Source organism: Zunongwangia profunda SM-A87, assembly GCF_000023465.1.
Lineage (GTDB): Bacteria > Bacteroidota > Bacteroidia > Flavobacteriales > Flavobacteriaceae > Zunongwangia > Zunongwangia profunda.
Genome location: NC_014041.1, coordinates 2,163,015 through 2,278,357 on the forward strand (window position 1 = coordinate 2,163,015; position 115,343 = coordinate 2,278,357).

Annotated in this window: 108 protein-coding genes, 1 pseudogene and 1 riboswitch (2 of these 110 cut by a window edge); of the genes and pseudogenes, 56 read left to right on the forward strand and 53 right to left on the reverse strand. The window is 35.5% G+C overall.

The window, feature by feature from the left end; genetic code table 11:
- The 3 genes from ZPR_RS09560 to ZPR_RS09570 all read left to right on the forward strand — a co-directional run.
- A protein-coding gene (locus ZPR_RS09560) for a PAS domain-containing sensor histidine kinase (RefSeq protein ID WP_041578819.1) crosses the window boundary here: on the forward strand, window positions 1–61 show its end. It extends 1,163 nt beyond the left edge of the window; 61 of the gene's 1,224 nt are visible here — the last part of the coding sequence; its start codon lies beyond the left edge, outside the window; it ends in the stop codon at window positions 59–61.
- Between the two features lie 134 nt (window positions 62–195).
- Entirely contained in the window at window positions 196–1,242 is a 1,047-nt protein-coding gene (locus ZPR_RS09565; protein WP_013071443.1) for a response regulator, read from the forward strand.
- A gap of 162 nt (window positions 1,243–1,404) precedes the next feature.
- Window positions 1,405–2,205, forward strand: a complete 801-nt coding sequence (locus tag ZPR_RS09570; RefSeq protein ID WP_013071444.1) for a universal stress protein — start codon at window positions 1,405–1,407, stop codon at window positions 2,203–2,205.
- Between the two features lie 125 nt (window positions 2,206–2,330).
- Here the strand turns inward: ZPR_RS09570 and ZPR_RS09575 are convergent, their stop codons facing one another.
- The 5 genes from ZPR_RS09575 to ZPR_RS22505 all read right to left on the reverse strand — a co-directional run bounded on the left by ZPR_RS09575 (window position 2,331) and on the right by ZPR_RS22505 (window position 7,845).
- Complete coding sequence (locus tag ZPR_RS09575) at window positions 2,331–4,145, reverse strand: mechanosensitive ion channel family protein (protein WP_013071445.1); 1,815 nt, start codon at window positions 4,143–4,145, stop codon at window positions 2,331–2,333.
- Between the two features lie 333 nt (window positions 4,146–4,478).
- The gene (locus ZPR_RS09580; protein ID WP_013071446.1) at window positions 4,479–5,516 is read right to left on the reverse strand and encodes an agmatine deiminase family protein; all 1,038 of its coding nucleotides are present in this window, start codon (window positions 5,514–5,516) and stop codon (window positions 4,479–4,481) included.
- A gap of 3 nt (window positions 5,517–5,519) precedes the next feature.
- On the reverse strand, window positions 5,520–6,407 hold the full coding sequence (locus ZPR_RS09585) for a carbon-nitrogen hydrolase (RefSeq protein ID WP_013071447.1): 888 nt from the start codon (window positions 6,405–6,407) through the stop codon (window positions 5,520–5,522).
- Between the two features lie 315 nt (window positions 6,408–6,722).
- Window positions 6,723–7,184: an FKBP-type peptidyl-prolyl cis-trans isomerase gene (locus ZPR_RS09590; protein ID WP_013071448.1), complete on the reverse strand. Its 462-nt coding sequence runs from the start codon at window positions 7,182–7,184 to the stop codon at window positions 6,723–6,725.
- 298 nt (window positions 7,185–7,482) lie between these two features.
- Window positions 7,483–7,845, reverse strand: coding sequence for a hypothetical protein (locus ZPR_RS22505; RefSeq protein WP_148211697.1), 363 nt, complete (start codon window positions 7,843–7,845; stop codon window positions 7,483–7,485).
- 125 nt (window positions 7,846–7,970) lie between these two features.
- On the opposite strand from ZPR_RS22505, the gene ZPR_RS09600 reads away from it, so the two are divergent.
- Both ZPR_RS09600 and ZPR_RS09605 read left to right on the forward strand, forming a co-directional pair.
- Entirely contained in the window at window positions 7,971–8,237 is a 267-nt protein-coding gene (locus tag ZPR_RS09600) for a hypothetical protein (RefSeq protein ID WP_013071450.1), read from the forward strand.
- On the forward strand, window positions 8,234–8,422 hold the full coding sequence (locus tag ZPR_RS09605; protein ID WP_013071451.1) for a hypothetical protein: 189 nt from the start codon (window positions 8,234–8,236) through the stop codon (window positions 8,420–8,422). The genes ZPR_RS09600 and ZPR_RS09605 overlap by 4 nt, the downstream gene beginning before the upstream one ends.
- Window positions 8,423–8,899: 477 nt before the next feature.
- Here the strand turns inward: ZPR_RS09605 and ZPR_RS09610 are convergent, their stop codons facing one another.
- Window positions 8,900–10,135 carry an RsmB/NOP family class I SAM-dependent RNA methyltransferase gene (locus ZPR_RS09610; protein WP_013071452.1) on the reverse strand — a complete coding sequence of 412 codons (1,236 nt, stop codon included), beginning with the start codon at window positions 10,133–10,135 and terminating at the stop codon, window positions 8,900–8,902.
- 82 nt (window positions 10,136–10,217) lie between these two features.
- Here ZPR_RS09610 and ZPR_RS09615 point away from each other — a divergent pair, with 82 nt between their 5' ends.
- On the forward strand, window positions 10,218–11,294 hold the full coding sequence (locus ZPR_RS09615) for a WD40/YVTN/BNR-like repeat-containing protein (RefSeq protein ID WP_041579922.1): 1,077 nt from the start codon (window positions 10,218–10,220) through the stop codon (window positions 11,292–11,294).
- Between the two features lie 146 nt (window positions 11,295–11,440).
- On the opposite strand, the gene ZPR_RS09620 is transcribed toward ZPR_RS09615, so the two are convergent.
- The 7 genes from ZPR_RS09620 to ZPR_RS09650 form a co-directional block, all read right to left on the reverse strand.
- On the reverse strand, window positions 11,441–11,893 hold the full coding sequence (locus ZPR_RS09620) for a hypothetical protein (RefSeq protein WP_013071454.1): 453 nt from the start codon (window positions 11,891–11,893) through the stop codon (window positions 11,441–11,443).
- A 5-nt stretch (window positions 11,894–11,898) separates the two neighbouring features.
- Window positions 11,899–12,429 carry a hypothetical protein gene (locus ZPR_RS09625; protein WP_013071455.1) on the reverse strand — a complete coding sequence of 177 codons (531 nt, stop codon included), beginning with the start codon at window positions 12,427–12,429 and terminating at the stop codon, window positions 11,899–11,901.
- A gap of 33 nt (window positions 12,430–12,462) precedes the next feature.
- Window positions 12,463–13,008, reverse strand: a complete 546-nt coding sequence (locus ZPR_RS09630) for an RNA polymerase sigma factor (protein WP_013071456.1) — start codon at window positions 13,006–13,008, stop codon at window positions 12,463–12,465.
- Window positions 13,009–13,407: 399 nt separating this feature from the next.
- Window positions 13,408–15,237: an ABC transporter ATP-binding protein gene (locus ZPR_RS09635; RefSeq protein ID WP_013071457.1), complete on the reverse strand. Its 1,830-nt coding sequence runs from the start codon at window positions 15,235–15,237 to the stop codon at window positions 13,408–13,410.
- Between the two features lie 15 nt (window positions 15,238–15,252).
- Complete coding sequence (locus ZPR_RS09640; RefSeq protein WP_013071458.1) at window positions 15,253–16,983, reverse strand: phospho-sugar mutase; 1,731 nt, start codon at window positions 16,981–16,983, stop codon at window positions 15,253–15,255.
- 67 nt (window positions 16,984–17,050) lie between these two features.
- Window positions 17,051–18,010, reverse strand: coding sequence for a glycosyltransferase family 2 protein (locus tag ZPR_RS09645; protein ID WP_013071459.1), 960 nt, complete (start codon window positions 18,008–18,010; stop codon window positions 17,051–17,053).
- 6 nt (window positions 18,011–18,016) lie between these two features.
- The gene (locus tag ZPR_RS09650) at window positions 18,017–18,556 is read right to left on the reverse strand and encodes a DUF4199 domain-containing protein (protein WP_013071460.1); all 540 of its coding nucleotides are present in this window, start codon (window positions 18,554–18,556) and stop codon (window positions 18,017–18,019) included.
- Window positions 18,557–18,704: 148 nt separating this feature from the next.
- Between ZPR_RS09650 and ZPR_RS09655 the strand changes: the two genes are divergently transcribed.
- Together ZPR_RS09655 and ZPR_RS09660 are read left to right on the forward strand one after the other, a co-directional pair.
- Window positions 18,705–18,962 carry a type B 50S ribosomal protein L31 gene (locus ZPR_RS09655; protein WP_013071461.1) on the forward strand — a complete coding sequence of 86 codons (258 nt, stop codon included), beginning with the start codon at window positions 18,705–18,707 and terminating at the stop codon, window positions 18,960–18,962.
- A 140-nt stretch (window positions 18,963–19,102) separates the two neighbouring features.
- Window positions 19,103–20,275, forward strand: coding sequence for a GlmU family protein (locus tag ZPR_RS09660; RefSeq protein ID WP_013071462.1), 1,173 nt, complete (start codon window positions 19,103–19,105; stop codon window positions 20,273–20,275).
- Between the two features lie 79 nt (window positions 20,276–20,354).
- Here ZPR_RS09660 and ZPR_RS09665 read toward each other — a convergent pair whose 3' ends face one another.
- From ZPR_RS09665 to ZPR_RS09675, 3 genes are all read right to left on the reverse strand, one after another.
- A complete protein-coding gene (locus tag ZPR_RS09665) occupies window positions 20,355–20,657 on the reverse strand; it encodes a hypothetical protein (protein ID WP_148211698.1) in 303 nt (100 codons plus the stop codon).
- 85 nt (window positions 20,658–20,742) lie between these two features.
- Entirely contained in the window at window positions 20,743–21,126 is a 384-nt protein-coding gene (locus tag ZPR_RS09670; protein WP_041578820.1) for a DUF3037 domain-containing protein, read from the reverse strand.
- On the reverse strand, window positions 21,104–21,901 hold the full coding sequence (locus ZPR_RS09675; RefSeq protein WP_041579924.1) for a HipA family kinase: 798 nt from the start codon (window positions 21,899–21,901) through the stop codon (window positions 21,104–21,106). The genes ZPR_RS09670 and ZPR_RS09675 overlap by 23 nt, the downstream gene beginning before the upstream one ends.
- A 316-nt stretch (window positions 21,902–22,217) precedes the next feature.
- On the opposite strand from ZPR_RS09675, the gene mtaB reads away from it, so the two are divergent.
- Window positions 22,218–23,555: a tRNA (N(6)-L-threonylcarbamoyladenosine(37)-C(2))-methylthiotransferase MtaB gene (gene mtaB, locus ZPR_RS09680; RefSeq protein ID WP_013071466.1), complete on the forward strand. Its 1,338-nt coding sequence runs from the start codon at window positions 22,218–22,220 to the stop codon at window positions 23,553–23,555.
- Here mtaB and ZPR_RS09685 read toward each other — a convergent pair.
- Together ZPR_RS09685 and ZPR_RS09690 are read right to left on the reverse strand one after the other, a co-directional pair.
- A complete protein-coding gene (locus ZPR_RS09685) occupies window positions 23,552–23,857 on the reverse strand; it encodes a hypothetical protein (RefSeq protein WP_013071467.1) in 306 nt (101 codons plus the stop codon). The two genes, mtaB and ZPR_RS09685, sit on opposite strands and share 4 nt — an antisense overlap.
- 59 nt (window positions 23,858–23,916) lie before the next feature.
- Window positions 23,917–24,633, reverse strand: a complete 717-nt coding sequence (locus ZPR_RS09690) for a pirin family protein (protein WP_013071468.1) — start codon at window positions 24,631–24,633, stop codon at window positions 23,917–23,919.
- 214 nt (window positions 24,634–24,847) lie between these two features.
- On the opposite strand from ZPR_RS09690, the gene ZPR_RS09695 reads away from it, so the two are divergent.
- Genes ZPR_RS09695 through ZPR_RS09705 form a run of 3 tightly spaced genes read left to right on the forward strand, consistent with a single transcriptional unit; the run spans window position 24,848 to window position 27,457 of the window.
- A complete protein-coding gene (locus ZPR_RS09695) occupies window positions 24,848–25,561 on the forward strand; it encodes an alpha/beta fold hydrolase (RefSeq protein WP_148211699.1) in 714 nt (237 codons plus the stop codon).
- A 1-nt stretch (window position 25,562) separates the two neighbouring features.
- Window positions 25,563–26,507 carry a lytic transglycosylase domain-containing protein gene (locus tag ZPR_RS09700; protein WP_013071470.1) on the forward strand — a complete coding sequence of 315 codons (945 nt, stop codon included), beginning with the start codon at window positions 25,563–25,565 and terminating at the stop codon, window positions 26,505–26,507.
- A gap of 26 nt (window positions 26,508–26,533) precedes the next feature.
- Window positions 26,534–27,457 carry a M28 family metallopeptidase gene (locus ZPR_RS09705; protein WP_013071471.1) on the forward strand — a complete coding sequence of 308 codons (924 nt, stop codon included), beginning with the start codon at window positions 26,534–26,536 and terminating at the stop codon, window positions 27,455–27,457.
- 70 nt (window positions 27,458–27,527) lie between these two features.
- On the opposite strand, the gene ZPR_RS09710 is transcribed toward ZPR_RS09705, so the two are convergent.
- Complete coding sequence (locus tag ZPR_RS09710; protein WP_013071472.1) at window positions 27,528–28,271, reverse strand: TlpA family protein disulfide reductase; 744 nt, start codon at window positions 28,269–28,271, stop codon at window positions 27,528–27,530.
- Between the two features lie 119 nt (window positions 28,272–28,390).
- Window positions 28,391–28,906: a hypothetical protein gene (locus tag ZPR_RS09715; RefSeq protein WP_013071473.1), complete on the reverse strand. Its 516-nt coding sequence runs from the start codon at window positions 28,904–28,906 to the stop codon at window positions 28,391–28,393.
- 153 nt (window positions 28,907–29,059) lie between these two features.
- On the opposite strand from ZPR_RS09715, the gene rpmH reads away from it, so the two are divergent.
- The 3 genes from rpmH to ZPR_RS09725 all read left to right on the forward strand — a co-directional run bounded on the left by rpmH (window position 29,060) and on the right by ZPR_RS09725 (window position 32,731).
- Complete coding sequence (gene rpmH, locus ZPR_RS22950; protein WP_013071475.1) at window positions 29,060–29,218, forward strand: 50S ribosomal protein L34; 159 nt, start codon at window positions 29,060–29,062, stop codon at window positions 29,216–29,218.
- A 103-nt stretch (window positions 29,219–29,321) separates the two neighbouring features.
- The gene (carB, locus tag ZPR_RS09720; protein ID WP_013071476.1) at window positions 29,322–32,174 is read left to right on the forward strand and encodes a carbamoyl-phosphate synthase large subunit; all 2,853 of its coding nucleotides are present in this window, start codon (window positions 29,322–29,324) and stop codon (window positions 32,172–32,174) included.
- A 152-nt stretch (window positions 32,175–32,326) separates the two neighbouring features.
- The gene (locus tag ZPR_RS09725) at window positions 32,327–32,731 is read left to right on the forward strand and encodes a DUF423 domain-containing protein (protein WP_013071477.1); all 405 of its coding nucleotides are present in this window, start codon (window positions 32,327–32,329) and stop codon (window positions 32,729–32,731) included.
- 10 nt (window positions 32,732–32,741) lie between these two features.
- On the opposite strand, the gene ZPR_RS09730 is transcribed toward ZPR_RS09725, so the two are convergent.
- The 9 genes from ZPR_RS09730 to ZPR_RS09770 form a co-directional block, all read right to left on the reverse strand.
- Window positions 32,742–33,200: a hypothetical protein gene (locus ZPR_RS09730; RefSeq protein WP_013071478.1), complete on the reverse strand. Its 459-nt coding sequence runs from the start codon at window positions 33,198–33,200 to the stop codon at window positions 32,742–32,744.
- Between the two features lie 181 nt (window positions 33,201–33,381).
- The gene (locus ZPR_RS09735; RefSeq protein ID WP_013071480.1) at window positions 33,382–34,344 is read right to left on the reverse strand and encodes a bile acid:sodium symporter family protein; all 963 of its coding nucleotides are present in this window, start codon (window positions 34,342–34,344) and stop codon (window positions 33,382–33,384) included.
- 2 nt (window positions 34,345–34,346) lie between these two features.
- Window positions 34,347–34,898, reverse strand: coding sequence for an acyl-CoA thioesterase (locus ZPR_RS09740; RefSeq protein WP_013071481.1), 552 nt, complete (start codon window positions 34,896–34,898; stop codon window positions 34,347–34,349).
- Window positions 34,895–35,263, reverse strand: coding sequence for a hypothetical protein (locus ZPR_RS09745; protein ID WP_013071482.1), 369 nt, complete (start codon window positions 35,261–35,263; stop codon window positions 34,895–34,897). Before ZPR_RS09745 ends, ZPR_RS09740 begins: the two co-directional genes overlap by 4 nt.
- A gap of 1 nt (window position 35,264) precedes the next feature.
- A complete protein-coding gene (locus ZPR_RS09750) occupies window positions 35,265–36,407 on the reverse strand; it encodes a serine hydrolase domain-containing protein (protein ID WP_041578822.1) in 1,143 nt (380 codons plus the stop codon).
- Window positions 36,404–37,804, reverse strand: coding sequence for a DNA recombination protein RmuC (gene rmuC / locus ZPR_RS09755; RefSeq protein ID WP_013071484.1), 1,401 nt, complete (start codon window positions 37,802–37,804; stop codon window positions 36,404–36,406). Before rmuC ends, ZPR_RS09750 begins: the two co-directional genes overlap by 4 nt.
- A 311-nt stretch (window positions 37,805–38,115) precedes the next feature.
- A complete protein-coding gene (locus ZPR_RS09760) occupies window positions 38,116–38,916 on the reverse strand; it encodes an ABC transporter ATP-binding protein (RefSeq protein ID WP_013071485.1) in 801 nt (266 codons plus the stop codon).
- Window positions 38,917–39,948: an iron ABC transporter permease gene (locus tag ZPR_RS09765; protein ID WP_041578823.1), complete on the reverse strand. Its 1,032-nt coding sequence runs from the start codon at window positions 39,946–39,948 to the stop codon at window positions 38,917–38,919.
- Complete coding sequence (locus ZPR_RS09770; RefSeq protein ID WP_013071487.1) at window positions 39,948–41,087, reverse strand: ABC transporter substrate-binding protein; 1,140 nt, start codon at window positions 41,085–41,087, stop codon at window positions 39,948–39,950. The genes ZPR_RS09765 and ZPR_RS09770 overlap by 1 nt, the downstream gene beginning before the upstream one ends.
- Before the next feature lie 69 nt (window positions 41,088–41,156).
- Window positions 41,157–41,414, forward strand: a riboswitch (cobalamin riboswitch).
- Between the two features lie 32 nt (window positions 41,415–41,446).
- Between ZPR_RS09770 and ZPR_RS09775 the strand changes: the two genes are divergently transcribed.
- From ZPR_RS09775 to ZPR_RS09785, 3 genes are read left to right on the forward strand one after another with little or no spacing between them, the layout of a single operon-like run.
- Entirely contained in the window at window positions 41,447–43,282 is a 1,836-nt protein-coding gene (locus ZPR_RS09775) for a TonB-dependent receptor plug domain-containing protein (RefSeq protein ID WP_013071488.1), read from the forward strand.
- A gap of 10 nt (window positions 43,283–43,292) precedes the next feature.
- The gene (locus ZPR_RS09780; protein ID WP_013071489.1) at window positions 43,293–44,972 is read left to right on the forward strand and encodes a BSAP5a family pore-forming toxin; all 1,680 of its coding nucleotides are present in this window, start codon (window positions 43,293–43,295) and stop codon (window positions 44,970–44,972) included.
- A gap of 23 nt (window positions 44,973–44,995) precedes the next feature.
- On the forward strand, window positions 44,996–46,081 hold the full coding sequence (locus ZPR_RS09785) for a YncE family protein (RefSeq protein ID WP_013071490.1): 1,086 nt from the start codon (window positions 44,996–44,998) through the stop codon (window positions 46,079–46,081).
- A 169-nt stretch (window positions 46,082–46,250) separates the two neighbouring features.
- Here ZPR_RS09785 and ZPR_RS09790 read toward each other — a convergent pair whose 3' ends face one another.
- Complete coding sequence (locus ZPR_RS09790; protein ID WP_187288272.1) at window positions 46,251–47,708, reverse strand: S41 family peptidase; 1,458 nt, start codon at window positions 47,706–47,708, stop codon at window positions 46,251–46,253.
- Window positions 47,709–47,850: 142 nt separating this feature from the next.
- On the opposite strand from ZPR_RS09790, the gene ZPR_RS09795 reads away from it, so the two are divergent.
- From ZPR_RS09795 to ZPR_RS09810, 4 genes are read left to right on the forward strand one after another with little or no spacing between them, the layout of a single operon-like run.
- Window positions 47,851–48,360: an RNA polymerase sigma factor gene (locus ZPR_RS09795; RefSeq protein WP_013071492.1), complete on the forward strand. Its 510-nt coding sequence runs from the start codon at window positions 47,851–47,853 to the stop codon at window positions 48,358–48,360.
- Window positions 48,347–48,808, forward strand: coding sequence for a hypothetical protein (locus tag ZPR_RS09800; protein ID WP_013071493.1), 462 nt, complete (start codon window positions 48,347–48,349; stop codon window positions 48,806–48,808). The genes ZPR_RS09795 and ZPR_RS09800 overlap by 14 nt, the downstream gene beginning before the upstream one ends.
- Window positions 48,809–48,815: 7 nt before the next feature.
- Window positions 48,816–49,346, forward strand: a complete 531-nt coding sequence (locus ZPR_RS09805) for a DUF4252 domain-containing protein (RefSeq protein WP_041578826.1) — start codon at window positions 48,816–48,818, stop codon at window positions 49,344–49,346.
- 5 nt (window positions 49,347–49,351) lie between these two features.
- The gene (locus ZPR_RS09810; protein ID WP_013071495.1) at window positions 49,352–49,978 is read left to right on the forward strand and encodes a DUF4252 domain-containing protein; all 627 of its coding nucleotides are present in this window, start codon (window positions 49,352–49,354) and stop codon (window positions 49,976–49,978) included.
- A 66-nt stretch (window positions 49,979–50,044) separates the two neighbouring features.
- Here the strand turns inward: ZPR_RS09810 and ZPR_RS22510 are convergent, their stop codons facing one another.
- The 6 genes and pseudogenes from ZPR_RS22510 to ZPR_RS09840 all read right to left on the reverse strand — a co-directional run bounded on the left by ZPR_RS22510 (window position 50,045) and on the right by ZPR_RS09840 (window position 57,822).
- A complete protein-coding gene (locus ZPR_RS22510) occupies window positions 50,045–50,689 on the reverse strand; it encodes a helix-turn-helix domain-containing protein (protein ID WP_013071496.1) in 645 nt (214 codons plus the stop codon).
- A 210-nt stretch (window positions 50,690–50,899) separates the two neighbouring features.
- Window positions 50,900–52,306, reverse strand: a complete 1,407-nt coding sequence (locus tag ZPR_RS09820) for an amidohydrolase family protein (RefSeq protein WP_013071497.1) — start codon at window positions 52,304–52,306, stop codon at window positions 50,900–50,902.
- 86 nt (window positions 52,307–52,392) lie between these two features.
- Window positions 52,393–52,977, reverse strand: a complete 585-nt coding sequence (locus tag ZPR_RS09825) for a GrpB family protein (protein WP_013071498.1) — start codon at window positions 52,975–52,977, stop codon at window positions 52,393–52,395.
- A gap of 3 nt (window positions 52,978–52,980) precedes the next feature.
- Window positions 52,981–53,598, reverse strand: a complete 618-nt coding sequence (locus ZPR_RS09830) for an RDD family protein (RefSeq protein ID WP_187288273.1) — start codon at window positions 53,596–53,598, stop codon at window positions 52,981–52,983.
- Window positions 53,599–53,971: 373 nt separating this feature from the next.
- On the reverse strand, window positions 53,972–55,843 hold the full coding sequence (locus ZPR_RS09835; RefSeq protein WP_013071500.1) for a DUF4139 domain-containing protein: 1,872 nt from the start codon (window positions 55,841–55,843) through the stop codon (window positions 53,972–53,974).
- Window positions 55,844–55,996: 153 nt separating this feature from the next.
- Window positions 55,997–57,822, reverse strand: a pseudogene (locus ZPR_RS09840) (Xaa-Pro dipeptidyl-peptidase).
- Between the two features lie 190 nt (window positions 57,823–58,012).
- Between ZPR_RS09840 and epsC the strand changes: the two are divergent.
- From epsC to ZPR_RS09855, 3 genes are all read left to right on the forward strand, one after another.
- Window positions 58,013–58,807 carry a serine O-acetyltransferase EpsC gene (epsC, locus tag ZPR_RS09845; RefSeq protein WP_013071503.1) on the forward strand — a complete coding sequence of 265 codons (795 nt, stop codon included), beginning with the start codon at window positions 58,013–58,015 and terminating at the stop codon, window positions 58,805–58,807.
- Window positions 58,800–59,687 (forward strand): cysteine synthase CysM, encoded by an 888-nt coding sequence (cysM, locus tag ZPR_RS09850; protein ID WP_013071504.1) that lies wholly within the window; start codon window positions 58,800–58,802, stop codon window positions 59,685–59,687. The genes epsC and cysM overlap by 8 nt, the downstream gene beginning before the upstream one ends.
- A 95-nt stretch (window positions 59,688–59,782) precedes the next feature.
- Window positions 59,783–61,297 carry a DEAD/DEAH box helicase gene (locus ZPR_RS09855; protein ID WP_013071505.1) on the forward strand — a complete coding sequence of 505 codons (1,515 nt, stop codon included), beginning with the start codon at window positions 59,783–59,785 and terminating at the stop codon, window positions 61,295–61,297.
- A gap of 80 nt (window positions 61,298–61,377) precedes the next feature.
- On the opposite strand, the gene ZPR_RS09860 is transcribed toward ZPR_RS09855, so the two are convergent.
- On the reverse strand, window positions 61,378–62,106 hold the full coding sequence (locus ZPR_RS09860) for a peptidase associated/transthyretin-like domain-containing protein (RefSeq protein ID WP_013071506.1): 729 nt from the start codon (window positions 62,104–62,106) through the stop codon (window positions 61,378–61,380).
- 276 nt (window positions 62,107–62,382) lie between these two features.
- Between ZPR_RS09860 and ZPR_RS09865 the strand changes: the two genes are divergently transcribed.
- Both ZPR_RS09865 and ZPR_RS09870 read left to right on the forward strand, forming a co-directional pair.
- Complete coding sequence (locus ZPR_RS09865) at window positions 62,383–62,760, forward strand: BlaI/MecI/CopY family transcriptional regulator (RefSeq protein WP_013071507.1); 378 nt, start codon at window positions 62,383–62,385, stop codon at window positions 62,758–62,760.
- On the forward strand, window positions 62,761–64,182 hold the full coding sequence (locus tag ZPR_RS09870) for an N-acetylmuramoyl-L-alanine amidase (RefSeq protein WP_041578827.1): 1,422 nt from the start codon (window positions 62,761–62,763) through the stop codon (window positions 64,180–64,182). It begins immediately after the preceding gene.
- A gap of 123 nt (window positions 64,183–64,305) precedes the next feature.
- On the opposite strand, the gene ZPR_RS09875 is transcribed toward ZPR_RS09870, so the two are convergent.
- Window positions 64,306–65,142, reverse strand: a complete 837-nt coding sequence (locus tag ZPR_RS09875; RefSeq protein ID WP_041579940.1) for an OmpA/MotB family protein — start codon at window positions 65,140–65,142, stop codon at window positions 64,306–64,308.
- A gap of 433 nt (window positions 65,143–65,575) precedes the next feature.
- Here ZPR_RS09875 and ZPR_RS09880 point away from each other — a divergent pair, with 433 nt between their 5' ends.
- Entirely contained in the window at window positions 65,576–70,588 is a 5,013-nt protein-coding gene (locus tag ZPR_RS09880) for a translocation/assembly module TamB domain-containing protein (RefSeq protein WP_013071510.1), read from the forward strand.
- The gene (tamL, locus tag ZPR_RS09885) at window positions 70,585–72,897 is read left to right on the forward strand and encodes a translocation and assembly module lipoprotein TamL (protein ID WP_013071511.1); all 2,313 of its coding nucleotides are present in this window, start codon (window positions 70,585–70,587) and stop codon (window positions 72,895–72,897) included. Before ZPR_RS09880 ends, tamL begins: the two co-directional genes overlap by 4 nt.
- A 6-nt stretch (window positions 72,898–72,903) precedes the next feature.
- Here the strand turns inward: tamL and upp are convergent, their stop codons facing one another.
- A complete protein-coding gene (upp, locus tag ZPR_RS09890) occupies window positions 72,904–73,563 on the reverse strand; it encodes a uracil phosphoribosyltransferase (RefSeq protein ID WP_013071512.1) in 660 nt (219 codons plus the stop codon).
- Window positions 73,564–73,745: 182 nt separating this feature from the next.
- Between upp and ZPR_RS09895 the strand changes: the two genes are divergently transcribed.
- The 3 genes from ZPR_RS09895 (at window position 73,746) to ZPR_RS09905 (ending at window position 77,285) form a co-directional block, all read left to right on the forward strand.
- The gene (locus ZPR_RS09895) at window positions 73,746–74,357 is read left to right on the forward strand and encodes a hypothetical protein (RefSeq protein ID WP_013071513.1); all 612 of its coding nucleotides are present in this window, start codon (window positions 73,746–73,748) and stop codon (window positions 74,355–74,357) included.
- Between the two features lie 924 nt (window positions 74,358–75,281).
- Window positions 75,282–76,811, forward strand: a complete 1,530-nt coding sequence (locus ZPR_RS09900) for an FMN-binding glutamate synthase family protein (RefSeq protein ID WP_013071514.1) — start codon at window positions 75,282–75,284, stop codon at window positions 76,809–76,811.
- Window positions 76,812–76,826: 15 nt separating this feature from the next.
- The gene (locus ZPR_RS09905) at window positions 76,827–77,285 is read left to right on the forward strand and encodes a universal stress protein (RefSeq protein ID WP_013071515.1); all 459 of its coding nucleotides are present in this window, start codon (window positions 76,827–76,829) and stop codon (window positions 77,283–77,285) included.
- Window positions 77,286–77,303: 18 nt separating this feature from the next.
- Here ZPR_RS09905 and ZPR_RS09910 read toward each other — a convergent pair whose 3' ends face one another.
- Window positions 77,304–77,765 (reverse strand): ferritin-like domain-containing protein, encoded by a 462-nt coding sequence (locus tag ZPR_RS09910; protein WP_013071516.1) that lies wholly within the window; start codon window positions 77,763–77,765, stop codon window positions 77,304–77,306.
- Between the two features lie 110 nt (window positions 77,766–77,875).
- Between ZPR_RS09910 and ZPR_RS09915 the strand changes: the two genes are divergently transcribed.
- Complete coding sequence (locus ZPR_RS09915; protein ID WP_013071517.1) at window positions 77,876–78,418, forward strand: DUF1697 domain-containing protein; 543 nt, start codon at window positions 77,876–77,878, stop codon at window positions 78,416–78,418.
- Here ZPR_RS09915 and ZPR_RS09920 read toward each other — a convergent pair.
- Together ZPR_RS09920 and ZPR_RS09925 are read right to left on the reverse strand one after the other, a co-directional pair.
- Window positions 78,413–79,009, reverse strand: coding sequence for a DUF6134 family protein (locus ZPR_RS09920; protein WP_013071518.1), 597 nt, complete (start codon window positions 79,007–79,009; stop codon window positions 78,413–78,415). The two genes, ZPR_RS09915 and ZPR_RS09920, sit on opposite strands and share 6 nt — an antisense overlap.
- Window positions 79,010–79,047: 38 nt before the next feature.
- Window positions 79,048–79,803: a helix-turn-helix domain-containing protein gene (locus ZPR_RS09925; protein ID WP_013071519.1), complete on the reverse strand. Its 756-nt coding sequence runs from the start codon at window positions 79,801–79,803 to the stop codon at window positions 79,048–79,050.
- 290 nt (window positions 79,804–80,093) lie between these two features.
- Here ZPR_RS09925 and ZPR_RS09930 point away from each other — a divergent pair, with 290 nt between their 5' ends.
- From ZPR_RS09930 to rfbD, 11 genes are all read left to right on the forward strand, one after another.
- Window positions 80,094–80,489, forward strand: a complete 396-nt coding sequence (locus ZPR_RS09930) for a YbjN domain-containing protein (protein ID WP_013071520.1) — start codon at window positions 80,094–80,096, stop codon at window positions 80,487–80,489.
- 11 nt (window positions 80,490–80,500) lie between these two features.
- Entirely contained in the window at window positions 80,501–81,214 is a 714-nt protein-coding gene (locus ZPR_RS09935; protein ID WP_013071521.1) for a PspA/IM30 family protein, read from the forward strand.
- 5 nt (window positions 81,215–81,219) lie between these two features.
- A complete protein-coding gene (locus ZPR_RS09940; RefSeq protein WP_041578828.1) occupies window positions 81,220–81,930 on the forward strand; it encodes a hypothetical protein in 711 nt (236 codons plus the stop codon).
- 16 nt (window positions 81,931–81,946) lie between these two features.
- A complete protein-coding gene (locus tag ZPR_RS09945) occupies window positions 81,947–84,025 on the forward strand; it encodes an SPFH domain-containing protein (RefSeq protein WP_013071523.1) in 2,079 nt (692 codons plus the stop codon).
- 153 nt (window positions 84,026–84,178) lie between these two features.
- Window positions 84,179–89,047, forward strand: a complete 4,869-nt coding sequence (locus ZPR_RS09950) for a DNA repair ATPase (RefSeq protein ID WP_041579943.1) — start codon at window positions 84,179–84,181, stop codon at window positions 89,045–89,047.
- 340 nt (window positions 89,048–89,387) lie between these two features.
- Entirely contained in the window at window positions 89,388–90,083 is a 696-nt protein-coding gene (locus ZPR_RS09955) for a hypothetical protein (protein ID WP_013071525.1), read from the forward strand.
- Entirely contained in the window at window positions 89,998–91,236 is a 1,239-nt protein-coding gene (locus ZPR_RS09960) for a hypothetical protein (RefSeq protein WP_083759757.1), read from the forward strand. Before ZPR_RS09955 ends, ZPR_RS09960 begins: the two co-directional genes overlap by 86 nt.
- Before the next feature lie 368 nt (window positions 91,237–91,604).
- The gene (gene rfbB, locus ZPR_RS09965) at window positions 91,605–92,630 is read left to right on the forward strand and encodes a dTDP-glucose 4,6-dehydratase (RefSeq protein WP_013071527.1); all 1,026 of its coding nucleotides are present in this window, start codon (window positions 91,605–91,607) and stop codon (window positions 92,628–92,630) included.
- Window positions 92,631–92,669: 39 nt separating this feature from the next.
- Window positions 92,670–93,527 carry a glucose-1-phosphate thymidylyltransferase RfbA gene (gene rfbA, locus ZPR_RS09970; protein WP_013071528.1) on the forward strand — a complete coding sequence of 286 codons (858 nt, stop codon included), beginning with the start codon at window positions 92,670–92,672 and terminating at the stop codon, window positions 93,525–93,527.
- Complete coding sequence (gene rfbC, locus ZPR_RS09975) at window positions 93,528–94,091, forward strand: dTDP-4-dehydrorhamnose 3,5-epimerase (RefSeq protein WP_013071529.1); 564 nt, start codon at window positions 93,528–93,530, stop codon at window positions 94,089–94,091.
- Between the two features lies 1 nt (window position 94,092).
- The gene (rfbD, locus tag ZPR_RS09980; protein ID WP_013071530.1) at window positions 94,093–94,950 is read left to right on the forward strand and encodes a dTDP-4-dehydrorhamnose reductase; all 858 of its coding nucleotides are present in this window, start codon (window positions 94,093–94,095) and stop codon (window positions 94,948–94,950) included.
- Window positions 94,951–95,014: 64 nt separating this feature from the next.
- Here rfbD and ZPR_RS09985 read toward each other — a convergent pair whose 3' ends face one another.
- From ZPR_RS09985 to ZPR_RS10000, 4 genes are all read right to left on the reverse strand, one after another.
- Window positions 95,015–95,743, reverse strand: a complete 729-nt coding sequence (locus ZPR_RS09985; protein ID WP_013071531.1) for a Bax inhibitor-1/YccA family protein — start codon at window positions 95,741–95,743, stop codon at window positions 95,015–95,017.
- A gap of 147 nt (window positions 95,744–95,890) precedes the next feature.
- Window positions 95,891–97,228, reverse strand: coding sequence for an adenylosuccinate lyase (purB, locus tag ZPR_RS09990; protein ID WP_013071532.1), 1,338 nt, complete (start codon window positions 97,226–97,228; stop codon window positions 95,891–95,893).
- Window positions 97,229–97,286: 58 nt separating this feature from the next.
- Window positions 97,287–97,820 (reverse strand): hypothetical protein, encoded by a 534-nt coding sequence (locus ZPR_RS22515; protein WP_148211702.1) that lies wholly within the window; start codon window positions 97,818–97,820, stop codon window positions 97,287–97,289.
- Complete coding sequence (locus tag ZPR_RS10000; protein ID WP_013071534.1) at window positions 97,817–98,506, reverse strand: SIR2 family NAD-dependent protein deacylase; 690 nt, start codon at window positions 98,504–98,506, stop codon at window positions 97,817–97,819. Before ZPR_RS10000 ends, ZPR_RS22515 begins: the two co-directional genes overlap by 4 nt.
- Before the next feature lie 200 nt (window positions 98,507–98,706).
- Between ZPR_RS10000 and ZPR_RS10005 the strand changes: the two genes are divergently transcribed.
- The gene (locus tag ZPR_RS10005) at window positions 98,707–99,360 is read left to right on the forward strand and encodes a TrmH family RNA methyltransferase (protein ID WP_013071536.1); all 654 of its coding nucleotides are present in this window, start codon (window positions 98,707–98,709) and stop codon (window positions 99,358–99,360) included.
- Window positions 99,361–99,392: 32 nt separating this feature from the next.
- Window positions 99,393–99,932: an SRPBCC family protein gene (locus ZPR_RS10010; RefSeq protein ID WP_013071537.1), complete on the forward strand. Its 540-nt coding sequence runs from the start codon at window positions 99,393–99,395 to the stop codon at window positions 99,930–99,932.
- On the opposite strand, the gene ZPR_RS10015 is transcribed toward ZPR_RS10010, so the two are convergent.
- The 4 genes from ZPR_RS10015 to rlmH form a co-directional block, all read right to left on the reverse strand.
- Window positions 99,929–100,693 carry a carboxypeptidase-like regulatory domain-containing protein gene (locus ZPR_RS10015; RefSeq protein ID WP_041578829.1) on the reverse strand — a complete coding sequence of 255 codons (765 nt, stop codon included), beginning with the start codon at window positions 100,691–100,693 and terminating at the stop codon, window positions 99,929–99,931. The genes ZPR_RS10010 and ZPR_RS10015 overlap by 4 nt on opposite strands.
- Before the next feature lie 65 nt (window positions 100,694–100,758).
- The gene (locus ZPR_RS10020) at window positions 100,759–102,555 is read right to left on the reverse strand and encodes a DEAD/DEAH box helicase (RefSeq protein WP_013071539.1); all 1,797 of its coding nucleotides are present in this window, start codon (window positions 102,553–102,555) and stop codon (window positions 100,759–100,761) included.
- A 72-nt stretch (window positions 102,556–102,627) separates the two neighbouring features.
- Window positions 102,628–103,200: a non-canonical purine NTP diphosphatase gene (locus ZPR_RS10025; protein ID WP_013071540.1), complete on the reverse strand. Its 573-nt coding sequence runs from the start codon at window positions 103,198–103,200 to the stop codon at window positions 102,628–102,630.
- A 5-nt stretch (window positions 103,201–103,205) separates the two neighbouring features.
- A complete protein-coding gene (gene rlmH / locus ZPR_RS10030) occupies window positions 103,206–103,679 on the reverse strand; it encodes a 23S rRNA (pseudouridine(1915)-N(3))-methyltransferase RlmH (protein ID WP_013071541.1) in 474 nt (157 codons plus the stop codon).
- A 51-nt stretch (window positions 103,680–103,730) separates the two neighbouring features.
- Between rlmH and nadC the strand changes: the two genes are divergently transcribed.
- The 5 genes from nadC to priA all read left to right on the forward strand — a co-directional run bounded on the left by nadC (window position 103,731) and on the right by priA (window position 109,166).
- A complete protein-coding gene (gene nadC, locus ZPR_RS10035) occupies window positions 103,731–104,588 on the forward strand; it encodes a carboxylating nicotinate-nucleotide diphosphorylase (protein ID WP_013071542.1) in 858 nt (285 codons plus the stop codon).
- 3 nt (window positions 104,589–104,591) lie between these two features.
- Window positions 104,592–105,524: a YihY/virulence factor BrkB family protein gene (locus tag ZPR_RS10040; protein ID WP_013071543.1), complete on the forward strand. Its 933-nt coding sequence runs from the start codon at window positions 104,592–104,594 to the stop codon at window positions 105,522–105,524.
- Window positions 105,525–105,552: 28 nt separating this feature from the next.
- Window positions 105,553–106,113 carry a chalcone isomerase family protein gene (locus ZPR_RS10045; protein ID WP_013071544.1) on the forward strand — a complete coding sequence of 187 codons (561 nt, stop codon included), beginning with the start codon at window positions 105,553–105,555 and terminating at the stop codon, window positions 106,111–106,113.
- 1 nt (window position 106,114) lies between these two features.
- Window positions 106,115–106,552 carry a DUF2147 domain-containing protein gene (locus ZPR_RS10050; RefSeq protein ID WP_013071545.1) on the forward strand — a complete coding sequence of 146 codons (438 nt, stop codon included), beginning with the start codon at window positions 106,115–106,117 and terminating at the stop codon, window positions 106,550–106,552.
- Window positions 106,553–106,712: 160 nt separating this feature from the next.
- Entirely contained in the window at window positions 106,713–109,166 is a 2,454-nt protein-coding gene (priA, locus tag ZPR_RS10055; RefSeq protein WP_013071546.1) for a replication restart helicase PriA, read from the forward strand.
- 98 nt (window positions 109,167–109,264) lie between these two features.
- Here priA and ZPR_RS10060 read toward each other — a convergent pair whose 3' ends face one another.
- A complete protein-coding gene (locus tag ZPR_RS10060) occupies window positions 109,265–109,945 on the reverse strand; it encodes a LytR/AlgR family response regulator transcription factor (RefSeq protein ID WP_394329738.1) in 681 nt (226 codons plus the stop codon).
- A 198-nt stretch (window positions 109,946–110,143) separates the two neighbouring features.
- Here ZPR_RS10060 and rpsF point away from each other — a divergent pair, with 198 nt between their 5' ends.
- From rpsF to ZPR_RS10080, 4 genes are all read left to right on the forward strand, one after another.
- Window positions 110,144–110,482, forward strand: a complete 339-nt coding sequence (gene rpsF / locus ZPR_RS10065; RefSeq protein WP_013071548.1) for a 30S ribosomal protein S6 — start codon at window positions 110,144–110,146, stop codon at window positions 110,480–110,482.
- A gap of 2 nt (window positions 110,483–110,484) precedes the next feature.
- Window positions 110,485–110,784, forward strand: a complete 300-nt coding sequence (gene rpsR / locus ZPR_RS10070) for a 30S ribosomal protein S18 (protein WP_013071549.1) — start codon at window positions 110,485–110,487, stop codon at window positions 110,782–110,784.
- A gap of 12 nt (window positions 110,785–110,796) precedes the next feature.
- Window positions 110,797–111,246 carry a 50S ribosomal protein L9 gene (gene rplI / locus ZPR_RS10075; RefSeq protein ID WP_013071550.1) on the forward strand — a complete coding sequence of 150 codons (450 nt, stop codon included), beginning with the start codon at window positions 110,797–110,799 and terminating at the stop codon, window positions 111,244–111,246.
- A gap of 70 nt (window positions 111,247–111,316) precedes the next feature.
- The gene (locus tag ZPR_RS10080; protein ID WP_013071551.1) at window positions 111,317–111,790 is read left to right on the forward strand and encodes a DUF6495 family protein; all 474 of its coding nucleotides are present in this window, start codon (window positions 111,317–111,319) and stop codon (window positions 111,788–111,790) included.
- Window positions 111,791–111,879: 89 nt separating this feature from the next.
- Here the strand turns inward: ZPR_RS10080 and ZPR_RS10085 are convergent, their stop codons facing one another.
- Complete coding sequence (locus ZPR_RS10085; protein WP_013071552.1) at window positions 111,880–113,121, reverse strand: ABC transporter permease; 1,242 nt, start codon at window positions 113,119–113,121, stop codon at window positions 111,880–111,882.
- A gap of 221 nt (window positions 113,122–113,342) precedes the next feature.
- Here ZPR_RS10085 and hisS point away from each other — a divergent pair, with 221 nt between their 5' ends.
- Window positions 113,343–114,713 carry a histidine--tRNA ligase gene (gene hisS / locus ZPR_RS10090; protein ID WP_013071553.1) on the forward strand — a complete coding sequence of 457 codons (1,371 nt, stop codon included), beginning with the start codon at window positions 113,343–113,345 and terminating at the stop codon, window positions 114,711–114,713.
- A 48-nt stretch (window positions 114,714–114,761) separates the two neighbouring features.
- Here the strand turns inward: hisS and ZPR_RS10095 are convergent, their stop codons facing one another.
- On the reverse strand, window positions 114,762–115,343 hold the 3' portion of the coding sequence (locus ZPR_RS10095) for an aldo/keto reductase (RefSeq protein WP_013071554.1). It continues 387 nt past the right edge of the window; the window shows 582 of its 969 coding nt (coding positions 388–969); the start codon falls outside the window, past its right edge; its stop codon occupies window positions 114,762–114,764.

The following is a 115,343-nucleotide window of genomic DNA, read 5'->3' on the forward strand; positions in this document are numbered from 1 at the left end:
TAGTTTTAAAAGTAAACAGCACCTGGGAAGTACCTTTCATATACAAATTCCAAAAAAGTAAACTACCTCAAAACAAGTCTATGAGGCATTTATTAGAAAATTATTTTTATTTTGAGGTCTCCCGATCCCGTTGGCTATTGTGATTGAACTTAAATATTGAATCTCGATTATCAAGAAAAATAAACCCCAAAAACTATGATACTTCTTATAGAAGATGATATGGTGTTACGTGAGAATACCGCTGAAATTTTAGAATTACAGGACTACGAAGTCATTACTGCACCAAACGGTAAAATAGGAATTGAAAAGGCCATAGAGCATATTCCTGATATTATTATTTGTGATATTATGATGCCAGAGGTAGATGGTTATGGTGTATTGCAAAGTTTATCCTCTAATACCAAAACGCATCATATTCCTTTTATATTTCTTTCCGCGAAAACAGAGCATAAGGAAATAAGAATGGGAATGAATATGGGAGCAGACGATTATCTTACCAAACCTTTTGATGAGAATGAACTGGTTGAGGTGATAGAAACCAGATTGAAAAAGGCCAATTTGGTATCTCAGGTTTTTGTTGCAGAGTCTTCTAAAAAAGATCCTGCCGAAGGCGATATTCGTAATTTAAACGAACTGAAGAATTTCTTTGATGATGAGGGGGAAGTTGAAGAATTCAAAGCAAAGGATAGCATTTTTGAAGTGGGAGACCATTCCAATTACGTTTATCTTATACTGGAAGGAACCATAAAAACTTTTCAGAGGGACGAAGAGGGAAAAGAGCTGGTTACAGGATTATATAAACCGGATGATTTTCTGGGCTTTACCTCTTTAGCCGAGAATTACCCGCACCAGGAATCGGCTGTAGCTGTAAAAGACACTAAGCTTGTAAAGATTTTAAAATATAAGCTAAAAGAGATTTTAGAGCAAAATCGCAATGTGTCTTTGGAGTTAATAAATATGCTTACCGATAACTTATCGGTAATAAAACAGCAATTACTGATTATGGCTTATAGTACGGTACGAAAAAAGACCGCACAAACGATTCTTCAGTTTGCTGAAATTTTAGGCAAGAAATCACAAGAAGATATAAGAATTACCAGATCAGATTTAGCCAGTGTTGCCGGGATCGCTATTGAGACTTTAATAAGAACACTTTCTGCTTTTAAAAAAGAAGGCTTAATCGAGATTGAAGGTAGGGTTATTAGGGTTTTAGACCTTCATAGGTTAGAATTAGTAGACTAAAAAAATCCCTTAAAATGACCAATTTGCACTTCTGATAAAGTTTTGGCTATATCACTAAAAAAAGAGGTTTAAGTTGTTAATTATTAAGGAGTTTCCATAAAACTGACGCTAGTCATATTTTTGCGGGTTAAACAATATTAACATTGCAAAAAAAATGGAGCGATGATTAATATTCTTTTACCAACAGATTTTTCAGAAAATTCCTGGAATGCAATGGTTTATGGCGTTAATTTTTTCAGTCAGAGTGAGGTTCATTTTCACGTTTCCCATATTTTAGATGAAACTGGAACAGATGTAGAATTTAATAATAAAAAGGCTTTAACTGAAGTTCAGGCCTTTTTAACCCGACTACGGAAAATAGCCCATCCTAAATTTCATAAATTTTCTTTTTCTATACAGCAAACCTCATTTATTTCGGGGATAAGAAAAATAATTGAAGACGGTAAAATTCATCTTGTCATTATGGGAACCCGTGGCGCTAATTTAAATCAGCAATCCCTGGTTGGAAAAAATAGTACAGCCGTAATTTCACGTATAAAATGCCCAATTTTAGTAGTTCCAGAAGAAGCTACTTATAAAAAACCTGAAAATATAGCTTTCCCCACCGATTTTTATGTTACCTATAAAACCAAAATTTTACGAGGCCTAAAGCTTATAAGCAATTGCCATCAGTCTAAACTTAAAGTACTTTACTATGCTAAGAAACCCGAAGCCCTTACAGATTCGCAAAAATCAAACAGAGATTTTTTAAAGGAACAATTGTCTGATATTCATCATGGCTTTTATTACAGTATTAATGATTCTCTAGAAGATGCCCTGCAGCTATTTATAAAAAGCAAGGAAGTACAGCTTATAATGATGATGGGAAAGAATCTTAATTTTTTTGATCAATTATTATTTTATCCTGTTTCTGAAGCCCCAAAGTATTTCAAGAAGATTCCGTTTTTTGTACTGCATGAATAAGTGTACTCGATGATCGATATTAAATGCTGTGTCTTTGTCCCGATAAGAGCTATCGGGATCACGATGTTAGATAGGGCGGTAGGGTCTTATCAATTTATACCGCAGTCTACATTTTCTTAAGATTTTTAATTATCGGAGGTATGTGAAGTCCCGGCAGGAGGATAAGTAAGACTATCTTTTAACTCTTCTATTTTTTCTGAAGTAAATTTAGGGATCTGTAAATCATTTTTGATTTTCCAGTCTTCTACGGTTTTCGCTGCTTCCTCTGATTTTTCTTTGGATAAACCTTTGTCCCTTGATAAGTATACCGTTTGAGACGGGAAAGCAAAACCAGAGCCACTGGTTTCCACAACATCCATCATTCTAAGAAGGATATCTTCCTGTACCTCCAGAAAATCATTGTATTCTGGCACCATAATAAATGCAAAGATTTCAATATTGATAGAATGCGCTGCTAAAGTGGTAAAACGTACTCTTGCAGGATCGGGATTTACTTTTGGATGCGCATAAAGTATCTTTCTAAGCTCTACCAGTAGATAGCGTATTTGATCTGGAGTAGTTTCGTATCTTAATTCAAAAACATGATAAAACCTAAAGCGGTCGCGATGCGCATAATTTTCTATTTCACTAGAAGAAAACTGTCCATTGGGAATGGTAACTATTGTTCGGTTTAACGTTCTAATTCGTGTAGATCGCATACCAATATTTTCTATGGTTCCTATAGTATTCCCAACTTTACAAAAATCGCCAACCCTTACCGGTTGATCTGCAATTACCGTTACACTACCTACAAAATTTTCAACTGTTTTTTGTGCTCCCAAAGCTAAAGCAATACCACCAATACCCAAAGCGGCAAGTCCAGTAGTCACATCTACGCCAACGGCATCTAAAATGGCAATGATACCAAAAACGACGATTGCAATTTTTGCAGCCCTATTTAAAAAGAGGATCACAGAAACACCAGATACATTTCCTCTTAGATTCATTTTCTTTTGGCTAAAATCAGTTAAAAACTGTGTGACCCGCCAAAGTATAAGTGAAAGGGCTATAATACTGCATATCACCGGTAACCAGCTAAATTTTTGCCGTACTACGATAGAGATGCCCAGTTGATTAGATGCATACACCAATAACCATACGGCTAAGAAAAGTTGTACCGGGAAAGCAATCGCTTTGAGGATATTAGAAACCGGTTCTTCATTTGCCGATTTCCAGAAGACCTTTATAATTTTATCGGTTATAAATACCACTGCCCATGCGATGAGATAGGATAAAATACCTATTAAGAGCATGGCAATCCAGTGGCCAATCACGGCACCTCCATAACTCCATCGCTTTAAGAAACTTGGTAATAAGGCTTCGATAGTACCCGAGGTATTGGTAGAACGTATGTCAATTTCCTGTAGAAGTTTAACGGTGTTTTTTGAAAATAACCAAATAGGAGCTCTTTCGTTTCCTTCAATCTTTTCTACAGTAAGATCCATTTCTTCTCCATTGATAGATAACATTCCTACGCGATCGATAGAAGGCGGTAAGCCATCATTAGCTTTTCCTGTGTTATCGCTGCTAATGGACGAATAAGGGTATAAATAGCCATTTTGATTAAGTAGACTTTCTAAAGTTTTAACGATCGCTATGTGATCCTCTGGATTTTCTACAGCTTCAAAATTTAAATAGGCTTCTGCTTTTTGGTAATTTTTATCGGCCACAGCATTAATAAAACCTGAGGCTGTACCACGTGGGGTTTGTCTTCCAAGAGGATCTTCAGACCAGGAAGAGGATTCAGGTTTACTCTCCTGTGCATTTAAGTGATAATAGTTACTCTTAATTAAAGTTACTGGCAAATTCAGACTTAAAAATAAAAAGATCCAAATCGTCAATGGACGTTTTAAAGTAGGACTAATCATAGCAATGTCATTGTGCTGGGCAAAGATAGCCATTAAGTAAAAAGGCAAAAACCAAAACTCCAGTAACAATTAGATTTAACAAAATTTAATCCCTAATAATAGGACTGCCGTGAAGCCGATTCAGATAGATTATGTGAAGCCACAAGCGCTTTAACTAATGCTATAAAAAGTCGATTTTCGTCAACCTGTTCTCATGACTATCGAAATAGATTGCGGTCCTTATATAGATTGGTTAATCAAAGTATAATGAGATTCTGAAACGAGTTAAGCATTACGCTTTTAAATACTTTTAGCAAGCAACTTGTATACGATAGTTTTTAAGAAGGTGATGGATAGTAATATCATTAAGAAGAATTGGTTAGCGTTTTAATAGATTTGCTGACTAAGGCAATGCAGGGTTCCAAACCCCCAAATAAGGTCTATAGCACTAATACCAATGATATCTCTTTTAGGAAAGCAGTCGGCTAAAATATTTAAAGCAATCCTGTCGTTAGGATCATTGAAAACAGGGACTAAAACAGCACCGTTAATAATTAAAAAGTTAGCATAACTGGCTGGCAAGCGTAAATCTTCAAACATCAGCTTTTGGGGCATAGGGAGTTCAACAATATTTGGAGACTTACCATTTTCCAGCGTCGCATTTTTTAATCGTTCCAGATTGTCTTTCAAAGCTTTATAATTCTTATCTTTCTTATTCGATTCTGTCACAGTGATAATGGTATCTGGATTTACAAATCGGCAAAGATCGTCAATATGCCCATGGGTATCGTCGCCTAAAATGCCGTTGCCAAGCCAAATAATATTAGACACTCCAAGATATTCCTGAAAGACGGCTTCATAATCTGTTTTAGTAAACCCGGGATTTCTTACCTGTACACTAGGATGAAGTAAACACTCTTCAGAAGTTAGGAGGGAACCTTTTCCATTAGAATCTATTGCACCGCCTTCTAAGATCACGGGCTTTCCTTTATAGGTAGCTACGGTTAAAGGAATACCTAATTTTTGCGAGATCATTCCTGGTATCGCTTTATCCAGATGATAGTTTTTATATTTTGCCCAGCCATTAAAATTAAAATTAATAGCTTCAGTTGTTTTATCAGCAGATTCAACAATTATTGGGCCTGAATCCCTCATCCAGCTTCGGTTGGTTTTCTGAATAATAAATTGAATATTTTCCAGCTGCACATGGGCTCTTTCCAGCCTATCCGATACCTTTTCTTTAAGCTTATTATTAGCAACCACAAGATAAACAGTCTCGTATTGCGCTACTTTTTTAATAAATTCTACAAATACCCATTGGATAGCATGATATTTTCCTGGCCAGTCATTGCCATTTTCAGGAAAACAAAGTAATATACCTTTTTGTTTTTCCCATTCGGCGGGAAATCTACGTGTAGCTTCCATAGGTTATTTATCGATAGCTCTTTTGGTGATATTGCCATAAAAGTCAATTCTTCTGTCTCGAAAAAATGGCCAGTTTTGTCTTACGTTTTCCTGATGATCCAAATCGACTTCTGCAATTAAAATTTCTTCTTTATCGTGAGAGGCTTGTGCCAGGATTTCCCCTTGTGGGCCAGCGATAAATGAAGCTCCCCAAAATTCAATACCATCAGTATTAGGGACATATTTTTCCAGACCAATCCGGTTCGCGGCGGCAACATAGGTGCCGTTAGCAACTGCATGGCCTTTCATTACATTCATCCAGGCTCCGTACTGATGATCGCCATATTTATTTTTTTCAGAAGGATGCCAGCCTATAGCTGTTGGATAGAAGAGAACTTCGGCGCCCTGTAAAGCGGTAAGTCGTGCAGCTTCGGGATACCATTGATCCCAGCAAATTAAGGTACCTATTTGCCCAACCTTTGTAGTTATTGTTTTAAAGCCCAAATCTCCCGGTGTGAAATAGAATTTTTCGTAAAAATGGGGATCATCGGGAATATGCATTTTCCTGTACAGTCCGGCTTCAGATCCATCATTATCAATTATATAGGCGCTGTTATGATAAATCCCGGCCATTCTTTTTTCAAAAAACGGGACGATAATAACCACCCCTAATTCTTTTGCTAAACTACTAAAAGCACTAAAGGAGGTGCTATAAAGTGGCTCGGCCAGCGCAAAATTATCTACATCTTCGCTTTGACAAAAATAGTGGCTGCTGTATAGTTCAGGTAAGCAAATAACCTGCGCCCCTTCTTTAGCAGCCTTTTTTACCCAATCTTTACATTTAGCAAGATTATTGGTCGCATTGTCGTTAAGGTTGAGTTGTATAACCGCGATATAATACGTTCTACTCATAGAAATTTAGTATGTGGGATAAATTAAATATTAGATTAAATTCACTATTCGTATTAAGGTAAAATTGATCTTCTTTTTAAACAATTGGAGTGCATCTAGAATTGTATTATGATGCTAAAACTTGCTTCTAAATATATAAAATAATGGTCTGGAAATAGCCTGCTAAATTATCAAAAAACAGCTATAGTTTTTATCAATATTCGCTTTGTAAAGAAATAAAGTAGATAATAGCTATAGCAGCATCAAAAAAGCCGAATCTAAAAAAGATTCGGCCTGAATACTATAGGATTTTTAATTTAATGGTTTAGACCGTAACTAATTGGCTACATCCAGCAGTTCGATATCAAAAATTAAAACCGATCCTCCGGGGATGCCGTTGTAATTGTAAGAACCATAGGCAAGATGAGAAGGAATAAACAGTTGGCCACTGCCCCCTTCTTTAAAATAAGGTATCCCTTCTGTCCATCCCGGGATGACTTGTTGTAAACCAAAGGTAGCGCCCGAAGCATTACTTCGATCAAAAACATTACCTTTTAAAAAATATCCTTTATAGGCTACGGTTACTCTACTTTTGGCTGTAGGCTGAGCGCCCGTACCTTCTTCCTCAATAATATAATATAAACCGGACTCCGATTTTTGTGCCTCTATATTATTGGCTTCTAAATAGTTTTGAATTTCCTGATCATTGATCTCCCGGTAATCTTTAATTTGTGGTTCATCGTCATTTCCGCAGGAAATTAAAAAAAGGCTTAATAGAACAAAATAAAAAGTTTTCATTTTAAATTATAAAATAGGTTAAGTACTACGAGTTAATAGATACGCACAAAAATGCTGATAAAATTCGATATTTAGAGATTAAATTTTTTAAAAAGAATTTGTTTTAGAACCTGTGAGGAAAATTGCGAAGTTTGCTAGAGACACGAGATGTATTTATGTTACCTATAATTAGAAAACTAATTTGTAACTAAATTAGTTTTCATAATTACGATATAAGCTTTTCTTTAGGTGGTTATTTTTTATCTATAACTTTTTAAGAGGAATGATTTAAGATATCCAGTTTAAAGTATTGCTTGTCCTACTTTTTTTTATCGTTGACCAGTTTTAGTATTTTTTCTTTGACCGTCTTTTTTTCCAGATATTCTAAGAGCAGGCTTTCAAAATAATCCTCCTCACCGTAATGTTTTTTAGGTTCTTGAGAAATGAATTGTTCATTACAATTTGCATCCCTTAACATTTCACCTTCTTCAAATATCAACCATTGCGGACTTAAATTTGTATAGGTACGTAGTATAGTCTCTAGAATATCAGAACCTATAGAAGCTTCGCTTCTTATTTGCTTTCCAATATATCCAGCCGGCCTCCCGATACTTTTATCGAAGCTGTTCAGACTAATGTCCATATAGTCTATAAAGGCTTTAATTCGGTGAATAGTTTTCAAAACACTTATTTTTTAGGTAAAATAGTTGTCAGTAAGTAAAATAGTTTGTAAATTGCAATATTCTTATGTTACCACTGTGTTACAAATGTAAGATAAAAGCCATAACTTATACATAATAGATAAGCATGATTACAAACAAGCATAGAAAACTATTAGAAGAAGAGTTGGGAAAGCGTGGCCATATTGCCTATGTGATGGGTCTGGCAAAAGCTGAAGGAATAACCAAAGAAAATGGAATGCCGTATTCCAGGCCTTTTTTCTCCCTGGTTTATACCGGCAAAAAGGAACACAAGCAAATTGAAAATCTTTTCTGGGCTGCTGCTATTAAAAAGAAAAATGAGCGCTTAGAACTTGAAGCCAAACGAAAAAAAGAGCTACAACAAACCGGGTGAGAGACGTTGACAGGAAAATAGCGCAACTGGACGAGCAGCAAAAACAGCTGGAAAAAGAAATACGGTCTTTTAATCTAAAAATTGGAATAGTGATTTTTATTCTTCTTGTTTTTTTTGGCTGGATTCTTCATCGTGAGTTCATTAATACCTATGCTGAGCATGAGGAAACAAAAATCACCGAGTGATATTTTGAAAACAGATCATACTATAATTATGTTTTTTGGATTCAGGAGGTGCTCTTAAAAGTGGTGTAGATATTGATTTTGCAGGAAGGGTTTAGTTATAATAGCCTGTACTGAGAGTAAGCAATGAAACGGGCAAGGATAGAAGACAGGATTAAGAAACGTGAATATAACCTGGCTTCAAAAATTTTCATCAAGACCGTTATGGCGCTTTAGGATTTTATTTGGGAATAAAAAGGACTGCCACAAGGCATTAAAAATTGTAAAGCTACACTTTTTTGTCCATCCCTACCATTTCTCTGGTAAAGACATTTCGGTAGAATATGCTTTCCTTACAAAGCGAATTTGGCCTTGTCGAAATGTCTGCCAGGGTAGGGGATGATTAGTTTATTAAATAATTCTATGATTACTCCTAATCCTTTAACAACTATCAAGCTATCAGGATCCTCAAGCTTGTATAAGTTATTTAGTTGTTACCTTTTAGACTTGTTCCGATGTTTTTGAATCCGATTTTTCCAGCAATGCCATATAAAATCCGTCATAACCAGTTTCTGAAGATAGGATTTTGCGATCTTCAATTAATTTAAAATCTTTTCCTTCTTCTGAAGCTAAAAAGTCTTTTACCTGCAATTGATTTTCTGAAGGTAAGACAGAACAGGTAGCATAAACCATTTTACCTTCTTTTTTGACGATTTTGCAATACTGCCGTATAATTTCCTGTTGTGTTTTTCGAATTCGGTCTAAGAATTCTGGTTCCAACTTCCATTTTGCATCTGGATTACGGCTTAAAACTCCCAATCCGCTACAAGGTGCATCAATCAAAACTTTATCGGCTTTACCGTGTAATTTTTTTATGGCCTTGTTATTATCGATTACACGAGTTTCGATGTTGTGGGCACCGGCACGCTTGGCACGACGTTTTAGTTCTTTTAATTTATTCCCGTAGATATCTAAAGCGATTACCTGTCCTTTATTTTCCATTAAAGCGGCAAGGTGTAAGGATTTGCCACCAGCCCCAGCGCAGGTATCCACCACTCGATCACCAGGCTTAACATCAAGAAAATCGGCTACAAGCTGCGAAGACGCATCCTGAACTTCAAATAATCCATTTTGAAAACTTTCTGTTTTAAAAATATTAGCACGTTCTACCAGTTGTAATGCGTAAGGATAATCCTTAAGATTTATGGTTTCAAAACCTTCATCCTTTAGTTTTTGTTGTAGCGTTTGGATATCGGTTTTAAGCGTATTTACACGAATAATAACCGGAGCCTGTTTGTTTAAGGCACCAATTTCTTTTTCCCAGATGTCTTCACCAAGTTCTGCTACACCAAGTTCGTCTAACCAATCCGGGATTGATTCCCTAAACTTTCTGATTTTACTAAGTGCATCAAAACGGCCTTTAATTCGCCGAGTTGGGGTTTCTTCAATTTGTTTCCAATCGGGTAAAGCAATACCCCTTAATGTGGCCCAAACAGCAAACAATCTAAAGGCATTTTCTCTTGAAAAAGGTTCTTTTACTTCAGCAATTTCGGCGTATAATCGCTTCCATCTAACAATATCATAGGTGGTTTCAGCAATAAAACTGCGATCGCGAGCACCCCAACGTTTATCTCGTTTTAGGGTTTTCTCGATTACTTTATCGGCATATTGCCCCTCATTAAAAATTTCTAAAAGGGCATCAACTGTTGCAAAAACTAAATTTCTGTGTAAACGCATTGCTAAAATTTAAGGGCACAAAGGTAATCTTTTTTATCGCTGAAACATTTATATTTGAAGGAAATCCATGAAAACCATTGAAATGAAAAAAGTCTGGATCATAGCCTTACTGGCTTTTGCGGCCTGTAAAAATGATACAAAATCGAACGATAAGACCACTACGGAAGTACCAAAAGTTTCTACGCATCAAACTTTTGAACAGGTAGACATCGAGCCTATTTTAGAAAATGATTCTTTAAGCATAAGAGCTATTGAAGTTATTGGAAACAATCTGGCCTTTGCAGCCAATTATGGTACGTATGGCTTATATAATTCGGCTAACCAAAAATGGAAATTATCACAGCAAAAATTTGATAGTATCACTCCAGAATTTAGAGCGGTAGGAAGTACAGCAAACGATTTTTTTATGCTAAGTGTGAGTAATCCCGCATTATTGTATAAAACAGGTGATGATGGAAAAATGAAATTGGTTTATAAAGAAGAAGACGAAAAAGTTTTTTATGATGCCCTTGCCTTTTGGAATGATCAGGAAGGCATCGCTATGGGAGATCCAACCGAAGATTGTTTGTCTATTATTATTACCAGAGATGGCGGAAACAGCTGGAATAAAATCGACTGCTCAAAATTACCAAAAGCTACTGAAGGGGAAGCGGCTTTTGCCGCCAGTAATTCGAATATCGCTATTGAAGGTGACCAGGTATGGATATTAAGTGGGGGAATGAAGTCCAGAGTATTCCACTCAGCTAATAAAGGGGAAACCTGGGAAGTTGTAGATACACCCTTATTGCAGGGAAAGCCTACATTGGGAGGTTATAGCATGGATTTTTATGATGCCAAGAACGGAATCATCATAGGAGGTAACTACGAAGAGCCTGATGGTAATACAGGAAATAAAGCCATCACAACAGATGGCGGTAAATCATGGAAACTGATAGCTGATGGGCAGGAGCCTAATTATAAGAGTAGCGTGCGTTATGTTCCTAATGGAAATGGCGAAGAGATCGTGGCGGTAGGCTTTAACGGAATTTCCTATACGAAAGATGCTGGTGAAACCTGGGAAAAACTGAGTGAAGAAGGATTTTTTACATTAAGATTTTTAAATGATTCTACTGCTTATGCAGCAGGCTCTAAAAGAATTGCAAAATTACATTTTAAGTAATTTAGCCTGAACTGTAAATAGTTTATATAAAAAGAATTCCGGAGGACAATTAAATGTCAACCGGAATTCTTACTACTAACTAACCAAAAAACTAAACCTTATATATTTTTGATCCCATGCTGAGATGAATCACAATGGTTCTTAATTTATTTTTCTTCATTATTTTTTTCACGCTCTTTGTGTTGCCGGGCGCGGTATTCTCTTATCAATTTTCTGTGAAAGTCTTCTTCTAGCTGATGGAGTTTAATAATGTCTTTTGAAGATAAAATACTCTTCAAGTCGGCAAAATATTGCTTTTTAAGTTCGTAATCTTCTTTTTCGATTTCTACGAATTCCTTTAAAAGATCATCTGCTTTACTTTCAGAAATACATTCTACATCGTTTATATCCCTATGTTCCCTACGATAAAGTTCGCGGCGTTTTTGTTCGTATTTATCATAAATAGGCCAAAATTTTTGAGCTACTTTATTATCAAGGTTAAGTTCCTGGGTTATAAAAGCCGTTTTTAAAGATTTTATGCGCTCTCTTTCCTTATCGTCCTGTGCATGAGCTGCCGAGAAGCCTAAAATCAACACTAATAGTATTACAATCTTTTTCATAGCAATTATTCTAAAATAAAAGAGGGATCTTCAACATTCTCATCCAGATACTCAAAAACCGCTTCACTACTCATTGTTGCGAAATCTGATTCTTCTACAATGTAACCGTCTTCGATGATCATATTAGAAAATTCTGTATCAGAAAGATCAATATATCCGTCATCAATATACTGTTCTATAGCAGAAAGTTCTACATCATCCCAACTAGCAGATTGTTCGTTACCCAAGGTAAAAACAGTGGTATATAATCCCACAAAAATAGCGGCAACAGCTGCAGCATAATAGAAAGTTTTTCTAAAGTTTATTTTGATTAATCGGGGTTGTTTATGTGCTATTTTTTCAACCAGAACATCTTCAAGATGATCAAAATAAGCTTCAGGAACTTTAAATCCGGCCTTTTTAGGTACTGCTATTTTATCTAACTGCTTTTCTTCATTAAAAACCTTATCACATAAATGATCCTCCAGATTATCGAAATATCCGGAAGGCACTTTAAAGCCAGAGGCGCCATGATATGGTATTTTCTCTTCCTTCATTATGATTATTTGACTTGTATAAACTAGAAAGGTTTAATTTGTTTTTAAAAATTCTTCAATTTTTTTTACAGCAATATGATAAGATGCTTTTAATGCACCTTCACTGGTTTCTAAAATATCTGCAATTTCCCGATACTTTAATTCTTCAAAATACTTCATATTAAAAACCTGTTGTTGCTTTCTAGGTAAGCTGGCAATAGCTTTTTGAAGTTTTAACTGAATCTCGGTTCCTTCAAAATAAACATCACTTTCAAGATTATTGATGATGGAATCCTGAAGCTCGTCTGAGGAAATTTGTAAACGCTTCGTCTTTTTATTCAGAAAAGTGATCGATTCGTTGGTGGCGATTCTATACATCCAGGAAAATAATTTGCTGTCTCCTTTGAACTGATCTATGTTTCTGAAAATTTTTATGAACGTATTCTGTAAAATATCGTGGGCATCGTCATGATTTTTTACAATATTTCGTATATGCCAATACAAGCGTTCCTTGTATAAAGATACAAGTTCTCTAAAGGCCTGCTGTGAAGTTTTACTATCCTTTAACTGTTGTACAAGTAAATTTTCGGTTTTTTCCAAGGGAAAAAATTTAGATTAACTATCCCTTTAAGATGGTTCGGCTAAAATATAGAAAACTTTAAAGCTGAGTAATTATTGTGTTATAAATTTAATGCGTAGCCATGCTTGTCACATCGTATCCGCTGGTAGAATTAAGCCCGGAACCTATTATTATGTTCAATTATTTTTTGACTTAAGCTTATAGGTTAATATTGAGTGGTTTGGAGAAACAGTGAAGTTCTCTTTAGCAATAATCGAGATTAAGTTTTGCGGTCTCAAGAGCTATTGGGGATGCCTCAAAAAGAAAAAAATTAATAAATAACATGGATCTGCCCATAAGGCAATTTACTTAAAATCATAAAAAACAACGAACGTACTACTGTGCTCATTACTTTATATAACTAATTTAGAAATTGCGGCTTAAGCGAAAGATTGCATTTCTACAAGCTTTTGGTACGTTCCTCTTTTGGCGAGCAGTTCTTCATGTTTTCCCTGTTCTACAATTTCCCCACGCTGCATAACGATAATATTATCAGCATTCTGAATAGTGCTTAATCGGTGCGCAATCACTATGGACGTTCGATTACGCATCATATTTTCTAAGGCTTGCTGTACTAATTTTTCACTTTCTGTATCTAAAGCAGAGGTTGCTTCGTCCAGAATCATGATCGGCGGGTTTTTAAGTACCGCTCTGGCAATCGAAAGACGTTGTTTTTGCCCACCACTTAATTTGTTTCCGGAATCACCAATATTGGCATCTAAGCCTTCGGGCATTTGCGAAATAAATTCCCAGGCATTGGCAATTTTTAATGCTGCGATAATTTCTTCTTCGGTAGCATCATCTTTTCCTAAGGCTATATTATTGCGAATGCTGTCGTTAAATAGAATAGAATCCTGAGTAACTAATCCCATTAAGTTTCGCAAGGAGTGCTTGGAAATTTCACGAATATCGGTACCGTCAATTTTAATATGTCCCTGGTTAACATCGTAAAAACGGGTAATTAGATTGGCGATAGTCGATTTTCCACTACCAGATTGTCCTACAAGGGCTATAGTTTGTCCTTTAGGAACACTCATGCTAAAGTTCTTTAGTACTCGCTCTTTTTCATATTTAAAATCGATATTTTCAACTTCAATTTTGGTGTCGAAACTTACTTTATTAATAGCATCAGGTGCATCTTTTAAAGTAGTTTCTGTTTCGATGATTTCTAAAATACGTTCAGAACTTGCATTTCCTCGTTGTACGCTATAAGTTGCTTTTGAAATTGCTTTTGCCGGTGTAAGAATGTTATAGGTTAATACCAGAAAACCTATAAAAGTAGCCGCATCCATGGTATTGTCTATCAAAACCATGTTTCCGCCAAACCAAAGCACGATTGTAATGACTAAAACTCCTAAAAACTCACTCATAGGAGAAGCCAGGTTTTGGCGGTGTAATAAAGTATTTAACGTACGGTTTAACCTGCCGGTGCTTGACTGAAATTTGTCTCTAAACTTGCCTTCTGCATTAAAACCTTTGATAATTTTTAAACTCGACAGGGTTTCTTCAACAACCGATAAAAAGTAGGCATTTTCCTGCTGCGCAATAGTCGATTTCGCTTTCAGTTTTTTTCCGATAGAAGAAATGATTAAACCAGAAATCGGTAAGAAAATAAGTACAAATATGGTAAGTTTCCAGCTTAAGGCTAACATTCCTACTAGAGTAAATAGTAATGTTAAAGGTTCTTTTACGAACATTTCTAACATACTAAGAAATGAAGATTGAATTTCCTGTACATCGCTGGTAATTCTTGAGATAATATCTCCTTTACGTTTTTCAGAAAAGTAGGAAACGGGTAATTCTACAATTTTATCATATATCTTATCGCGTATATCTTTAAGCATTCCGTTTCTTAAAGTAGCGATAAAATACATGGCTAGATAATTAAACAGGTTTTTTACAAAAAACAGGATAATTATTACAATACAGATAGTAATAAGGGCAGAGATCTGCCCATATTCTTCTATCCGTTGATTTAAAAAAAAGTTCGCGTACTGCTCAGCAAAATCTTTTAGGCTTCTCCATTCGCCATTCCACACTGGTTGTGTAGTAATAGGTTTATTTACCTGAAATAGCACCTGTAGCATCGGTATAAATGCCAGGAATGATAAGGTGCTAAAAAGGGCATAAAAAACATTGCTAATAATATTCAATATTGCGTAGCGTTTGTAGGGCTTTGCAAATTGAAGAACTTTTTTTAAGTAACTCATATAATAACTAAGGCCTTAACCTAATTGCAGTTCAGCTTTGATCCGGCTGATTTTCTCTTTTAATTCTTTATTCTTTTCTTCAAAATCACTCACGCTATCTAAAGAAGTATTTACACTGAAGTAGAATTTGATCTTAGGCTCAGTTCCACTTGGGCGAGCTGCGATCTTTGTTCCGTCTTCAGTATAGTAAATAAGTACATTAGATTTTGGAATGGTAATTTCTGTTTCCGTATGGTCATTTTGGTTTTTAGCGATAGAAGATTGATAATCCTCAACGAGCACCACTTTTTCACCATCTATGGTTTCCCATGGCTTCTCTCTAAGATCGATAAGCATTTGCTTAATTTCCTGCTCCCCTTCAATTCCTTTTTTAACCAAAGAAATCAATTCTTCTTTATATAAACCGTAAGTGGTATAAAGTTCTAATAGTTTTTCGTAGAAAGAACTTCCCTGAGCTTTTAAGAATGCTGAAATTTCACAAGCCAACAGGGTAGAGGTTACGGCATCTTTATCGCGAACAAAGTCGCCCACCATATAACCAAAGCTTTCTTCACCACCACCTATAAAATCTAGTTCTGGATGATCTTTGATTAGTTTAGCGATCCATTTAAATCCGGTTAACACCTCTTTATATTCAACTCCGTATGCTTCAGAAAGGTTTTTAAGCATTGGTGTAGAGACGATGGTAGAAGCGATAAACTCGTTTCCCTCTATTTTATCGGCTTTCTTCCATTGCTCTAAAAGGAACCAGGTCATTACCACCATGGTTTGGTTTCCGTTTAAAAGCTCTAATTTGTTTTCACTGTTTCTAACCGCAATTCCTAATCGATCACAATCAGGATCTGTACCTATCACGATATCGGCACCTTTTTCTTCAGCAATATCAAGGGCCATTTTTAGAGCTTCCGGTTCTTCAGGATTTGGAGATTTTACCGTTGGGAAATTACCATCTGGTTCGCGTTGCTCTTCAACGATAGTTACATTGGTAAATCCGGCTTTTTCTAATACCGGCGGAACCATGGTTATCGAAGTACCGTGTAAAGAAGTGAAAACAATACCTAAATCGGCTTTTGCTTCTGCTGAAGTGTCAAAGCTTCCGTTCTTTACTGAGGCGTTGATAAATTTTTCATCAACCTCTTTATCTATTTTATGAATTAGATCGGTATTCGCGTCAAAATTAATTGCTTCATACTCTAATCCGTTAATTTCTTCAACCAAAGCTTTGTCTTGTGGTGGTACTAACTGGCCACCGTCCTGCCAGTATACTTTGTAACCATTGTATTCTGGTGGGTTGTGGCTGGCGGTTAAAACAATTCCGCAGTGACAATCAAGATCTTTTACCGCAAAAGAAAGTTCTGGAGTGGGTCGTAAGTCTGAAAATAAAAATACTTCAATATCATTAGCTGAAAATACATCAGCAACCACCTGTGCCAGTTCTTTACTGTTGTTTCTGCAATCATAAGCAATTGCAACTTTTAAAGCTTCTCCTGAAAATTCTCTTTTTAGGAAGTTGGAAAGTCCCTGTGTATTTTTACCCAAGGTATATTTGTTGATTCGGTTGGTGCCCACACCCATCACTCCGCGCATTCCACCTGTACCGAAAGCCGCATTTTTATAGAAACTATCTTCTAGTTCAGACGGATCATTTTCTATAAGATTGTTGATTTCTTTTTTAGTTTCTTCATCAAAAACATCGGTAAGCCATGATTGGGCCTTCGCTAAAATTTCAGGTTTAGGTTGTGACATAATTTTGGTTTTAGTTTAGTAGTTCACACAAAATAGAATTCAAAAATACTATTTTCTATATTTAAACTTAATAATTCTCTGTAGTTTTAGTAATAAGATAACGTTCTTTATCCCGTTTACTTCGTAAGATTAATTCTCCAACAAATCCTGCAAGAAAAAGTTGAGAGCCTATAATCATCACAGTGAGTGCAATGTAGAACCATGGATTTAGGGCGACTAAAATATTAGGCTCGTTATGGTACATTTTAAAAAGTTTGGAAAAGCCTACAAATCCCGCCGTAAAAAAACCAATGATAAACATTAAAACGCCCAAAGATCCAAATAAATGCATGGGTCTTCGTCCAAATTTAGATAAAAACCAAATAGTTAATAAGTCTAGAAATCCAAAAATAAAGCGCTCTGGTCCAAATTTAGTTTTCCCGTATTTTCTGGCCTGGTGTTTAACCTCTTTTTCGGTAATTCTATAAAATCCGGCGTTTTTTGCCAAAACCGGGATATAACGGTGCATTTCTCCATACACATCTATATTCTTTACCACGGCTTTGGTATAGGCTTTTAAACCACAGTTAAAATCGTGCAATTTTAATCCTGATGTTTTTCTTGCCGCAGCATTAAATAATTTTGATGGTAAGTTTTTGGCTATTACCGAGTCGTACCGTTTCTTTTTCCACCCAGAAACCAATTGATATTGTTCGTGGGTGATCATTTTGTATAATTCGGGGATTTCATCAGGATTGTCCTGAAGGTCGGCATCCATGGTAATTACCACATCACCTTCTGCTTTTAAAAAGCCGGCATGTAGTGCCTGAGATTTGCCGTAATTACGATTAAATTTTATGCCTTTAACCGCTTTATCCTTATCGGCAATAGCGGCGATCGTGTTCCAGGAACCATCGGTACTCCCATCATCGATAAAAATGATCTCGTAAGAAAAGGAATTGGATCGCATAACTTTTGCGATCCAATGATATAATTCTGCTAAAGATTGTTCTTCGTTAAGAAGAGGTATAACTACGGAAATCTGCATTAATTATTAAATTGTTTGCGGATCTTTTTTTCTGAAAATCAGCGCTAAAATTAAACTGATAGCAGCCCAAAATGCTAATTGAAATATATAACTTTTAAGCTGATTTAGAAGTGTAAATTGATTACTCTCAAGTACTTCTGCAACAGCTTTTTCTATCTCAGCTTCGGGAAGACCAAATCTTTCCATCATATTTCTACTCATTTCAGCAGTCAATTCGATAACTGTTTGAGCAGCTTCAGGATCGACAAAGTTAAAGATAATTATAGATACTATTGTACTTATTAATAATCCAATTGCAATTGGAATAAAAGAAGCGATAAATGCATCTTTAAAGGGGAAGGCCGGATTTGCAACGGCTTTTCTTGTTTTAATTTCTGAAATGATTAGAAATATAATTATGATAATAAAATTAAAGACACCAAGGTACCAACTTGTAAAAAGCTTTAAATTAAATGTATAGGCTAAAATAGTAATTAGTGAGAGTATAATTCCTAAATAAATACCGAAAGGTGACGCAACCGATTTAACTGAAGTAGAGTTTTCCATTTTTTTGATTAATTTTGTTGTTTATCGGTTAGTAAGCAAATATAGTAAAACGTTACATAGCGGATAAATAAAAAAATATTTTTAATTGTTATTGGATTAATCAATAAAATGTTTAAATTTGCAGCCTGAAAATTAAAAGATCAAAGCGATGAAGCAAGGAATCCATCCGGAAAATTATAGATTGGTAGCATTTAAAGATATGTCTAACGACGATGTATTCATTACAAAATCTACCGCAAAGACAAGAGAAACTATTGAAGTAGAAGGTACTGAATATCCATTGATCAAATTGGAGATCTCCAGAACTTCTCATCCATACTATACCGGGCAGACTAAGCTTGTGGATAGTGCTGGTAGAATTGATAAATTCAAGAACAAATATGCTAAATTCAAGAAGAAGAAATAATTCTTCTGGATTTTAGATTATAATATATAAAGGCTGCTTTTTGCAGCCTTTTTTGTTTGTGTATTTTTTAAATTGATTTTAACTTCATTTTCTTTAAACTTATCCAATTCCCTTTAACTTTATAAAAATTTTGTGCGGAAATGAATTATATACTTTTTGATGGTTCGGTAAGAAAGCAGTTACTCCCTTTTACATTTACCCGGCCGGTAGCCGATATTAGGTTTGGAATATTGACCATGCGAGAGCGCTGGGAATATATTTTAGGCAATACGACTTCTACAATTACCGAGGATTATTTAAGTGAAAAGTGGCCGTTGGTAGAGTTTGAGGAAAATATTATGATTAATGCCGCCTATTTTCCTTCTTCAGCATTGATCGATCAGGTGATGAATTTAAAAAAGAATGAAGCAATCTTTGATGGAGAAGATATCGTTGCTTTTTATGCCGAAGAAGATCAGGAGGTAGATTTTGAAGTATTTAAGCAATTAGAAATTGCAGGCGAAGTGCTTAAGCTAGCGCATACCTGGGATATCTTTTCAAAAAACGATTTTGCCATTAATTTTGATTTTAAATTAATTACGGAAGATCGTGAATCTGAACCTATAAATTCTTCGAACTTTGTAAAAAATCCAGAGAACATTTTTATTGAAGAAGGAGCTGTAGTTGAAAATTGCTCTTTAAATGCGAGTACCGGCCCGATTTATATAGGAAAAGATGCTTTAGTGATGGAAGGTTGTTTTTTTCGTGGCCCTATAGCGATTGGTGAAGAAGCAGTCGTTAAAATGGGCGCTAAAATATATGGAGCAACAACCATAGGCCCCGGGAGTAGAGCAGGAGGCGAGATCAATAATTCAGTATTATTCCAAAACTCCAATAAAGGCCATGAAGGATATTTAGGAAATTCGGTACTTGGAGAATGGTGTAATCTGGGAGCAGATACCAATAATTCAAATCTTAAAAATAATTATGCTGAAGTTCGCCTTTGGGATTACGAGACGGAGGGTTTTGCAAAAACCGGACTTCAATTTTGTGGGTTGATGATGGGCGATCATAGTAAATGCGGAATCAATTCGATGTTTAATACCGGTACGGTGGTTGGAGTAAGTTGTAATATCTTTGGAACGGGATATCCACGAAATTTTGTGCCAAGTTTTAGTTGGGGTGGAAGTTCGGGAATGACTACCTACCAGACCAAAAAGGTTTTTGAAGTAGCCTGCCTTGTTTTAGAACGCCGTAAAATGGAATTTACCAAGGAAGATGAAGCAATTTTAGAACATGTCTTCGAAGAAACTTCTAAGTATCGTAGATATTAAAATTAGATGTTAGATTGCTTCGCTTCTAGATATTAGAATTTTAATACCGAAATTTTTGAATATCAAAGATGCTTGAAGGTTAAAACATAAAATACCAGAAGATAGAAGTAACAATAATCATAATTACAGCGGTAAGGGCGATAACTCTTTGCCGCTTTTTGTTATTTTCAGCTTTAATTCTTTGGCCCAGCCGATTTAATTCGGTAGCAGTAAGTTTATCCTGATCACTAAGTTTCCCAAGTTTAGATCCTGTTTTTTGGGCATAACGATCTAATTGAGAAGTTCTTTTTCTCCTGTTGTTACGCTGACTAACAATGGCTGCTATGGCACTACCAAAACTCATATTGTAAATATAGATATAAGAAAATAGAATCTGGAGCATAGATTTTTACTTACCATTAATTTTTAAGTAGGTAAAACCAAAGAAAATTTTGTCCAGTATTTATAGTTTTTAATCTTCTAGTCTCTTATAAAACCATTTCTTCAAATAAAGAGTTCAATGTTTTTTCTAAATCCTTGCTAAATCCTGGATGTGTCTGGGAGGTTTGTATCACAGAGCTGCGAGTGGCGGTTAACCATCTAAATCTAGAGGCAGCATCCATTTGCCCAATGGGTCCGGCATCTTTTTCTCCTGCACAAATACGTTTAAAAGACTCTAAATTTTTTTCTATTTCTTCAGGATCACAATCTGGACATATTGCTTTTAATTTGTTTTTATCCAAATGATAGCGCATGTTGATAAAGCGGGTACTTTTCGAAAAAATGCCCACGCCAACATTTATAAATTCTTCCCGTTCCACTTTCGGGACGATCCTAATTACGGCATACTCATATAAGTGATTCTCTTGCATCTTGCGCTTGTTTTGTGAAAATTTCAGAATGAGTTAATCGTATTTTTAAAAACTTAAGATAAACTTCTCTAATCTCTGCAGGTGATTCATCGGCTCCTTCCCAAATTAACCAATCTTCAGGAATTAAATTAACGATGTCTTCTAAGACTTCTGGGGTAAGTTTTTTTTTGAGTTCGCTATTCGCTTTTTCCAATTCGCTTGCCTGGGGCAGTAATACATGATCTTTTATAAAAGCGAAGGATGTTTTTGCTGTTTTCTCCCAATTGATCCAGGAATGATGAAAGTATAATGAAGCACCGTGATCGATAAGCCAGAGTTCATTGTGCCAACTTAACATATTGGTGTTTCTAAACGTGCGATCGATATTGGTTAAATAGGCATCTAACCATACGATTCTGGAGGCGGTTTCGGGATCAATTTCGGTAACTACAGGATCATAATTAATGGCTCCAGATAAAAAATGAAGCCCTAGGTTTAAGCCCTGGCTTCCTTTTAGTAAATCCTGAATTTCTTCGTCACCTTCAGTTCTACCAAAAGCCTCGTCTAAATGAGCAAAAACAATTTCAGGAACCTTAAAACCCAAAAAACGTGCGATTTCACCACCAATCAAATCGGCAATCAAAGCTTTACTGCCATGCCCGGCACCTCTAAATTTTATAACGTATTTAAAATCATCGTCGGCATCGGCAAGCGCAGGTAAAGAACCACCTTCTCGCAATGGTGTGATGTATCGCATCACATTTACCCTTCGTAATTTAAAAGCATCATTGCTCATCCCGTTTATTTTTAGCAAATATAAATCTTTATACATGCCGGAAAAACCAGGATTATTGAAAACTAGAAAACTTGTTATGTTTTTAAGTGCCTTGGCCTTTATGCTTAAATTATAGAATTTTGCATATTATTTTTTGAACTTTTCTACTACTATAGTTTGATTATTATCCTAATTGTTTAAAATCTGTGAGTAATATTTTAAGGGATTGATTTACAAAGACTAAAACAAGACAGCCAATTTTAGTAAACCAATTTTAGATAGTATATTTGCACCCCAAAATAAAGTAAAATGTGTTTTTGCTAAAAAGAGCAGGAAAATGATGGATAAAAAAGTTGCTTTTTATACACTAGGTTGTAAACTAAATTTCTCGGAAACATCAACAATTGCAAGATCGTTCCAGGAGGAAGGATTTGAGAAAGTGGAATTTAACGAGTATGCAGATATTTATGTAATAAATACCTGTTCTGTGACCGAGAATGCAGATAAGCGCTTTAAAACCATCGTAAAACAGGCTCAAAAAGCAAACGAAGAGGCTTTTATTATTGGTGTAGGTTGTTACGCGCAATTAAAGCCAGAAGAACTGGCAGCTGTAGATGGTGTAGACCTTGTTTTGGGAGCTACCGAAAAATTTAAGATCACCGATTACCTTCATGATCTTTCTAAAAACGATTTTGGAGAAGTACATAGTTGCGAAATTCAGGAAGCCGATTTTTATGTAGGATCATATTCTATTGGAGATCGTACCCGGGCTTTCCTTAAAGTTCAGGATGGTTGTGATTATAAATGCACATATTGTACTATTCCCTTAGCACGCGGAATTTCCCGTAGTGATAAACTGGAAAATGTTTTAAAAAATGCTGCTGAAATTTCTGAACAGGGCATTAAAGAAATAGTCCTTACCGGAGTTAATATTGGCGATTATGGGAAAGGCGAGTTTGGAAATAAAAAGCATGAGCATACTTTTTTAGATCTGGTAAAAGCGCTGGATGAAGTTAAGGGCATTGAAAGACTTCGAATTTCTTCTATCGAACCGAATTTGCTTAAAAATGAGACGATTGATTTTGTTTCAGATAGCAGTACATTCGTGCCGCATTTTCATATTCCGTTACAAAGTGGTAGCAACGATATTCTTAAATTAATGCGACGCCGTTATTTACGTGAGTTGTATGTAGATCGAGTTGCGCAAATTAAAAAGGTAATGCCTCATGCATGTATTGGCGTAGATGTGATTGTTGGGTTTCCCGGAGAAACCGATGAGCACTTTCTGGAAACCTATACCTTTTTAACCGAACTGGATATTTCTTATTTACATGTTTTTACGTATTCTGAACGTGATAATACTCCGGCAGCCGAAATGGATGGTGTAGTTTCTAATAAGGTTCGTAAAAAACGTAGCAAAATGTTACGAGGACTTTCTGCAAAAAAGCGAAGAGCTTTTTATGAGAGTCAACTAGGCACAACGCATACTGTTCTTTTTGAAGGTGAAAATAAAGAAGGTTATATTCATGGGTTTACAGAAAATTATGTAAAAGTAAAAGCTCCGTGGAATCCGGAGCTTGTAAATACGCTTCATCAAATTCAACTTACAGAAATAGACGAAGATGGTATGGTAAGATTTGAATACGTAAAGGAAGCGGAAGCGATAAGCGCTTAAATATTAATCCCTACTGGTAAAAGGTCTTTATATTTTCTGCGATTACGCCGCATAAATTTAGCAATATCGGGATGTGTTGGCATCACTCTGCAATTAGTATTCTCTTTAATTTCAGCTAAAACAGCCTCGATAAATTTGTTGGTAGTTTCTTCAGCTACATCTTTAGGCATTCTAAGCTTGGTGAGGAAAATTTTACGCTCCTGGTCAGCATACTCAATAATGGCCAACTCGCCATTTACAGTCGTTTCGAATTGTCTTAAAAATTCATTGTTGGTAATTTTAAAATCCTCTTCATTCATCATATAAATATTTGATTCTGAATTCGGTAAATTTTAGTTTCACCGAATTCAGAAAGTTTTTGCTATTCCATAGGTACTTCAATAAGTAGTATTTTGCTATTCTCACTGAAAGAAACCTCGAAAGTTTCAGTTTCAGAAATTCCCATAGCATCTCTTTTATTTAGCTTCTCGCCATCGATGCTGGCCTCTCCTTCAATTAAAAAGACATAAACACCACTATTTTTCCCTTTTATAGTATAAGCAAAATTTGTGCCTTGTTCAAAATTTCCAAGGGATAGATATGCTTGTTGATGAATCCAAAGGGCATTTTCTTCATTATTTTCTTTAGGACCAACAACGGTTACCAGGGTATTGGGAATTAATAATTCAGAAAAATTTTTCTGGTCATATCGCGGTTCCACATTTTCTTTTTCAGGAAAGATCCAGATTTGTAAAAGATTGAGTGTTTCTGAAGAATTGGGGTTAAATTCGCTATGTTCTACTCCGGTTCCTGCACTCATTACCTGTACTTCCCCGGCATTGATTGTTGAAGCATTCCCCATGGAATCTTTATGAGCTATAGCGCCCTGTAGAGGGATGCTTATTATTTCCATATTCTGGTGAGGATGCGTTCCAAAACCCATTCCTCCTTTTACTAAATCATCGTTTAAAACCCGTAAAAGTCCAAAATGTACATTGTTGGGATTAAAATAATTAGCAAAGCTAAAAGAGTAGCGGGCATTAAGCCACCCAAAGTCTGCTTTTCCTCTTAAATCTGCTGGATAAATTGTATTTCTCATTTTTCTCTTTCTTTTATGTAAGCCAATAATTAAGTCTTATTTTTGATCATAAACTACCTTTTAAGGTAAGCCCTTGAGGCATTTATTAAAAAATTATATTTATTTCGGGGTATTCTGATCCCAGTAACTATGGGGAAGATCCCGGATTGGAGTATTTAATCTCGATTATTGAGTAAAATTACAATTTCTAAACCTTAAAAGCTGCCTTACTAACATGAGTGATAGCGCTAACAACTTGATTCACGTATACTTTATGCCGGGAATGGCAGCTAACCCATCTATTTTTGAGTTTATTCAACTACCCGAAGATCAATTTAAAATTCACTGGTTAACATGGCTTATTCCTACTTCAAACGAAAGTATGCAGGATTACTCCAAACGGTTGATTGAAAATATTCATCATGAAAATATAGTGTTGATAGGCGTGTCTTTTGGCGGAGTTATTGTACAGGAAATAGCAAAATACATTAAGGTTAGGCGATTGATCATTATTTCTAGTGTGAAGTGTAGGGATGAATTGCCTAAAAAGATGAAGTTTGCCAGTAAAACCGGAGTGTATAAAATACTTCCTATAGGTTTATTAGATTATATAGATCATTTAGAAAAGATTGCCGTAAACGATTATCTTAAAAAAAGAGCAAAATTATACCGTCAGTATTTGTCGGTTCGTGATAAATATTATCTTTCGTGGGCAATTCAGAATATGGTAAACTGGGATTGTAGTACCATAAACCCGGAGATTATTCATATTCATGGTGATAAGGATGTTGTTTTTCCTATTAAGTATATCAACGATGCGATAGTTATAAAAGGAGGAACCCATGTCATGATAATTAACCGGTTTAGGTGGTTTAATAACTACCTGCCCCAATTAATTCTGAAAGGAAAAGAAGCAGTAGAGAATAATCCGAAAATTATTAAAATATAACATGAAAATATTAAAAACAGGACTAATAGTAGTTGGAGCCGCAACAGTATTTTTTGCAATAACCGAGGCTGTTCAGAGTCCGGATATTCAGGAAGAGCATAAAGAAGCTTATCAGGAAACTTTTGATAAGAATGTGGCTAAGGTATATACCATAAAAGCATTAAGTATTCCAGAAAATATTGATTTTGCAGGAGAATCTGTGCCCTTAACAGATCCCGATATTCACGAGCGCCTGGATCGTGAATTACTGGTAAATACCTACTGGCAATCTAATGCACTACTTTTAATGAAGCGTGCTAATAAATACTTCCCTGTTATTGAACCTATTTTAAAAGAAGAAGGAGTGCCTGATGATTTTAAGTATTTAGCGGTTATAGAAAGTGGGTTAACCCAGGCGGTAAGCCCGGCAAACGCCGTTGGGTTCTGGCAGCTATTAAAAGGAACAGGGCGGGATTTAGGTCTGGAAATTAACAGCAATGTAGATGAACGTTATCATATTGAAAAATCAACCAGAGCAGCATGCCAGTACCTGAAAGAATCTAAAAGAGATTTTGGAAGCTGGACCTTGGCCGCTGCGGCTTATAATGCTGGTAGGGCCGGAATTGCAAGGCAGCAGGAACGTCAAAAGGTGAAGGATTATTATGATTTATTACTGGGAGAAGAGACCGGTCGTTATGTATTTAGAATTCTGGCTTTAAAAGAGATTATGTCTAATCCATACGAATATGGATTTAAATTTGAGGAATCAGATCTTTACAGACACATTCCTACCAAAAAGGTAAAAGTAGATACTGCGGTAGATGACTTTCCGGATTTTGCTGCAAAATACGGCATTAACTATAAGATTTTAAAAATTCATAATCCATGGTTACGCGAAGCACACTTAAATAATGCTTCCGGGAAAGCCTATTATGTAGATATACCTGAAGAGGGATATTACCAATAGTTCATCGATTTATCATTCTAATTATTATGATTTCAAAAATAAATTCCTCAATTACTCTAATTATTTTATTCATTATAAGTCCGGTTGGCTATATTTTTTCTCAAGAAGAAATAACGAGACAGGAATTGAAAGACCATATTCAGTTTTTAGCAAATGATTCACTAAATGGCAGATTTCCTGGAACTGTAGAAAATAAAATGGTAGTAGATTACTTAAAAAATGATTTTACTGCTAACGGAATCTTTTATGACCTTCAGGAGTTTACAGCACGCTTAAAAGGTGATAATTCTGAAGTGAAAACCTGGAATGTCATAGGATTTATTGAAGGTAAAGATCCCAAATTGAAAAATGAAATTATTGTTGTAGGTGCTCATTATGATCATTTAGGAGTAAAAGAAGGATCAATTTACAATGGTGCAGATGATAATGCTAGCGGTACTGCCGCTTTATTGGAAATAGCAGAAAAGGTTAAAGCCAATCAAAAATTATTAAAAAGAAGCATCTTATTGATCGCTTTTGGGGCTGAAGAACAGGGCTTGCTAGGTAGTGCCTACTTTGTAGATCATCCAACGATACCTTTGGATAGTATTAAGTTGATGATAAATATGGACATGGTTGGGCATTTAAATGAAGAAAATCATGTTTATATGGGCGGTGCCGGTACTTTTCCAGGTGGCATGCAATTAATGGATAGTTTAGGTATACCTAATCAGGTTAAGCCAATAGTTCATGCAGGCTCTGTTGCAGGATCAGATCATGTTTCCTTTTATAATAAAGGGATATCTGTTTTGGGAATTCATACTGGGGGTCATGATCATTATCATAAGCCTACAGACGATATCGAAAATTTAAATCTGGACGGTGAAGTGAAGGTATTGAATTATATCTATAGTGCTTTAATGGCAATTGCGACATCTAAACGGGAAATGAAATTTATACCTCAAGATTAAAAACAGGCGCTAATAGCGTTTGTTTTCATCTATGAATAGATTCATCATTCATCAAGTTCATGATAAAAAATTATTCTTTCTTATCTTTCCCAGAAGCAAGTTGTGATTTAATTACTTTGGTATCCTCAGAATTTATAAGATGGCTTGTGATGCCTTCATCAATCTGATTGAAATTTTTCTTTAAAGCATTTTCTATGGGAGTTCCATAAGCTACGGCAGTGTACCTGGTGATATCTTCAATTCTTTTATCTTTATTTATAAGAAAACAGGTGGGGAGCCCTAATGAATGCTTTAACTGTTTTACTACGTAAGGCGATTTGTTCTGTGTTTCGTCTACATAAACAATGTTTACCGTATTACTAAATTCTTTAGATACCTTTTTTACTTTATCCCGGGTATCCCAAAATAAAATAATGATCTGAATTTGATCTTTATATTTTTTTGCAATCTCGTTGATAGCGGGAATAGCTCCTTTTCCGGGAATACACCAGGAAGCATAAGTAATTAAATAAATTGATTTGTCGAAATCGTAAAGATAGACTTCTTTGCCTCTTAAGTTGTGAAACTTAAAGTTATTAATATACGATCCTGTTAGGTGGTTTACCGTAATAGAATCAAATAAATGTTGCGCTTTTTTAAAATTCCTCTGCCGGTAGGCAAAATCGGCTTTCTCGTTATAATCGGCTAAATGTAGGGCTAAGGCTTCTGTAAAAAGTACTTTGTCTTTGATGCTATCAGTTTTCTTTTCCTGGGCAGAAATTGAAACGGCATTGAAGAACAAAAAAATCAATAGAATGCATAATAATTGCTTCATTGAAGTTTAGACGAATAGTTAGGTCTTTCAAAAATAATAAATACTTACTACAATGTGAAATAATATCGACCAATAACAAAATTACGGGTCGATAAGTAATAGGAAAATATTGTAAGAAGTTATATTTTTTTCATTTGTTGTTTCATCATCCTTATCTGGTCTGTAAGCATACCATGTTTATCTAGCTTTTTAGCTTCGGCCAATAGGTTGGTAGCCTCACGTTTTCTTCTTTTGGTCATCGCAATGCCTGCCAGGTTTAGTTTGGCCATAGCAAGATCATGATCCATAGATAAGCCTAGTTTTATAGCTTTTTTAAAATGTTTCTCGGCCTGGGTCATGTTGGTTTGAGAAACCATTAAACCATGTAAATACCAGTAATATCCCTGTTGCTTTTTAGTAAGTACAGCTTCTGGTTTTTTTATTTTATCTAACCATTTCTTAGCGCCTGGGAAATCCTGTTTCCGAAGTCTTAAAAAAGCTAAAAGAATAATCTCATTTTTAAAATATAAAAATACAAAGATACCTGCTAATAGGATAAGCATAATCCCATTTCCAATATACCCTTCGATAAATTGCCAAACGGCTGCAGCTAAAACTAATCCTGCTAATACTAACTTTATATTTTTATTGAACATAATGCATTGATTTTTGAGCCGCCAAAGGTAATAAAAAGATTTAAAAATAATTTAATTTTCTATTTGGAAGAGTTAAAAAGCTTTGTATATTTGCACGCAGTTTTAAAAAGAGCAACAAAAAAAGATTTCACAGAAGATTAAAGATACAGTAAAATGAAAAGAACGTTTCAACCATCTAAGAGAAAAAGAAAAAATAAGCACGGATTTAGAGAGCGTATGGCTAGTGTGAACGGTAGAAAAGTCCTTGCCAGAAGAAGAGCAAAAGGTAGAAAGAAATTATCTGTATCTTCTGAAAACAGACATAAACACTAATGATAGTTAGTGATTTAAAATATTAAAGGTGTTACTTTTTTAGTAACGCCTTTTTTTATATCTAATAGCTTCTTACATTTATACCACCACAACACAATTTAAAATGCCCAAAAACAACAATCTTAAAAGTATTTTGATTATTGGTTCTGGACCGATTGTGATCGGACAGGCCTGTGAATTTGATTATTCAGGAACACAGTCACTTAGATCTTTGCGTGAAGACGGTATAGAGACGATTCTTATCAACTCTAACCCGGCTACGATTATGACAGATCCTTCTATGGCAGATCATGTGTATCTTAAGCCGCTTACCACTAAATCTATTATAGAAATTCTTGAGGCTCATCCTAATATTGACGCCGTATTACCTACAATGGGAGGCCAAACGGCATTAAACCTGTGTATTGAAGCTGATGATAAGGGAATCTGGAAGGATTATGATGTAAAACTTATTGGTGTTGATATCGATGCCATTAATATTACAGAAGATAGAGAACAGTTTAAACAGTTAATGGAGCGTATAGGTATTCCGGTAGCTCCTGCAAAAACAGTAACTTCTTATCTTCAGGGAAAAGAAGTTGCCCAGGAATTTGGTTTTCCGCTAGTGATCAGGGCTTCATTTACTTTAGGAGGTAGTGGAGCAGGTTTTGTTCATAAAGCTGAGGATTTTGACGAGATGCTTACTCGTGGTCTCGAAGCTTCTCCTATTCATGAAGTCCTTATCGATAAAGCACTTCTTGGTTGGAAAGAATACGAATTAGAATTGCTTCGAGATAAGAATGATAATGTTGTAATTATCTGTACTATCGAGAATATGGATCCTATGGGAATCCATACCGGAGATTCGATAACTGTTGCTCCTGCAATGACACTTAGTGATAGTGCGTTCCAGAGAATGCGTGATCTTGCTATAAAAATGATGCGCAGTATCGGGGATTTTGCCGGTGGATGTAATGTACAGTTTGCGGTAAGCCCGGATGAAAAAGAAGAAATTTATGCGATCGAAATTAACCCTCGTGTATCCAGATCTTCGGCATTGGCATCTAAAGCAACAGGGTATCCTATTGCAAAAATAGCTACTAAGTTGGCTCTAGGTTATACATTAGATGAACTAGATAACCAAATTACACAATCTACATCAGCTTTATTTGAGCCATCTTTAGATTATGTAATCGTAAAAATACCTCGATGGAATTTTGATAAGTTTGAAGGTTCAGACAGAACTTTAGGACTTCAAATGAAAGCGGTTGGTGAAGTTATGGGAATTGGTCGTTCTTTTCAGGAAGCTCTACATAAAGCAACGCAATCTCTAGAGATTAAGAGAAATGGCCTTGGAGCAGATGGTAAGGGATATACCAAGTATGATGAAATTATCGAGAAACTTACTTATGCCAGCTGGGATAGGGTATTTGTAATTTATGATGCCATTCAGGCAGGAATTCCGTTAAGCCGAATTCATGAAATTACTAAAATCGATATGTGGTTCCTTAAGCAGTATGAGGAGCTTTATATGCTGGAAAAAGAAATTAGTACTTACGATATCAATTCTCTTCCAAAAGATTTGATGCTGGAAGCCAAACAAAAAGGTTTTGCAGACAGGCAAATTGCTTATATGGTAAAATGCCTTGAAAGTGAAGTTTATAATAAACGCAGTGAATTAGATATAAACCGTGTATACAAACTTGTAGATACCTGTGCAGCAGAGTTTAAGGCAGAGACGCCTTATTATTACTCTACTTTTGAAGCAGCTATAGAAACTGCAGATGGTAAGAAATATACCGCAAACGAGAGTGTGGTTACCGATCGTAAAAAGATTGTGGTATTAGGATCTGGGCCAAACAGAATAGGGCAGGGAATCGAGTTTGATTACAGTTGTGTACATGGAGTTTTGGCCGCAGCGGAATGTGGTTACGAAACCATTATGATTAACTGTAACCCAGAAACGGTTTCTACAGATTTTGACGTAGCAGATAAACTTTATTTCGAGCCGGTATTCTGGGAACATATTTACGATATCATTAGGCATGAAAAGCCGGAAGGAGTAATTGTTCAGCTTGGAGGGCAAACCGCTCTAAAACTTGCTGAAAAATTAGAGCGTTACGGCATTAAGATTATAGGTACCAGCTTTGAAGCGCTGGATCTTGCTGAAGATCGCGGTAGCTTCTCGACATTACTTCAGAAAAATGATATTCCTTATCCTGAATTCGGAACTGCAGAGAACGCTGAAGAGGCACTAAAATTAGCAGATCAGTTAGATTTCCCAATTTTGGTTCGTCCTTCTTATGTTCTTGGTGGGCAGGGAATGAAAATCGTAATTAATAAGCAGGAGTTAGAAGAAACCGTAGTAGATCTTCTACGCAAGATTCCAAATAACAAATTATTACTGGATCATTATTTAGACGGAGCTATTGAAGCTGAAGCTGATGCCATTTGCGATGGCGAAGATGTGTATATTATTGGTATCATGGAGCATATTGAGCCTTGTGGTATTCACTCTGGAGATTCGAATGCACTGCTTCCTCCTTTTACTTTGGGAGATTTGGTACTACAACAGATAAAAGATCACACCAGAAAAATTGCTCTTGCTTTAAACACTGTTGGATTAATCAATATCCAGTTTGCGATAAAAGAGGATAAGGTCTACATTATTGAAGCAAACCCAAGAGCATCCAGAACGGTACCGTTTATAGCTAAAGCTTATAAAGAGCCTTATGTAAACTATGCTACCAAAGTGATGTTAGGCGATAAAAAGATTAAAGATTTTACCTTTAACCCGCAGTTGGATGGTTATGCGATAAAACAACCGGTATTCTCTTTTGAAAAATTCCATAAAGTAAACAAACAATTGGGACCAGAGATGAAGAGTACAGGTGAAAGTATCTTATTTATCAAAGACCTTAAAGATGACGATTTCTACAATCTCTATACACGTAGAAAAATGTATTTAAGCAAATAAAATAGCGTAATTACTATTAATAAGAGATCCTCTGTAGATTTTAGGCATTTGTTAAGCTGAATTTTACAGAGGATTTTTTATTTTAAATAGCTAACCAACGTCATAACTTAGTATTTCGAAATTCAATTAAATCTGAATCAATTTTATAAAGAATGAAAGAGCTTTTTTTAGTAATAGGTGGTATTTACGGATGTCTAGCAGTGATCTTTGGTGCTTTTGGCGCACATGCCTTAAAAAAGAAATTATCTGAAGAGCAACAAAAAAGTTTTGAAACCGGTGTAAGATACCAAATGTACCATGCTTTGATTCTTATAGTGGCCGCTATCGCATTTCCTTTTCGGGAAGTTTCTCAGGAAATTACCGGCTGGTGTTTCGTAATTGGGGTACTGTTATTTTCCTTTAGTATTTATGGTTTGGTATTAAGTGATGCACAAGGAAAGAAAATGCGCTTTTTAGGGCCTGTAACTCCGCTAGGCGGACTTACACTGGTGATTGGATGGGTTTTATTTATAATTAATATTGCTAAAATTGCTACTTATTTAAATCCTGCCCAATAAATGGAATTGCTTAATTAACACCACAATTGGTGCGGGTTAAGGCGAAATCTTCATTGAATTTGTAAGCGGTACTATCCTGCCCAGAGGCGTAACCTTCTATTAATTGATTACCTTTTTGAAGGAACATAATGGGCCGAACTGAATTTTTTCCTTCGCTCATAAATTCATAATCTGCAAAAAGGGTGTCTCCCTTCATAATTCCTGAAATTTCCCCTCGGTTTACATCTTTTTCATAGAGCATATAAACAAGACTTCCGGAAACATTCTTATTTAATTTTTCAATATTAAGACTAATGGTATCGGTTTCTGAAGCATATAAATAGCACATTTTTACCGGAATTTCTTCTTCATCTTCTGGCTGTTGCGATTGCACGACAGATTCACTTTTTTTAGCCTCCTGATTTTCGTTGTTTTTGCAGGAAATCATTAAAATTCCACCTAAGCTCAGGATAAGTAGTCCGGTTTTCATGTCTTAATTTTTTATAAAGGTAAAAGGTCTTTCTATAAACGCCAATGGCTTAACAAAATTTTATTGGCCGCCGCAACAGGTGTATTATCTATGTCTCAATCATTATCAGGAAGCATTGAAATTTTAAAAATATGGTTAGGTTTATACCAAATTGTTTTGCCTTTAGCTTCTTGAATCAAAATTATATTTTTGCCATCTCCGGCTTTCTTTTTCTATATTTTTCTGCGAAGTAAGCAATCAAAATAAGTTGAGAAGAGTGAAAAAGCATAATAGGGAGTAATAATAAGCCTGTATTTGCAGAATTACCGAAGATTACATTTACCATAACCGAGCCGTGAACCAGGGATTTTTTGGTTCCGCAAAACTGGGCAGTAATTTTATCCTCTAAAGTTAGCTTGAGCAGGTTACTAGCAAGTGCTGTGAGGTAATACACCGCAAAAAACAACACTAAAACACTTACTATCAACAACAAGAATCCGCTTAGATCGATAGCATCAAATAAGTTAGAAGTAAAGGAATTGCTAAAACTGCTATACACGATAATCAGGATAATTCCTTTATCAAAAAGGGCAAGCTGTTTACTGTGTTTTCTGGCCCAATTTCCAAAAATTCGCTGCAGGATGAGGCCCACAATCAAAGGCGCCAAGATTTGCCAGCCTAATTTTAATAAGATATCTAAAAACTGAAAATCGGCGCTTTTTCCCAAAATGATACTCAGCCAAATAGGAGTTGCAAAAATACCTATAAGTCCCGATAAACTGGCATTAAAAATAGCGGCAGGTAAATTTCCCTTGGCTAAAGCTACCATTACAATCGAGGAGCTTACGGTAGAAGGAAGTGTGGCTAAAAAGAAAATAGCCGTCCATAATTCAGAGTCTTTTCCTTGCTCGAACAAAGGTAAATAGGCGAGTGCTAAGAGCGGAAAAACTATAAACGTGGTGAGTTGTACAATTAGGTGTACTTTGTAGTTTAAAAGCCCCTGTTTAATTTCCTGTGGTGCCAATTTTAATCCATAGAAAAAGAATATAAAACCTATTCCAATATCGGTGATGGTTTTTAAAGGCAATATTTCATTTCCTTGCGGAAGCAGGTACGCTAATAAAATAACACCAAAAAGCGAAACGATAAAACCGTTAAACTTCACAACTATCGGTCTATTTTTACCTTATAATCTTCCAGCATGTGCAGGTAATTTTCAGATACAAAATCGGTTTCCTTAAATTCGCTAACCCTTTTGCTCTTCATTTTATTCCTCTTTATGCTTTTGGTAAATCTTCTAATATCATGATCATTATCTAAAATAAGGCCGGGAACACTAATAGATTTTCCTTCTTTATCTTTAGCCACCATGGTAAAGTAAGAAGAATTACAATGCTTTTTTTCACCGGTCTGTATATTTTCGGATTCTACGCGTATACCAATAACCATAGAACTTCTACCTACGTAATTCACCGATGCTTTCATGGTTAAAAGTTCTCCAACTTCTATAGGAGCAAGAAAATCTACAGTGTCTACGCTAGCCGTTACGCAATAGGTGCCAGAATGTTTGGAGGCACAGGCAAAAGCTATTTGGTCTAGCAGTGACAAAACATAACCACCGTGAATTTTGCCGTTAAAATTTGCTCGATTAGGTAACATTAATTCTGAAATGGTTACCTGTGAGTCTTCTACTCGTTTAAATTCTTTTGAATTGGTCATCTGTCTCTAAAATGTGGGGATTGTGCTTCTTCTACTCTGGTGACAAAATATTTGGTGTCACCCCAAAAAACAAAGGTTGCATAGCGTTCTACATAATAAAGTTTTACATAGTTACCTTCGTTTTTCTGTAATGCCTTTACAACGTCTTTATCTTCTTTTAATACGGAAAAGCTAAAAATCTGTGCACCGCTAATTCCCTGGCTAATTTCGCCTTCCCAGGTTTTAAAAACAACACCTTTTTTACTGAATTTTATAAGTTCACCGGTTCTAGTGCCTTCACTATAGGTTGCAAAATAGGCAAATGCAAAATACAGCAAAAACAACAGGAAAATACCGCCAAGAATGTAGTAAAGGACTTTTTTCATTCTAAATATTATTATACACAAGGTTTAAAAAATCTTCGATTTTCGAAGGTTCCAACCATCTGGTTACAATAACGAGATTTTCTTTTTGATCTACAACGATAAAATTACCACCAAATCCTGCAGCATAAAAAATATGAGCGCCAATTTTTTCCCATTTTTGAGATTTTTCAGGGTTTAACCACCACATATAGCCATAATTTGGATTAGACTTGGAAGGTTGTATGGCTTCTTTTATAACTTTAGAAGAAATAAGTGATTTGCCATTCCAGCTCCCGTTATTCATAAATAACAAACCAAATCGAGCCATATCTTCAGTATTAATAAACATCCCGCCACCTGAATGTCCACCACCACTAACAGATTGCATCTGGAGCCCGTCAATAGTTACCCAGGAATTATCGTAACCATACCAGCGCCAGGTTGTAGAAGCGCCAATAGGATCCATTATTTTAGATTTTAGTATTTTGGGCAAAGGTTGTCTAAAAACATTTAAGAGGGAGTAAGCCAATACGTTTACACGAACATCATTGTATTTAAAATATGATCCTGGCTCGTGTAATTCTCTGGATCGCCAGCTATCAATATTCCCATCGCTAGGAGGCCTGTCGGCCCAATCATAAGAATCCCAAAGTTCACCACTCCAATCCGAATTTTGTTGCAATAAATTTTTCCAGGTAATTTTAGCATTATGTTCCCCGTCAAAAGTACCGTCCCAAACATAATCTTTCACTGGATCTTCAGGAGCAATCAAAGTACTATCAATAGCCAGTAGGGCAGTAGCTGCTAAAAAGCTTTTAGTAACGCTAAAGGTCATATCTACTTTTTTGGTATCTCCCCATTTAGAAATAATATAGCCATTTTTTAAAATAATTCCGGCAGGTCCGCCACGACGTCTTACCGGTCCTAAAAGTTGATGAAAAGGTTCCTTCATAAATCCCTTTAAAATCGCCTGTCGCAGGTCACGGGATTCGCTATACTCATGATCTTTAGCAAATTGTATGGCTTCAGTAAAGTCATAACTATATGCTGAAGCTTCTTTTTCCTGCCATGTTCCAAATTCTGGAAAATAGATACTCTGCGCATTTAAAGAGTACAACATTAAAGTGAAACTCAGAATGGCATAAATTTGAAATGACTTTATCATGGATTTAAATTAGAAAGGTCGTTAGATGATTTCTTTACAAGATTCGTATCAATTTGTTTACTGGCTTTAGCACCCAATCTTTTTAGTTTTTCTACCCGGGAAATCAAATTCCCTTTGCCGGTTAGTTTTTTCATGGCACCATCATAACTATTTTGAACGGTGCTAAGTTGTCTACCTACTTTTAAAAGTTCGTCGGTAAGATTGGTGAATTGGTCATATAACTTTCCCGCCTGTGTAGCAATTTCGATAGCATTTTCCTTTTGCTTTTCGTTTTGCCACATACTATCGATAGTCCTGAGTACCGCTAAAAGCGTTGTGGGGGTTACTAAAATGATATTTTTATCGAAAGCCTCACTGTATAAATTGGGATAATTATTCGATGCAATGGCAAAAGCAGCTTCAATAGGAATAAAAAGTAACACAAAATCCGGACTTTCTACACCGTATAATTGATGGTAGTTTTTATGGCTGAGTTCGTTGATACGGTTTCTAAGTGCAATAAGGTGGTTTTTAAGATGTGTGGGTTTTTCATCTTCATCAGTCGCGTTTACATAACGTTCATAAGCATTTAAAGAAACTTTAGAATCTATAATCATTTTCTTATCACCGGGAAGATTAATGATTACATCGGGTAAAACGCGTTTTCCATCGTCATTAGTAAACGATTGTTGTACGCTATATTCACGATCTTTTTGCAAGCCGCTTTTTTCCAATACTCTTTCTAAAACCATCTCTCCCCAGTTACCTTGCATTTTGGCGTCTCCCTTTAACGCTTTGGTAAGATTATTGGCTTCTTTACTCATTTGTAAATTCAGGTCTTTTAAACCAATAATCTGTTCCCTAAGCATCGCATGCCTATTGATACTTTCCTTTTGACCCTCTTCGATTTTCTTTTCAAATAGCTGAATTTTTTCCTGTAGAGGAAAGAGGATGTTTTGAATATTTTCTTTGTTTAAATTGGTGAATTTTTCGGACTTATTTTCGAGGATTTTATTGGCTAAATTTTCAAACTGAATACTGAATTTTTCCTGTAGCTTTTCGAGCTCTTTTTTCTGTTCGCTTTGGCGTGCTAAAAGATGTTCGTAATCGGCATTTTTTCGGGTAAGTTCGTTATATAAGAAATCTTTTTCCTTACGTAGGGCCTCACGTTCGGTTTTTGCCTCTGCTAATTTTATTAGCAGCTCATCTTTAGTAGTTTGAATGCTGTTTTTGTATTCATTTAAATTATTGTTTTCCAGATCATTAAGTTTTTCTATCTCAAGTAAAAGTTGACTAATTTTCTCTTCCTGAATCGCTATTTTATTATTGGATTTTAATCCTGAAATAAGATTTCCAAGAAGAAATCCTACGGCCAAAGCAATAATGAAAACAACTAAAAACGGCAAAATTTGATCCATGTAACAAGTGGGTTTATTTCAAATATAACTATAACTTTTTTAATGCTTAAAATCAGTAAAAAATAGTGGTTTTTTTTACTAAAATAAGGTTGCGTTTTTTGCGTAATTTTTGCTAGAAATATCGCCAGGAAATTCGCTCTTTAAATATTTAAAAATGACAAAAAATAGATGTCATCCCTGAAGTTGATACAGGGTTTTATCCTCAAGTTTTTTCTTAAGATTTTAGATTAAATCTGTCTGAGTTCTAAGATGAAAAATAGTGTAATTTGCCCTTTGAGTTTTGATAAAAAAGACTGTATTTTCATTAAATTTTAGTCTTCATTCTTAATGCGGAAAGCTCTGGAAATTTTATCAAAATGAATTAGATCTTTTGGAAATAAATCTTGAAAAGCTCTGGTAGAAATTAAATTTTCGGGAGTATTAATTTGACATTTATCAGGCTGCATTAAAATTATTTTATCACAAATTTGGATGGCCAGATTAATCTCATGAGACGCAAAAATGATTGTTTTCTGTGTTTGTTTTGCAAGTTTCTTCAGTAGCTTTACCACATAGGCTTTGTGGTACATATCCAGGTGTGTTGTAGGTTCGTCCAGAATGATGATAGGTGTATCCTGGGCAATGGCTCTAGCAATTAAAACGCGTTGCAACTGGCCGTCGCTGAGTTCATAACATTTACGATCTTTCAGTGACTTAATCGAAGTCAGTACAATAGCATTTTCGATTTTTTCAGCATCATTTTTAGAAAGTTTTCCAAGCCAGTTGGTATAAGGTTGCCGGCCCAGTGCGATCAATTCAAAAACACTAAGGTTCTTAGAAATTGGCTGATTGGTAAGTACTAAGCTAATTCGTGCTGCACGTTGTAAATCACTTAGCTCTTGCAGATTTTTGTTTTCAATTTCAATGCTACCCGAAATAGGTTTCTGAATACCGGAGATGCTACGTAGTAGCGTGGATTTACCGATACCATTTATACCAATTACCGCAATTAATTCTGAAGCTTGTACTTCAATATTGATCTTCTCAGCAATAGATTTTATGCCATTTTTATCCTGGTAGCCAATCTCAAGATTGGATGTTTTTAAGGTGATATGTAGAGGATTTGATTTCATCTAAAACAGGAATTTTTGTTTTCTAATGAGTAACCAAATCACTACGGGCGCACCAATTATAGATGTTATTGCATTTATAGGTAAGGTAAACTCCATTCCCGGTAATTGAGACACAATATCACAGATAAGCATTAAAATCGCCCCGCCTAAAATTACAGCAGGCATTAAAATAAGGTGGTTGTTCACCGGTAGCACCTGCCGAATTAAATGTGGCACCGCCAGGCCTATAAAAGCGATTGGCCCGCAAAATGCGGTAATACTGCCGGCAAGTAAGCTTGTAGCGAGTATGATAAGCATTCGGTTTCTGCGAATATTAACCCCCAGACTTCTGGCATATGCTTCGCCAAGTAATAAACTGTTTAGGTTTTTAATGCTGAAAATCGCCAAACTAATGCCCAGGAACCAGAAAATGGCAAGGATACCCACTTCTTCCCAGGATAGGTCGCCAAGACTACCAAATGACCAGAAAATATATTGCTGTAGTTGCGCTGCCGGGCTAAAGTAACTTAATATGCTTACCACTGCTCCCGTTAAACTGGCAAACATTAAACCCACAATCAAAATGGCCATAGTATCTCGTAATCGTACAGAAGCTAAAACAATAGCAAAAAGCACCATTAAACTCCCTAAACTAGAGGCGATCACTAAAGTCCATTTAGAGAGAGCCAAAGCAACAAAGCTTCCTCCAATTAAAGTGGCTCCCATAATTACGATGGCAACCCCTAAACTTGCCCCACTGCTTAAACCTAAAACATAAGGCCCCGCAAGAGGATTTCTAAACATGGTTTGCATTAACAATCCGCTAATGGCGAGTCCGGAGCCGGCGATTATTGCTGTAAATGCCTTAGGAAGTCGATAATCTAAAATGATATAGCGGTAGGTTTCTTTAGAAACTTCAGCATTCATAAAAGAGGAAAAGATATCGTTGAAAGGGATATTTACCGATCCCAGACTGATATTAAGCAGTGTTAGGGCAATCAGCATAAGACTCAAAATCGCCCATATCGAGACATATTTTCCTACTTGTTGCATTAATCGTTTAAGGCTTTGTAAAATGTAGGTTGATAATTTTCTAAAAGCTGTGGATGGAATATAGAAATAAGATCTTTAAGAATAAGATCCGGACGGTTGGGACCCAATTCGTAAAAAATCACGCCACCGGTTTCCCCTTTGCTCATACTTACCGAAAATACTTTTTTATCCTGAACTGCTTTAAACTGTGAATAATGTTGCGATTGCTCCAGCATTCCGCTATACGATGTAAACTGCCCCGCACTTATCCAAAAATCAGCATCTTGTGCTTTATCCAAAACCGACTCAAACGATAGGGAAAGACTACCCGAGCCTTTGGTGTCTGCCCAAAGATATTCCGCATTAGCATCTTTTATCATTTGTGCCTGCCAACTATTACCATAAGGAAGATACCATTGATCTTTGTACATAGCACCGCTAAGCACTGTAGGTTTATTTTCAGCAGTTTCGGCCAGTTTTTTAGCCGATTGATAATTAGATTCAATACGTTGAAAAATCGAATCTGCTGCTTTAGATTCGTCGTAAAGCGCCCCAAAAAATTTAATCCATTCAGCCTTTCCCAATGCCGAGGATTCCATCCATTCTCCATTGTAAACAACAGGGATTCCTGTTTTTTGAATGGTGCTAAAACTTTTATTATCAGCGTTAATAGCAAAGCCTATTACAACATCTGGTTGAAGATCGATTAAAACTTCGGTATTTAAGCTTTCGTTTTTACCAACCTCTTTTATGGCTCCGGAATCGATTAAATTTCTTGTTTGTTCTGAAGAAATATAATCCAGTCCCGGGAAACCTTTTAAGGTACTGGTTTCGTTTAAAGCTTCCAAAGCCGGAATATGTGTAGTAGAAGTCACCACTATTTTTTGAACCGGAATCGTCACTTTTTGATCATAAGTTACATTTTCAGGAATTTTTGCCTCCTTTTTAGCCAGCAGATATTTAAAAGACTTTTCAGCTTCCGGCCATGGAGAATTTACTTCGATGATGCTGTAATCCTTAAATTCAGTTATAGAAAATCCATTAGCATATTCGATAGCAATTTCCTTTCCTTCTGGATTTTCAGCTAAAGTTTTTGACTTTTCTGCTTCTTTGCAGGCAAGACTTAAAAGGAAAATAAAAAGAATTCCGATTTTTTTCACAAGAATATAATTTGACTTCAAAAGTAATATTATTTAGAAATTAAGTCGCTTTCCTACAAGAAATGATTATTTTCGCATCGAAATTTTGGTTCGCTAATACCGATTAAAAGGGAATCAGGAAAAGTTAGAAGCGCTAAATTAGAACTACGAAGTATAAGTAGGTAATTGAAATCTTTTAATTAATAAAACCTGAGCTGTTCCCGCAACTGTAAGCTTTGTTCCTATTGGAATGCTTGTAAAAAACTTCAAATACCACTGTCTGCAATAAGATGGGAAGGTAATTTACAGGACGCTAGCCAGGAGACCTGCCAGAAATAATAAAAACACGGATTGACTTTCGGGATAAAAGTCGCTGGCACATGAAGAAAAAACTACTTTTTATACTAGTAGCCTTAGGGCTTTTTGGATCTAAGCTATTTTCACAATCGGGTGAAATTACGGTTTTAGATACCGTTATGCTAAGTGACGAAAAACTGGTCAAATTCTCGACAGGACAACACGTAGCTCGGCTTTCGGATTCTCTGCTACGCTTTAATAATCCTTTGCTTACCGAAGTTTTAAATTTTAATACCCCTATTTATTTTAAGGAAAATGGACTTGGAATGGTTTCCTCACCATCATTTAGAGGGACTTCAGCTTCACAAACCGCGGTCATTTGGAACGGGATTAACATCAATTCCCAGTTTAACGGTCAAATTGATTTTAATACGGTAAATAGTGGTGCCTACGATCAAATTGCGGTTCGCGGTGGCGGCGGAAGTGTGGTTTATGGGACCGGTGCCATTGGGGGAAGCATTCATCTTAATAATACTCTATCATTCAAAAAACAACAGGATCATCGTCTTTTGCTGCGCTACGGTAGTTTTAATACACTGGATGCGCGTTACAATTTTAAAACCGCCCGAAAAAAATGGAGCCTAAATCTGGCAGTTTCAAGAAATAGTAGTGATAATGATTACGATTACCCCAATGATCGTGGCAAAAATTTAAATGGAGCATTTTATAATAATTCAGCTAATATTGCGCTAGGTCACCGCTTTAATGCTCAAAACACGATTAAGCTTATAAGTGAATTATACGATGGCGAGCGTCATTTTTCTTTAATTCGACCTTCAGAAAACCGTACAAAATATATTGATCGTTCTTATCGCAATTTGTTAGAATGGAATAGCGAATTTTCCAATTTTACCCAAATAACCAGATTTGCATTTATACAGGAAGAATATCAATATTACGGAAATATCGAAAGTGATAATTTTACCTTCGGAAAGGCCCATAGTTACATAGGGAAATACGATTTGGCCTATGAAGCTTCAAAGGATATCCTGCTAAATGCGGTGATCCAAAATACGTATACGAAAGGTGAGGGGAGTAGCATTGCTGAAAATGATCGAAATATATTTTCGGCAGCAATTTTAATGAAACATGCGCTTACTGATAAATTTCAATATGAAATGGGTTTGCGTAAAGAAGCTACCGATAACTATGATAGTCCGCTTCTATATTCTTTAGGCGCTAATTATGAATTTAGTGATTTTTATAGTTTACAATTTAACGCTTCCAGAAATTTTAGGATTCCCACTTATAATGATTTGTACTGGGCCTCTTCGGGGAATCCAGAATTAAAACCGGAAACTTCAGACCAGGCAGAAATAGGCAATATTTTTAGTATCGCAACTTTTGAGTGGGGGCTGACATTTTTTTACAATCAGATAGAAAATATGATTCGCTGGGTACCGGGAGCAGATGGTGTTTGGCGACCAGGTAATGAAGATAAAGTGGAGGTCTACGGCATAGAGTCATACATCAGCTGGCAAAAAAAGCTGGTTAAAGATCAAATTTTAAGTGCCAGTGTTAATTATGCCTATAACGTTTCAGAAAACGATAAAAGTAACCGACAATTGATTTATGTGCCATTCCATAAACTGAACGGAAATATTACGTATCAAATAAGTCGGTTTACACCATCTATTCAATTTTTATATAACGGGAAGGTTTTTACCAGAACCGATCATAGTGATCAACTTGATGGATATTTTTTAACCAACCTGGGACTTTCTTATGCTATGGATAAGCAAAGGAACTGGCAGTTAGGCGGAAAAGTAAATAACCTGTTTAATAAGGAGTACCAAAATGTAGAAAACCGGTGGATGCCGGGAGTTAATTTTAATATATATCTGAATTTTAAATTTTAAAAGTCAACCCATGAAAATGAACAAATTTTTAGTCTTTGGAGCCATAGTTGGTTCTTTATTTTTTAGCTCGTGTAGCAGTGATGATGATATACGGGTACAAAACGGAGGCAATATGGATTCTCAAGAAATTATTACAATTAGAGAGCGAAATTCTAATGACCCTTTAATTTTGAGTAATAAAGATTTACCTAAAGAAAAAAAAGTTTTAAAATCAAATGATTTTACGAAGCAATCTTCTCTTCAGAATGAGGATTATTTGGGCAGATCTTATGACATAATTTCTAATGGTATTGGTTCTACTGAAGGAGTGAGATATCCAATTATAGATATTGAAAAATTTATTTTGGATAATCCTGATTATTATTACTCTACTCAATTAAAACAATCTAAAGCTAATAGTTTTTCATTTTCAAATTTTGAAAGATTTGCTTCTAAGTCCAATCATTCTTCAAAAATTTCATCAAATTTTAGTATTAATTTAGGTGTCTTTAGTATTGGTTCTAAACATAAATATGAAAGAGCGTTTTCAAGTGAAACTATAAATGAGACAAATAGAGTTTTTGGAGAGGTCAATGTTTCAATCGAGGATGCATCCTATAAATTATTAGTAAGCTCCAACTCACTAAAGAAAATTAGAGAGAAATATTTGAGACCATCTTTCCTAGATGAGCTTTATAATACAACAAATAAAGAATTCATTCAAAATTATGGAGGTCTAGTTATCACAGATTATATATCTGGAGGTAGAGCGAATGCTGTTTTTACAGGGATACACACTGAAAATTCTAATTCTCAAACATCTGAAAGTTCTATGGATAATTCCATAAGTGCTTCTTTTAGTTATGAATCTTATGGAGCATCTGCTGACATTGGTTTTGGTAATACAAATGGTAGTGTTATAGCTAGTGCGAATAATATATCAGATTTTAAAACGTCGATTATAACATACGGCGGTAATTATGGTTTTAGTGGTTTTACAATTCCTAAAAGTATTGATGATGTAAATATTGATTTGTCAAATTGGGCATCATCATTAAATGATTCAAATAATCATGTTTTAATAGACTTTAATGATAATGGTCTTTATCCCATAACAGATTTTATTAGAGAAGCTAATCTCAGTTATAATTTAAATAGAATAATAAATGGCAATGGCCTTAAGGTAGAGGCTGAAAATCTTATAGAGCCACGTATCGAAGCAAGATGGGTATTATATCAGTATGGTATCGGGAGTATTGCTCTTGTATTAAAAACGCGATTTAATGATGATTTGGTACTTAAATACTCAAATTTTGTTGGATATTGGAATAATACTCAAGAAATGGTGAGTTTTGCTGAAAATGAGTCAGATGATTTATTACAATTTTATAACTTGGAAGTTGTGGCCGTTCCATATACTCCCGGAATTGCTTATAACCCTCTTTCAAATCCTAATTTGCCAATTTATTCTGTACACTACAATTTTGAATATAGAATCAGTGATATTAGTGAAAGTAGTATGAAAAAATATTATGATTCAAATAATGAAATTTTATACTTAGTTTCTAATACAAGCGAAGGTAAATTTGCATACTCAATACAAGACGATTACATTTTGGATACTTATGGTATTAGGAATTGGGTGGATAGTATGCAAACCATACAGATGAGTAATAAAGATTTAGATAATTATACAATAGTAGGATTATAGTTTTAATTTAAAGTATTATAAAAATGAACAAATTTTTAGTCTTTGGAGCCATAGTTGGTTCTTTATTTTTTAGCTCGTGTAGCAGTGATGATGATAATATTATAGACAATGGAAATGAGGTAGAAACTCCTGAATCCTTTCCATATAAAGAAGGCGTAATTATCTTAAATGAAGGATCACAGGCAGCAGGAACTGTATCTTTTTTAGATTGGGATTTTACAGCTGTAGAAAATGATATTTTTGAAACCGTAAACGAAGAAATGGACTTGGGTAATTATGTTCAATCCATATTTTTTGATGGAGATACGGCTTATATAATTTCTAACGGGTCCAATCTGATTACTGCTGTAGATCGCTATACATTTGAATACAAAGGAATTGTTGATAGCGGTCTAACAGTACCTATGTTTGGTGTCGCTTATAATGGTAAAGCTTATGTGGCCAATCGTAATTTGACTTGGGGAGATGGATATACTACAGATGATTTTTTAACTGTTATTGATTTGGAAACTCTGGAAGTAGAAAAAACTATACAAGCTGGTAAAGTCTTAGGACAAGTATTCGAAAAAGATGGTTTAATTTATGTTGAAAACGCGGCGTTTGGATTAGGGAACAGTATTCTAGTATTTAATCCTGAAACAAATGCATTTGAAGATACATATGAGCTTTTTGTAAATGATGAAGATGAAACCGAAGGTTTAACTTCTATAGAAATCATTGATAACGTAATCTATGCATTGTCGAATCAGAATCTTTATACTTTAAATTTGAGTACTGGGGAAGAATTAACTAAAACAGATCTAAGTAATATTGGATCCACTAATAATCTTGATATTGAAGATGGAATAATTTATTTTACTTCTGGAACTTCTGTTTATACTATTAATGAAGGTGATCTAGAATCGCCAGAATCCCCATTATTCTCATATGAAAGCACTTCAGCTTACGGAAAAATGTACGGATTCAAAGTAGACGATGGTTATATCTATACATCAGATGGTGGAGATTTTGCCTCTGCCGGAACTGTAGAAATTTATACGACCACCGGAGAATTCGTGAAAGAATTTAATGTAGGTGTTGGACCAAACAGCTTCTATTTTAATAAGTAACCTTTTTTGTACCCAATATTTAGAAAACTTTAATATCCTATATAAAATTAGAAGAAATAGTTTTCGTTTTAAAATAGTATCTATAATTAGCGAAAGCTGAGAAGATACTATCACCTATGAAAAAGCCCCGGATTTCCGGGGCTTTTAATTTTTAAAAAAGAAGGTATTGTTAATTTCTTAAGTTTAAGCTAGGTAATTCATCGATATACATTCTTTTGTAATTTGGTTTTAAAGATGAACTCTCTGCAAACTCCTGATAATTAAATTCTTTTTGAATTGTTCTGGTTTGTATTTTAGAAGTTTTCCCTGTTATGGCATTGATCGCCGCAGCCAGCATAGGCTCAGAAGGATCTCCTAAAACACCATAGTTAGAAAGTGATTCTTCTATTTCTACATCTGGCTCAATTCCGTCGTAAGGCACAACAATATCATTTGCATTTACAGATTCATATACCAAAGGTTGTATCGCATATTTGTGATCAGGATTTGCATTTGTTCTACCAAAGTTGGGGCTATCGTAAAGTGTTACTGAAGCCTGCGATTTACCGGTAGTTGTATTACCTATTAAATACACATCAATATAAGGTTTTAATCCATTTATAACCAATTCACTGGCCGATGCCGTACTGGAAGTACCTATAACATATAAGCTGGAAAGATTCAATTTATTTATATCTGTTCCACCTTGAATTTTATCTACAAAGTAATTAAACAACTCATCTGGTGCATTGGCCAGAAAGTAATTCTGATAATCTTCATTCCATTGCTTTTTGGCAAAGATTTCTCCGGTATAAGAACCAGTGATCATACTCGCCATAGCGGTAGCAGAAGAAACACGACCTCCACCATTATACCTTAAATCTAATATAAGTTCATCGATATTTTCAGCAGCAAAATAGGCAAAAGCGTCATTTAGTTGAATATCAAAATCGGCTACAAAACTATTATACATTAGATAACCTATTTTTAAACCTTCTACTTCAAGAACATCCTGTATAAGCACAGGGTTCTCTGTAATTTCACTGTTTGCTATGGTAACCTCTTCACCAGTATTCGTAACGGTATTATCATTAATTTCAGCTAAAGAAAAAGTAACTGATGGACTGGCTAGCAGGGAAGCATAATTACTAACAGTTAATGTTTCGCCATTGATTTCGGTAAAAAGATCCCCTCTTTTTATTGCGGTTCCCTCTGCATTACTTCCGGGAATGATATATCTTACGATTCCAAATATATCATTAGAGTTAGAGAAGCGATATAACCTGTAATCCACACCAGTGGTCTGTGAAATACCGCTAAAGCTATTTTCTAGAGCAATATAATCATCAGTAATAAAACTAAAGCGATCCTGAGAGGCTACCAGACCTTGATAAAATAAATTTGCCGGAGTATCCCAATCTGCCAGATATGCATAATAATCTTGTTCAGTATCAAAATAATCATCAGCTAATTCTGGGATATCCGACTTGTAAAGATAGATTTCGTCCATCCCACGATAAATGAAGTCTTCAATTTCCACATTTTCAGGATCTGTAAGTACCCCATCATCTACAACATCATCCATATCTTCAGAACAGGACGTCATCAAACTACCACAAAGGAATGCGAATAGTAATAATCTTTTCATTTTCATGCGTTTCATTTAAAGTTATTGTTAAAAAAAGCTAAAATAGGTACAAAACAAATAAATTAAAAAAGTTTTGTAACAAAATAAATTGTCGTTCGTCGTAATGATGAAAGGGTAGTAAAAAAAACTAACCATCAATCAAATGAAAGAACAAACATTCTTAAATATTATCAACCCTTTTAAGGATAAGATTTATCGTTTGGCGCTAAGATTGCTTACCTCTAAAGAAGCGGCACAGGATGCCACTCAGGATGTAATCATAAAACTTTGGAAACAAAATGATAAAATCAATGATTATGCCAACGTAGAAGCGTTTGCAATGACGGTTACCAAGAATTATTGTTACGATCAATTAAAGCTGAAGCAAAACAATAATCTTAGGATTGTACATACAAATTATGATAATAACGAAATTTCTGGGCAACGACAACTAGAACTGAAAGATGAAATGCAGTGGATTAACGAAATTTTAAAAACACTACCCGAGCAACAGCAGGCCATTTTTCAGTTAAGAGATGTAGAGCAGTACGAATTTGAAGAGATTTGTAAAATCATGAATATGAAAAATACGGCGGTGCGAGTAGCACTTTCCCGTGCAAGAAAAAAAATTAAAGAAAGTCTTATTAAACAACACAGCTATGGAATTGGATAGAATAGACCTGCTTTTAAAAAAATATGATGCTGCGGAAACCAGCCTTACAGAAGAGCAGGAGCTACAGGAGTATTTTAATAGCGGCCAGGTGGCCGGGCGGCATAAGGCCTATCAGATTATGTTTAGTTTTTCAGCTTTTAGCAGAAAGGAAACTTCAGAGGTCATCCCGCAATTGAAATCAAAAAATCGAAAAACAAAGCTGAAACCACAATCCTGGATGTACGCGGCAGCGATGATCGCTTTGATCTTCAGTATATTTTTCTTTAAAAATCAGGACGCTGATTTAAATTCGGAAGATTTAGGCCAGTTAACTCAGGAAGAAATGGCATATCAGCAAACAAAGCAAACCCTGCAGATGATTTCAAAATTAATGAATGAAGGAAAAGAAGATTTAAAATATTTAAAAGAGTTTAGTAACCCCACACAAAAGATAATCAACAACAAATAACAAAAAAATGAAACGAATAGTAATAATCATAGCCCTTTTTATGGCCCCGTTTTTGGCACAATCGCAGGATTTTGCCAAATATGAAAACATGAAAAACGTCGATGCGATGGTAATGACCAGTAAGATGTTTAAAATGTTATCTAAAGTAGATCTTAGCGAAGGTGATCCTGAAGCTAAAAAATATATGGATATGATCGAAAATCTTAGCGAGATACGATTGTACAAAACAAACACCTCTTCTATAAGAAGTCAAATGGCTAAAGATTTTGAAGCTTACCTGAATAAAGGTTCATTAGACGAATTAATGCGAATTAAGGACTCTGGAAAAAACATTAAATTTTACTCGAAGTCAGATGGAAAAAATGATGATATCGTAAAAGAGCTATTAATGTTTATGGATGGTGACGAAGAAGGAGAACCAATTTCTGTAATCTTAAGGATTACCGGGAAAATCGATCTTACGCAGTTATCCAAATTAACATCAGATCTTAATGTACCAGGAGCAGATCAATTAAAAAATGCAAAATCTAAAAACTAAGAATTATGAGAATCATCAAAACCCTCAGTTTTATAGCAGTAAGTCTTTTGATATTAGCCTGTAATAATGAAAAGACTTTACAGCAATATTATGTAGAAAATCAGGAAGATAGCAAGTTTATTTCTTTAGATATTCCTACCAGTCTTTTTGCTAAATCAGATAATTTAGAACCAGAGCAGCGAAAAACTTTAGAGAGCGTTCGTAAAATAAATGTACTGGCTTATCCTTTAAATGGTGAAAATGACTCTTTTGATGCGGAAAAAGCCGAATTAGAAGAAATTCTTAGTAATGATGAATATCAGTTACTAATGAAATTTGGTAGTAATGATAGAAAGGCGGCACTTTACTTTACCGGTGAAGAAGATGCCATAGACGAAATTGTAGCTTTTGGATATGATCGCGAACGGGGAATGGGAGTCGCCAGAATTTTAGGAAAGGATATGAATCCTCAAAAAATTATGGAGCTTATAAAGTCTCTGGATGGCGAAGATGTTAATGTAGAAGGTTTAAAAGGTTTTGCCGAAATGATGGGAGGAGACTCTGGCAATATTAAAGTAACTACAGACTCGACGAAAGTGCGATCAGGTATCTCTGTAGATGTTGAAGTTGATACGATATCAACAGAAAATTAGTTTGTTGTAATTTAATTAAGTTGAAACAAAAAAGGGAATGCTTAGGCACTCCCTTTTTTAATTTTCTTATCTTATAAAATTGATCTTTATAATATGCCTTAGCTTTTTTTTGGAATGAACTCTAAACGTATTTATTAATACAAGGAATACATTTAATAAGATTATTCCGCTCCAAATATAATTATTATTGATATCTCTTAAATTTTCGATAGCTATATTTAGCATTTGAATCATTGGTTGTAATATAAACGGAATAAAAATTATATTAATAAATAATGGTATTGTAAAAGCAATAATAGTCCATGTAAGCTGAATATTTATAATCGTTTTGGAGAGCTTATCTATTCCCTCGATTTGATCTTTCTTCCAAACCCACATGATAGCAGGGATAAAGCAACTACAAATAAGAACGATTGGAGATGTAGTTCCCAACCATAAAGCAAAAATTAGCGATGATAAAGCAGAAAGGTTTAGTGCTTTAAGATATTGTAAATCGCTAAGAGATTTGGTATTCTTAGAAAGTTCCTCAATGGAAATTCCTAAAGCCTCTGCTACTTTTTTTAGGGAGTCTGCATTTGGTATACGGTCATTGTTTTCCATTCGCTGTATAGTACGTACACTTAAACCCGAATGTTCTGCCAGTGCTTCCTGAGAAAAGCCTTTTAGGATTCTAAAATTTTTAATACGGTTTGATAAATTTTGATTTTCCATAATTGTTCGATTTTTGATTGATTAAATTTTAATTCGATTATCTGTTTACAAATTTACCAGTCAAAATCACGAAACCGCTGGTCATATTAACGACAACTTACTGCCAATTTTATGTAATATGAATGACAAACGGTTTATTTTAGTCATTTTTGATAATATGGTCTTATACTATTGGAACCTTCGAGATAGGATGAGCTTCGGTGCTTAATTTTAAGGGGTAGTTTTTAATTGCTCTAAAGATTTAAAAACTTTTCCGTTTTTAATGACCAAATTGATATTCTTTGTTTCGTCGATATTCTCTAACGGATTAGCATTTAAGATCACCAGATCTGCTTTGTAATTTTCTTTGATCGACCCTATGTTTTCTTTCTTCAAAAATTTTGCTCCATTTAATGCTGAAGTTTGTAAAGCTTGCAAAGGACTAAGCCCGGCCTTTACCAAAGCTTTTAGTTCCTGGTGCAATGAAATTCCCGGATAAACATAAGAATTGAACGCTCCGCAATCTGATCCTGCAAGAAGTTTAACCTTGTTATCTTGAAGATTTTTCACTAGACTCACAAAAGCTGAATCCAATTGTTTTCTGGTTTTCACAACAGCTGCACTTGCATTTAGGGCGCTTTTAATTCGGCCTTCATAGGTCTTGGTGATTCCGTCACCCATGTAATACAAATATTCGTCCTTATCATGATTTTCTTCATCAAGATAGCTAAGGGTGTGGTTAATATGCAAGGTAGGAATTACATATACATCACGTGATTTTAAAGTAGCAAAGGCGGTTTTCGCACTTTCTTTATTATACGTGTGCATTACACGGTCTAAAGATGCCCAAAAACTTGTTTTTCCTGCTATGATATCTTTAGTAATGGCGTCTTCTTCTGCAGAACATGCTTTTAAAACATAATAAAGATGCTCGATACCGTCCATTCCCGCTGCTGTGGTTTCCTCTAAAGTTACGCTAAAAGGCATATGGCCGCTACTTATAAGTTTACGTTTTTCGGCGGCTTTAATTGTTTTTAGATATAATTCACCAGTAAATTTACTATCATATAATTTTACAAAATCGGTTTCTAAAAGCTGTAAAGAATCAAGGGCAGGGGCAATATCTTCTTCAGACGCAATTTCCAGCGACCCCTCCCAACGTGCATTTTTACCATCTAATTTTGGTCCAGATGTATAAATTGTTGGTCCGGCAAGTTGTTTATTAGCGATTTTTTGCTGCCAGTCTAATATCGTACTGGTCATATCTCCACCACATTCCCTAAGGGTTGTTATGCCATTGGCTAAAAATAAAGCAAGAAAATTTTTATTTGCTGAAATTAGCGAATCACCTCCTCTAAAATGTACGTGATTATCCCAAAAACCGGGCAAAAGAAATTTACCAGTACCGTCAATAACCTGAGTAGCTGTTGAGGTATTACTTTGGCTATCACTTATTGCAGAAATAAGATCATTTTTTATAAATACAGTTTTGTTTTGTAAAAGATCACCTTTTTCCAGATCGATGATTTCAATATTAGTAATTGCAAGATCGAAATCTGAATCTTTATCCAGGGGCTCTGGTGTATTTTTGCAGCTTAAAATAGCTAATGTGAGCAGTAAGAGAAGCCTTTTTTTCAAACTAAAAAGTTATGATTAGACATTTGCTTTGTTATTGTAAAGTCGCAGTATCGCGCTTTCATCTCCTAAAAATAGCAAAAATGAAATTAATTGCTTTTAGAAGCTTTCCAAAGCTTAATGATCTTTTTGTTAAATTCGGTTTTACCTAAAACATAGGCGCCTCGATCATTTTTAAACTTGTTGGCAAGCTCAATTTTTAGTTTTTCATAAGCTTCGGCCTTCTTAGGATTGGCGATTAAATAATCTCTAAAGCCTAATTGCTCGCACATGGTATTGGACGAGGGACACATATGTATATGGAAAATCTGCTCCTTTTTACCGTCTGCACGATAGCCTTTGGCAAAAGAACTGTAGGCTTCAATATCTTCACGGGCGGGAACCTCAAAATGAAAATACCCTAAATTTTCAAAATCCTTTATTAGTGCTATATCAAATAAATATTCTGAAGGAATAATGATGAAAATATCGATATATGGCTTAGATTTTATTCCGGAAATAGAGGAGCTGCCAAAATGCTCAATTTTTTGAAGATATTTTGAGTCGATATTCGATAAAATAAGCTTCTTTTCTTTTTCGAAAATAGTTTTCCAGGCTGGATTATGATCTTCCAGATGAATAGGGTATAAGGTATTCCAATCTTCTCGGGTAAATTCGTAGATCGATGATTTCATGATTTAATCTTTAGGATAATATTCTAGATTGATGATTTTCCAGTCTTCTTCGGGCGATTTAGTAAGGTTTACGTTTACTTTTAGATCATGTTCTTTGCCTAAAACAGTGATTTTTAGCTGCGCTTCTCCAGCACCATTTTGCGTTCTTATCGTCCCGCCGGGAAACATTCCGTAATCTTCAATTCCGCCTGTTTCTTCAATTATAGATGAATTTTGTTCAATTTCGGCAATAGAAATATTATAAGAATCAGAGTTTTTTAGCACTGCTGCTGTAAACAAAAGAATAAATGCAAAGAACGAAATAAAAAAAGTGAGGATAATGGCAATTATAGCCAGCAATTTAGGTTTTTTATTGTGCTGAATTACAACCGCTTTCGCAGCTTTGTCCCCTAATCTTCTTTTTTCGTCGTTAGTGGCTAATACGATTGCTTCTACCGGCCAAATAAGTAAAAATATGTTTCGCAAAAATAGCTTGTAATAGGCTGGAGTTTTGCTGTGATCGTGTTCGCTTTTAACAGTAATTCCCATCATCCATTTACCCGGGCTGGTTCCTCTTATACTATCTTTTGAAAGATAAATAAGTATTCCTATAGAGCCGCTTGTTATTATTGAAATTGCCAATTTAAGGGTTTGTTTTTCGTTAGTGAAACCGGTGCCTATCACTAAAAAAAATAATCGAAACTAAAACAAAAGTGAAAAGGAAATGATCAATAACAAAGGCTGCAAATCGACGTTTTCTACTCGCTAATTTAAAATCTGCTGATGTAGGAAGCATGTGGTTAATTTTAACACGAAAATAGTCTGTTTTTATTCAATAGCGATACCAGTTTCTATACTTTCATGATTTGAATTCTACATGCTTATCATGCTGGATTCTTTATCTATATGAGACGGTTATTCTCTTTATTTTGGTAATTGCTATTTGATCTGATGCATTGCCAGGTTTAAGAGATCACCTAATTGGAACAAGGAGGTGTCAAAGAGGCTTTTAAAATCATTCTAGAATAAGGGTTTTACCTTTAGCATATTTTGCAGTATATTTTAAATTGAATTTAATTTCCTGTTTAGGCTCCAGACTAAAATTCCATTGCACTTCACCATTTTCTTCATTAAGATTTCCGTTCGAAAGGTTTTCAGTCGAGATAGAAATATCCTCTGAAGTTGCCACGGGAACCTGATCTAGTACGATCATGTTTATGGATTCTGTCTTATTATTTTTTACTGAAATCTCCCATTCTCTAATTTCTATTTTTTTATTCCCAATAAATTGTTTTTCGGTAAAGTCCTTGATTTTTTGGCGGTTTACAGATACTTTTTTATCAATACCTAAAGAAACTTTTAGCGTATCGGTAATATATCTTACATCCATTAAAGATTTCCCGATGTAGGTGCCTTCAAAAAAAATATTGGCTTCACCTTCCAGAAGATTATATTGTTCCCAGTTATTAATATGTGCAATTAAGAAGGCATCTTTTTGAATTTTAGGAACTGCGTAATACTGGTATTGTGCCGGTAAATCGTAATTTGTCATTTCAACCACATAATTTTTGTTGTCTGAATTTACGGTATAGGGTATTTCAATTTCAAAATCTACCGTGGTTTGATTTTCTTTTTGAACATTAGGAACAGGAATACTTTCGTTTTTCTTCCTGGAACCTATAGAAACGCCAGCAACTTTTCCTGCCAAAGCTCGACTTACATTTTCATTGTTAGCTCCGTATCCTACTACAACCACTTCATCCAACGAGTTTACATCTTCATGTAATACCACATTTATCGTATGGCTATTTGCTGGAATCTCCTGAGTTTCGAAACCAACAAATGTAAAACTTAATCTGCTTTCCTCATTAGGTATAGTTATAGAGTAGTAACCATCAAAATCGGTTACGGTGCCAATGGTAGTTCCTTTAACCATAACATTTACACCAGGTATAGGAGTTTCATCTCTATCTACAACTTTACCACTAACTATATTGTTTGAGAGGTTATAAACAGGAGGTAGCGTGTTATAATCTATATAATAGGTTTTTAATTTTGGAGCCATTCCTGAAGTATTAGGATTGGCCGAAGAAAATTTAAGTTTTACATTTTTCCAATCCACTTTTGTATCCTGTTTTACATTGGCTTTATAAACCAGATTGATAGGTTCGTTTATGTTTTTAGCTCTGATGTCGTAAGACGGAAACCAACCTGCATTTCCCACCAGATAACTAAGTTCTATAGGGAAAGAGGTATTTTGTTTTGTATCGATTTTTACCAAAATTTCACCGTTGGGATATTCTTTTTTACTACTAATTGTATTTATTTGATTTTCAATCCTGGTCTTTTCTTTAACCAATTTTTCAATAGTTCTAACGCGTTCAATTTCATTCAATTTAAGCTCGGTTAATTTTTTTCCGTAGAATTCAGATGCCTGTTGCAAATTAGAAATATTAACCTGTTCACTTTTACCTCCAATATCACGGTTGTCCTGAAGAAAAGCGATTTGTTCGCGAATAATGGACAAATAGGTATTCTCCATTTCCAATTGCCGGTTTATATCAGTGATCTTGTTTTCCATATTTTGTAATTCTGTAGATTTCTTTAATTCGTTCAAAAAGTTTTGTTGATGATTTACAGAAAGTACAGTGATGTTTCCTTCAGCCTTAACCTGAACGCTTTTAGCATCAATAAAGGGGGAGAGATTGGTAAATTTTAGAATAGAAATTCCACTATTAACAGTCACATTTTTATGTCGTACCACCTGGGCGCCTTCCAGGAATACGGTTACTCCACTAACGTCAGTGCTGATTTCTTTTTCGTTATTATTTTGTGCGGTGAGTGGAATAGCCAGAAAAGCTATAAATAAAAGATGGATGATTTTCATAAGTATGATTATATTGACCTATCTAAGATAATAAAATAAGCAAAGGCTAACTGTTCTGGTTAAAACATTTTTTTGGATACACGTTAAGTACTGCTCAAAAAAATAGCCGGAATCTTTCCGGTCATTTTGTATACTGTATACTATGAATATAGATTATTCTAAAGCAGTCTTTAAAGCTGCTTCACCACCAACAACAGGAATACTTACCGAGGTTTCATCCAAGTCTATTGTAAGTTCTGTTCCCGGTTCCGGATGCAATGTGTAGTCCTTGTCACTAGAAAAAATCATTAGCCCAATTTGCTGTCCTTTTGGAATGATTTGATCATCTGGAATTAAGTCGAAACTCATTTCGTAAAATTTCCCCGGTTTTAAAGACTCACTTTCTGTAATCGATTTATAATTTTGAGGATCTGCCCAGCCTCTGGTAATAATATTGTCTGTGATCTTTGAATTTCGACCTTCTGTCCATGGTAAAGAAACCATCCAAACCGAAAGGTTTGCTGCTGGTTTGCTGCTCGCTAGTTTTATTTTTATTGTTGAAATTCCTGAAAGATGAATATTTTCTTTTAAAGGAGGCGTCACAAAAAGTAAACGGTGATCTGTATATTCAGCCTGTGCCAGCGTTTCACCACTAAATGAATAATTATCAATTAGTGTTTCTTTGCCTTGATTATTTTGTTTTTCGAAGCTAAGTCCGCCGGTTTTAGGAGCCCCTTTGCTTAAGTACAAAGTAACATTTTTAGCTTCTGGATTAGGATAGTTAGCATAAGGGGTGGGTTCCAGACGATCATCATTTTCCCTAACAATCCATGCTTTGGGATCGCCTTCAACCCCATTGTCGATACCAAATAAAAAATGTGTAAACCAACGATTCATCATACTTAGAGGTGGTGGCCCGCCGTGACCGTTTTGATGGTAATAGATTTGGGTAGGAAGGCCCATTTCTTCTGCTTTTTTATAGATACGGTAGCTATGTTCTGGCATTACATTCCAATCATTAAATCCGTGAGACATGAGCAAAGCCGCTTTCATGGGTTTCATATCATTTAAATAATCACGACCAGCCCAAAAATCGTTATAATCACCGGTAATTCTATCCAGGTTATTTCTCATTTCGATATCACGAACAGTTTTGTTGCTGTAGGCTCTTTTTGATTCATCACCACTATGAATAAAATCATAAAGTACATCGATGTCTTCACCAAGATAGCCGCCGGGAGACCGTACAAGGCCGTTAGAGCGATAATAATGATAATAGGAAGTATTAGGTGCCACAGGAATTATAGCTTCTAATCCTTCAACTCCGGTTGTAGCGGCAGCAAGTGGGATGGTTCCGTTATAAGAAGTGCCGGTCATTCCAACTTTACCGGTAGACCAGTAAGCTTTTACTTCTTCATTTCCGGTACGCTCGGTATAGCCTTTTGCGCGGCCATTTAACCAATCGATTACTGCTTTTGGGGCCAGGGATTCGTTATCCCCCCAACAGTAGGCGAACCATCAGAAGGTCCGGTACCTGGAGAAGACGAATGCACCACGATATAGCCACGTGGTACCCAGGTTTCGATTTGCGAATTCGAGATGATTGGGCGTTCGCCACGTCTTACCACTTCAGGGTGTACCCGTTCTTTTGGAGCTTCCCCAAGTTCATGGTTTACATCCCAAAAAATACCTTCAGCAAAACCTGCTGTACCGGCATAGTATGGGCTTGATTCATAAATAATAGGAAGTTTTAAGCCTTCAGTTTCGGTTTGCATTGGACGAGTTACATCTACGTGCATACGGTCTGGTTTTCCATCGCCATCGGTATCAAATTCTGTTTCCACCCAAAGGTCATGTCGAATCCATTTAGAACCATCTTCAAATTCTGGTACGATTTGGGCTTCTCCGTCTTTAAAAATCGGTTTTACTTTTTCCTGCGCCAGCGATAAGCTAGTGATCAAGGAGACTATCCAGAAAAAAGCGATGTGTTTTTTAATCATTTTACTAAGCTAATTATTTGAGGTTTTTGATGAATTAATTTTTATAAATATAACCATTTAGCTCTTTATGTTATTTTTAATATATAAGCTTAAACCAACAATTCCGATAGGGAATACTGAAAGCTTTAAGATATTCGCTCGACTATTGCAATCTTAATCCTTATTTTTGAAGTAAAATTGTGAGACAAAAATGAATCTGGATACTGTAATTAAAGAGATAAAAAACAATAAAAAATTACCGAATCTTAAGTTTGAAATTAAAGAAAGAACAGAAGCTTTTACCAAACATTTGTTCTACACTTTATTTGATGAAGATACTGAAGTAGAGGAAAACATTAAGAAATTAGGACAGGAATTTGAAACACTTGCAGATCTTGTTTGTTGGAAACCTAATACGCCTTGTAGAAATATTTGGGAAGAGTATATAGAAAAACTCCCGGAAATTCTTCAAAAATTAAATGCAGATGCACGTGCCATTGCGGAAAATGATCCTGCTGCAAATTCGGTTGAAGAAGTTTGTCTCTCTTATCCCGGTTTTTTTGCCATCGCCATTTATAGGTTAAGTCACGAGTTTTACCAGTTTGGGTTACCGCTGGTACCGAGATTAATGACCGAGTGTGCGCATAACTTAACAGGAACGGATATTAATCCCGGGGCCAAAATTGGCGTGCCCTTTTTTATCGACCATGCAACCGGAGTAGTCATTGGGGAAACTGCGATTATTAAAGACAATGTAAAAATTTATCAGGGAGTAACCCTGGGAGCTTTATATGTAGATCGAAATCTACGCAAATTAAAACGTCATCCAACCATAGAAGATAATGTGACCATATATGCCAACGCCACTATTCTTGGTGGTGAAACGGTAATTGGTGCGAATAGCGTTATAGGTGGGAATGTTTGGTTAACCAAATCTGTTCCTGCAAATTCCATGGTTTCCCATACACCGCAAATTAATATTAAAAATACAGCTCAACATGAGTAAATCAATATTTAGATTAATAGGAAATACACCTTTAGTCGAAGCCAGAACGCTGGTTGAAAATCCGAAAGTAAAATTATATTTTAAGCTAGAAGGACAAAATCCGGGCGGTAGTGTAAAGGATCGTGCAGCTTATAATATGATCAAAAGTGCACTGGATCGAGGAGAAATTAACGAAAATACTAAATTGATTGAAGCAACCAGCGGGAATACAGGAATTGCTTTGGCAATGATTGCTTCGATGTTTAAACTAGATATCGAATTGGTGATGCCAGAAAACGCCACCAAAGAACGGGTGCAAACCATGCGGGCATATGGAGCAAAAGTAACTTTAACCAGTGCTAAGGATGGTATTGAAGGTAGTAGGGATTATGCCGAAGCTAAAGTTGAAAACGAAGGCTATTTTATGTTTAACCAGTTTAGTAATGAGGATAACTGGAAAGCGCATTACAAAACTACAGGTCCAGAAATTTGGAAAGATACCAATCATAAAGTGACTCATTTTGTTTCGAGCATGGGAACTACAGGCACTATTATGGGAACTTCAACATATTTAAAAGAGCAAAATAAAAATATTCAGATTGTTGGGGTGCAACCTACGGATAATTCCAGTATTCCAGGAATCAGAAAATGGCCCAAAGCCTATCTTCCCAAAATATTTGATGAATCTAAAGTAGATCAGGTGATCGAGGTTAGTGAAACCGAAGCCCGGGAAATGACTAAACGCCTGGCAAAAGAAGAAGGGATTTTTGCCGGAATGAGTAGTGGGGGGGCCACAGCCGCCGCAATAAAATTATGTAATTCTTTAGAAGAAGGAGTGATTGTAAGCATTATTTGCGATCGCGGCGACCGTTATCTTTCTTCAGATTTGTTTGAAGATTAAAGAATTATGCACCAAATCTCGATTTCTGGGCATATAATTTCTATAAACCTGAAAAATGCGCTATTTTTGCAAAATTGCAGATTAAAACAGGGTATATGGAAGTTTCAGATTTAGGAATTAGCGAGAAGAAGGTAGATAAGCAACTTTATGGCTACCAGCAGAATGATATAGATAAGATTTTTAGTGTTATAGATGAACATCCAGAGCACTATAATCTTTTATATCAGTTACCTACTGGTGGAGGGAAAACGGTAATCTTTTCTGAAATCGTAAGGGAATATATTCAGCGTACCGAAAAGAAAGTGCTTATCCTAACACACCGGATCGAGCTTTGTAAGCAAACCAATAAAATGCTTACCGATTTTGGGGTTAAGAATAAAATTATAAATAGTAAAGTAAAAGAACTACCAGATCAACATGACTACATGTGTTTTGTAGCAATGGTAGAGACTTTAAATAACCGTCTTCATGATGATAAACTAGATCTTGAAGATATTGGGATGGTAATTATCGATGAGGCACATTACAACAGTTTTAGAAAACTATTTAAGTTTTTTGAAAAGTGTTTTATCCTTGGTGTAACGGCAACTCCGCTTAGTTCCAATATTAAATTACCAATGAAGGATAATTACCGCGAATTGATCGTTGGTGATTCTATTTCTTCGTTAATAGAGAAAGGCTTTTTAGCGCGTGCAAATATTTACAGCTATAATGTAGGACTATCAGCTTTAAAAGTGGGTATGAACGGAGATTATACCGTAAAATCTTCGGAAGAGTTGTACACGAATATGTCTATGCAGGAGAAGCTTTTAAATGCTTATTTAGAGCGCTCTAAAGGAAAGAAAACTCTTATCTTTAATAATGGTATTAATACTTCAGTAGAAGTTTATTATACCTTTAAACAGGCAGGGTATAATATTCGACATCTTGATAATACCACCAGCAAACAAGACCGTAAAGAGATTTTAAAGTGGTTTAAACATACGCCAGATGCTATTGTAACTTCGGTAAGTATCTTAACGACCGGTTTTGATGAGCCAACGGTAGATACCATTATTCTTAATCGCGCGACAAAATCCCTAACGCTGTATTTCCAGATGATTGGTCGTGGATCACGTGTTTTACCAGCTAAAAAGGAGTTTAACGTGATCGATCTTGGTAATAATATGGCACGTTTTGGACACTGGAGCGCACCGGTAGACTGGAAACAGATTTTCCGTTCGCCAGATTTCTATTTTGAAAATCTATTGAGTGATGAGGAAATTGAGCGTGAGTTTAAGTATGAAATGCCACCGGAACTACGCCAGCAATTCGCAAATTCTGATAGTGTAGATTTTGATGTTGAAGCGGCCTATGACGATGTTATAAAACGCGGACTTAAATCGAAGGCGGTATTGGAATGGTCTATGGAACAACATGTGAAAATGTGTGTGGAGAATAGTGAGGATGTGTTCGACGCCCGGATTTTAGCAAAAGAATTAAAGGATGATATTTCTTCCAGAATTAAGCAATATTCGTATTGTATTTCTAAAAGTACTAAGAATTACCGCGACTGGTTAGAAGAAGATTATTCCAGAAAATTAAGAATGGCGATTAATAAAGAATTTTAGTCAGTTTTATATAAAATCAATAAAATCCCTCGCAAAACGAGGGATTTTTATTTTTTAATGCTCTTGATTAAAGCTGTTAACTATTGCTTAGAAAGTACTTCTTCCCGGTATTCTCTGGCAGATTCCTTTAATCTTTCAATAAAGTCTAAAGTTTGATTTTCTTCCAAAAGTGCTGAAGTATAATTTTTCGTCTGCAAATAATTAAAAAACATGTTATGGTATTTTTTTGGAATCAAAAGTTCATTCGTTAAGAATTCTGTATTGAAAAGCTCGTCGTTTTTAAAAATGGCTTCAAAATCTTCAAATCTTAATGGGTAGGTTGCTTTAGTAGTTATTTGCGCTTTCTTTTTCTTTGGGAATAAAAGTCCGGCGAGATAACGCGGTACTTCAAGTAAGTTGCCATTGCTTGGTCTGTATGAAATCGGGTTTTTAGTAATATCATTTTGTATCCCTTTAAGTAATTGATCATCCAATTGCGCTACCGGGGTCTTAAAAATTTTACCGCCAGTAAGTTTTACTTCTTCCAGACTATTTGTTTTTAATTCGACCACTACGGTTTCTTCAAAATGCTTTTGTTCTACTATAAAACTGTAAGCTTCGTAAGCGATAGAGGAAAAACGAATGCTGTCGCCTATAACAGCAGAAATTGAAAACTTACCATCCTGGTTTGTTTCCACAAAAAAACCTTTCGATTTATTTTCTACTTTAAAATTAGGAACGATTCCCTCGCTATTATAAACATATCCGCTTATTTTTTGCGCATTAATCGTACTACTGCAAATAATCAATAACCAGAAAACATACTTCATTTTAATCTTTTTATAGTTTTTTCTTCAAAATTCTACATCTGGATTAGATATTTTCAAAATCTCTGGAGCTATAAATCTTAAGAAGCTTTGTATACTTTGGTATAATAATCATGGAAGGGATGATGGATGAATTTCTATAACGTTGGGTTTGTAAAATTATTGGGTTAAACCTAAAATTTGAGTAATTAAAATGATTCAATGACGAATATTTTCGAGAACTAACTAATTATTAAATTTTATTACTACATTTGTAGTATATAAACTACTAATGTAGCAATGAAACAATTCTCTAAATCTGAATTACAGATCATGAAATACCTTTGGGCTATTGAGAAGGGATTTCTTAAAGATATTGTAGATCAATTTCCAGATCCGGCACCAGCTTACACTACGATTTCAACATTGATCTCGAGGATGGTTAAGAAAGGATACATAGGTTTTGAAAAATATGGGCGTGATAAACAATATTATCCCAAAATCACCAAAACCGAATACTTTAAAAATCATTTTAAAGAGATTGTTTCTGGATTTTTCAATAATTCGAGTTCTCAATTCGCTTCGTTTTTTACAAAGAATTCAGATTTAAGCTTAGAAGAACTTAGAGAGTTAGAAAGTATTCTTCAGGAAAAAATAAAAGATAAAAAGCAGCAGTAAATGATCACATATTCAATAATAAGTATTCTTAGTTTAAGCTTGTGCTACTTCATTTATCTAGCTTTTGTTAAAACTAAAAATCATCAATTTAGCAGATTCTTTTTACTGCTTATTTTGGTGGGAGGCTTAAGCGCTCCTTTACTGCCTATCTCAAACTTATTTGAAAGTAATCTACCACCCATAAATTTTGATTTTAATGCTGAAGAAATATTCTCAGAACATTCAGGAGAATGGAAAAGTGCAGCATCAAATGATTTAGGTAGCGAAAAAACTTTAATTCCTTCCGAAGAAAATAAACCGAATTCATTAAACATCTTATCGATCATTTTCGGTCTAATTACCACTATTTTCATCTTACGCTTTACCTGGAATTTATCGCTTATTTATAGAAAAGTAAAAGTTTCAGATTTCGAAAAACAAGGGAAATACAGCGTTCTCATTTCCAGGGTTAATGACGAATCTTTTAGCTTTTTCAACTATATTTTTATTGAGGATGAAAAAAATGAAATAACCCTAGAATACATTTTAACCCACGAGAAGGCCCATGCAGATCAGCTTCATTCCGTAGATCTGATAATTGTTAAAATTTTGCTATGTTTCTTCTGGTTTAATCCTGCATTATGGTTTTTAAAGAAAGAAATTATTCAAAATCATGAGTTTTTAGCAGACAAAGCAGTTTTAAAACAAGGCTTTGAAAGAAGCGATTATGCATCAACGATATTTAATTTTTGCCGGTCGAAACGAACTAGTCTGGCCAGTTCATTTAGTTTTATCAATACCAAAAAACGAATTACCATGATTTACAAACATCACCCATCAAAAACGAAATTATTATTAAATCTATTTTCAGCATTAATTTTATTTGCTGCAGTATTAGTTTTCAGCTCTTTTGCCGCAGAAAAGAGTAATCCTAAATTTGTGGTGCTTTTAGACGCCGGGCATGGCGGGATAGACCCGGGAAATCTTCGGCACGGAATTCTAGAAAAAGATATCAATTTAAAATTAGCTTTGGCCTTAGAAAAATTAAGTGATCGCAAGGTAGAAATTCGACTACTTAGAGATAAAGATGAATTTATAGATCTAAACCAGCGCTTAGAAATTGCGAAGACCAGTGATGCAGACCTTTTGCTAAGTTTGCACCTGAGTGCCGGAGATAAACATGGAGTTCAGGGATTTTACAATCCAGAGAGCAGTAGTGCGGCAGAATCTAAAGAAATTGCTGCAGATTTGGTTGCCATTTTTCAGAATAAGGCTTCAAAAATTAATGAAGCAAAATTTATAATCTTACAAGGCACAAAACCTTCCGTATTGCTAGAAGTGGGAGATCTTGCGAATAATGAAAATTTAAATTCTAAAGTAGGTCAGGAAGAAATCGCAAGAAATCTTTTTAAAAGCCTGAAAACCATTGCTGAAAATCGATAACATTAGGTATGAATTTATATTCATCAAATGTAAAAAAGGCGAAACCATATGGTTTCGCCTTTTTTAAACAAAATAAACTTTTTATTTATGGACTTCAATAAAAGCCTTTTGCAATTTGTCAGATTATATTTCTCCTTCAGAATCTAACATTGCAAAGAATTTATCAAGATTAGGTATAACAACAATTCTTGTTCTTCTATTCTTGGCCATATTGTCTTTAGAAGTGTTTTCAACTAATGGGGAATAGCTACTTCTACCGGCAGCGATAAGTTTAGCTCCGTCTACATCATACTTATCCTGTAATTGTCTAACAACGGCCGTTGCTCTTCGTACACTAAGGTCCCAGTTATCTTCTAACCATGAATCTTCAACCATTGTACGATTATCGGTATGACCTTCTACCATAACCTCCATAGAGGGTTCGCTATTAATTACTTCAGCAAGCTTTTTAAGTAGTGGTTGTGCATCATTCGATAACCTGTAGCTACCGCTTCTAAATAATAATTTATCTGATACATTAATCATCACTACTGTTTTATCTACGGTGATATCTACATCGTCACCGTCCTTACCTTCCGTAATCTCATTTTTAAGATTATAAGAAATGGCCGCGTTAATAGAATCCTCTAATGTTTCTACCCCTTCAAGCTCAGATGCATCCATTTTAGCAATGGTTTTTCTCATGCGATCTTTCGTCTTATTAGACATAGCAGTTACATCATTCATTTCTAATTTTTCATCGTTAGATGATCTAAGCGAGTTAATTTTCGCATTGTAATCTGCAACTCGTGCTTCGATGGCAGCATATTTTTCTTCAATTTCTTCTTTTTCTACTCTGGTTTTTTGAAGGGTACTTTTGGTATTGTCAAGCTCACCCTCTAATGCTACATATTTCTTTTTAGAAACACATGAGGCCAATAGGGCCGTTGAAAAAACTGTTACAGCTAAACTTCTTCTCATTTTTATCATTATTTAAGTAGTTAATAGTTTAATAAAACGCCCAACGTTTCCGTCAAACAATGGCCTAAAACAACGCAGAATTTTATTAGATAATTTAGTTTTAAGCATATTTAACGCGTTATTAAACTTTTTTCACATTTAGCTTTCTGAGCCTTCAAAAACTTGCCCAAATTTTTGTTCCTATAGTTTAATTAGTCTGTAAGTCCTTTGTTTATTAGGCTCTTACTGTTGTTTATAGAAAATTTTTATTTTTATAAATTGTCTATCCATAAAAAATAAAGTGATGAAAATTTCTAAACTTGTGTAGAATTTGTTCCACAGATGGGGTTATTTTAATTTTAACAGAAGATTATAAGAATATCGATTAAAATATGCCTTCTTAGTAGTTAATTGCAGACGCATTTTTCGCCAATAATTAAGACATACCATAAATTTGAGTAAGAAGCATCCAAAACTTAGAAAAGCTTTGAGGATTACGCTAAGGATCTTAGCCGGTATCCTTATTTTCTTCGTATTACTTATCCTTTTTATCAGAAGTCCGTGGGGACAAAACATTATTGTAAATAAAGTAGTCTCTACCATACAAAACAAAACCAATACGGAAGTCGAAATCGATCGCTTATTTATCACTTTTGGCGGAGCTATAAGTTTAGAAGGACTTTATTTGGAAGATAAAAAAGGGGATACCTTGGTTTATGCTCACAATCTGGAGGCAAATATTCCCATTTGGCCCATTATTAAAGGTAGTGGTTTTGGAGTAAATGATCTGGATCTTAAAGGGCTTAAAGCTAATATCTACCGTGAAGATTCTATTTCGGGTTATAATTTTCAGTTTTTAGTTGATGCTTTCGCCGCTTCGGACACTACAAATACCCAGCAAACAAAAGTGCAGGATACCACCTCTTCTTCAATGGATATTAGTATTGGGGATGTGAACCTTCAAAATATTATCCTGAATTATAACGATCAGGTAGCCGGAATGGAAGCACAGTTAAAACTGGGAGAACTCGATGTGGCTATGCGAAAAACAGACCTTAAAAATATGCAATTTGAGGTCGCAGATGCCTCCCTAAGCAATACCATGATCGTTTACCGGCAACTAAAAACCTTACCGCCAGGTGAAGATACAGAAACTCCTATGCCTTTGGTGGTGGTAGATCGTTTAAATTTAAATAATGTAAATGCCAAATACCAGTCTGAGCCAGGCGGAATACTGGCCGATGTCCATATTCCTGAATTTATCGCAGAAATGCCCAAAATGGATCTTGGCAATTACGAAATTCAATTTAATAATATAAGTTTAAAAAGATCGAATGTCTTATTAAGAATGCAAACCAAAACGGCGCAATCGCAGCCTCAGGATTCGATTAAAAATGATACTACAGGTTTTGTTTGGCCGGCCTGGAAAATTAACGTTAAACGTATCGATTTAGCGCAGAATAATATTGCTTACATTGTAGATAGTGCTAAAATAGAACAACGTCAATTTAACCCAAACGCTTTAAAGTTTAGAAATCTTCGACTTAAAACAGGAAATATAGCCCTAGCCGATCACAAGCTGAATGCCGATATTAATCAGGTTAGTTTTCAGGAAGCCTCAGGATTGGATCTTCGCGAATTTTCCACGGAAATTACGTTGGATAATTCTGCTTTAAATGTGAAAAATCTCATTTTCGCTCTAAATAACAATCAGCTTCAGGGAGCTTTAAAATTAAACTATGCTTCCTTAGAACGTTTTATAGAAGAACCTGAAAAGACGAGTTTAGAGGCCAGCCTTTCTGAAATTCAGCTAGATATTAATGAAGTTTTCAGGTTTCAGCCCTCGCTTCAACAAAATCAATATTTAAAGGCATTAAGCCGTAAATTGCTTACCGGAAGTTTAAGTGCAAAAGGAGAACTTTCAGATATTCGTATCCCTTCAGCAAATATTTCCTGGGGGAGTCAAACAAATGTAGCCTTGAACGGTCAAATTCGAAATGCGACAGATCCCGATCATATTTATTTTAATATTCCGCGTTTTAGACTTAATTCTACAAAATCTGATCTTAATTATTTTGTTGACGAAAATCAGATGGGAATTTATTTACCTAAAACCCTTGCTTTATCAGGGAACCTGGCGGGAACCCCAAGTGATCTTAAAGCAGATGCCACTTTAAAATCAAGCCTTGGCGACATTATGGCCAAAGGGAATTTTCAAAATACTCAGGAAATCGCTTTCCAGGCAGATGTAAAAGTAGATAGTCTAAGCCTGGGAGAATTATTACAAAATCCTGCTTTAGGCAAATTAAGCCTTAACTTAAAGGCAAAGGGAAGTGGTAATACAATGAATACGCTAGATGCACAACTAGAAACCAATATTAGTCATTTTAGCTACAATGATTATCCCATAACAGATTTGAAAATTACCGGTGATATTAACGATGGTAGTGGTGATGTGAAAAGCAGTTACAGGGATGATAATCTGGATGCTGATTTATTAGCAAATGTGGTTTTAGATTCAGTTTCGCCAGAGGTTACTGTAAATCTGGATCTTGCTGGGGCAGATCTGGCCGCACTGGGGATTGTAAACAGGAATATACGAACCGGATTTAAAATGCGTGGCAATTTTAAAGGAAATAGCGAAACGTATAAAGCTTCTGCCGAGATTAAAGAAGGTGTGGCGGTTTATGATAACCAAACCTATTTATTAGGAAACCTGAATGCATCAGCTTTTGTGACTCCAGATACGACTTCTGTAAAGGTGAAAAATAAAATGCTGAATCTAAACCTGCAATCTAATGCAAGTCCGGTAGAATTTAGTCAGGCATTACAAAGACATTATCAAAATTATCTTACCGAAGACGACTTAACCGATACGGTCGATAATCCGGTAAATTTGTATTTAAAAGGAACTATAAGTCAGGCACCAATCCTTAACGAAGTTCTACTGGTAAATTTAGAGGAATTGGATACCGTTAAGATCGATGTAGATTTTAACGAAAAACAGCATAAATTAAATGCAGATGTTAAGGTACCATTTGCCCACTATTATGGTGCAGCAATCGATAGTCTGGGAATTACTGTACAATCAGACCGTAAGGATCTTGACTTTAGCTTTGGTTTTAATTCGATTAGTGCAGGCCCGTTGGAATTAAAGAAAACGCAGTTAAAAGCTAACCTTGCCAACCGTATACTCAATTTAAACTTTAATTCGGTGTACGACGAGGATACCCTGGTCAATGTATCTTCAAAATTGTCAAAAAACGACGATACATTTAGATACGAGATTAGTAATAAAAAACTAATCCTGAATAAAAATTTGTGGCAGGTAAACGAAAGTAATGTGCTTTTATATGACGGTAAATCCATTGAGTTCGAAAATTTCAGGATTTCGAGGGAAAACCAATCTATGGAACTGGTAAATCAGCAAAATGAGCGAAATTTAGACAATATCACCTTGCTTTTTGATAACTTTAAATTGGCTGCCTTTTTAAACTTCCTTAATCCAGAAGTAAAATTGGCAAAAGGAAATATGAATGGCCGTTTTGCGCTGGTAGAGCCTTTTGGTAAAACGGGTATTTTGGCCGATTTAAATATTGAACAGCTGGAATCGATGGGTGTAGATCTTGGAAAATTATCACTACGCGGAATTGCAAAAGGATCTGAAAAATACCGTTTTGAAATGGCAATGAAAGAGGGGGCGGTAGATATGGACTTGACAGGTAATTATAAAGCGGCAGATTCTACCGCAAATCTGGATATGAACCTTGATCTTAATAAAGTAGAAATGGCAGCGGTAACAGGTTTTTCATTTGGTGCATTAGAAGAGGGTAAAGGTTCTTTTAATGGAAATATAAAACTAAATGGTACGGTTGCAAATCCTGAATATTCCGGGAAACTAAATTTCAATGATGCTCAATTTACGGTTTCGATGCTTAATGCCCCCTTTGTTTTTAAAAATGAAACCCTAGATTTGGATAATAATGGCGTTTATTTTAATAATTTCAAGATAGGCGATACCAAAGGCAATTCTTTTGTGGTTGATGGCGAGTTAGGTACCGAGAGTTTTATTAATCCAACCTTCGATCTTAGTTTTGAAGCAAACGACTTTAATGTCCTTAACTCTACCGAAGAGGATAACGACCTGTTTTATGGAACAGCGAGTTTTGATGCACAGGCAACTTTAAAAGGCGACCTCAACTTACCCAAACTAAAGCTTAAACTTGAAGTGGGTGAAAATACCGATGTAACTTATGTAGTTCCTGAAACCGAACTGCAAATGCAGGAAAGAGAAGGGATCGTAGTTTTTGTAAATAAAGAAGCCCCAGATAATATTCTTACCCAAACCGAAGAGCAATCTTACGTTTTTAGTGGTTATGATATCAATGCTGAATTGCAAATTAGTGAGGAAGCGATTATAAATGTCATTCTAAACGAACAAACAAACGATAATCTTCAAATTCAGGGAAATGGAGATTTACGTTTTGGTATTTCTCCAAATGGTCGAACAACACTTAGCGGAAAATATACTATTACCGATGGTCATTATGAAATGAGTCTTTATAACTTGGTAAGCCGTAGATTTGAAATTGCCGATGGTAGCTCGGTAAGTTGGAGTGGAGACCCTTTTGATGCTACTTTAGATGTAAGGGCGATTTATAAAGTAGAAACTTCAGCTTATGCCCTTATGGCTGCCGGTGTTTCCGGTCGTAGCGATAATGATCGGGACAGGTATAGACAGGAATTACCATTTATGGTGTACCTAAACGTAGATGGAGAATTAATGCAACCTCAACTAAGTTTTGGCTTAGATATGCCAAAAGATTCACAAGGAGCTATTGGAGGCCAGGTTTACGGCAGGGTACAGCAATTAAACAGTCAGGAAAATCAATTAAATAAACAGGTATTCAGTTTACTGGTGCTAAACAGGTTTTATCCAGATGCAGGTACTGATGGTAGTAATGGCGGGACGATGGCTATTGCACGGGAAAACATTAGTCAGGCGCTATCAGATCAGTTAAACATGTTTTCTGAAAAATTGCTGGGGGATACAGGTGTCTCACTTAATTTTGGAGTAGATAGTTATACCGATTACCAGGGCGATAATGGCCCGCAACAGCGAACAGATCTTAATGTGAGCGCCCAAAAGAAACTTTTTGATGATCGATTGATCGTTAGCGTAGGAAGTCAGGTAAATATTGAAGGCAGTAATAGCGGAAGGCAGGAAACCAATCCGTTGATTGGTAATGTGAGTTTAGAATATCTGCTTACAGAAGACGGAAGATTTAGGCTTAGGGGATTCCGAAGAAATCAATTTGAAAATGTTATCGACGGTCAACTTATCGTTAGTGGTATTGCACTTATATTTACAAGGGAATTTAACGAATATCGAGAACTGTGGAAGAACTTTTTGAAGTCTGAAGAGCAAGAAGACCAACCAGCCAGAAAAGAAGAAGAGGAAGAATGAAAATAAGAAATTACAGCATTATATTTTTATGTGCTTTAGGTTTGATTAATGCCTGTAGCGTAGATAAATATATTCCTGAAGACGAATATCTTTATCGGGGTGCGGATATTACGTTAATACCCGATACCACTTCTATAGAAGATTTGGATAATATAAAGTTAGAACTTCAGAATGTACTTGTTCCTAAACCAAATTCTAAATTTTTAGGGGCCTATCCCGGTTTATATTTTTATTACAAAGCTCAACGGGAAAAACCCGGTTTCATCAACAAATTTTTAAATAAAAAAATAGGTGAAGAGCCAGTTTATTTAAGTGACGTGGAAATTGGCAATACCCAGGATTTAATCATAAACAGGTTAGAAAATCGAGGTTTTTTTTATAGCCGGGTGAGTGCAGATGTAAACACTAATGATAAAAAAAAGACGGCAACGGCTGCTTACGATGTAGGGGTAACCACACCTTATAAAATGGAAAAATATCAGCTGGTTGAAGATAGTCTCTTTATTTATGACGACATAAAACCCATGGTAGAAGAAAGCAAGTTCTTTAAAGATATGCGCTTTGATCTGGCTAATATGAAAAATGAGCGGGAACGCTTAGATAGAGCACTTAAAGAAAAAGGCTACTATAATTTTAATTCAGGATTTTTGCTTTTTCAGGCAGATACTAATCAATACGACAATAAACGTTTTGATCTTTACTTAAAAGTAAAAAAAGATGTACCAGATAAAGCTATAATTCCCTATAAAATTTCAAAAGTAAATATTTATCCCAATAGCGGTATAAAGCGGGATTCTTTAGAGAAAGATAAAGTACGTTTTAATAATAAAAATTTTCTTCAGGAGCAGGATAGTATATTTTTTTTACCAAAACGTTTAGACCCATTTGTTTTGATTGAAGAAGGCGACTATTACAGTCCCGATATTTCCAGGGCGACCAGTAGACGTTTAGGATCTATTGGCGCTTATAAATTTATCAATATCGATTATCAGGAAGTTGATACTTTAGCCAATGACAGTGTAGGTGCGTTAGAGGCTAATATTTATTTATCTCCATTAAACAAGCGAGCGATCAGGGCCGAGTTACAGGGCGTAACAAAATCTAATAATTTCGCGGGGCCAAGTCTAGCCGTTTCTTTAACCAACAGAAATTTATTTAAAGGAGGTGAGATTTTAAATATTCAGGCCAGGCTTGGTTACGAAGTTCAGGTGGCGAGTGGTAATAATACCGGTTTAAACAGTATTCAGCTGGGACTTGGGAGTGATCTGATTTTTCCCAGATTATTATTTCCATGGCAGTTTAATGAAGACTTTTTTGAATATGATATACCAAAAACAAAAATCAGTTTAAATGCCGATTACTTAAGACGTAGTCAGCTTTTTGCTTTGGGATCTGCTTCTGCGACTTTTGGCTACATCTGGAATGCTAATCGTTATGTAACCCATTCTTTTGATCCTGTAGCTATAACCTATGTAGATTTAATCAATACTACTCCCGAGTTCGAGGATATCTTGAAAAAGAACTCCTATTTACAAAGCAGTTTTAATCAGCAGTTTATTGTAGGATCATTATACAGTTTTACGTATAACGGAATGGTGGATCAAAACGATACCCATCAGTTTTTTGTTAATACTAATTTGGATATTGCCGGAAATTTGTTGGATTTGATCAGTGGTAATTCTGAGGAAGATCCGCAAACTGTTTTTAATTTAGAATATGCGCAATATGCGAAGGCCGATGTTGATTTTAGATATCACTTAAACCTGGGCGGAGGTAAAAAATTGGCTACCCGGCTTTTTGCCGGCTATGGAATGCCTTACGGGAATTCGAAGATTATGCCGTTTACCAAGCAATATTTTTCTGGGGGGCCATATAGTGTACGAGCATTTAGAATTCGACAACTAGGGCCGGGAACCTATAATCCCGATAACGTACCGGAAGAAGAGGATGATCCTGGTCTGATGAATACCGATTATTTTGATCGTGCCGGGAATATTCGATTGGAAGCCAATATCGAATATCGCTTCCCGCTTTTCCCTCCTTATGTGAACGGTGCTGTTTTTGCCGACGCAGGTAATGTATGGACTTCTACTGAAGAAGATAGCTTACCGGGAGGAAAGTTCAGTTCTAATTTCATGAACGAACTGGGAATTGGTACCGGAGTAGGTGTACGTGTGGACATTCAGGGATTTGTGATTCGTTTTGATCTTGCGGCACCAATGCACGATCCATCTTTACCGCAAGGAGAACGCTGGACATATGATTTTGGCAGTCCTATTTTTAATTTCGCGATTGGATATCCATTTTAGAAAAAATCAATGCTGTTTTTTTGTTCCGAAGCATAGATCACCGGCATCACCAAGTCCGGGAACAATGTAGCCCCTGTAATCTAACTTCTGGTCTATAGCAGCAATCCATAAATGCGTATTTTGCGGAAATTCGTCATCAAGAAGTTTTAGTCCTTCCTCAGCACCAATGATCGCTACTAAGTGAATTTCTTTTGGAGTTCCCATTTGTTTTAAAGCTTGCATTACATTCACGAATGAACGGCCGGTAGCGAGCATGGGATCGGCAAGGATCAGCGTTTTTCCGTTTAAGGAGGGGGAGGCCAGATATTCTACTTTTATTTCAAATTCGTCATCATCATTAGGATGATGTCTATAAGCCGAAATAAATGAATTTTCAGCATCATCAAAATAATTTAGAATTCCGTTATGTAAGGGTAAGCCGGCACGAAGAATCGAACAGATTACAATGTCGTTAGTAGGGACTTCAACTTTAGAAGTGCCTAATGGGCTAGTAATTTCTTTGGTAGTATATTGTAATTTACTGCTTAGTTCATAACTTAGTATTTCTCCTAAGCGCTCTATATTTCTGCGGAAGCGCATACGATCCTGCTGAACATTGACATCCCGAAGTTGGGCAATAAACTTATTGGCAATAGAGTTATTATTTAGTAAATGATGAACGTGCATCGATTTAAAGTTTAGGGGTTAGATGCATTAAATATACAAACTATCAGAAAGGATTCTATTCTTAAGCCCTTTAGAATTTTTCAGAAATAAGTATTGACTGGCGAAAAAGCTGTAATTCAATATAAATAGATTATTTTTGGCTATATTTTTGATTAATATTCTGAAGTTAATTCCGCAGAAAAATGAAAAAGATAAGTTTACTATTATTTATTTTAGCCTTTAATTTTATTCAGGCACAGGAAATCCCGAGTACCAAGAATACCGGCGGATCCATAAAACCGGCGACCAGCGGTAGCAATTCTGTCTTTCTTCCAAGAGTGAATAATGAGACCGAAGATATTTTTATGAAAAAGGAGGAGCCTAAAATTAATATGCGTCAGGATAAAAACGGACTCCTGACCGAAGGTGATCGTGTTGCAGCAGAGTGGAAAGCCGACAAAAAAGCAAAAGGTGAATATGCCAAAGATCAATATCTTGGTGATGTAAAAACAAACGGTAAATTTGTAGAATTATATTGTAGGGATCATGAGTTTGTAGATGGAGATCGGGTGAAAATCACCGTAAACGGAGAGGTGATTTTTAATAACCTAGCATTAACAGGTTCCTACAAGCCAATATTGGTTACTTTACAAAGCGGTTTTAATACCATAGAATTTGAAGCATTAAATCAGGGATTATCTGGTCCTAATACAGCTATGCTGAAAGTTTTTGGAGAGGATGGTCAGCAACTGGTTTCAAAAGAGTGGAATCTTCTTACCGGTGCTAAAGCCAGTTTAATGGTAGTAAAACAGTAATTAAAATGTTCAAGGTTTAAAGTTGAAAGTTCAAAAAGTTTGTAGTCAAAAAAGTTCAGAATTTAAAAAAAAGTTTAAAGCTAGAATCAATTATAAAATCAAAAAAATCGTCATTTCGACCCTGCCTCGGCGGCAGGCACGTGAAGCGCAGCGGAATGGAGAAATCTTAATTTTCATATCACTGTATAAAAGGTATTTTCAACTTTTCAAAATTTAAATTAAACCGTTCTGTATAAGAGGTCAGCTTAAAAAATATTCAAAATTAGTAGTTCTGTATCTTGCTTCTTGTCTCTTTCCTACATTCTAACTATCATTTTTCACTTTATACCTTTTCCAATTACCACTATGGCTTCCATTAATTTTTCTTTGGAAAATCACTCAGCTGCCCTTAGCCTTTAGGTTACTGAATGATCAGATGAATCGTATCAAAGTGCCCAGGCGTGACAATAGGGGGCCAAAATTCAAAAGTTGTGGTCTGCTTCTTTTTGCATTATTTAAGGTCTATTTTCTAAATACGAACTACTCAATACTGAATCTAAAAAAAGATCTCTGCAAGGTCGGGGATGGCAAAATCCTATTATAAAATTTAAAAAAATTTCATTTCGACTGAAGCGTAACGGAATGGATAAATCTTGATTTCCACAGCACTTTGACAAGAGATTTTTTTACCTTTCTAAATCTAAATTAAACCGTCCTAATTTCAGAAAAGCCCTCAGCTATAAGCGGTCAGCTTAAAAAATTCAAAATTATAGTTCTGATTTCTACTCTTGCTTCTTCAAGTCTCTTTTCTCTCGTCTCTTTTCTATATTCTAACTTTGTAGGATAAACCCGGTTTAAATTATAACATGAATTTAGCATAGAAAAAGTTAAATGCTAATTAGCTTTATAAAGTGATTTCATACTAATGTTAAAAACTTACTAGACATGAGAGAAGCTATTCGCTTTACTCTAATTGTATCCTTAATCGTTGGGTTAATTATTTTTACTATCGTTTGGCCTGTTTGGGGCTTTTCTATTTTCGGGATTGTACTTTTTGCCATAGGGCTCTATGATATTTTTCAAAAAGAGCATACCATTTTACGAAACTTCCCACTGTTGGGGCATATGCGATATATGCTAGAACTTATAAGTCCTGAAATCCATCAATATTTTATCGAAAATGACACTGATGGTAAACCTATAGATCGTAATCACCGATCTTATATTTATCAGCGTGCCAAACTTCAAAAAGAAACGCACCCTTTCGGTACACAGTTAAATGTGGAAGAAGAGAATTTTAAATGGATGCGACATAGTATTTACCCTACAAAAGTTCAAAAAGAATATCCACGCGTAAATATAGGAGGACCTGATTGCGAACAGACTTACTCCGCCTCATTATTTAATATTTCAGCAATGAGTTTTGGGGCACTGAGCAAAAATGCTATTGAAGCCTTAAATAAAGGCGCAAAGGAAGGAAACTTTTTTCATGATACCGGGGAAGGAGGAATTTCAGATTACCACCGATTGGGCGGAGATCTTGTTTGGGAAATTGGTACCGGATATTTTGGTTGCCGAACAGAAGAAGGAAATTTTGATCCTGAGCAATTTAAAGAAAAAGCTAATTGGCCGGAAGTAAAGATGATAGAAATTAAAATTTCTCAAGGCGCCAAACCCGGTCATGGTGGCGTTTTACCGGCTTCAAAAAATAATAATGAAATAGCCAAAATTAGGGGGGTAGAACCGCATACCGATGTCCTTTCTCCCCCGGGGCATACGGCATTTAATAATGCAGAAGGATTATTAGGCTTTGTTGAACAGCTAAGAGCACTATCCAACGGTAAACCGGTTGGATTTAAGCTAAGCATTGGCTCTAAAGATGAATTTCTTGAGATTTGTGAAAAAATGGTGGAAACCGGAATTAAACCAGATTTTATTACGGTTGATGGCGCCGAAGGCGGAACAGGTGCTGCACCAATAGATTTTTCTAATTACGTAGGGATGCCTTGGGAAAAAGCTTTAATTTTTGTGGTAGACGCTTTAAATGGTTTCGACTTAAAGAAAGATATTAAAGTCGTAACAGCAACAAAAATTTTTACAGCATTTGATATTTTTAAGGCCTTATGTATTGGCGCAGATATCTGTAATTCTGCACGTGGGATGATGTTAGCGCTTGGTTGCATACAAGCGCTACGCTGTGATACCAATAAATGTCCTACCGGTGTGGCTACAAATGATAGGAGGCTTATGAATGGTTTGGTAGTAGCGGATAAATGGAAAAGAGTTAAAAATTATCAGCAGCAAACTTTAGATGATTTTCTGGAACTTTTTGCCGCGGCAGGATGTGAGAGACTCTCTGAACTTAATCGCACCATGATTAATAAAAAGATAAATGATAAAATTGAATCTTATTCTGTATTTTATCCCTCGGTAGCTACCGGGGCTTATTTAAAAGAAGAGCGCGTTGCTCCCTAACCAAATATTTATATTATGAAAAAAGTATTAATTGCCATCGATTATCACCCAAATTCAGAGGTGGTAGCTAGTGCCGGTTATGAGCTGGCTAAAAGTATGAATGCAGAGGTTTGTTTACTGCATGTATTGGCCGAGGTCTCTCATTATGGCGTCAATTATTCAGAATTTCTTGGTTATCCTGGCTACGAGAATATGGGGGTTGATTTAAATGTAACTGCACAATTACAGGAAATGGCGCAGGAATACCTTAAGAGTGCGAAGAAGCAATTTAATGATGATAAAGTTTCTACGGCTTTAGAAATAGGGGAAACCCATCGTGGCATACTTAAATATGCAAAAGAATGGGGTGCAGATTTAATTGTTATGGGAACGCATAGTCATTCTACTTTAGAAAAAGTACTGGTAGGTACGGTGGCTTCAAAAGTTTTAGAAAAAACAGAAGTACCGGTTTATATGGTGCCTATAAAAAGATAAAAAAACTGGATCTGGAGACTAATAGGTCTCCAGATCTTTTAATGAAGATACGGCTTTTAGGGTATGTTTAATTTCATCTAATTGGCCATTTAAGACTCTTAGAATATCGTCACTAAAGTTATATTTTCTTATTGCCCTCTCATACTCTTCAGCACTTTCTTTTTCACCCTCTAGACATTCTTCCAAAATTACTTCATCGCCATTATCACTAAAAATTGTTTTTAGATCCATCCAGGTACGTTGCAAACTTCCCTGAAAGGTTCCTGCATTGTGGGGTACCTCGTCTATCTGGTAGATTTCTCTTTCCAGTTCTTTTGTAAATCTAGCTCGTTGTTGCGCCTGGGTAAGCAGGAAGTTCTTTAAAAGATCACTTTCAGTATCTTCAAGTCCGTTTTTAAACACCTCTCCTGCGTCATGATTTTTTTCTAAAAGCTCTTGCAGTGCCTGAGCAATTTTTTTAGGGTCATTAATTTTTTCCATAGGAATATGATAATTAATTTAGCAAAAGTAGGTGATGTTTTATGGCCAGGCTCTTAATTATTTATAAATTCACCTGGATTTAGCTTTTGGTGTTAATTAATCTAAATTTTATGAAAACCTATATTGCCATCTTAAAAGGAATAAATGTGGGAGGCCATAAAAAAATAATGATGGCGGATCTTCGGAAGATGCTATGTGAAATTTCGTATATCGGGGAAGTTAATACTTATATCCAAAGTGGTAATATTGTATTTAAAGCTTCCGAAGAAAATACCGATGTTTTGGAAAATCTTATTCAGCAGAAAATTGCAGATCATTATGGATTTGAGGTAAGTACTATCGTACTTTCTAAAGAAAATTTAAGTTCAATCATCGATAGCAATCCTTATGCTGAAGAGGAAATTAAGCGTTTACACTGTTGCTTTTTTAAAACCGATCCTATTTTAGAAAACCGACAGAAATTAGAAACTTTTGATGCCTCGCCCGATGCGTTTACAGTAGGAAATAGCTGTATGTATATTTGTTGTGCGACCGAGCGTTATAGTAAATCAAATATAAATAACAGTGTTGCTGAAAAAATACTGAAGATTGAATGTACCACCCGAAATTGGAAAACCTGCACGAAACTTTTAGAAATGCTTGAAAATTTATAGTGGTTGTAATTGCAACTCAAATTCAATAATTCCAGCATCAATTTTTGCAGTCTGTAATATTCCGTTTTTATAATGATAAAAGCTTTCTCTTCCTTTCTCGTTTTCTTTAGCATAAGAATGCATACCTATTTTTCGTAATGACTGAAATTCGCCGGTTTCTTCGCTATAGGCTTTCTTTACGTTGGTAGGCTCCTCAAACATTAACTGGATACAGGTATAGGAAATAGGTGAGTTTATGGTTTTTTCAAGCTTGCCAGAATCATAAAATTTATAGTTATGTTCATTTGTCTTTATAGTTTTAGTACTGGTACGGTTTTTTCTGTTTAAGAAAATTTGAGCTTCAGTATTTTTAAGCTCATGTCCATTAAAAACGACCCTGAAATTATAATTGACTTCTATTTTGGCCAAAATTCGGGTTTGGATATTGGTTTCAGTTTGATATTCGGTAATTCCACCGTTTACTTTTTTAATTGCTTCTAACTTTCCAATTTTATCGCCTTTGTGGACCACAGCATAACTAAACGATTTATTTTGAGACAAAGCACTATATGAAATAGCTAAAAAAGCGAGTAAAAAAATAGTGAATTTCATAATTTGGAGATTTGACTGAAATGATTTGTTTTGAGTTTTTAAAACTTTTCCCTTAATTTCATAAATTCCTGTTCCAGAAAATTTAATTTTTGCTCAATTTCAACAGTATTATTTTCAGGAAGCCTTCTAAAAAACGTATAGCAAACGTGCCACATTTCCTTAATTTCACCAGATTCTATCTCGATATCTTCAATATTAGTATTGTTTGCTCTAAGTATAATTTTTGAAGATGAATAGTAAAATTTCCTAAAAAGTACTTTACCATGTACCAGTGCAATTACCAGGCTGCTCGTATCGATTTTGGTAAAATCATTAGGATCAACTTTCTCTCCTATAACGACGTCTTTTGGACAATACGCCTTATCGTTATTTGTCATTTCCAGATTAGAAATTAAATAGGCTCTATATTCTTTATCAGGATCTACCGGTAAATGGAGTTTAGGAAGGTCTTCTATAAAATGAGGTTTATCATAATATAATATGTAATCGGCTTCGGTTTTTGGAGTGATACAGGGAATTTCAGCAAACTTTTCTTTATGAAAGCTTCCCTGTAGTGCCAGGTCGTCTTTAAACTTCAATAGTTTATTAACCGTTAGCTCTTGAGTTAATAGATCATCGATGGTTATGCTAAAATGGTTAGCGATTTTAATAATGGTTTCAATGCGCGGTTCACTTCTTTCTTCCTCGTAAGCTCCTAGTGTACCACGTTTTAGCTCGAATAATTCGGCAAATGCCTGCTGACTTAATTTTTTGACGTTTCTTATCTTCCTAATATTTTTACCGAAATGAGACATGTTTTGCTAAAATTATTTGCAATATTGATTTTTTGTAGTATCTTTATCTAACAATATTAGCTAATAGATTTGATAATTACTAATTTATTTGGTTATTTATCGATTTGACTAGTCAAATCAGTAATGTGCTAAAAAAATTAGCTTGACTTAGAAATTTAAACTTTAACCTAAACAACCAATGATTACAGCAATAATTACTACGGTGATTGTGTTAATAATACCTTAAAAACAAAATAGATTTTTGTATTATTATACCATAAAATTAACACCAATCAAAAAATACTGTCTAAATGAAAAATCATTTTCAGATCACAAAAAATTTTCTTTTAGAGCTGAACTTCAATATTGATTTTGAGAACGAAGCCGAGGGAATATTAATGATTCGCAAAGAAAATTTTGCAATTAAAAACCTTATCCTGGGAGTGGCACCGCCTATTTTAATTATGGAGCAGTTCTTATTCAGGATTAATAATCAGTCAGAAAAAATTTATCGAAGTCTGCTGCAAAAAAACAGAGATATCATTCATGGCGCCTTTGTACTGGACGATTCTGGCAAAACAGTGATCTTTAGGGATACCCTTCAAATAGAGAACTTAGATCTTAATGAGTTAGAAGGATCGTTAAACTCACTTAGTTTATTGATGAGTGAATATTCAGATAAAATTATAGAATTTTCAAAATATTAAACCTTAACGTTATGAACATTTTTAAACGATTATTTAAGATAGGAGAAGCTGAAGCTAATTCAGCAATCGATAAAATGGAAGATCCCATTAAATTAACCGAACAGGGAATTAGGGACCTTAAATTAGATTTAGAGAAAAACCTGGAGGCTTTGGCTCAGGTAAAAGCCTTAGCGATTAGAGCTAAAAACGACCAGGAAGAATACCTGGATAAAAAAGAGGATTATCATAATAAAGCGATTTTGATCCTTAAAAAAGGACAAAGTGGCGATATGGATAAAACCGAATCAGATCGTTTGGCTCGCGAAGCTTTGGTTAAGAAAGAAGAGGCCCAAAAGCATGTAGAACGATCTGAAGAAGAAGCGAAAAAGTTCAATGAAAATGTAGCACAGTTAGAACGAAATATTCAAACCATCAAATCGAATATCAGTAACTGGGAAAACGAACTTAGAACCCTTAAGGCACGCGTAAAAGTGAGTAATGCCACTAAGAGCCTTAATAAGCAAATGGCTGAAATAGATAGTAGCAGCACCGTTTCTATGCTGGAGCGTATGAAAGAAAAAGTAGCCCAGGAAGAAGCACTGGCAGAAGCTTATGGCGATATTGCCGGCGCCTCGAAATCTATTGATGATGAGCTTGAAAAAGCTGCGAGTACTACAGAAGCTAAAGCCGAAGACGACCTTAGCAAGCTTAAAGACCAGTTGGGTTTAAATGATGATAAAAAATAACGAAATTGACCAGTTTAACAGACATATTATTTTCTGAGGTAAATATTACCTTAAGCATTCTCTGTATTCTATTAATCATTTATTGGTTGCTCACCATGATCAGCGGTATCGACTTTGAGTACGACATGGATATTGATATCGATGCCGATGTAGATGTCGATGCCGATCTGGCAACTGATGGTGCGAATATGGAATTCCAGGATTTGTCAAATGCCGAACTGAATAAAGAGGATGTGGTAGGCAGACGAATTCAACCGCTAAAATGGTGGCAAATTCTTTTGATTTATTTCAATTTCGTTGGCCTTCCGTTTATGTTCACCTTTACCTGTTTTGTGTTCATCTGGTGGTTTACCACGGCACTAACAACCGCCTTAACCTATACGTATGATCATTTTTTAGGTTTTGCGATTATGATTGCCGGTTTTTTTACCTCTTTATTTGTAACCAAGATCTTTACCACACCATTTAAAGGTTTCTTTAAAAATCTGAATAAAGATGGTGATAAGGCAATCGATTATATTGGCCGGCAGGGGGTGTTACTTTCCACCATTTCAGGAGATAAAATGGGAAATGCCGAGATTTATGCTAATGGCGATTCGCATTCGATTTACGTAAAATCCCTGGATGGACATCAACTCAATTATCAGGACAAAATTTTAATTATCAAGCAATCAGCTGATAAAAATTATTTCTTAGTACAATCTTATAACGACTAACTTAACTTATTAAAAAATGAATCAAATTTTACCAATTATCGGAATTGGATTAGGGGGATTGTTATTCCTAATCGTAGTCTACTTCGCAATCATTGCGATGTTTTACAAAAAAGTTCCGCAGGGCCGTGCCATTGTTCGTACCGGTTTTGGCGGTACAAAGGTAGCCACGGATAAAGGACTTTATGTAGTGCCTGTTTTCCACAAGGTGGAAGTTATGGATATTTCTGTAAAGAAAATCCAGATCGAAAGAATGGAGCACGAAGGCCTTATTTGTAAAGACAATATGCGTGCAGATATTAAAGTAGCCTTTTTTGTAAGGGTGAATAATGATATTTCTTTCATCAAGAGAGTAGCGCAAACTATTGGAGTAGACCGTGCATCAAGAATCGAAACTTTAGAAGATCTTTTTGAAGCTAAATTTTCTGAAGCTTTAAAAACTGTAGGTAAAAAGTTCGATTTTATCGAATTATACGAAGCAAGGCGTGAATTTAGGGATGAGATTGTGAATATCATTGGTACAGATCTTAATGGCTATACGCTGGAAGATTGTGCGATCGACTTTTTAGAGCAAACACCAATTTCCCATTTAAAACCAGACAATATTCTGGATTCAGAAGGGATTAAAAAGATTACAGAGCTTACTGCGGTTCAGAATATGAAAGCGAACCTTATTAAGCGCGACGAAGAAAAAACCATCAGAAAGCAGGATGTGGAAGCGCGTGAAGCTATTCTCGAATTAGATAAGCAATTGGCGGAAAAAGAAGAAGCGCAAAAGCGTGAAATCGCAAACATCAAAGCCCGTGAAAATGCTGAAGTGAGTAAAGTTGCGGAAGAAGAGCGTTTAAAATCTGAAACAGCCAGAATTGCTACGGAAGAAAAAGTAAAAGTAGCTGAAGAAAACATGAACCGTCAAATCATCGTGGCGGCGAAAAACAAAGAACGGACAGAAGCGGTAGAAAGTGAACGTGTTGAAAAAGATCGTATGCTGGAAGCTACCGAGAGAGAACGTATTGTGACGCTTGCTCAAATTGAGAAAGAAAAAGTTCTTGAAGTAGAGAAGAAAAACATTCAGGATGTGATTCGGGATAGGGTGATGTTAGAAAAAGGAGTGGTAGAAGAGCAGGAGAATATGAAAGATATCCAGGCCTTTAAAACTGCCGATCGTGAAAAGCAAGTAAAAGTAACGATTGCTGAAGCCAACGCTCAGGAGCAATTAATCAAAACCATTAAAGCTGCTGAAGCACAAAAAGAAGCAGCCAAGCAAAAAGCCGAAGAAATTAATATCGAAGCTCAGGCGCATAAAGAAGCCAGTGAAAAAGAAGCAGAAGCTAGAAAAACCATTGCTGAAGCTAAAGCGAAAGAGGAAGCCACCATTGGTTTATCTGAAGCTGAAGTAATGCATGCGAAAGCTGATGCCAGCGAAAGACAGGGACTTATGGAAGCGCTTATTATCGAGAAAAAAGCGAAAGCCGAAGCTGCAGGGATGGAGGCCAAAGCTGAAGCCAGCAGAAAAGAAGGTAAAGCTGCCGCCGATGTAATTAGGGAAAAAGCGCTTGCTGACGCTGCAGGTATCGAAGAAAAAGCAGCTGCAATGAAGAAACTTGATGGTGTTGGTAAAGAACACGAAGAATTTAAGTTGAAACTGGATAAGGAATTACAGGTAGATCTGGCACACATCAACATCCAAAAAGATATTGCCGATGCTCAGGCACATGTCATTAGTGACGCGCTCAAGGCGGCTAAGATTGATATTGTTGGAGGAGAAACCATGTTCTTCGATCAGATCATTGGCCAGATTACCAGAGGTAAAGGATTCGATAGACTGGTACAAAACAGTACCAATATTCAGGATTTAAAAGATTCGATTTTAGGGAGTGATGATATCAAAGGAAATTTACTAACTAAAGTGCGTGAGTTTTCAGAGAAATACGGAATTTCTTCTGAAGATATCAAAAACCTGACGATCGCAAATTTGATCATGGAATTAAAAGGTCGCTCCAACGACCAAAATGAGCAAACCATGTTAGGCAATTTATTCAACCTGGCTAAAGGTTTAGGATTGTCAGATCAGCGAGTTTCAACCTTAAAGGTTTAGTTAATAATACATTATGAAATAGGAATGTCATCCTGAAGCTGCCCGTCCTTTTAGGCGGGCTAGTTTCAGGGGGTGCATCCTGTTTTTACGATGAAATTTCAGATTAGATCTGGAACGACTAAAATTCAACCCAAACCCTCACCACAAAACCTAATGAATACTAACGAAGAAAAGCCGGTACAAAAAGATGCTCTGGATGGCGGCACTTACGAGATTATCCGTAAACGTCTTAACACTCATAAATCTGATTTACAGGAACGTCTTAATACCTTGAATGAAGCCCGAAAAACGGTTTTTGGTTCGCTCGAAACGCAATTAATAGCCAATAATCGAATAAGTACCGAAAATAATTGTGTGGCCAGGGATATCATTTCGCTGGGAAATACCTGTATTTTTGGCTATAACGTGCATTTTGGATTACGTACAGAAATTAGCCTTTCTGATGTGCTTAGTGTTTACGAATTTAAAGATCATCATTTTGAATCGGTTGCTTTAAATCTTTTTGAAGATGCAACCTTTAAAACAGATTTTTCAAATCTTTATAAATACTATCGAAATACCATTTTTAGCAAGTTTGCAAGGATCGGCAATTATTTGCATATGGTCTTTCAGCTTAGTGAAAGCGTAACCGATATTAAGACCTTTAAGTGGCTTATTAAAGACAATAAGCTCACTTATATTGATAATCGCAGTGAGCATGAATTTAAATATCCGCAGCAACATCAATTTAAATGGCAGGAAGCTACCCGGGATATGCAACGTTACGGGGAGCATTCACATGTAGCGATTTTAGATAAAGTTTTTGTAGAAACCATTGGTGGCGATCTTACCATCAAGATCGAAGATAATACCGAAGACGGAATGGGCATATTTTCTGAACCGGTAGCGTATAAAGATCAAACCCTGGATGATGGTCAAATTCGTTTTGCCGATCTTGGAAATTTAATCGCACTTGAAATCAAACCTTTTCAGGAAGAGCCCCGCTATTTTGTATATAATCACAAAATGCAGGAGGTCCAGAAAATTGATTCCATTAAAGAAACCGCTGTCTTATTGCCAGATGATCAGGGTATTATTTTTCCGAATGGCTATTATTTGCAAACGGGAGAATTTCATCTGTTCTCCAATGAAGTTCAGGCCCTAAAATATCAGGAAACCATAAGTTCTCCAAACGGGGAAGACTTTTTATATGTTTTCTATTCGCCCACTAAGGGTACTTATCTGCTAATGGATTATAATATGATCGAGCAGGAGATAAAAACACCTATTGTATGTGGGGGCTTCACCATTTTACCCAATGGCGAATTATGCTATTTTAAAGCTGATGATGAACAGACGAAACATCATATGATCCAGATTTGGCAAACACCATACCTGGAAGGTGATATCATGCCATCTGAACATCAGGATTCTATGCTGTATAAAATTGGAAATAAGGATATCGTTAAAGCCATGGCTGAAGCGAATGAGCTGATCACCTTGCTGAGTAAAGAAGATAATTACGACGGTTTGTATGCCGATATTGCCAAGTCTTCGAAAAATATCTTAGATGCGTATTATTGGCTAAACGAAAAGGAAACCGCTGTTTTAAACGAGCCGTTAAAAGAGATCAATATTGCGGCCAATGCGGCTATTGATGAATTTCAGAAGGTGATTCAGCTTAAGAAAAACGCTGAAAAACAAACCCAGGAAATTCAGCAGAAAGCGCAAAAACTTTTCAGTAAAATTAAGAGTACTTCTTTTAAAAATATCAACGAATTTGTAGAATTACTCTCACAGCTAAGGGCATTGCGGGGAGAGGTGATTGGATTATACGAAATTAGATATGTAAATGAAGCATTTATTAAGTCGCTAGAGGCTGAAATTGCCCAGCAAACCACTACAATTTCAAGACGTTGTGTGGAATTCTTACTTAAGGATAAAGCGCTACAGCCATATCATGATAAAGTGGAAGAAAAACAGCAGCAACTCGATAAGATCAGTAAAGTTGTTGAAGCGAAAAAGCTGGAAGAGGACGTCAATCAGATCGCAATCGATCTGGAAATGCTTATCGATATAGTTTCGAATCTGGATATCGAAGATACGTCACATTCTACCAAAATCATCGATAATATTTCTTTGATCTTTGCGACGATAAATCAGCTTAAGGCCGCCATTAAAAACAAGAAAAAGTCGCTTGGGAGCAAAGAAGCTAAAGCCGATTTTGCCGCACAGTTAAAACTTATAGATCAGAGTATTATTAATTATCTGGATATCGCTTCAACTCCTGAAAAATGTGATGAATTTCAAACAAAAGTCAGTATTCAACTGGAAGAATTAGAAGGTAAATTTGCCGATTTTGAGGAATTTATTACTGAAATTATCGAAAAGCGGGAAGAAGTTTATAATGCCTTTGAAAGTAAAAAAAGCACTATTAACGAAAAGCGAAATAAAAAAGCCATTGCACTGCAAACTGCTTCAGATCGTATTTTAAAAAGCATTGGCAAAAAAGCCGAAAGTCTACAATCGGTTTCAGAAATTAACGGCTATTACGCTTCAGATCTTATGGTTAACAAACTTCGCGATATCGTGGAGCAGTTACGAGAACTGGACGATAGCGGTAATGCAGAAGAAATTGAAACTTCTTTAAAAACAAGTAGGGAAGATGCGTTGCGAAAACTAAAAGACAAGCAGGATCTTTACGAAGATGGCGAGAATATTATCAAACTTGGTAATCATAAATTCGGGGTAAACCGCCAGGAACTGGATTTAAGTATTGTTTTTAAAGATGACAAACTTTTTTACCATTTAAGCGGAACTGATTTTTACCAGGAGCTGAAAAATGAAATTCTAAATAATAGTAGAGAATACTGGAATCAGGAGTTTATTTCTGAAAATGATTCGGTTTATCGTTCTTCATTTTTAGCCTTTAAAATTTATAAAGATCAAAATCCAGAAATACTTTCGGGGTTAAATGAGGACGAGTTGCTGAAGGTGATTCAGGAAGAAAGCAGCAGTAATTATTCTGAAGGTTATATAAAAGGCGTTCATGATCTTGATGCGGCTAAAATTCTACATATTTTGGTGCAAAAACATCAGGATTTAGGGATATTAAGATGGCGACCTGAAATTCGTGCCTTTGCGAGGTATTTTTGGAATAAGCTAGAAAATGATGTAAAAGAGGGCTACAATAACTCGATAAAAGCATCGGGACAGGTCTTAAAATATTTTCCAAACACCCGCGAATATGATTTTTTGATTCAGGAATTAGAGCTGGTTATTAGTGATTTTGGGCAAAATACAGGTTTATTTTCTGCGGAAGTAAGTTTAGAAGTGGCACAATATCTTTTTGAAGAATTACAAAGTGATGATCAGTTTGTGGTGAGCGGATTAGCAAAAAAACTTGCCGATGATTTTCAGCAAATGCTCAAAAAAGAAAGAGCTGAATCTCAGTTTAAAAACAGTGTTGAAAGTTTACAATCGTATTCCGCAAAAATAAGACTGGTTAAACAATGGCTTCAGGCTTTTGCTAAGTCGAAATTGTTAGAAAATCAAGTGAACTATATTGATGAAGCGACCTGTTGTATTTTATTTCCACAGCAAAATCCGGAAGTGAATCATATCGATCCATCTGCGGCTATTTCAGAACTAAAAGGAGACCATAAAAATATCAAAAATGGGCAATTTGAGTTCAATTTTCATCAGTTTACACAAAAACTTCAGTTGTATTTCAATTATAGCGTTCCGGCATTTCAAGCCTTCAGAAAAGCAAGACATCAGGTCACCGAAGATTTAAAAGAGCAGCTAAAATTAGACGAATTTAAGCCTAGGGTGTTGACCTCTTTTGTACGGAATAAATTAATAGATCAGGTTTATTTCCCATTGTTTGGCGAAAACTTGGCGAAGCAATTGGGAAGTGTAGGGGAGAATCGACGTACTGACCGGATGGGAATGTTATTATTAATTTCACCACCGGGTTATGGAAAAACAACGCTGATGGAATATATTGCCAATCGTTTAGGCTTGGTGTTTATGAAAATTAATGGCCCGGCAATTGGTCATGAGGTGACCTCTGTAGATCCAGAAGCGGCGACCAATTCGGCCTCCCGACAGGAATTAAAAAAGCTGAATTTAGCTTTTGAAATGGGCAATAATGTGATGTTATATCTGGACGATATTCAGCATTGTAATCCGGAATTTTTGCAAAAGTTCATTTCTTTAGCAGACGGTACCCGAAAGATAGAAGGAATTTATAACGGAAAATCAAAAACTTATGATTTGCGCGGTAAGAAATTTTGTGTCATCATGGCGGGGAACCCTTATACTGAAAGTGGTGAGAAATTTAGAATCCCGGATATGCTTTCTAATCGGGCAGATATCTATAATCTAGGGGATATAATTGGCGATACAGAAAGTTTATTTAAATTAAGCTTGTTGGAAAATTCGCTAACATCAAATCCTGTGTTGCACCAACTAAGGTCAAGAAATTTTGATGATGTGTATACATTGATTGATCGCGTAGAAAATAATTCGGATGCCGGAGAATTAAAAGGCAACCATACACAACAGGAAATTCAGGATTATAAATCGGTTTTGGAAAAAGTTCTCAGCATCAGGGATACGGTTTTGAAAGTAAACGAAACCTATATAAAATCGGCAGGAACAGAAGATGAATATCGAACCGAGCCTGCGTTTAAGTTGCAGGGGTCCTATCGGGATATGAATAAACTGGTTTCTAAAGTAGTACCGATAATGAATGAAAAAGAAGTAAACAGTTTGCTGTTATCACATTACGAAAATGAATCACAAACGCTTACTGCTGCTGCAGAAGCCAATTTGCTGAAGTTTAAAGAATTGCGTGGGAATATTTCTGAAGAAGAAAGATTGCGTTGGGATGCTATAAAGGAAACCTTCTTAAAGAATAATAAACTAAAAGGCTTTGGTGATAAAAACGAAATGGCGCAAGTCTTATCGCAAATGATGGCTTTTTCAGAAAACCTTGAAGGAATTAAACAGGTTTTGCAAAGAGGTCTGGAAAAGTGACATTTATTTTATACTGCCCCAACATCTACAAAAATTGTGTTTGGGCAGTTTTAAAATAAACTAAAATTTGACTAATGTTTTAATCAATTATAAGATATTTTTGGTTTTTACCTTGCCTTGAATTTCAATAATTTACTTTTATTCTTCATTATTAATGATAGGGAGTTGTAGCTAAAAGTAAGTATTTTTCTACATTCAGATGTAAGAAAACACAAATCTTAATATACTGAACAGTAGGTTTGTGTGTCTTTAGACGAATATCTAGGTAAATAATCGTTTTGTTTTTATTAAGAAAAAAATTAACATTAATTTCGTCCAGTTTATCTTAATATAAATTTTGATGAAGAAACATTATCCTCTTAGAAACGACTTAGCATTAACTTTTTTATTAATACTTTGTGTCTATTCTTTTGGCATCCTTGATTTATCTGCACAGGTAGGTATAGGAACTGCAAATCCTGATCCTTCGGCTATTTTGCATATTCAAAGTACGAATAAAGGAGTTTTATTACCGAAAGTTGATTTACAAAACCTAACCGATAAGTATACTGTTAGTAATCCTAAAGAGGGTTTACTGGTCTATAATGAAAGATATGATGACCAGAATAATCTAAGAAAGGGCTTTTATATCTGGGACAATGAAAAATGGGATAAAGTAGAAAATCAGTCTGACATAGATGAAGTCATGGATGGCATTGATGAGCGTTTAAAAGAATTAGAAGATGGTTCTGGTTCTGGCTCCGGATGGTCTTTAGATGGGAATAATTTTGATAATGTAAACAATGCCAATGCTAAGTTTTTGGGAACTACCACCTGGCATTCGTTATTTTTAAGAGCAGACGATAAACAAATCGCTGAGTTTGATCCTCATGGAGGTATTGCTTTAGGTTTTAACACCAAAGCAGACTGGGCAGGAGTTGCGATCGGAAATTCTGCAAGCATCACTGCCGATGAAGCCGGTGGCCATTGGGAAAAGTGCCAAATCCGGAAGCCGATCTATTTCTCTGGGAAATGGGGCTTTGGCGACAAGCGATGAAGCCATTGGTATTGGATTTAATGCCAATAGCTCTGGTAGTAAAGCAACTGCGATTGGACATTCTGCAAAAGCATCAGCAAATCAATCTGTAGCGGTTGGACAGTTGGCATCGGCAAGTGGTAGCAGTTCGTTTGCCATTGGTTCTAATGCTCAAGCTACCCAAAATGTAGCTTTTGCCATAGGGGATGGAGCGAGTGCAACCTCAAATGAGGCCTTTGCCATTGGTACCAACGCAAGTTCGTCGAGTGACCAGGGGATGGCCATTGGTGTGGGCGCCACAACTAAAAATCAACAAAATGCCCTTGCTATTGGTGTTAATTCTGAAGCTTCAGGTAATAACAGTATGGCGATAGGCCATTCTTCAAATGTATCCGGCCAATATGCGGCAGCGATTGGTTACAATAGTGAGGCGACCCAACAAAATGCTACAGCCTTAGGTTCAAATGCCAAAGCAAATGCTCAAAATGCTACGGCCATTGGTTATGAATCAACTGCCAGTACAGCCTATGCTATAGTTTTAGGAAACAATACTGCGGCATCAAACTGGAACGGATCAAAAATAGGTATTGGTACCAGTAATCCAACAGCTAAACTGCATGTTAATGGTTCATTACGAATTGTTGATGGAAACCAAGGAGCTAATAAAGTATTAACTTCGGATGCTAATGGTAATGCCAGCTGGAAAGTGATTTCTTCAGGAAGTTCTTCTAATCCTATTTTTGGTGAGATTTTTAGTAGTTCTAATAATTCATTGACTATTAATAATTTAAATTCTGCACAACCATTAACATTCGGTTCAGATAGTTATAAAAACTCTGTGAATACTTCTAACAATAATTTACAGGTAACCATTTCAGGTATATATAGAATAAATTATAATGTAACAGTAGAAAAATCGAATGGTGGATCTTTAGATCTCCAAATCTATTGTGCAACAGGATGGAACAGCTCAGATATTATTCCTGGGACAACTTCTTATATCAATTTAGATAGTAATACTAATGTTGGTTCTGTTTCCATAAATAAATTTGCATCACTTGGCGAGTACAAGCAAGTTTATGTTTTTTATAAAAAAGTTTCAGGAAATAAGGATTCTTTCGATTTGATCACTAATGGAAGTTCATTTAGTGTTGAATTGGCAAAATCAAATTAAATAGTAAATGTATTATTTGATAATCACGAATAAAAAAAAAGCTTCAATTATTAATTGAAGCTTTTTTTATTTTTATAAAAATCGCCTTTTTTATTATTGAAAGATTATCCAACACGGATGTACGAAAAAATTATTTGGATAGGAAGCTTGTCAAACATTAATCACTTTATAAATCAATTAAATAGTCTGTTTAGAATGTAAGCATAGGGACTAAACTTATATTAATAGGTTCTGTCGTGAATAAAAAAACACTTTTATTTGGATCTTAGTTTTTTATTTGCCCTATTATAATACAAACACTAGTCGCTTCTTGTGCTTTAAATTATTGCGAGTATATTCGCAATAATATAAATTACTTTCAAAAAAGTATGCGGAATATTCTAGTTACCGGCGGAGCAGGTTTTATAGGATCAAATTTTATTATCTATTATCTTGATCATAATCCTGATTCCGTTATTATCAATTTAGATGCTCTTACCTATGCCGGTAATACCGATAATGTAAAAGAAGTTGCTAATCATCCCAGATACCGGTTTATTCAGGGCAATATTTGTGATAGAGCATTAATAGAGCGTCTTTTTTATAAATATGACATTAAAGATATTATTCATTTGGCTGCAGAGTCTCATGTAGATAACAGTATCGCACGTCCTGATGCTTTTATGCAAACGAATATTATGGGAACCTTTAATCTTCTGGATGTGGCAAAGAATTACTGGATGGACTCGCCAGGTATTTATAAAGAACAGTATCAAAATTCCAGATTTCATCATGTTTCTACAGATGAAGTTTATGGTACACTTGGAGAAACAGGACTTTTTAAGGAAACTACGGCTTACGCTCCTAATAGTCCTTATAGCGCTTCTAAGGCCTCTTCAGATTTTATTGTAAGAAGTTATCATCATACTTACGGAATGAATGTAGTGACTACTAATTGCTCCAATAATTACGGTCCTAAGCAACATGATGAAAAATTGATTCCTGTTATTATCAGAAAAGCTTTAGCCGGAGAAAATATTCCTATATATGGCAATGGTAAAAATATTAGGGACTGGCTTTATGTTTTAGATCATTGCAAAGGCATAGCACTGGCTTTTCACAAAGGAGTTTCCGGTAATACTTATAATATTGGTGGAAAAAATGAAAGAACCAATATTTACATTGCTAAAAAGATTTGTAAGCTACTTGACAAAAAGGTACCATTGAATTCAGGAGAAAGTTATACAAGCCAAATTTCGTATGTTACCGATAGAGCTGGACATGACTTTAGATATGCCATCGATGCTAAAAAAATTGAAAAAGAGCTGGGCTGGAAAGCAGACGAGAATTTTGAAAGTGGTATAGAAATCACCGTAGACTGGTATTTAAAAAAGTATAAAAGCGAAATTATATAATTTCGTGTTAGATTTTAGCTAATCAGATAAATGTAAGGTATGAAAGGAATTATTTTAGCAGGAGGATCGGGAACACGTTTACATCCCTGTACCATATCGGTAAGTAAACAGCTCATGCCTGTATATGATAAACCTATGATTTATTATCCTTTATCGACTTTAATGGAGTCTGGTATAAGAGAGATTTTGATTATTAGTACCCCGCACGATATGCCATTGTTTAAAAAGTTATTAGGTGATGGTAAAAAATATGGTTGTCGTTTTGAATATGCAGTACAGCCAAAGCCAGAAGGTTTGGCGCAAGCTTTTATTATAGGTGAAGACTTTATAGGTCAGGATAAAGTGGCATTAATACTAGGGGATAACATTTTTTATGGTACAGGACTGGCAAATTTATTACAGGCCAATAATGATCCTGATGGGGGGATTATTTATGCTTATCACGTAAACGATCCCCAGCGATATGGTGTCGTAGAATTTGATGATGATCAAAAAGCAGTTTCTATCGAAGAAAAACCAAAGAATCCAAAATCAAGTTTTGCGGTTCCCGGTATCTATTTTTATGATAATGAAGTCATTAAGATTGCTAAAAACATTAAGCCTAGCGAACGTGGAGAACTTGAAATTACAGATATTAATAAATCTTATTTAACTAAAGGTAAATTAAGAGTTAGTATTTTAGATTCCGGTACCGCATGGTTAGATACGGGTACATTTAATTCTTTGATGCAGGCATCACAATTTGTACAGGTTATCGAAGAAAGACAGGGATTAAAAATAGGAGCTATAGAGGCTTCAGCTTATAAAATGGGATATATAAGCAAAGAGCAATTTTTAGATCTGATAGCACCATATCTTAAGAGTGGATACAGTCAAAATCTATTAAAAAGCATTTAAATGGAAGTACTTGAAACAAATATAAATGGTTGTTTTGAGATCAACCCAAAGTTGATTTATGATAGTCGTGGTTATTTCTATGAAAGTTTTAATGCAGCCAGGTTTCGGGAAAAAACAGGATTAAATATTCAGTTTGTGCAGGATAACCAGTCTTTTTCAGAAAGAGGGGTTTTAAGAGGGCTTCATCTTCAGAAGGGGATTCATGCCCAGGCTAAATTGGTTTCTGTTTTAAAAGGTAAGGTATTGGATGTAGCTATAGACCTTCGAAAAGACAGTGAGACATTTGGAGAAGTTTACAGAACGCTACTTTCCGAAGAAAATAAAAAACAACTCTTTATCCCCAGGGGTTGCGCTCATGGATTTGTAGTTTTAAGTGAAACATGTCTGTTTTTTTATAAATGTGATAATTATTATCATAAAGCTTCAGAAGCAGGAATTATCTACGACGATGAAGACCTTGGGATAGACTGGCAATTGGCGAAAGATGAATTGATAATTTCAGATAAAGATTTGGTTTTGCCGAGTTTTAAAGACTATATTTCCGAATACGCTCAAGTAAAATGATATGCCTAAAATTCTAGTTACCGGAGGACAAGGTCAGTTAGCACGATGTATTGATAAGCTAAGTAAGGTATATGAATTGGATTTTTCTTTTAAAAGTTCTTTGGAATTAGATATTACTAAATTTGAAGCATTAGAACAAGAATTAAACGGGCAAGGCTACGATTATTGTATTAATTGTGCCGCGTATACCCAGGTTGATAAAGCGGAATCTAATAAAGAAGTCGCCAATTTAATTAATCACCTGGCTGTTGATCTTTTGGCAAGGCTATGTAAAAAATATAAGGTTACGCTCATACATATTTCTACAGATTTTGTCTTTTCTGGAGAGAATTCTTTACCTTATCTGGAAGCCGATAAAACTAATCCTCTTGGAGTTTACGGTAAATCAAAGCTTGATGGAGAATGTAGGATTCAACAAAATTTAGCCCAGTTTTTTATCATCCGAACGTCCTGGCTGTATTCTGAATTCGGTAATAATTTTCTAAAATCTATGCTGCAATATGGCAGGGAAAGAGAAGCATTATCGGTAGTTTACGATCAGGTAGGCACTCCAACTTATGCTATGGATTTAGCCGGATTGATTTTAAAAATCATAATTTCAGAATCTAAAAGCTACGGTGTTTATCATTATAGTAATGAAGGCGTTGCCAGCTGGTATGATTTTGCATTTGCCATTTTTAAAATGGCAAACATGGATTGTGATTTAAATCCTATACGCTCTGAAGAGTATCCTACAGCAGCAAAGCGTCCTTCATTTAGTGTATTAGATAAATCTAGGGTTAAAAAAATCTTTCAGATCAAGATTCCACATTGGCAGCAATCGCTGTCAGAAGCTATAAGAAATAGTAGTGTAAAATAAAAAACGCTTCAACAATGATTAGGTTGAAGCGTTTTATACTTTTATAATAGAAGTCTGGATAAACTTATTTCCTATCACCAAATATTCTAAGGAGGAAAAGGAACATATTGATAAAGTCTAGATATAGCCTAAGAGCACCCATAAGGGCAAGGTTGTGACCAATATCAGAGTCTTCCATCCCTGCTCTGTACATTCGTTTAATTTTCTGAGTATCATAGGCGGTTAATCCAACAAAGATTAATACCCCAGCATAGGTGATTACCCAATATAGGATTTCGTTAAAAAAGAAGATATTAACTATCGAAGCAATAATAATACCGATTAAAGCCATAAAACACAAATTACCAATGCTGGTAAGGTCTCTTTTTGTAAAATATCCATAGGCACTCATCGCTCCAAAAGTTCCGGCGGTTACAAAAAATGTAGTCGCAATAGAAGCCGAGGTAAATACCAATAAAATGAAGGATAAAGTCACACCGTTTAAAACGGAATATAGAATAAATAAAGCTGTAGCTGTAGCCGTAGATAATTTTTGAATATTAGCACCAATATAGCCTACTAATAAAACTTCACCGATTAAAAGTCCGTAAAAAACGAGTTTATTAGAAAAGATTAAATTCATTAATTCCTGGCTGCCAGCAGCAAAAAATGCGGTGACACCGGTGATAAGCAGCGCTAAACACATCCAGTTAAATACCTTATTAATATAGGCGGTTTGTCCCTGTTTCAGTTGCGCATCAGAGTAAATAACCTGGTCTTTTAGGTTTTCAGATATTTGAGAGTTTGAGTTCATAATTTAATTTTACGGTTTAGTGTAAAAGTATATAATTTTTTAATGTGAAATAATTGGAGTGATCTCTATTTTAAATCACCAGAGATAAAGTTTGGTACTCTCTGTTGATTAGCTTTAGATAGTTAATAAAAGTTTTGATTTATAAGATTATATCCCGGTATAGTTTTGCGGAGTTATTTGCTTTAATTCCTCTTTAATATGCTCTTCCACTTCTAATGTTTCAATAAAATCAGCAATACTGTTCTTATTTATTTTTTCATTAGTACGGGTTAGTCCCTTTAATGTTTCATAAGGATTTTTAAAACCTTCACGCCTTAAAATGGTTTGGATTGCCTCAGCGACTACTGCCCAGTTAGCTTCAAGATCTGCGTCAAGTTTTTCTTGATTCAGTAATAATTTATTTAAACCTTTTAGGGTAGACTGAAATCCAATGAGCGTATGTCCTAAAGGAACCCCAATATTTCTTAAAACCGTACTATCGGTTAGGTCACGTTGCAGACGGCTTACCGGTAATTTTGCAGCCAAATGCTCAAAAATAGCGTTTGCAATGCCTAAATTTCCTTCGCTGTTTTCAAAATCGATAGGATTCACCTTATGCGGCATAGCAGAACTTCCAATTTCTCCGGCTTTAATTTGTTGCTTAAAATAATCCATAGAAACATAGCTCCAAATGTCTTTATCTAAATCAAGGATGATCGTATTAATTCGTTTTAAAGCATCAAATAAGGCCGCCATGTGGTCGTAATGCTCTATTTGTGTGGTAGGGAATGAATGTTTTAAACCCAGGGTGTTTTCTACAAATCCGCTACCAAATTTCTTCCAGTCAATTTCGGGATAGGCTACAAAATGCGCATTATAATTTCCGGTAGCACCACCAAATTTGGCGGCATGACTACAGGTGTCTAAAAGTTCTTTTTGTTCTTTAAGACGAATGGCGAAAACTTCTATCTCTTTACCAAGACGGGTAGGAGAGGCGGGCTGGCCGTGTGTACGGGCTAGCATAGGTACGTCTTTCCATTCGTTAGCAAGAGATTTTAATTTTTTTAAAATATGGTCTAATTGAGGAATATAAACTTCTTCAATAGCATCTTTAAGCGAAAGCGGTACTGCGGTATTGTTGATATCCTGGGAGGTGAGCCCAAAATGTATAAACTCTTTCGATCTTTCTAAGCCTAATTTTTCAAACTCTTCTTTAAGAAAATATTCTACTGCTTTGACGTCGTGATTGGTCGTTTTTTCAATCTCTTTAATGGCCTGTGCATCCTGGGTCGTAAAGTTTTCGTACAATCCACGAAGATCAGGAAAAATCGCTTCTTCAACCTCTTCTAGTTGAGGTAATGGCAGTTTACATAATGCTATAAAATATTCAACTTCTACCTTTACACGATATTTTATTAGCGCTTTTTCACTAAAATAAGCCGATAAAGACTTTGTTTTAGAATGATATCTTCCATCTATCGGAGAAATTGCATTTAGCGATGTCATTTTCTTATATTAAAAGTTAAAGCGTAAATATAGTGCATCAAAACCATCTGGAAAACCGCTATCTTAATTTCTTTAAAATTTTTGTACTTCTGGATTTAAAACCAGCAGAACTATTTATTGATTTTTGCATTAAATAGGCCTTTAATTCGGGGTGTATCCAGTCAATTTTAAAACCGACATAAAAAAGACTTTGCATCGCAAAAACTTTGGTTGCAGTTTTGCTACCATCTAATAAAAAGCCAAATGAGACGGAGGCTATTTTTTCTAAAGTGTGTTTAGACAGAATAAAGTCTGAATTCAGATGTTGAAATTCGCTAATTTTCTCTAATAATTTTGCAATACAGCGTTTTTCAGTTTCGGAATTGATACTGGTTGATATATCAATAATTACCTGGGAATAGCTTATAACTTCTTTCCAATGATCCCTTGCATAAAATTCTAACGCAACGATAGCTTTAAGTCGATATTCTGAAGATTGCTGAATGATCTGTATTAATTTGGGTAAAGTCTGATTTTCGCTGATAAGCCTGCAAAAGTTAGACCTGCTTTCAGCGTGCATGGTCATGGTCTCTAATAGATATTCGATATTCAAGAAATAAATTTTTTACGAAGTTCTTCGGCTAATTTTGAAACACCAGTTACCGCCTTTTCAGCATAGACAGTAAGATACTTATTTTGTTTTACATTGGGATTAGGGTCTATAAAGTAAATCGGAGTTTTTTGTGGAGCAAAATCGATGAGTCCCGCTGCTGGATAAACCTGCATTGAGGTGCCTATAATCACAATAATATCAGCTTCAGTAACTTTTTGGATAGCTTTTTCCATCATGGGTACGGCTTCTCCAAACCAAACTACATGAGGTCGTAATTGATAATGATGTTCGCAAAAATCTCCAATATTAAGATCATGTTTCCAGTCAAACACCAAATTTTCATCAAAAGTACTGCGTACTTTTAAAAGTTCACCGTGTAGATGTAATACTTGCGTACTCCCGGCGCGTTCGTGAAGATCATCAATATTTTGGGTAATAATAGCGACATCAAAGTCGCTTTCTAATTCGGCTAGAACACGATGTGCAGGGTTGGGATGAACACTCAGTAGCTGCTTTCTGCGTTTGTTATAAAAATCGAGTACCAATTCTTGATTTTTCTCCCATCCCATGGGAGAGGCGACTTGCATAACATCATGGCCTTCCCATAATCCATCGGCATCCCGAAACGTTTTTATACCGCTTTCTGCACTAATTCCTGCTCCTGTAAGCACAACAAGATTTTTCATAGAATGAAGTTTGGAAAAAAGATACTTATTTTAAAAAAAATAAACCTGATATTCAATAAAAATCAATACGTTTTTCGACAACATCAGTTCTCTTTTGGAAAAAGTCTATTTATAGCCCCTAATGATTATTTCTGACTAAACGGGCTTTTATCGTATGTTATACCAGTTTAATAATTTCATTTTTATATTTTTGATAATATATGAATGACCCTGCTTTAATTTCTTATTTAGAAGATTTTCTTACCGACCGTCGAAAATCACTTATCAAAAAAGTGATCGATCAACGCACCAACCACATCACTGTAGCTACTCAAGATGTTTATCAGCTCCATAATACCAGCGCAGTAATACGAAGTTGTGATGTTTTTGGAATACAAAATATACATGTAATAGAAGAAAAATTTCCCAAAAGAATAGACCGGGAGATAGCCATGGGTGCTCAAAAATGGGTGTCTGTAAATCGGCATGCTTCGGCGAAAGAGTGTATATCCCATGTAAGGGAGATGGGCTATCAAATTGTGGCCACAAGTCCGCATGATGACTCCTTACATTTAGGTGATTTTGATATTACCAAGAAATCAGCTTTATTTTTTGGTACCGAGCGCTATGGATTATCTCAGGAAATTATAGATGAAGCGGATTGCACGTTAAAAATTCCTATGTATGGCTTTACAGAAAGTTTAAATATTTCTGTTTCTGCAGCAATTATACTCCAAAGCCTGGCTGAAAAGATGAGAAAGGATGATGTTAAGTGGCAACTGAATGAACAGGAGAAAGAAGCTTTGAAGTTTGAATGGCTTAAAAACAATCTGAAAAATAGTACTGAGCTTATTTCTCACTTTTATTCAAAATAATTGTTAATTTTATTAAAAAGTAAAATATACAAATGACGCTTTTCTTCTACGTGATTATTGCGGTAATTACGTTTATAGCCTTTCTTCACGCATGGTCTAAAAAGGATTATGATGTTAGCCGGACCATTGTTATTAATCAATCTAAAGCAGACATCTATAGTTTTGTAAGGCAACTTAAAAATCAGCCAAAATGGATAGCTAAACTAAAGGACTCTAAACCGGTTAAGCTTAAGTTCAAAGGAATAGACGGTAAAGAAGGGGCTATGGTATATTGGAAAGGGAGAAAGAATATTGGAGAGGGCACCCAAAAGATCATAAAAGTAAAACCTGGTCATGTGTTTGAAACCAAATTGCTGTTAGTTAAACCTGTAGAGGCAGTGGCATTAACATATTTTGCTGCAAAGGAAATACAGCCAGAACGAACTAAAGTTGTATTTGGGGTGAGAGGATATTTACCGTTTCCTTATTCCGTAATTTCTATCTTTTACAGTATGGAAAATAAATTTGGGAATGATTTTGATAAGAGTTTACAAAACCTAAAAGATCATCTGGAAGATCAACAAAACGCTTAATTCTTATTACGTTGCAGTAATTTATATTCTTCCCAACAACCACTTATAGCATCAAGAATTTGAAGATCTGTAGCTGTTTTTACAAAATCTTCAGAGTAATTACAACGGCTAAGCACTTCTTCAATTTCAGATTTACTTAATTGCAGCATCGCAGTTAAGGTTTCCCGGTTGTATTTAGATCCTAAAAGATCGCGAATACTTTCGTCCTCCTTCATTTGTCTAAGTTTGCGCATTTGCCGTTCTCTTCGGCTAAAAAGATTATTAAGCGCATCGGCTGGATTAAAAATAGAGCCAATTACTTTATTGAATGCACTGGGAGAAGAACCTCCGGCCTCATAACCAATATTAAGGCCGGAGATGCTATATCTTTTATTTTCGTAAATAGGAATATTTTTCGCGTCGATTTCAAGATACCCCGTTAGTTTTACATCACTTACGGTAACCTCTTCTAAAGCAATACCCACTTCAGTCATTTTTACTTTTACGTTGCCGTATTTAAGCCAGTCGTTCGTTACTCTTACTTTAATGGATTTAAAACCTAAATAAGTAAAGTATAGGGTATCATTTGCTGTAGCCTGAATCTCGAAAGACCCATCTTCTTCAGAAGTACTACCCTTTACCTGGTTCAAATTAACGATATGAACATTCTCTAGAGCCACATCGTTGGCCGCATTCATTACGGTGCCCGATATAACGTCCTGAGCGTTTGTTATTTGACAAACGAAAAACACTGAAAATATAAAAGTAACTAACTGCTTCATAGAATAGACGCCTAAAATAGGAAAATCATTATAAAAAATGATGCCAAAATAGGGATAAACCTGTCTTACTTTTTAGATTTTCTTCTTTTAATAGAACTTTCTATATTTTTTCCACGGCTGCCAGAACGTTTTCCTTTTTTGCCTTTAAATCCACCGTCTTTATCATCTCTAAAACGTGATCTTCCTTTGTTACCAGATTTGGAATCGCTTTTTCCAAAACCGTCATCTCTACGGCTTTTTCTTCGGCGTCCTCCTTTTCCTCCACCACTGTTGGAGTTTTTGGTTACTTCTACATTAATTTTTCTTCCCTGGTATTCAAAATCGTTAAAGGCATTAAGTACTTTATCGGTTTCAGAATTCTCTGTATTAAAGAAAGAGAAACTGTCTTTTACATCAACTTTAAAAACACCATCTTTACCTAATTGCAAGGCATCTTTAAGAAAGTCTTTAAGGCTCATCCAGTCAAATCCGTCTTTTTTCCCCACGTTCATAAAATAACGGGTAGAGTTAGGATCAAGATCTACATTAGCACCTCCGCTTACTGGTGAAAGATCGCTGGCTTTTTTATAGTAATTTGAAAATCTTGTAAATTCTACCGAAAAGAATTTTTTGATCAATTCTTCTTTGGTAAAATCTTCGAGCACTTTATTGATATTAGGTAGATATTCTTCAATATCATGATTGATCTCTGTATCTTTAATATCGTTAGCCAGGTGTAAAAGCTGAACTTTACAAATATCTTTACCATCAGGTAATTGCTTTTCATCAAAAGATTGTTTGATGATACGTTCGATACTTTTTATTTTTCTAAGTTCACTTTTAGAAACGATCACCATTGAGGTTCCCAACTTACCTGCACGACCTGTACGACCGCTACGGTGGGTGTAGGTTTCAACCTCGTCTGGAAGCTGATAGTTAATTACATGGGTGATATCGTCTACATCAATTCCTCTGGCAGCAACATCTGTAGCTACTAACATTTGGATTTGGCGTGTTCTAAAAGATTTCATAACCAAATCACGTTGATTCTGACTTAAATCCCCGTGCAATGCTGCTGCAGAGTAACCATCTTCGATTAAGCGCTCTGCAACTTTTTGTGTGTCTCTTTTAGTTCGGCAAAAAATCACCGAGAAAATATCGGGATTCGCATCGGCAAGCCTTTTTAAAGCAGCATAGCGATCGCGAGCATTTACCAAATAAAACTCATGCGAAACATTAGTAGCTCCCATATTTTTGCTACCTACGGTAACTTCAACGGGGTTGCGCATAAATTTTTTAGCGATTGTAGCAACCTCTTTTGGCATTGTTGCTGAAAATAACCAGGTGTTTTTTTCTTTAGGCGTATGGGATAGGATAGCTGTAATATCTTCATAGAATCCCATGTTCAGCATTTCGTCTGCTTCATCTAAAACGCAATATTCGATTTTTGAGATATCAGTAAGTTTACGTCTTATCATATCCTGCATCCTACCAGGAGTAGCAACGATAATCTGGGCACCGCGTTCTATTTGCTTAGCCTGATCGGTAATACTTGCCCCACCATAAACCGCTACCGGATGTAATGAAGGCTCATATTTAGAGTAATTCTTAAGTTCGTTTGTAATTTGCAGACATAATTCTCTGGTAGGAGATAAGATTAATGCCTGTGTGTGCTTTGATTTCGGGTCTATTTTCTGAATCAAAGGGAAACCAAAAGCTGCCGTCTTTCCTGTCCCGGTCTGGGCTAAGGCAACCATATCGGTCTCTTCGTCTAATAAAATGGGGATGGTTTTTTCCTGTACTTCACTAGGGCTTTCAAAGCCCATGTCTTCAATTGCTTTTAAGATCGAGGAATTTAAACCTAATTCTTGGAATTTATTCATTATAAAATTTAATAAGCTGCAAATGTACGTATTAGTTTACAGCTAATCACATTTATCTTTTTTATTCGTGTTTTATTTTGAAAGATAGTCTATTAGCGCTTTAAAAGCTTTGCCACGATGGCTAATTTCTGCTTTTTCCTTCATTTCCATTTCGGCAAAAGTGCGATCATAGCCATTAGGCACGAATACAGGATCGTAACCAAAGCCTTTTTCACCTCGTCGTTCCTCGATGATTTTACCTTCGCAAATTCCTGTAAACAGATTTTCGTTGTTTTTTAAATTTAACGCAATCACGGTCTTAAAATGTGCCTTTCTGCTTTCTTTGTCCTTTAGTTGCTCTAACAGTTTTGCAACATTGGCCTTATCATCCTTTTGATCACCGGCGTATCTTGCAGAGTATACCCCCGGTGCACCAGCAAGTGCATCTACTTCAAGACCGGTATCATCTGCAAAACAATTATAACCATAACGATGCCGCACATATTCAGCTTTTAAAATCGCATTACCATCAATGGTATCTGCGGTTTCAGCGATATCTTCTGTACAGCCAATATCATCCAGGGATAATAAGCTGATGTGATCTGGAAGCATGGCTTCAATTTCTTTAAATTTATTTCTGTTGTGAGTAGCAAATACTAATTCCATATAAATTATCTGTGGTGATAAGGTTCATTTTTTAAAATGGTAAAGCCGCGATAAATTTGTTCGGTTATAAAAAGACGTACCATTTGATGGGAGAACGTCATTTTAGATAATGATATTTTACCATCGGCTCGCTGATAAACTGCTTCCGAAAATCCGTAAGGTCCGCCGATTACAAAAATAAGCTGTTTAAGTCCGCTATTCATTCTTTTCTGAAGATATTCTGAAAAAGCTTCCGAAGAAAATTGTTTGCCGTTTTCGTCTAATAATACCACAAAATCTGATGTTTGTGTTTTATTGAGAATCAATTCGCCTTCTTTCGTTTTTTGCTGATTTTCGTCTAGATTTCTGGCCTTTTTTAAATCTGGAATTACATCTATTTCAAACTTTGTATAGAACTGAAGTCGTTTTAGATAGACCTCAATTAGCTTTTGTAATTCCTTGCTGTCGGTTTTTCCTATGCAGAGTAATTTTATCGTCATTCAGTATATTTAGCGCAGACTTTCCTACATTTACAAAAATAAGTATTGCAAATGATCTCAGCAGCACAATTTGAAAAAGAAATTGAATTAATCATAGTCAACGCGATAAGAGAGGATATAGGTGATGGTGATCACAGTTCTTTAGCCTGTATTCCTGTTGAAGCGAAAGGGAAAGCAAAACTTTTAGTAAAGGACAATGGGATCCTGGCCGGCGTAGAATTTGCGAAAAGGGTTTTTAATTATGTAGATCCAGAAGTGAGACTGGATATAAAAATTAAAGATGGTGAAAAGGTAAAGAAAGGTGATATTGCTTTTTATGTTGATGGAGCTTCCCAATCTATTTTAAAAGCTGAACGACTAGTGCTGAATGCTATGCAACGAATGAGTGCTATCGCTACCAAAACCAAAGAGTTTGTGGATAAACTTGAGGGAACCGAAACCAAAATTCTGGACACCCGCAAAACCACTCCGGGAATTCGTGCTTTAGAGAAGTGGGCCGTAAAAATTGGTGGAGGGGAGAATCATCGTTTTGCCCTTTATGATATGATTATGCTTAAGGATAATCATATCGATTTTGCCGGGGGTGTGGCCAAAGCGGTTCAAAAAACAAAACAGTACCTGAAAACCAACAGCCTTGATCTTAAAATTATAGTAGAAGCCAGGAATATGCAGGAGATAAAGGAAATTTTAGAAGAAGGCGGAGTCTACCGAATATTGATCGATAATTTTAATTATGCGGATACTAAAAAGGCAGTCGAATTTATTGGGAATCAATGCTTCACCGAATCTAGTGGCGGAATAACTTTAGAAACGGCCCGTAAATATGCCGAATGTGGAGTGGATTATATTTCTAGCGGAGCACTAACACACTCGGTTTATAATATGGATCTTAGCTTAAAAGCTATGTAAAATATGTCGATACTCGAGGCGATCACAACTCAACTGGATAGTATTTTAGGATGGTGGAAAAGAACATCGAGCAAAGTAATTTTGCCGGGAACCGATGGTCTTTCCTTACATCATTTATGGGATATCTATTCTGGAGGGATTATTCACGGTACATTTTCTACTCGGGCCAGTGCGATCGCTTTTAGCTTTTTTATGGCGCTTTTTCCGTTTTTGCTCTTTATTTTTAACCTGATACCTTATGTAGAAGAGACGAATCTTATCGATGATTTCAGAATAAAATTCTTACTTTTTATAGATACGCTTTTACCGCCAGAAACTCAGGAATATGTTAGCGATATATTTGCTGATATTGCTAATAATCCTCGTGGCGGATTGCTATCCTTTTCATTTTTACTTTCCATTTTTTTAATGACTAATGGAGTAAATGCTATTTTTACCGGTTTTGAATTCTCTTACCATACGAACATAAAACGATCTTTATTTAGACAATATATTATTGCCATTGGGGTTTCGCTTGTTTTGGCATTTCTTTTGCTTATTACCGTAATACTAATGGTATATTTAACCTATGCCGTAGAAGATTTAAGCGAATATGGTTTAATCGCAAATGATGGTAGTGGAGCAAACGTAGTGAAATATTTTGCCTTTGTTTTATTAATATATATCGCAGTAGCAACGCTTTATTATTTTGGAACAAAAGAGGCGAGAAAGGCAAGATTCTTTTCTGTAGGCGCATTTTTCACTACAATATTGATTATGCTTACTTCTTTTTTATTTGGATTATATATCGAAAATTTTTCAAATTATAATGAATTGTACGGTTCTATTGGAGCATTGTTAATATTAATGGTGTATATTTGGTTAAATGCTAATATTCTTCTATTGGGGTTTGAACTTAACGCCTCTTTAATAAAACTTAAGAAGAATTTTAAGTAATTTTAATTTAACTTAAACCACACAAAAGATGAGAAAGTTTTTATGGCTTTTTGTGGCATTAGTTTCGGTAACGATCAGTAATGCACAAATAGAAGTTGGCGGAGTAACTTTACCAAAAACGGTAGAGTTTAAAGGAGAAACATTACAGTTAAATGGAGCCGGGGTACGGGAAAAATTTTGGATTGATCTTTATGCAGGCGGACTTTACCTTCAGCAAAAAAGTAGCGATGCAGATCAAATTATGACAGCTGATAAACCAATGGCGATTAAGCTGCATATTGTTTCGAAATTAATTACCAGTAAAAAAATGATTGATGCTGTGAACGAAGGTTTTGAAAATTCTACCAAAGGCAATACAGCGCCATTAGCTTCAGAAATAAAAAAGTTTAAAGGTTTTTTTAACGATGAGATTAAAAAAGATGATGTATTTGATCTGGTTTATATTCCGGGTACCGGCGTCGTTTCTTATAAAAACGGAGAAGAAAAAGGAACTATAAAAGGTCTTGCCTTTAAAGAAGCTTTATTTGGAATCTGGCTATCTAAAAAACCGGCTGAAGATGATTTAAAAGCAGCCATGTTAAATTTATAAGATGAAAAGGTATATTTTATTTTCCGTATTATTTATTGCCTGTGGAGCGCTTAATGATGCCTGCGCACAAGATGACATTTTCGGAAAATGGAAATGTACTAATGATCAAGGTAAGGTAAATTCTATCGTAAAGATTTTTCAGAAGGATGATGGTGAGGTTTGCGGGAAAGTAGTAAGGATTACGAAAGAAGAAGATCGCGACAAAATTTGTACCGAGTGTAAAGGAGATTTAAAGAATAAACCTATTGAAGGCCTACAACTTATGCATGGCCTGCGCAAAGACGGAAACGAATACTCTGGGGGTGAAATTATACATCCTAAATCGGGTAAAGTTTATAAAGTGAAAATTTGGGTAGACGAAGATAATCCCGATATGCTCAAAGTTAGAGGATACGTGGCCTTCTTTTATAAAACAATGACCTGGGAGCGTGCCGAATAATTTGAGATAATAATAAATGCGGAATATCCAATTTTGATATCCTAATAAAATTTTTTAAAACCATTCTTTAGTCGAGAATGGTTTTTATTTTTACCCGTTAATCAAGAATAGTATTTTTGTGATGATTTTTAGCAATTAATATTTAGAAGAGCTATAGCTTATGCCCAATTTTGTAGATGTTATTTTACCCCTTCCTCTAGATAATAGGTTTACTTACACTATTTCTGAAGAAGAAGCAGTTTTTTTACAAAACGGGATGCGGGTAGCGGTACCCTTTGGGAAATCTAAAGTATATACTGGTATCATTGCTGAAGTTCACAATCGTGCGCCAGAAGTTTACGAAGCTAAACCTATAAATCAGATATTAGATGAAACTCCTCTGGTGACTCAAAATCAGTTAGAATTTTGGAAATGGATAGCCTCCTATTATATGTGTACTGAAGGTGAAGTGATGAGAGCGGCCCTACCGGGTGCCTTTATTTTGGAAAGTGAACATATTGTCCAGTTACAAAAAGAGGCCGAATTTAACGAATCTGATCTTAAAGATGATGAATTTTTGGTGGTGGAAGCTCTACAAAATCAGTCATCATTAAAAATTAAAGAAGTTGAAGCCTTACTCGATAAAAAATCGGTACTACCAATTTTAAACCGATTAATGGCTAAGGATATTGTAGTACTTAGCCAGGAAATTTATGAGCAATACAAACCCAAGCGAGTTAAATATATCAAACTGCACGAGAGTTATGAATCTGAGGATGCTATGCATCAGCTTTTAGATGAACTTTCACGTGCTCACAAGCAACGGGAAGTAGTTTTGAATTATTTCAGCTTAAAGGCAAAAAGCCTAAAGCCAATTAATGCTAAAGAACTGCAAAAAATATCTGGAACTACTGCTAGTGTATTGAAAAGTCTGGTCTCCAAAAATATTTTCAAGGAATACTACCTTAATGAAGATCGTGTTGCTTTTGAAGGGGAAATTACGAGAAGCCATATCGAATTTAACGAATATCAGCTTAAAGCATTTGGACAAATTAAAGCCGCTTTTGAAGAAAAAACAGTATGCTTATTACACGGGGTGACCTCTAGTGGGAAAACTGAAATTTATCTAAAACTTATTGAAGAAGTTTTAAATGAAGGTAAGCAGGCGCTTTATTTATTACCTGAGATTGCTTTGACAACACAATTGATCAATCGGCTTCAGGCGTATTTTGGCGATAAAGTTTTAGTGTTTCATAGTAAGTACTCTATGAACGAAAGGGTAGAAGTTTATCAAAATGTACTTAAGGCCGGGGAGGGACCAAAAGTAGTCATTGGCGCAAGATCAGCTATTTTCTTACCCTTTCAACAACTGGGCTTGGTCATCATAGACGAAGAGCACGAATCTTCTTTTAAACAATATGATCCGGCGCCCAGATATCACGCACGTGATGCTGCGGTAGTTTTGGCTAATCTTTTTAAAGCAAAAACTTTAATGGGATCTGCCACACCATCTTTAGAATCTTATTATAATGCAGTACATGATAAATATGGTTTTGCAGAATTATCAAGACGTTTTGGAAATGTAATGATGCCGGAAATTGAAATTGTGGATATCAAAGAAAAGCATCGAAAAAAAAGAATGACTGGTCACTTTTCAGATCGCTTGTTAAAAGAAATCGAGGAATCTCTGGCTGAAGGTGAGCAGATTATTTTATTTCAAAATAGAAGAGGATTTTCGCCAATTTTAGAATGTAATACCTGTGGGCACTCGCCACAATGTCCTAATTGTGATGTTAGTTTAACCTATCACAGCCATAGCAACCAGCTACGCTGTCATTATTGTGGGTATCATATCGCTATGCAAAAGCGTTGTATGGCTTGTCATAGTGATGATATTTCAACCAAAGGCTTTGGTACAGAACAAATTGAAACCGAATTAAAAGCATTATATCCTGATCATAAAATTGGAAGGATGGATCAGGATACCACCAGAGGAAAACACGGTTACGAAAAAATTATTACCGCCTTCGAAGATTTGGAGATCGATATTTTGGTGGGAACTCAAATGCTTACCAAGGGATTGGATTTTAGAAATGTTAACCTGGTAGGGGTAATGAATGCTGATAATCTTTTAAATTTCCCAGATTTTAGGGCGCATGAGCGAAGTTTCCAGTTAATGCTACAGGTGGCAGGAAGAGCGGGGAGAACGAAAAAGAGAGGGAAAGTATTGATTCAGAGTTATAATCCTCATCATCAAATTATTCAGCAGGTTTCTACAAATGATTATGCGGGAATGTATAAGGAACAACTGCAGGAACGCTATAATTATAAATATCCTCCATATTTTAGATTGGTGCGTTTAAGCCTAAAATCTCGGGATTTTAGTAAAACGAATGAAGCAGCCGATTGGATCGCTAAGGCGATGCAAAATGTTTTTAAGCAAAATGTGTTGGGGCCGGAATTTCCCCCGGTAGCCAGGATACGCAACGAATACTATAAGAATATTATGCTTAAAATTCCACAAAATCAGTCTTTAGGAAAAACTAAAGCTGTGCTTTATAAAATTTTGATAAGTTTTAATGCAATTTCAGCTTATCGCAGCGTTAGGGTTATTGTAAATGTAGACCCTATGTAGCCATACTTATATAATGAAGCAAAAAAGAAAGCCGAATATTACTCTTGTAATATTCGGCTTTTTGGTATCTGAAAATTAAATTGTATTCTGATTTTTCCTTAAGCGTTACTGCTTAAAGCTTCAATAAGATTATTTTTCTTATGCCTGCTTAGCGGAAGTTTTTCTTTTGCGATTTCTATGGTCTTACTATTATATCTTTCTACTTTATCCAGATTTACAATATAAGATTTGTGTGTTCTCATAAATTTGTCTGAAGGTAATTCTTTTTCAAAAGACTTCATTGTAGCCAATACCACGAAATTGTCTTCTTCCGTGACAAACTTTACATAATCGCCAAGAGCCTGAATATATTTTAGACGATTTAAAAAAACTTTGCGATTTTTAAGGTTACTTTTTACAAAAATAAAATCCTCATCTTCAGGAAGTACTGCCTGATTTTTCAGCTTATACATATTTATGGCTTTGAGCGTAGCGTTGTTGAAACGCTCTTTGCTCACGGGCTTCTGTAGATAGTCGGTAGCACTATAATCAAAAGCTTTATAAGCATATTTGGTCTTACCAGTAACGAACACGATTTGTGGCTGGTTAGGAAGATCATCTAAAAGTTCAAAACCAGATAGTATAGGCATTTCTATATCCAAAAAGATAAGATCGATCTCATTGTCTAGTAATCCGTTTTTGGTTTCAATAGCATTGTTGTATTCAGCCACCAAAGTGAGATTAGGATGATCTTTAATCATCTTAACAATGGATAGTCTTTGAAGACTTGAATCGTCCACAACTGCACATTTAAGCAAAATTTCTTCCACAATTAATAGGTAGTTTTGTATTAACAATAATATACATTATTATTGATATAGGCAAGATAAGCATAAATTTCATCGCTTAAAAACAAGAATGATCGCGTTTTAAAATTTGCTTGCTAAATATAAAAAATAGTTTTACTTTTGCAGCCAAATTTAATAAAATATACTTTTATGAATCATTATGAAACTGTTTTCATCTTGAATCCCGTTTTATCTGATGAGCAGATAAAGGAAACAGTTAAGAAATACGAAGAATTTCTTGTTTCTAAAGGAGCTGAGATGGTATCAAAGGAGAATTGGGGGCTTAAAAAATTAGCATATCCAATTCAGCACAAAAAAAGTGGTTTTTATCACTTATTTGAATTTAAAGCACCAGGAGAGGCTATCGAGCCTTTAGAACTTGCTTTTAGAAGAGATGAGCGTATGATGCGTTATTTAACTGTGAAGTTAGATAAGCACGCTGCAGCCTGGGCTGAGAAAAGAAGAAAAAGAATCCAAGAAAAAGCGTAAGTATGGCTACATCTATTGAACAACAAGCAAAAGGTAAAAAAGACGGAGAGATTAGATATCTTACTCCACTTAACATAGAAACATCAAAAACTAAAAAGTACTGTAGATTCAAAAGATCGGGTATTAAATATATCGATTATAAAGATCCAGACTTTTTAATGAGTTTTGTAAACGAGCAGGGGAAATTACTTCCTCGTCGTTTAACAGGGACTTCTTTAAAATACCAAAGAAAAGTGGCTGTAGCTGTTAAGCGTGCTCGTCATTTAGCATTAATGCCATACGTTGGTGATTTATTAAAATAAAAAGAAGCAATTATGGAATTGATACTTAAAAAAGACGTAGATAATTTAGGGTTTAAAGACGATGTGGTATCTGTAAAAAATGGTTACGGTCGTAACTTTTTAATCCCGCAAGGCTTCGCAGCATTAGCAACTCCATCAGCTAAGAAAGTTTTAGCTGAAACTCTTAAACAAAGAGCTTACAAAGAGCAAAAGCATATCGACGAGGCTAAAAAACAAGCTGAAAAACTTAACGGTTTAGATATTAAAATTACAGCTAAAGCTGGTGCAGGAGACAAATTATTTGGATCTATCACCAATGCAGATTTAGCTGATGTTTTAGCTAAAGAAGGTGTAGAAATCGACAAGAAATATATTAGTATTGCCGGTGGAAATATCAAAAGATTAGGACAATACGAAGCTACTTTACGTTTTCATCGTGAGGTGATATCTACATTATCATTTGATGTTGTAGGAGAAGCTTAAGAAACCTATATAAATTTTAAAAAGCCTGCTCTATGAGTGGGCTTTTTTTATAACCTTTTTATTTGTTGTTATGAAATACGCCAGACTAACACGAGAACAACTCGAGGAAATGCAACAGGAGTTTATTAATTTTTTAGCCACTCAATCAATTACCGCGGAGGAGTGGAAGGATATAAAAACCAATCAACCTGATGTAGCCGAAAAAGAGATCGATGTTTTTAGTGATCTTATTTGGGAAGGTGTTTTAAATAAGGTGGAATATTTAGAGCATTTCTCTAAGCAACAAATCTTTCTATTTCAAATTACTACTGCAACGATTAATCTTATCGCTGTGAAGGTAGAAAATGAAGCTATCGATATCACTACGCATGAAGGTTATAACTGGTTGCGGACTAATCTAATGGATGATGCTGTAAATATTTACACATCGACCAAAGCGATAAGCGAAGATCGGAATAAAGATATTTTCGCACTAATTAAGCAAGGAGCCAATATCACAAAAGGCGACCTTTATAAGTATTTTGCAGAAATTGTTAAAGGCTAATTTATTTAAACTAAAATTACTTCTTCTAAAAGCATTTTTAGTTTAATTAAATGTTGAAGAAGATTTTTTTGACTCTAATTGCAGATCAATTACTCGTATCTAAGGGACTCTATCGGGTCTTGCTTGGAAGCTTTAATAGCAGGATACAAACCTGAAACCAGTGCGGTAATTAGCGTAACCACAATCGCCCAAAACATGGCTAACCATGGGGTTGTGAAATCGAAGCCTACTCCGGCTGAAACGGCCATGCCTATTAAAATTCCCAGGATGATACCTAATACTCCACCAAACTGCCCAATAATTAGGGTTTCCATAAAAAACTGAACGGCAATGGTGTTTTTCTTCGCTCCCAGTGCTTTGCGTACACCAATTTCACGTGTTCTTTCCGTAACACTTACCAGCATAATATTCATAAGAGCGATAGAAGATCCAAATATCGTTACTAAACTTATAATCCAGGCCGCCATATTTAAATAGCCAGACATTTGTGCAATTTCATTGAGTAAGCTGTCACTTCTTTCAATGCCAAAATTATCCCTTTCTATAGGGTTTAATTGTCGTATACTTCTAAAAGTGAGGATGGCGTCATCTTGCGCCGCATCTAAAGCTTCTTTACTTTCAACCCGTACACTAAGGTTATAGTTTATTCCAGGGTTGCTGAAAATGGAGCGGGCATGCTGAAGCGGAATTAAAACCCGTAAGTCTTCATTATTACCAAAAGTTGATCCTTTAGATTCTAAAACACCAATAATTTTAAATTTTGCACCACGAATACTTATAATTTTATCGATAGGATTAGCACCTTTAAATAAGCTATTATTTTTGCCAAAATCTGCTCCAACAATCGCTACATTATTATTATTTTGAATATCAAAATAATTGAAATCACGACCACTTTCTATATTTAATCCAGAGTTGGTAAGGTAATTTTCGTTAATTCCTAGCACATTTATTTCCGGATCGGTTTTTTCATTTTCCCATTTTATTTCTGCAGAAGAGGTTCCTGTAAAGCTAATTGCTGTAGTGGTTAATGGAAAATGATATTTATCCTGAAAGGTTTTTACCTCACGGTACGTAATCACAGGGTTTACCTTATTAATTTCACTACCCCTTTGTGAAGTATAATTATAACGCTGAATATTAAATGTATTGGCGCCCATAGAAGCAAAATTGCCGCTAATGGTATTTTCTAAAGCGCCCACAGCGCTAAGAATTCCCACCAGTGCTGTAATTCCAATGGCAATAATAAGTACGGTTAGAATAGTTCTTAAAAGCTGCCCTTTAATCGAATCGAAAGCTATACTAATATTCTCGCGTAAGAGTGCAAACATATTTTGAAATTTCAGTCACTACAGGTTAGACTCCATTTTAGTAATAATGTTACTTAAATTTTTAAAATTGTTTCGGTTCGGTCAAAATTTAAGATATTTGCAGGCATGAAATCACCGTAGGCTTCGCTTTTAAAGCAAAGAAAAGATGATTTTTAAAATTTGGAATCGAATTATTTAAACTGAATAAATACAGGAATTATTCCTGAAGATAGATAGACTTTATGGCACAAAAACCTTCAATACCAAAAGGAACCAGAGATTTTACTCCGCAGGAAGTTGCAAAACGTAATTATATTTTTGACTCGATAAAAACTGAATTTAAAAAATTTGGTTTTCAGGCGATCGAGACACCTAGTTTCGAAAATTCTGATACACTGATGGGAAAATATGGGGAAGAAGGTGACCGACTTATTTTTAAAATCCTAAATTCTGGTGATTTCTTAAAAAAAGCTGATGAAAAAGCCTATGCCGATAAAGACAGTTTGAAGCTTACTCCTTCAATTTCAGAAAAGGCACTTCGTTATGATCTCACTGTTCCATTTGCGCGATACGTGGTACAACACCAAAATGAAATTGATTTTCCTTTTAAACGTTATCAAATTCAGCCGGTATGGCGTGCAGATCGTCCTCAAAAAGGAAGATTCAGAGAGTTTTATCAATGTGATGCCGATGTAGTTGGTAGCGACAGCTTGTGGCAGGAAGTGGAGTTTGTTCAGTTGTACGATTCGGTTTTTTCAGCATTAAATTTAAATGGAGTAACTATAAAGATTAATAATCGTAAAATTTTATCTGGTTTTGCAGAAGTTATTGGAGAGCAGGATAAATTAATTGATTTTACGGTTGCCCTGGATAAATTGGATAAGATAGGAGAAGATGGTGTAGTAAAAGAAATGCTTTCTAAAGGAATTTCTGAAGAAGCGATAGCGAAAATTAAACCTATTTTTGATTTGAAAGGTGATTTTGCTGAAAAAATTGAGGCTTTAAAAGCTATATTATCAACATCTGAAGTTGGGTTAAAAGGAATTGAAGAATTAGAATTTATCCAAAATGCTATTTTAGAAATGCCTTTAAAAACTGCAAATCTCGATCTGGATGTGACGCTGGCCAGAGGCTTAAATTATTATACCGGGGCCATTTTTGAAGTTGCTGCTCCAGATGAAGTGAAGATGGGATCTATCGGGGGAGGTGGTCGTTATGATGATCTAACCGGAATCTTTGGTCTTAAAAATATGAGTGGCGTTGGAATTTCTTTTGGTTTAGACAGAATTTATCTTGTTTTGGAAGAATTAAATCTATTTCCGGAAGCAGTTGCTGATGATGTAAAAGTTTTATTCGTGAATTTTGGCGAAAAGGAAGCGCTTTATGCGTTTAAAGGAGTAAATGCAATTCGTGCTGAAGGAGTAAATGCTGAAGTATTTCCAGATGCGGCGAAGATGAAAAAGCAAATGAACTATGCAAATAAGCGTAATATTCCGTTTGTGATTCTTGCTGGTGATGAAGAAATGAAGGCAGGAGAATATACTCTGAAGAATATGAAAACAGGAGAGCAGGATCGATTAACTTTAAAAGAACTAGTTGCCAAGATTGCATAAAAAAAGCCCCATTTTTGGGGCTTTTTATCATATTGCAGTCGATTAAAATTAGTTATCCTGCTGCTTTTTCTTGCTACTCGCTTCATTTAATTTTTCCATATCTGCTTTAGAAAGCTGAACAGCAGTGGCTTCATCAAAAGCTTTTAAATGAGAAGATTTTGTAGCGCTTGCAATGGCTGCTGTAATTCCCGGTCTATTTATAATCCAGGCCAGGGCCACACCGGCATTGGATATTCCATGTTCTTCGGCAACTTCATCTAGAGATTTAAGGATATTTTTTCCATGATCATCCAAATAGTCTTTTACAAAATCCTTTCTATTCTGACCTTCCAGATCATCTTTAGTCCGGTATTTTCCAGTTAAAAACCCGCTTGCCAAAGAAAAATAAGTTGTAATACTCACATTGTTTGTCTGGCATAATTTTAAAATATCACCTTCAACTTTATCCCGGTTCATTAAATTGTATTCCTGCTGAAATACCTGATATTTAGGTAAACTCTTATCATTCGATGCATTTAAAGAATCTCTTAGTCGTGCCGGACTTAAATTGGAAGCTCCTATATATTTTATAGCCCCATTTTTAATCAATTCTTGATAAGCACTTAATGTTTCTTCTACAGGAGTACGATC

Bases quoted from the DNA above. Each gene is read 5' to 3' on its own strand.
- ZPR_RS09565 (WP_013071443.1), top strand. From the start codon at position 196: ATGATACTTCTTATAGAAGATGATATGGTGTTACGTGAGAATACCGCT.
- ZPR_RS09570 (WP_013071444.1), top strand. From the start codon at position 1,405: ATGATTAATATTCTTTTACCAACAGATTTTTCAGAAAATTCCTGGAAT.
- ZPR_RS09575 (WP_013071445.1), bottom strand. From the start codon at position 4,145: ATGGCTATCTTTGCCCAGCACAATGACATTGCTATGATTAGTCCTACT.
- ZPR_RS09580 (WP_013071446.1), bottom strand. From the start codon at position 5,516: ATGGAAGCTACACGTAGATTTCCCGCCGAATGGGAAAAACAAAAAGGT.
- ZPR_RS09585 (WP_013071447.1), bottom strand. From the start codon at position 6,407: ATGAGTAGAACGTATTATATCGCGGTTATACAACTCAACCTTAACGAC.
- ZPR_RS09590 (WP_013071448.1), bottom strand. From the start codon at position 7,184: ATGAAAACTTTTTATTTTGTTCTATTAAGCCTTTTTTTAATTTCCTGC.
- ZPR_RS09600 (WP_013071450.1), top strand. From the start codon at position 7,971: ATGATTACAAACAAGCATAGAAAACTATTAGAAGAAGAGTTGGGAAAG.
- ZPR_RS09610 (WP_013071452.1), bottom strand. From the start codon at position 10,135: ATGCGTTTACACAGAAATTTAGTTTTTGCAACAGTTGATGCCCTTTTA.
- ZPR_RS09615 (WP_041579922.1), top strand. From the start codon at position 10,218: ATGAAAAAAGTCTGGATCATAGCCTTACTGGCTTTTGCGGCCTGTAAA.
- ZPR_RS09620 (WP_013071454.1), bottom strand. From the start codon at position 11,893: ATGAAAAAGATTGTAATACTATTAGTGTTGATTTTAGGCTTCTCGGCA.
- ZPR_RS09625 (WP_013071455.1), bottom strand. From the start codon at position 12,429: ATGAAGGAAGAGAAAATACCATATCATGGCGCCTCTGGCTTTAAAGTG.
- ZPR_RS09635 (WP_013071457.1), bottom strand. From the start codon at position 15,237: ATGAGTTACTTAAAAAAAGTTCTTCAATTTGCAAAGCCCTACAAACGC.
- ZPR_RS09640 (WP_013071458.1), bottom strand. From the start codon at position 16,983: ATGTCACAACCTAAACCTGAAATTTTAGCGAAGGCCCAATCATGGCTT.
- ZPR_RS09645 (WP_013071459.1), bottom strand. From the start codon at position 18,010: ATGCAGATTTCCGTAGTTATACCTCTTCTTAACGAAGAACAATCTTTA.
- ZPR_RS09650 (WP_013071460.1), bottom strand. From the start codon at position 18,556: ATGGAAAACTCTACTTCAGTTAAATCGGTTGCGTCACCTTTCGGTATT.
- ZPR_RS09655 (WP_013071461.1), top strand. From the start codon at position 18,705: ATGAAGCAAGGAATCCATCCGGAAAATTATAGATTGGTAGCATTTAAA.
- ZPR_RS09660 (WP_013071462.1), top strand. From the start codon at position 19,103: ATGAATTATATACTTTTTGATGGTTCGGTAAGAAAGCAGTTACTCCCT.
- ZPR_RS09665 (WP_148211698.1), bottom strand. From the start codon at position 20,657: ATGCTCCAGATTCTATTTTCTTATATCTATATTTACAATATGAGTTTT.
- ZPR_RS09670 (WP_041578820.1), bottom strand. From the start codon at position 21,126: ATGCAAGAGAATCACTTATATGAGTATGCCGTAATTAGGATCGTCCCG.
- ZPR_RS09675 (WP_041579924.1), bottom strand. From the start codon at position 21,901: ATGAGCAATGATGCTTTTAAATTACGAAGGGTAAATGTGATGCGATAC.
- mtaB (WP_013071466.1), top strand. From the start codon at position 22,218: ATGATGGATAAAAAAGTTGCTTTTTATACACTAGGTTGTAAACTAAAT.
- ZPR_RS09685 (WP_013071467.1), bottom strand. From the start codon at position 23,857: ATGATGAATGAAGAGGATTTTAAAATTACCAACAATGAATTTTTAAGA.
- ZPR_RS09690 (WP_013071468.1), bottom strand. From the start codon at position 24,633: ATGAGAAATACAATTTATCCAGCAGATTTAAGAGGAAAAGCAGACTTT.
- ZPR_RS09695 (WP_148211699.1), top strand. From the start codon at position 24,848: ATGAGTGATAGCGCTAACAACTTGATTCACGTATACTTTATGCCGGGA.
- ZPR_RS09700 (WP_013071470.1), top strand. From the start codon at position 25,563: ATGAAAATATTAAAAACAGGACTAATAGTAGTTGGAGCCGCAACAGTA.
- ZPR_RS09705 (WP_013071471.1), top strand. From the start codon at position 26,534: ATGATTTCAAAAATAAATTCCTCAATTACTCTAATTATTTTATTCATT.
- ZPR_RS09710 (WP_013071472.1), bottom strand. From the start codon at position 28,271: ATGAAGCAATTATTATGCATTCTATTGATTTTTTTGTTCTTCAATGCC.
- ZPR_RS09715 (WP_013071473.1), bottom strand. From the start codon at position 28,906: ATGTTCAATAAAAATATAAAGTTAGTATTAGCAGGATTAGTTTTAGCT.
- rpmH (WP_013071475.1), top strand. From the start codon at position 29,060: ATGAAAAGAACGTTTCAACCATCTAAGAGAAAAAGAAAAAATAAGCAC.
- carB (WP_013071476.1), top strand. From the start codon at position 29,322: ATGCCCAAAAACAACAATCTTAAAAGTATTTTGATTATTGGTTCTGGA.
- ZPR_RS09725 (WP_013071477.1), top strand. From the start codon at position 32,327: ATGAAAGAGCTTTTTTTAGTAATAGGTGGTATTTACGGATGTCTAGCA.
- ZPR_RS09730 (WP_013071478.1), bottom strand. From the start codon at position 33,200: ATGAAAACCGGACTACTTATCCTGAGCTTAGGTGGAATTTTAATGATT.
- ZPR_RS09740 (WP_013071481.1), bottom strand. From the start codon at position 34,898: ATGACCAATTCAAAAGAATTTAAACGAGTAGAAGACTCACAGGTAACC.
- ZPR_RS09745 (WP_013071482.1), bottom strand. From the start codon at position 35,263: ATGAAAAAAGTCCTTTACTACATTCTTGGCGGTATTTTCCTGTTGTTT.
- ZPR_RS09750 (WP_041578822.1), bottom strand. From the start codon at position 36,407: ATGATAAAGTCATTTCAAATTTATGCCATTCTGAGTTTCACTTTAATG.
- rmuC (WP_013071484.1), bottom strand. From the start codon at position 37,804: ATGGATCAAATTTTGCCGTTTTTAGTTGTTTTCATTATTGCTTTGGCC.
- ZPR_RS09760 (WP_013071485.1), bottom strand. From the start codon at position 38,916: ATGAAATCAAATCCTCTACATATCACCTTAAAAACATCCAATCTTGAG.
- ZPR_RS09765 (WP_041578823.1), bottom strand. From the start codon at position 39,948: ATGCAACAAGTAGGAAAATATGTCTCGATATGGGCGATTTTGAGTCTT.
- ZPR_RS09775 (WP_013071488.1), top strand. From the start codon at position 41,447: ATGAAGAAAAAACTACTTTTTATACTAGTAGCCTTAGGGCTTTTTGGA.
- ZPR_RS09780 (WP_013071489.1), top strand. From the start codon at position 43,293: ATGAAAATGAACAAATTTTTAGTCTTTGGAGCCATAGTTGGTTCTTTA.
- ZPR_RS09785 (WP_013071490.1), top strand. From the start codon at position 44,996: ATGAACAAATTTTTAGTCTTTGGAGCCATAGTTGGTTCTTTATTTTTT.
- ZPR_RS09790 (WP_187288272.1), bottom strand. From the start codon at position 47,708: ATGAAAAGATTATTACTATTCGCATTCCTTTGTGGTAGTTTGATGACG.
- ZPR_RS09795 (WP_013071492.1), top strand. From the start codon at position 47,851: ATGAAAGAACAAACATTCTTAAATATTATCAACCCTTTTAAGGATAAG.
- ZPR_RS09800 (WP_013071493.1), top strand. From the start codon at position 48,347: ATGGAATTGGATAGAATAGACCTGCTTTTAAAAAAATATGATGCTGCG.
- ZPR_RS09805 (WP_041578826.1), top strand. From the start codon at position 48,816: ATGAAACGAATAGTAATAATCATAGCCCTTTTTATGGCCCCGTTTTTG.
- ZPR_RS09810 (WP_013071495.1), top strand. From the start codon at position 49,352: ATGAGAATCATCAAAACCCTCAGTTTTATAGCAGTAAGTCTTTTGATA.
- ZPR_RS22510 (WP_013071496.1), bottom strand. From the start codon at position 50,689: ATGGAAAATCAAAATTTATCAAACCGTATTAAAAATTTTAGAATCCTA.
- ZPR_RS09825 (WP_013071498.1), bottom strand. From the start codon at position 52,977: ATGAAATCATCGATCTACGAATTTACCCGAGAAGATTGGAATACCTTA.
- ZPR_RS09835 (WP_013071500.1), bottom strand. From the start codon at position 55,843: ATGAAAATCATCCATCTTTTATTTATAGCTTTTCTGGCTATTCCACTC.
- epsC (WP_013071503.1), top strand. From the start codon at position 58,013: ATGAATCTGGATACTGTAATTAAAGAGATAAAAAACAATAAAAAATTA.
- cysM (WP_013071504.1), top strand. From the start codon at position 58,800: ATGAGTAAATCAATATTTAGATTAATAGGAAATACACCTTTAGTCGAA.
- ZPR_RS09855 (WP_013071505.1), top strand. From the start codon at position 59,783: ATGGAAGTTTCAGATTTAGGAATTAGCGAGAAGAAGGTAGATAAGCAA.
- ZPR_RS09860 (WP_013071506.1), bottom strand. From the start codon at position 62,106: ATGAAGTATGTTTTCTGGTTATTGATTATTTGCAGTAGTACGATTAAT.
- ZPR_RS09865 (WP_013071507.1), top strand. From the start codon at position 62,383: ATGAAACAATTCTCTAAATCTGAATTACAGATCATGAAATACCTTTGG.
- ZPR_RS09870 (WP_041578827.1), top strand. From the start codon at position 62,761: ATGATCACATATTCAATAATAAGTATTCTTAGTTTAAGCTTGTGCTAC.
- ZPR_RS09875 (WP_041579940.1), bottom strand. From the start codon at position 65,142: ATGAGAAGAAGTTTAGCTGTAACAGTTTTTTCAACGGCCCTATTGGCC.
- tamL (WP_013071511.1), top strand. From the start codon at position 70,585: ATGAAAATAAGAAATTACAGCATTATATTTTTATGTGCTTTAGGTTTG.
- upp (WP_013071512.1), bottom strand. From the start codon at position 73,563: ATGCACGTTCATCATTTACTAAATAATAACTCTATTGCCAATAAGTTT.
- ZPR_RS09895 (WP_013071513.1), top strand. From the start codon at position 73,746: ATGAAAAAGATAAGTTTACTATTATTTATTTTAGCCTTTAATTTTATT.
- ZPR_RS09900 (WP_013071514.1), top strand. From the start codon at position 75,282: ATGAGAGAAGCTATTCGCTTTACTCTAATTGTATCCTTAATCGTTGGG.
- ZPR_RS09905 (WP_013071515.1), top strand. From the start codon at position 76,827: ATGAAAAAAGTATTAATTGCCATCGATTATCACCCAAATTCAGAGGTG.
- ZPR_RS09910 (WP_013071516.1), bottom strand. From the start codon at position 77,765: ATGGAAAAAATTAATGACCCTAAAAAAATTGCTCAGGCACTGCAAGAG.
- ZPR_RS09915 (WP_013071517.1), top strand. From the start codon at position 77,876: ATGAAAACCTATATTGCCATCTTAAAAGGAATAAATGTGGGAGGCCAT.
- ZPR_RS09920 (WP_013071518.1), bottom strand. From the start codon at position 79,009: ATGAAATTCACTATTTTTTTACTCGCTTTTTTAGCTATTTCATATAGT.
- ZPR_RS09925 (WP_013071519.1), bottom strand. From the start codon at position 79,803: ATGTCTCATTTCGGTAAAAATATTAGGAAGATAAGAAACGTCAAAAAA.
- ZPR_RS09930 (WP_013071520.1), top strand. From the start codon at position 80,094: ATGAAAAATCATTTTCAGATCACAAAAAATTTTCTTTTAGAGCTGAAC.
- ZPR_RS09935 (WP_013071521.1), top strand. From the start codon at position 80,501: ATGAACATTTTTAAACGATTATTTAAGATAGGAGAAGCTGAAGCTAAT.
- ZPR_RS09945 (WP_013071523.1), top strand. From the start codon at position 81,947: ATGAATCAAATTTTACCAATTATCGGAATTGGATTAGGGGGATTGTTA.
- ZPR_RS09950 (WP_041579943.1), top strand. From the start codon at position 84,179: ATGAATACTAACGAAGAAAAGCCGGTACAAAAAGATGCTCTGGATGGC.
- ZPR_RS09955 (WP_013071525.1), top strand. From the start codon at position 89,388: ATGAAGAAACATTATCCTCTTAGAAACGACTTAGCATTAACTTTTTTA.
- ZPR_RS09960 (WP_083759757.1), top strand. From the start codon at position 89,998: ATGAAGCCGGTGGCCATTGGGAAAAGTGCCAAATCCGGAAGCCGATCT.
- rfbB (WP_013071527.1), top strand. From the start codon at position 91,605: ATGCGGAATATTCTAGTTACCGGCGGAGCAGGTTTTATAGGATCAAAT.
- rfbA (WP_013071528.1), top strand. From the start codon at position 92,670: ATGAAAGGAATTATTTTAGCAGGAGGATCGGGAACACGTTTACATCCC.
- rfbC (WP_013071529.1), top strand. From the start codon at position 93,528: ATGGAAGTACTTGAAACAAATATAAATGGTTGTTTTGAGATCAACCCA.
- rfbD (WP_013071530.1), top strand. From the start codon at position 94,093: ATGCCTAAAATTCTAGTTACCGGAGGACAAGGTCAGTTAGCACGATGT.
- ZPR_RS09985 (WP_013071531.1), bottom strand. From the start codon at position 95,743: ATGAACTCAAACTCTCAAATATCTGAAAACCTAAAAGACCAGGTTATT.
- purB (WP_013071532.1), bottom strand. From the start codon at position 97,228: ATGACATCGCTAAATGCAATTTCTCCGATAGATGGAAGATATCATTCT.
- ZPR_RS10000 (WP_013071534.1), bottom strand. From the start codon at position 98,506: ATGAAAAATCTTGTTGTGCTTACAGGAGCAGGAATTAGTGCAGAAAGC.
- ZPR_RS10005 (WP_013071536.1), top strand. From the start codon at position 98,707: ATGAATGACCCTGCTTTAATTTCTTATTTAGAAGATTTTCTTACCGAC.
- ZPR_RS10010 (WP_013071537.1), top strand. From the start codon at position 99,393: ATGACGCTTTTCTTCTACGTGATTATTGCGGTAATTACGTTTATAGCC.
- ZPR_RS10015 (WP_041578829.1), bottom strand. From the start codon at position 100,693: ATGAAGCAGTTAGTTACTTTTATATTTTCAGTGTTTTTCGTTTGTCAA.
- ZPR_RS10020 (WP_013071539.1), bottom strand. From the start codon at position 102,555: ATGAATAAATTCCAAGAATTAGGTTTAAATTCCTCGATCTTAAAAGCA.
- ZPR_RS10025 (WP_013071540.1), bottom strand. From the start codon at position 103,200: ATGGAATTAGTATTTGCTACTCACAACAGAAATAAATTTAAAGAAATT.
- rlmH (WP_013071541.1), bottom strand. From the start codon at position 103,679: ATGACGATAAAATTACTCTGCATAGGAAAAACCGACAGCAAGGAATTA.
- nadC (WP_013071542.1), top strand. From the start codon at position 103,731: ATGATCTCAGCAGCACAATTTGAAAAAGAAATTGAATTAATCATAGTC.
- ZPR_RS10040 (WP_013071543.1), top strand. From the start codon at position 104,592: ATGTCGATACTCGAGGCGATCACAACTCAACTGGATAGTATTTTAGGA.
- ZPR_RS10045 (WP_013071544.1), top strand. From the start codon at position 105,553: ATGAGAAAGTTTTTATGGCTTTTTGTGGCATTAGTTTCGGTAACGATC.
- ZPR_RS10050 (WP_013071545.1), top strand. From the start codon at position 106,115: ATGAAAAGGTATATTTTATTTTCCGTATTATTTATTGCCTGTGGAGCG.
- priA (WP_013071546.1), top strand. From the start codon at position 106,713: ATGCCCAATTTTGTAGATGTTATTTTACCCCTTCCTCTAGATAATAGG.
- rpsF (WP_013071548.1), top strand. From the start codon at position 110,144: ATGAATCATTATGAAACTGTTTTCATCTTGAATCCCGTTTTATCTGAT.
- rpsR (WP_013071549.1), top strand. From the start codon at position 110,485: ATGGCTACATCTATTGAACAACAAGCAAAAGGTAAAAAAGACGGAGAG.
- rplI (WP_013071550.1), top strand. From the start codon at position 110,797: ATGGAATTGATACTTAAAAAAGACGTAGATAATTTAGGGTTTAAAGAC.
- ZPR_RS10080 (WP_013071551.1), top strand. From the start codon at position 111,317: ATGAAATACGCCAGACTAACACGAGAACAACTCGAGGAAATGCAACAG.
- ZPR_RS10085 (WP_013071552.1), bottom strand. From the start codon at position 113,121: ATGTTTGCACTCTTACGCGAGAATATTAGTATAGCTTTCGATTCGATT.
- hisS (WP_013071553.1), top strand. From the start codon at position 113,343: ATGGCACAAAAACCTTCAATACCAAAAGGAACCAGAGATTTTACTCCG.